Origin of the sequence: Grimontia kaedaensis (assembly GCF_023746615.1) — a bacterium.
GTDB classification, from domain to species: Bacteria; Pseudomonadota; Gammaproteobacteria; order Enterobacterales; family Vibrionaceae; genus Enterovibrio; species Enterovibrio kaedaensis.
On sequence record NZ_CP082275.1, the window covers coordinates 1899839 to 2014158 of the forward strand.

General features: G+C 48.2%; 120 protein-coding genes and 4 pseudogenes (2 of these 124 running past the window's edge). 35 read left to right on the plus strand and 89 right to left on the minus strand.

The window, feature by feature from the left end; translation table 11 throughout:
- The 6 genes from rlmKL to pepN form a co-directional block, all read right to left on the minus strand.
- A protein-coding gene (rlmKL, locus tag K6Q96_RS08710; protein ID WP_251875032.1) for a bifunctional 23S rRNA (guanine(2069)-N(7))-methyltransferase RlmK/23S rRNA (guanine(2445)-N(2))-methyltransferase RlmL crosses the window boundary here: on the minus strand, positions 1-601 show its 5' end (the start). It extends 1532 nt beyond the left edge of the window; 601 of the gene's 2133 nt are visible here — the first part of the coding sequence; its start codon is at positions 599-601; its stop codon lies beyond the left edge, outside the window.
- 985 nt (positions 602-1586) lie between these two features.
- Positions 1587-2135: a cell division protein ZapC gene (locus K6Q96_RS08715; protein ID WP_251875034.1), complete on the minus strand. Its 549-nt coding sequence runs from the start codon at positions 2133-2135 to the stop codon at positions 1587-1589.
- A 140-nt stretch (positions 2136-2275) separates the two neighbouring features.
- Complete coding sequence (gene pyrD / locus K6Q96_RS08720) at positions 2276-3286, minus strand: quinone-dependent dihydroorotate dehydrogenase (RefSeq protein ID WP_251875036.1); 1011 nt, start codon at positions 3284-3286, stop codon at positions 2276-2278.
- A gap of 58 nt (positions 3287-3344) precedes the next feature.
- Positions 3345-8162 (minus strand): NAD-glutamate dehydrogenase, encoded by a 4818-nt coding sequence (locus tag K6Q96_RS08725; RefSeq protein ID WP_251875038.1) that lies wholly within the window; start codon positions 8160-8162, stop codon positions 3345-3347.
- Positions 8163-8317: 155 nt separating this feature from the next.
- A complete protein-coding gene (locus tag K6Q96_RS08730) occupies positions 8318-8545 on the minus strand; it encodes a DUF2835 domain-containing protein (RefSeq protein WP_251875040.1) in 228 nt (75 codons plus the stop codon).
- Positions 8546-8612: 67 nt separating this feature from the next.
- Positions 8613-11222, minus strand: coding sequence for an aminopeptidase N (gene pepN / locus K6Q96_RS08735; protein WP_251875042.1), 2610 nt, complete (start codon positions 11220-11222; stop codon positions 8613-8615).
- Positions 11223-11914: 692 nt separating this feature from the next.
- Between pepN and pncB the strand changes: the two genes are divergently transcribed.
- On the plus strand, positions 11915-13075 hold the full coding sequence (gene pncB, locus K6Q96_RS08740; RefSeq protein ID WP_251875044.1) for a nicotinate phosphoribosyltransferase: 1161 nt from the start codon (positions 11915-11917) through the stop codon (positions 13073-13075).
- A gap of 62 nt (positions 13076-13137) precedes the next feature.
- Here the strand turns inward: pncB and K6Q96_RS08745 are convergent, their stop codons facing one another.
- The 4 genes from K6Q96_RS08745 to K6Q96_RS08760 form a co-directional block, all read right to left on the minus strand.
- Positions 13138-13803, minus strand: coding sequence for a lipocalin family protein (locus tag K6Q96_RS08745; protein ID WP_251875046.1), 666 nt, complete (start codon positions 13801-13803; stop codon positions 13138-13140).
- Between the two features lie 253 nt (positions 13804-14056).
- On the minus strand, positions 14057-16060 hold the full coding sequence (gene prc / locus K6Q96_RS08750) for a carboxy terminal-processing peptidase (protein WP_251875048.1): 2004 nt from the start codon (positions 16058-16060) through the stop codon (positions 14057-14059).
- Between the two features lie 17 nt (positions 16061-16077).
- The gene (proQ, locus tag K6Q96_RS08755; protein ID WP_002539359.1) at positions 16078-16734 is read right to left on the minus strand and encodes an RNA chaperone ProQ; all 657 of its coding nucleotides are present in this window, start codon (positions 16732-16734) and stop codon (positions 16078-16080) included.
- Between the two features lie 115 nt (positions 16735-16849).
- Positions 16850-17308, minus strand: coding sequence for a GAF domain-containing protein (locus K6Q96_RS08760; RefSeq protein WP_251875050.1), 459 nt, complete (start codon positions 17306-17308; stop codon positions 16850-16852).
- A 330-nt stretch (positions 17309-17638) separates the two neighbouring features.
- On the opposite strand from K6Q96_RS08760, the gene K6Q96_RS08765 reads away from it, so the two are divergent.
- The 3 genes from K6Q96_RS08765 (at position 17639) to rsmF (ending at position 23029) form a co-directional block, all read left to right on the plus strand.
- Positions 17639-18853 carry a paraquat-inducible protein A gene (locus K6Q96_RS08765; RefSeq protein ID WP_251875051.1) on the plus strand — a complete coding sequence of 405 codons (1215 nt, stop codon included), beginning with the start codon at positions 17639-17641 and terminating at the stop codon, positions 18851-18853.
- Positions 18840-21464, plus strand: a complete 2625-nt coding sequence (locus K6Q96_RS08770; protein WP_251875052.1) for a PqiB family protein — start codon at positions 18840-18842, stop codon at positions 21462-21464. The genes K6Q96_RS08765 and K6Q96_RS08770 overlap by 14 nt, the downstream gene beginning before the upstream one ends.
- 134 nt (positions 21465-21598) lie before the next feature.
- Positions 21599-23029 carry a 16S rRNA (cytosine(1407)-C(5))-methyltransferase RsmF gene (gene rsmF / locus K6Q96_RS08775; protein ID WP_251875053.1) on the plus strand — a complete coding sequence of 477 codons (1431 nt, stop codon included), beginning with the start codon at positions 21599-21601 and terminating at the stop codon, positions 23027-23029.
- A 229-nt stretch (positions 23030-23258) separates the two neighbouring features.
- Here rsmF and K6Q96_RS08780 read toward each other — a convergent pair whose 3' ends face one another.
- Positions 23259-24095: a CvfB family protein gene (locus K6Q96_RS08780; RefSeq protein ID WP_251879620.1), complete on the minus strand. Its 837-nt coding sequence runs from the start codon at positions 24093-24095 to the stop codon at positions 23259-23261.
- A gap of 185 nt (positions 24096-24280) precedes the next feature.
- Positions 24281-25084, minus strand: a complete 804-nt coding sequence (locus tag K6Q96_RS08785) for a putative PEP-binding protein (protein WP_251875054.1) — start codon at positions 25082-25084, stop codon at positions 24281-24283.
- Positions 25085-25410: 326 nt separating this feature from the next.
- Here K6Q96_RS08785 and K6Q96_RS08790 point away from each other — a divergent pair, with 326 nt between their 5' ends.
- The 3 genes from K6Q96_RS08790 (at position 25411) to K6Q96_RS08800 (ending at position 27607) form a co-directional block, all read left to right on the plus strand.
- On the plus strand, positions 25411-26472 hold the full coding sequence (locus K6Q96_RS08790) for a 3-deoxy-7-phosphoheptulonate synthase (protein WP_251875055.1): 1062 nt from the start codon (positions 25411-25413) through the stop codon (positions 26470-26472).
- 50 nt (positions 26473-26522) lie between these two features.
- Positions 26523-27005: a YajQ family cyclic di-GMP-binding protein gene (locus tag K6Q96_RS08795; protein WP_062713744.1), complete on the plus strand. Its 483-nt coding sequence runs from the start codon at positions 26523-26525 to the stop codon at positions 27003-27005.
- A gap of 68 nt (positions 27006-27073) precedes the next feature.
- Positions 27074-27607, plus strand: a complete 534-nt coding sequence (locus K6Q96_RS08800; RefSeq protein WP_251875056.1) for a dihydrofolate reductase family protein — start codon at positions 27074-27076, stop codon at positions 27605-27607.
- A gap of 54 nt (positions 27608-27661) precedes the next feature.
- Here K6Q96_RS08800 and K6Q96_RS08805 read toward each other — a convergent pair whose 3' ends face one another.
- Positions 27662-30013 (minus strand): helicase-related protein, encoded by a 2352-nt coding sequence (locus K6Q96_RS08805; protein WP_251875057.1) that lies wholly within the window; start codon positions 30011-30013, stop codon positions 27662-27664.
- 217 nt (positions 30014-30230) lie between these two features.
- Between K6Q96_RS08805 and K6Q96_RS08810 the strand changes: the two genes are divergently transcribed.
- The 4 genes from K6Q96_RS08810 (at position 30231) to K6Q96_RS08825 (ending at position 35530) form a co-directional block, all read left to right on the plus strand.
- Positions 30231-31922: an NAD-dependent malic enzyme gene (locus K6Q96_RS08810; protein ID WP_251875058.1), complete on the plus strand. Its 1692-nt coding sequence runs from the start codon at positions 30231-30233 to the stop codon at positions 31920-31922.
- Between the two features lie 118 nt (positions 31923-32040).
- Positions 32041-32700: a SanA/YdcF family protein gene (locus K6Q96_RS08815; protein WP_251875060.1), complete on the plus strand. Its 660-nt coding sequence runs from the start codon at positions 32041-32043 to the stop codon at positions 32698-32700.
- A 225-nt stretch (positions 32701-32925) separates the two neighbouring features.
- Positions 32926-34296, plus strand: a complete 1371-nt coding sequence (locus tag K6Q96_RS08820; RefSeq protein WP_251875062.1) for an SLC13 family permease — start codon at positions 32926-32928, stop codon at positions 34294-34296.
- A gap of 151 nt (positions 34297-34447) precedes the next feature.
- The gene (locus K6Q96_RS08825; protein ID WP_251875064.1) at positions 34448-35530 is read left to right on the plus strand and encodes a ketoacyl-ACP synthase III; all 1083 of its coding nucleotides are present in this window, start codon (positions 34448-34450) and stop codon (positions 35528-35530) included.
- A 65-nt stretch (positions 35531-35595) separates the two neighbouring features.
- Here the strand turns inward: K6Q96_RS08825 and K6Q96_RS08830 are convergent, their stop codons facing one another.
- From K6Q96_RS08830 to K6Q96_RS08845, 4 genes are all read right to left on the minus strand, one after another.
- Positions 35596-36873 carry a GGDEF domain-containing protein gene (locus tag K6Q96_RS08830; protein ID WP_251875066.1) on the minus strand — a complete coding sequence of 426 codons (1278 nt, stop codon included), beginning with the start codon at positions 36871-36873 and terminating at the stop codon, positions 35596-35598.
- A 190-nt stretch (positions 36874-37063) separates the two neighbouring features.
- Positions 37064-37975 (minus strand): N-acetylglucosamine kinase, encoded by a 912-nt coding sequence (gene nagK / locus K6Q96_RS08835; protein WP_251875068.1) that lies wholly within the window; start codon positions 37973-37975, stop codon positions 37064-37066.
- A gap of 175 nt (positions 37976-38150) precedes the next feature.
- Positions 38151-38867: a tRNA-uridine aminocarboxypropyltransferase gene (locus K6Q96_RS08840; RefSeq protein WP_251875070.1), complete on the minus strand. Its 717-nt coding sequence runs from the start codon at positions 38865-38867 to the stop codon at positions 38151-38153.
- A gap of 106 nt (positions 38868-38973) precedes the next feature.
- A complete protein-coding gene (locus K6Q96_RS08845; protein ID WP_251875072.1) occupies positions 38974-39318 on the minus strand; it encodes a DUF3802 family protein in 345 nt (114 codons plus the stop codon).
- 324 nt (positions 39319-39642) lie between these two features.
- On the opposite strand from K6Q96_RS08845, the gene K6Q96_RS08850 reads away from it, so the two are divergent.
- The 3 genes from K6Q96_RS08850 (at position 39643) to K6Q96_RS08860 (ending at position 44209) form a co-directional block, all read left to right on the plus strand.
- On the plus strand, positions 39643-42903 hold the full coding sequence (locus tag K6Q96_RS08850; RefSeq protein ID WP_251875074.1) for an ATP-binding protein: 3261 nt from the start codon (positions 39643-39645) through the stop codon (positions 42901-42903).
- Positions 42904-42986: 83 nt separating this feature from the next.
- The gene (locus K6Q96_RS08855) at positions 42987-43676 is read left to right on the plus strand and encodes a DUF3334 family protein (RefSeq protein ID WP_251875076.1); all 690 of its coding nucleotides are present in this window, start codon (positions 42987-42989) and stop codon (positions 43674-43676) included.
- A gap of 68 nt (positions 43677-43744) precedes the next feature.
- On the plus strand, positions 43745-44209 hold the full coding sequence (locus K6Q96_RS08860; RefSeq protein ID WP_251875078.1) for a hypothetical protein: 465 nt from the start codon (positions 43745-43747) through the stop codon (positions 44207-44209).
- A gap of 47 nt (positions 44210-44256) precedes the next feature.
- Here K6Q96_RS08860 and K6Q96_RS08865 read toward each other — a convergent pair.
- The 3 genes and pseudogenes from K6Q96_RS08865 to K6Q96_RS08875 form a co-directional block, all read right to left on the minus strand.
- Positions 44257-44471, minus strand: a pseudogene (locus tag K6Q96_RS08865) (PTS fructose transporter subunit EIIBC); the annotation flags it as partial.
- A 43-nt stretch (positions 44472-44514) separates the two neighbouring features.
- Entirely contained in the window at positions 44515-45462 is a 948-nt protein-coding gene (gene pfkB / locus K6Q96_RS08870; protein ID WP_251875080.1) for a 1-phosphofructokinase, read from the minus strand.
- Between the two features lie 3 nt (positions 45463-45465).
- A pseudogene (locus tag K6Q96_RS08875) lies at positions 45466-45607 on the minus strand (HPr family phosphocarrier protein); the annotation flags it as partial.
- A gap of 34 nt (positions 45608-45641) precedes the next feature.
- Here K6Q96_RS08875 and K6Q96_RS08880 point away from each other — a divergent pair.
- Positions 45642-45889, plus strand: a pseudogene (locus K6Q96_RS08880) (catabolite repressor/activator); the annotation flags it as partial.
- 273 nt (positions 45890-46162) lie between these two features.
- On the opposite strand, the gene K6Q96_RS08885 reads toward K6Q96_RS08880, so the two are convergent.
- The 26 genes from K6Q96_RS08885 to K6Q96_RS09005 form a co-directional block, all read right to left on the minus strand.
- On the minus strand, positions 46163-47095 hold the full coding sequence (locus K6Q96_RS08885; protein ID WP_251875082.1) for a phage late control D family protein: 933 nt from the start codon (positions 47093-47095) through the stop codon (positions 46163-46165).
- 68 nt (positions 47096-47163) lie between these two features.
- Positions 47164-47367: a tail protein X gene (locus tag K6Q96_RS08890; protein ID WP_251875084.1), complete on the minus strand. Its 204-nt coding sequence runs from the start codon at positions 47365-47367 to the stop codon at positions 47164-47166.
- Positions 47364-47804 carry a phage tail protein gene (locus K6Q96_RS08895; protein WP_353621763.1) on the minus strand — a complete coding sequence of 147 codons (441 nt, stop codon included), beginning with the start codon at positions 47802-47804 and terminating at the stop codon, positions 47364-47366. The genes K6Q96_RS08890 and K6Q96_RS08895 overlap by 4 nt, the downstream gene beginning before the upstream one ends.
- Positions 47801-49750, minus strand: coding sequence for a tape measure protein (locus K6Q96_RS08900; protein WP_251875088.1), 1950 nt, complete (start codon positions 49748-49750; stop codon positions 47801-47803). The genes K6Q96_RS08895 and K6Q96_RS08900 overlap by 4 nt, the downstream gene beginning before the upstream one ends.
- Positions 49743-49865, minus strand: a complete 123-nt coding sequence (locus tag K6Q96_RS24925; protein ID WP_353621764.1) for a GpE family phage tail protein — start codon at positions 49863-49865, stop codon at positions 49743-49745. The genes K6Q96_RS08900 and K6Q96_RS24925 overlap by 8 nt, the downstream gene beginning before the upstream one ends.
- On the minus strand, positions 49859-50131 hold the full coding sequence (locus K6Q96_RS08905; protein ID WP_251875090.1) for a phage tail assembly protein: 273 nt from the start codon (positions 50129-50131) through the stop codon (positions 49859-49861). Before K6Q96_RS08905 ends, K6Q96_RS24925 begins: the two co-directional genes overlap by 7 nt.
- Positions 50132-50134: 3 nt before the next feature.
- Positions 50135-50641, minus strand: coding sequence for a phage major tail tube protein (locus tag K6Q96_RS08910; protein WP_251875092.1), 507 nt, complete (start codon positions 50639-50641; stop codon positions 50135-50137).
- A complete protein-coding gene (locus K6Q96_RS08915; protein ID WP_251875095.1) occupies positions 50641-51801 on the minus strand; it encodes a phage tail sheath subtilisin-like domain-containing protein in 1161 nt (386 codons plus the stop codon). The genes K6Q96_RS08910 and K6Q96_RS08915 overlap by 1 nt, the downstream gene beginning before the upstream one ends.
- Positions 51802-51877: 76 nt before the next feature.
- Positions 51878-52696, minus strand: a complete 819-nt coding sequence (locus tag K6Q96_RS08920; RefSeq protein WP_251875097.1) for a hypothetical protein — start codon at positions 52694-52696, stop codon at positions 51878-51880.
- A gap of 41 nt (positions 52697-52737) precedes the next feature.
- A complete protein-coding gene (locus K6Q96_RS08925) occupies positions 52738-53562 on the minus strand; it encodes a hypothetical protein (RefSeq protein ID WP_251875099.1) in 825 nt (274 codons plus the stop codon).
- A gap of 22 nt (positions 53563-53584) precedes the next feature.
- Complete coding sequence (locus tag K6Q96_RS08930) at positions 53585-53977, minus strand: hypothetical protein (protein ID WP_251875101.1); 393 nt, start codon at positions 53975-53977, stop codon at positions 53585-53587.
- 2 nt (positions 53978-53979) lie between these two features.
- Positions 53980-54468 carry a hypothetical protein gene (locus tag K6Q96_RS08935; protein WP_251875103.1) on the minus strand — a complete coding sequence of 163 codons (489 nt, stop codon included), beginning with the start codon at positions 54466-54468 and terminating at the stop codon, positions 53980-53982.
- Positions 54465-55031 (minus strand): hypothetical protein, encoded by a 567-nt coding sequence (locus K6Q96_RS08940; RefSeq protein WP_251875105.1) that lies wholly within the window; start codon positions 55029-55031, stop codon positions 54465-54467. The genes K6Q96_RS08935 and K6Q96_RS08940 overlap by 4 nt, the downstream gene beginning before the upstream one ends.
- 9 nt (positions 55032-55040) lie before the next feature.
- Positions 55041-55544, minus strand: coding sequence for a phage tail-collar fiber domain-containing protein (locus K6Q96_RS08945; RefSeq protein ID WP_251875107.1), 504 nt, complete (start codon positions 55542-55544; stop codon positions 55041-55043).
- 11 nt (positions 55545-55555) lie between these two features.
- Positions 55556-56230: a phage tail protein I gene (locus K6Q96_RS08950; RefSeq protein ID WP_251875109.1), complete on the minus strand. Its 675-nt coding sequence runs from the start codon at positions 56228-56230 to the stop codon at positions 55556-55558.
- Entirely contained in the window at positions 56223-57107 is an 885-nt protein-coding gene (locus K6Q96_RS08955; RefSeq protein WP_251875111.1) for a baseplate assembly protein, read from the minus strand. The genes K6Q96_RS08950 and K6Q96_RS08955 overlap by 8 nt, the downstream gene beginning before the upstream one ends.
- Positions 57104-57439: a GPW/gp25 family protein gene (locus tag K6Q96_RS08960; protein WP_251875113.1), complete on the minus strand. Its 336-nt coding sequence runs from the start codon at positions 57437-57439 to the stop codon at positions 57104-57106. The genes K6Q96_RS08955 and K6Q96_RS08960 overlap by 4 nt, the downstream gene beginning before the upstream one ends.
- Positions 57436-58014 carry a phage baseplate assembly protein V gene (locus tag K6Q96_RS08965; protein WP_251875116.1) on the minus strand — a complete coding sequence of 193 codons (579 nt, stop codon included), beginning with the start codon at positions 58012-58014 and terminating at the stop codon, positions 57436-57438. Before K6Q96_RS08965 ends, K6Q96_RS08960 begins: the two co-directional genes overlap by 4 nt.
- Positions 58011-58544 carry a phage protein Gp37 gene (locus K6Q96_RS08970; RefSeq protein WP_251875118.1) on the minus strand — a complete coding sequence of 178 codons (534 nt, stop codon included), beginning with the start codon at positions 58542-58544 and terminating at the stop codon, positions 58011-58013. Before K6Q96_RS08970 ends, K6Q96_RS08965 begins: the two co-directional genes overlap by 4 nt.
- Positions 58541-58987, minus strand: a complete 447-nt coding sequence (locus K6Q96_RS08975) for a phage virion morphogenesis protein (RefSeq protein ID WP_251875119.1) — start codon at positions 58985-58987, stop codon at positions 58541-58543. Before K6Q96_RS08975 ends, K6Q96_RS08970 begins: the two co-directional genes overlap by 4 nt.
- Positions 58987-59418 (minus strand): gp436 family protein, encoded by a 432-nt coding sequence (locus K6Q96_RS08980; protein WP_251875120.1) that lies wholly within the window; start codon positions 59416-59418, stop codon positions 58987-58989. The genes K6Q96_RS08975 and K6Q96_RS08980 overlap by 1 nt, the downstream gene beginning before the upstream one ends.
- The gene (locus K6Q96_RS08985; protein WP_251875121.1) at positions 59418-59759 is read right to left on the minus strand and encodes an HI1506-related protein; all 342 of its coding nucleotides are present in this window, start codon (positions 59757-59759) and stop codon (positions 59418-59420) included. The genes K6Q96_RS08980 and K6Q96_RS08985 overlap by 1 nt, the downstream gene beginning before the upstream one ends.
- Before the next feature lie 54 nt (positions 59760-59813).
- Positions 59814-60734, minus strand: a complete 921-nt coding sequence (locus tag K6Q96_RS08990) for a Mu-like prophage major head subunit gpT family protein (RefSeq protein WP_251875122.1) — start codon at positions 60732-60734, stop codon at positions 59814-59816.
- Complete coding sequence (locus K6Q96_RS08995) at positions 60734-61723, minus strand: phage protease (RefSeq protein ID WP_251875123.1); 990 nt, start codon at positions 61721-61723, stop codon at positions 60734-60736. Before K6Q96_RS08995 ends, K6Q96_RS08990 begins: the two co-directional genes overlap by 1 nt.
- 64 nt (positions 61724-61787) lie before the next feature.
- Complete coding sequence (locus K6Q96_RS09000; protein WP_251875124.1) at positions 61788-62393, minus strand: hypothetical protein; 606 nt, start codon at positions 62391-62393, stop codon at positions 61788-61790.
- Positions 62394-63187: 794 nt separating this feature from the next.
- A complete protein-coding gene (locus K6Q96_RS09005) occupies positions 63188-63808 on the minus strand; it encodes a winged helix-turn-helix domain-containing protein (protein ID WP_251875125.1) in 621 nt (206 codons plus the stop codon).
- Between the two features lie 1200 nt (positions 63809-65008).
- On the opposite strand from K6Q96_RS09005, the gene K6Q96_RS09010 reads away from it, so the two are divergent.
- Positions 65009-65350 carry a hypothetical protein gene (locus tag K6Q96_RS09010; RefSeq protein ID WP_251875126.1) on the plus strand — a complete coding sequence of 114 codons (342 nt, stop codon included), beginning with the start codon at positions 65009-65011 and terminating at the stop codon, positions 65348-65350.
- A 24-nt stretch (positions 65351-65374) separates the two neighbouring features.
- Here K6Q96_RS09010 and K6Q96_RS09015 read toward each other — a convergent pair whose 3' ends face one another.
- Positions 65375-65707, minus strand: coding sequence for an Arc family DNA-binding protein (locus tag K6Q96_RS09015; RefSeq protein ID WP_251875127.1), 333 nt, complete (start codon positions 65705-65707; stop codon positions 65375-65377).
- 100 nt (positions 65708-65807) lie between these two features.
- Between K6Q96_RS09015 and K6Q96_RS09020 the strand changes: the two genes are divergently transcribed.
- The 3 genes from K6Q96_RS09020 (at position 65808) to K6Q96_RS09030 (ending at position 66972) form a co-directional block, all read left to right on the plus strand.
- A complete protein-coding gene (locus K6Q96_RS09020; RefSeq protein WP_251875128.1) occupies positions 65808-65966 on the plus strand; it encodes a hypothetical protein in 159 nt (52 codons plus the stop codon).
- Positions 65967-66037: 71 nt separating this feature from the next.
- Positions 66038-66247, plus strand: coding sequence for a hypothetical protein (locus tag K6Q96_RS09025; RefSeq protein ID WP_251875129.1), 210 nt, complete (start codon positions 66038-66040; stop codon positions 66245-66247).
- Positions 66244-66972: a phage antirepressor KilAC domain-containing protein gene (locus tag K6Q96_RS09030; RefSeq protein WP_251875130.1), complete on the plus strand. Its 729-nt coding sequence runs from the start codon at positions 66244-66246 to the stop codon at positions 66970-66972. The genes K6Q96_RS09025 and K6Q96_RS09030 overlap by 4 nt, the downstream gene beginning before the upstream one ends.
- A 129-nt stretch (positions 66973-67101) precedes the next feature.
- Here K6Q96_RS09030 and K6Q96_RS09035 read toward each other — a convergent pair whose 3' ends face one another.
- The 26 genes from K6Q96_RS09035 to K6Q96_RS09165 all read right to left on the minus strand — a co-directional run bounded on the left by K6Q96_RS09035 (position 67102) and on the right by K6Q96_RS09165 (position 84299).
- The gene (locus K6Q96_RS09035) at positions 67102-67557 is read right to left on the minus strand and encodes a hypothetical protein (RefSeq protein ID WP_251875131.1); all 456 of its coding nucleotides are present in this window, start codon (positions 67555-67557) and stop codon (positions 67102-67104) included.
- An 86-nt stretch (positions 67558-67643) separates the two neighbouring features.
- Positions 67644-68063, minus strand: coding sequence for a hypothetical protein (locus K6Q96_RS09040; RefSeq protein ID WP_251875132.1), 420 nt, complete (start codon positions 68061-68063; stop codon positions 67644-67646).
- A 169-nt stretch (positions 68064-68232) separates the two neighbouring features.
- On the minus strand, positions 68233-68865 hold the full coding sequence (locus K6Q96_RS09045; RefSeq protein WP_251875133.1) for a DUF4760 domain-containing protein: 633 nt from the start codon (positions 68863-68865) through the stop codon (positions 68233-68235).
- Positions 68866-69182: 317 nt separating this feature from the next.
- Complete coding sequence (locus K6Q96_RS09050) at positions 69183-69455, minus strand: hypothetical protein (protein WP_251875134.1); 273 nt, start codon at positions 69453-69455, stop codon at positions 69183-69185.
- Positions 69456-69792: 337 nt separating this feature from the next.
- Positions 69793-70008 (minus strand): hypothetical protein, encoded by a 216-nt coding sequence (locus tag K6Q96_RS09060; RefSeq protein ID WP_251875135.1) that lies wholly within the window; start codon positions 70006-70008, stop codon positions 69793-69795.
- Positions 70009-70632, minus strand: a complete 624-nt coding sequence (locus tag K6Q96_RS09065; protein ID WP_251875136.1) for a mobilome CxxCx(11)CxxC protein — start codon at positions 70630-70632, stop codon at positions 70009-70011. It lies immediately after the preceding gene.
- Positions 70633-71203: 571 nt separating this feature from the next.
- Positions 71204-71599: a hypothetical protein gene (locus K6Q96_RS09070; protein ID WP_251875137.1), complete on the minus strand. Its 396-nt coding sequence runs from the start codon at positions 71597-71599 to the stop codon at positions 71204-71206.
- A 776-nt stretch (positions 71600-72375) separates the two neighbouring features.
- On the minus strand, positions 72376-72756 hold the full coding sequence (locus K6Q96_RS09075; RefSeq protein WP_102316183.1) for a hypothetical protein: 381 nt from the start codon (positions 72754-72756) through the stop codon (positions 72376-72378).
- 87 nt (positions 72757-72843) lie between these two features.
- Positions 72844-73134, minus strand: a complete 291-nt coding sequence (locus K6Q96_RS09080) for a DUF3144 domain-containing protein (protein ID WP_251875138.1) — start codon at positions 73132-73134, stop codon at positions 72844-72846.
- Positions 73135-73276: 142 nt separating this feature from the next.
- The gene (locus K6Q96_RS09085) at positions 73277-73567 is read right to left on the minus strand and encodes a hypothetical protein (RefSeq protein WP_251875139.1); all 291 of its coding nucleotides are present in this window, start codon (positions 73565-73567) and stop codon (positions 73277-73279) included.
- A gap of 94 nt (positions 73568-73661) precedes the next feature.
- On the minus strand, positions 73662-74177 hold the full coding sequence (locus K6Q96_RS09090) for a hypothetical protein (RefSeq protein WP_251875140.1): 516 nt from the start codon (positions 74175-74177) through the stop codon (positions 73662-73664).
- Between the two features lie 363 nt (positions 74178-74540).
- The gene (locus K6Q96_RS09095; RefSeq protein WP_251875141.1) at positions 74541-74759 is read right to left on the minus strand and encodes a hypothetical protein; all 219 of its coding nucleotides are present in this window, start codon (positions 74757-74759) and stop codon (positions 74541-74543) included.
- Entirely contained in the window at positions 74752-76266 is a 1515-nt protein-coding gene (locus K6Q96_RS09100; protein ID WP_251875142.1) for a phage head morphogenesis protein, read from the minus strand. The genes K6Q96_RS09095 and K6Q96_RS09100 overlap by 8 nt, the downstream gene beginning before the upstream one ends.
- Positions 76263-77780, minus strand: coding sequence for a DUF935 domain-containing protein (locus K6Q96_RS09105; protein ID WP_251875143.1), 1518 nt, complete (start codon positions 77778-77780; stop codon positions 76263-76265). Before K6Q96_RS09105 ends, K6Q96_RS09100 begins: the two co-directional genes overlap by 4 nt.
- Positions 77774-79288 carry a phage terminase large subunit gene (gene terL, locus K6Q96_RS09110; protein ID WP_251875144.1) on the minus strand — a complete coding sequence of 505 codons (1515 nt, stop codon included), beginning with the start codon at positions 79286-79288 and terminating at the stop codon, positions 77774-77776. Before terL ends, K6Q96_RS09105 begins: the two co-directional genes overlap by 7 nt.
- Positions 79285-79806 carry a hypothetical protein gene (locus K6Q96_RS09115; RefSeq protein WP_251875145.1) on the minus strand — a complete coding sequence of 174 codons (522 nt, stop codon included), beginning with the start codon at positions 79804-79806 and terminating at the stop codon, positions 79285-79287. Before K6Q96_RS09115 ends, terL begins: the two co-directional genes overlap by 4 nt.
- Complete coding sequence (locus K6Q96_RS09120; protein ID WP_251875146.1) at positions 79793-79981, minus strand: phage holin; 189 nt, start codon at positions 79979-79981, stop codon at positions 79793-79795. Before K6Q96_RS09120 ends, K6Q96_RS09115 begins: the two co-directional genes overlap by 14 nt.
- Positions 79981-80391: a 3TM-type holin gene (locus K6Q96_RS09125; RefSeq protein ID WP_251875147.1), complete on the minus strand. Its 411-nt coding sequence runs from the start codon at positions 80389-80391 to the stop codon at positions 79981-79983. The genes K6Q96_RS09120 and K6Q96_RS09125 overlap by 1 nt, the downstream gene beginning before the upstream one ends.
- Positions 80391-80786, minus strand: coding sequence for a M15 family metallopeptidase (locus K6Q96_RS09130; RefSeq protein WP_251875148.1), 396 nt, complete (start codon positions 80784-80786; stop codon positions 80391-80393). The genes K6Q96_RS09125 and K6Q96_RS09130 overlap by 1 nt, the downstream gene beginning before the upstream one ends.
- A gap of 89 nt (positions 80787-80875) precedes the next feature.
- Complete coding sequence (locus K6Q96_RS09135) at positions 80876-81283, minus strand: hypothetical protein (RefSeq protein WP_251875149.1); 408 nt, start codon at positions 81281-81283, stop codon at positions 80876-80878.
- Between the two features lie 82 nt (positions 81284-81365).
- Positions 81366-81704, minus strand: a complete 339-nt coding sequence (locus K6Q96_RS09140) for a Mor transcription activator family protein (protein WP_251875150.1) — start codon at positions 81702-81704, stop codon at positions 81366-81368.
- A 29-nt stretch (positions 81705-81733) separates the two neighbouring features.
- Positions 81734-82084: a putative endonuclease domain-containing protein gene (locus K6Q96_RS09145; RefSeq protein WP_251875151.1), complete on the minus strand. Its 351-nt coding sequence runs from the start codon at positions 82082-82084 to the stop codon at positions 81734-81736.
- Positions 82071-82763, minus strand: coding sequence for a replication protein P (locus tag K6Q96_RS09150; protein ID WP_251875152.1), 693 nt, complete (start codon positions 82761-82763; stop codon positions 82071-82073). The genes K6Q96_RS09145 and K6Q96_RS09150 overlap by 14 nt, the downstream gene beginning before the upstream one ends.
- 10 nt (positions 82764-82773) lie before the next feature.
- Positions 82774-83631 carry a replication protein gene (locus K6Q96_RS09155; RefSeq protein WP_251875153.1) on the minus strand — a complete coding sequence of 286 codons (858 nt, stop codon included), beginning with the start codon at positions 83629-83631 and terminating at the stop codon, positions 82774-82776.
- Positions 83624-84070 (minus strand): phage regulatory CII family protein, encoded by a 447-nt coding sequence (locus K6Q96_RS09160; RefSeq protein WP_251875154.1) that lies wholly within the window; start codon positions 84068-84070, stop codon positions 83624-83626. The genes K6Q96_RS09155 and K6Q96_RS09160 overlap by 8 nt, the downstream gene beginning before the upstream one ends.
- Positions 84071-84089: 19 nt before the next feature.
- Positions 84090-84299: a Cro/CI family transcriptional regulator gene (locus tag K6Q96_RS09165; protein ID WP_251875155.1), complete on the minus strand. Its 210-nt coding sequence runs from the start codon at positions 84297-84299 to the stop codon at positions 84090-84092.
- Positions 84300-84415: 116 nt separating this feature from the next.
- On the opposite strand from K6Q96_RS09165, the gene K6Q96_RS09170 reads away from it, so the two are divergent.
- The 7 genes from K6Q96_RS09170 (at position 84416) to K6Q96_RS09200 (ending at position 89414) form a co-directional block, all read left to right on the plus strand.
- Positions 84416-85111, plus strand: a complete 696-nt coding sequence (locus K6Q96_RS09170) for a S24 family peptidase (RefSeq protein ID WP_251875156.1) — start codon at positions 84416-84418, stop codon at positions 85109-85111.
- A gap of 161 nt (positions 85112-85272) precedes the next feature.
- Positions 85273-85635 carry a hypothetical protein gene (locus tag K6Q96_RS09175; RefSeq protein WP_251875157.1) on the plus strand — a complete coding sequence of 121 codons (363 nt, stop codon included), beginning with the start codon at positions 85273-85275 and terminating at the stop codon, positions 85633-85635.
- A complete protein-coding gene (locus tag K6Q96_RS09180; protein WP_251875158.1) occupies positions 85636-86700 on the plus strand; it encodes a YqaJ viral recombinase family nuclease in 1065 nt (354 codons plus the stop codon).
- A 10-nt stretch (positions 86701-86710) separates the two neighbouring features.
- Positions 86711-87622 carry a RecT family recombinase gene (locus K6Q96_RS24905; protein ID WP_289623559.1) on the plus strand — a complete coding sequence of 304 codons (912 nt, stop codon included), beginning with the start codon at positions 86711-86713 and terminating at the stop codon, positions 87620-87622.
- 1 nt (position 87623) lies between these two features.
- The gene (locus tag K6Q96_RS09190; protein ID WP_251875159.1) at positions 87624-88007 is read left to right on the plus strand and encodes a single-stranded DNA-binding protein; all 384 of its coding nucleotides are present in this window, start codon (positions 87624-87626) and stop codon (positions 88005-88007) included.
- Between the two features lie 26 nt (positions 88008-88033).
- Positions 88034-88270 (plus strand): excisionase, encoded by a 237-nt coding sequence (locus K6Q96_RS09195; protein ID WP_002542500.1) that lies wholly within the window; start codon positions 88034-88036, stop codon positions 88268-88270.
- On the plus strand, positions 88260-89414 hold the full coding sequence (locus K6Q96_RS09200; RefSeq protein ID WP_251875161.1) for a phage integrase Arm DNA-binding domain-containing protein: 1155 nt from the start codon (positions 88260-88262) through the stop codon (positions 89412-89414). The genes K6Q96_RS09195 and K6Q96_RS09200 overlap by 11 nt, the downstream gene beginning before the upstream one ends.
- Before the next feature lie 311 nt (positions 89415-89725).
- Here K6Q96_RS09200 and K6Q96_RS09205 read toward each other — a convergent pair whose 3' ends face one another.
- From K6Q96_RS09205 to K6Q96_RS09230, 6 genes are all read right to left on the minus strand, one after another.
- On the minus strand, positions 89726-89962 hold the full coding sequence (locus K6Q96_RS09205) for a putative periplasmic lipoprotein (protein ID WP_251875163.1): 237 nt from the start codon (positions 89960-89962) through the stop codon (positions 89726-89728).
- A gap of 12 nt (positions 89963-89974) precedes the next feature.
- Positions 89975-90298: a hypothetical protein gene (locus K6Q96_RS09210; RefSeq protein WP_251875165.1), complete on the minus strand. Its 324-nt coding sequence runs from the start codon at positions 90296-90298 to the stop codon at positions 89975-89977.
- A 75-nt stretch (positions 90299-90373) separates the two neighbouring features.
- Positions 90374-91243 carry an aldo/keto reductase gene (locus K6Q96_RS09215; protein WP_251875167.1) on the minus strand — a complete coding sequence of 290 codons (870 nt, stop codon included), beginning with the start codon at positions 91241-91243 and terminating at the stop codon, positions 90374-90376.
- Positions 91244-91425: 182 nt separating this feature from the next.
- Positions 91426-92541: a lipocalin-like domain-containing protein gene (locus tag K6Q96_RS09220; protein WP_251875169.1), complete on the minus strand. Its 1116-nt coding sequence runs from the start codon at positions 92539-92541 to the stop codon at positions 91426-91428.
- On the minus strand, positions 92541-95000 hold the full coding sequence (locus K6Q96_RS09225; RefSeq protein WP_251875171.1) for an ABC transporter permease: 2460 nt from the start codon (positions 94998-95000) through the stop codon (positions 92541-92543). Before K6Q96_RS09225 ends, K6Q96_RS09220 begins: the two co-directional genes overlap by 1 nt.
- Positions 94981-95652 (minus strand): ABC transporter ATP-binding protein, encoded by a 672-nt coding sequence (locus tag K6Q96_RS09230; protein WP_251875173.1) that lies wholly within the window; start codon positions 95650-95652, stop codon positions 94981-94983. The genes K6Q96_RS09225 and K6Q96_RS09230 overlap by 20 nt, the downstream gene beginning before the upstream one ends.
- Positions 95653-96108: 456 nt before the next feature.
- On the opposite strand from K6Q96_RS09230, the pseudogene K6Q96_RS09235 reads away from it, so the two are divergent.
- Positions 96109-96363 (plus strand): annotated as a pseudogene (locus K6Q96_RS09235) (DUF2867 domain-containing protein); the annotation flags it as partial.
- A gap of 9 nt (positions 96364-96372) precedes the next feature.
- On the opposite strand, the gene K6Q96_RS09240 reads toward K6Q96_RS09235, so the two are convergent.
- The 3 genes from K6Q96_RS09240 to rsuA form a co-directional block, all read right to left on the minus strand.
- Positions 96373-97026 (minus strand): DUF2913 family protein, encoded by a 654-nt coding sequence (locus tag K6Q96_RS09240; RefSeq protein WP_251875175.1) that lies wholly within the window; start codon positions 97024-97026, stop codon positions 96373-96375.
- Between the two features lie 4 nt (positions 97027-97030).
- A complete protein-coding gene (locus K6Q96_RS09245; protein ID WP_251875177.1) occupies positions 97031-98230 on the minus strand; it encodes a Bcr/CflA family multidrug efflux MFS transporter in 1200 nt (399 codons plus the stop codon).
- 255 nt (positions 98231-98485) lie between these two features.
- On the minus strand, positions 98486-99190 hold the full coding sequence (gene rsuA, locus K6Q96_RS09250; RefSeq protein ID WP_251875179.1) for a 16S rRNA pseudouridine(516) synthase RsuA: 705 nt from the start codon (positions 99188-99190) through the stop codon (positions 98486-98488).
- A 269-nt stretch (positions 99191-99459) separates the two neighbouring features.
- Between rsuA and K6Q96_RS09255 the strand changes: the two genes are divergently transcribed.
- From K6Q96_RS09255 to rplY, 3 genes are all read left to right on the plus strand, one after another.
- The gene (locus K6Q96_RS09255; protein ID WP_251875181.1) at positions 99460-99927 is read left to right on the plus strand and encodes a GNAT family N-acetyltransferase; all 468 of its coding nucleotides are present in this window, start codon (positions 99460-99462) and stop codon (positions 99925-99927) included.
- Positions 99928-99986: 59 nt separating this feature from the next.
- Positions 99987-101762, plus strand: a complete 1776-nt coding sequence (radD, locus tag K6Q96_RS09260) for a DNA repair helicase RadD (protein WP_251875183.1) — start codon at positions 99987-99989, stop codon at positions 101760-101762.
- A 202-nt stretch (positions 101763-101964) separates the two neighbouring features.
- Complete coding sequence (gene rplY, locus K6Q96_RS09265; RefSeq protein WP_251875185.1) at positions 101965-102243, plus strand: 50S ribosomal protein L25; 279 nt, start codon at positions 101965-101967, stop codon at positions 102241-102243.
- A 71-nt stretch (positions 102244-102314) separates the two neighbouring features.
- On the opposite strand, the gene K6Q96_RS09270 is transcribed toward rplY, so the two are convergent.
- A complete protein-coding gene (locus tag K6Q96_RS09270) occupies positions 102315-102581 on the minus strand; it encodes a DUF1289 domain-containing protein (protein WP_251875187.1) in 267 nt (88 codons plus the stop codon).
- A 663-nt stretch (positions 102582-103244) separates the two neighbouring features.
- Positions 103245-105602, minus strand: coding sequence for a DNA polymerase II (locus tag K6Q96_RS09275; RefSeq protein ID WP_251875189.1), 2358 nt, complete (start codon positions 105600-105602; stop codon positions 103245-103247).
- A gap of 52 nt (positions 105603-105654) precedes the next feature.
- Here K6Q96_RS09275 and K6Q96_RS09280 point away from each other — a divergent pair, with 52 nt between their 5' ends.
- Positions 105655-105873, plus strand: coding sequence for a response regulator transcription factor (locus K6Q96_RS09280; RefSeq protein ID WP_251875191.1), 219 nt, complete (start codon positions 105655-105657; stop codon positions 105871-105873).
- 404 nt (positions 105874-106277) lie between these two features.
- On the opposite strand, the gene K6Q96_RS09285 is transcribed toward K6Q96_RS09280, so the two are convergent.
- Positions 106278-107180, minus strand: coding sequence for a DMT family transporter (locus tag K6Q96_RS09285; protein WP_251875194.1), 903 nt, complete (start codon positions 107178-107180; stop codon positions 106278-106280).
- Positions 107181-107403: 223 nt separating this feature from the next.
- Here K6Q96_RS09285 and K6Q96_RS09290 point away from each other — a divergent pair, with 223 nt between their 5' ends.
- Together K6Q96_RS09290 and K6Q96_RS09295 are read left to right on the plus strand one after the other, a co-directional pair.
- Entirely contained in the window at positions 107404-108093 is a 690-nt protein-coding gene (locus K6Q96_RS09290) for a DUF2786 domain-containing protein (protein WP_251875196.1), read from the plus strand.
- Between the two features lie 297 nt (positions 108094-108390).
- Entirely contained in the window at positions 108391-109389 is a 999-nt protein-coding gene (locus K6Q96_RS09295) for an OmpA family protein (RefSeq protein ID WP_251875198.1), read from the plus strand.
- A 48-nt stretch (positions 109390-109437) separates the two neighbouring features.
- Here K6Q96_RS09295 and K6Q96_RS09300 read toward each other — a convergent pair whose 3' ends face one another.
- On the minus strand, positions 109438-110004 hold the full coding sequence (locus tag K6Q96_RS09300; protein WP_251875200.1) for a gamma-glutamylcyclotransferase family protein: 567 nt from the start codon (positions 110002-110004) through the stop codon (positions 109438-109440).
- A gap of 240 nt (positions 110005-110244) precedes the next feature.
- Here K6Q96_RS09300 and K6Q96_RS09305 point away from each other — a divergent pair, with 240 nt between their 5' ends.
- Positions 110245-111738: a carboxypeptidase M32 gene (locus K6Q96_RS09305; protein ID WP_251875202.1), complete on the plus strand. Its 1494-nt coding sequence runs from the start codon at positions 110245-110247 to the stop codon at positions 111736-111738.
- Between the two features lie 48 nt (positions 111739-111786).
- Here the strand turns inward: K6Q96_RS09305 and K6Q96_RS09310 are convergent, their stop codons facing one another.
- From K6Q96_RS09310 to K6Q96_RS09320, 3 genes are read right to left on the minus strand one after another with little or no spacing between them, the layout of a single operon-like run.
- Entirely contained in the window at positions 111787-111951 is a 165-nt protein-coding gene (locus K6Q96_RS09310; protein ID WP_083939975.1) for a DUF2256 domain-containing protein, read from the minus strand.
- Positions 111948-112199 (minus strand): TIGR03643 family protein, encoded by a 252-nt coding sequence (locus K6Q96_RS09315; RefSeq protein ID WP_251875204.1) that lies wholly within the window; start codon positions 112197-112199, stop codon positions 111948-111950. The genes K6Q96_RS09310 and K6Q96_RS09315 overlap by 4 nt, the downstream gene beginning before the upstream one ends.
- Before the next feature lie 40 nt (positions 112200-112239).
- Positions 112240-112416: a DUF6435 family protein gene (locus K6Q96_RS09320; protein WP_156168248.1), complete on the minus strand. Its 177-nt coding sequence runs from the start codon at positions 112414-112416 to the stop codon at positions 112240-112242.
- Positions 112417-112845: 429 nt separating this feature from the next.
- Here K6Q96_RS09320 and K6Q96_RS09325 point away from each other — a divergent pair, with 429 nt between their 5' ends.
- Positions 112846-114320 carry the 5' portion of a DCC1-like thiol-disulfide oxidoreductase family protein gene (locus K6Q96_RS09325; RefSeq protein WP_251875206.1) on the plus strand. 331 nt of this gene lie beyond the right edge of the window, so the window shows 1475 of its 1806 coding nt (coding positions 1-1475); its start codon is at positions 112846-112848; its stop codon lies off the right edge, out of view.

Below are 114320 nucleotides of genomic sequence, written 5' to 3' on the forward strand. Positions count from 1 at the left end.
CGGAACCACACATTGGATCCAGCAAAGGCTTATCAAACGTCCAACCGCTTTTCATAACCAATGCTGCAGCGTTGGTTTCACGGAGTGGTGCAGCACCAGATTCTGTGCGATAGCCGCGTTGGTGCAAGCCAGAGCCCACCATATCGATTCCCAGAAGGCCTTGCTCTTTAGAAAGGCGCATGTGAATGCGCAGATCTGGCTGCTCACGGTCGATGCTAGGACGATCCAAATCCGCTTTCACAAAACGGTCAACAATCGCATCTTTGACTTTCAAAGCGCCATATTGGCTATTTCGGATTTCTCGGTTTGTACCATTGAAATCAACTGCGATACGTTTTCTCTCGCTGAAATACTGCGGCCAGTTAATAGCCGAAGCACCCAGATACAGGTCCATGTCGTCACGTACAGCGAATTCACCCAGAACAAGAATGAAACGTGACGCCGTGCGGCTCCATAAACAGCACGTGTAAAGAGTTTTCTCATCCGCGCGGAATCGTACACCGGCACTCACAGCTTTCACGCTGCTGGCACCCAGCTTTTCGAGTTCTTCTGCTAACAGGTTTTCTAAACCGCGGGAGGTAATTGCTAAATATTGATTCATGGATATGGATTCTGAGGAATGTTGCGCGCGATTATAAACGAATTCAAACGTCAACGCTCTATCAAGGGTGATTTATCTCACTATTTTCCTTGATAACAAACTTCGCCGTTCAAGCACTCTGGCTCATCAAATCAACTCGGTTCGTACAGATTTCGATTTCTCCAAAGAATGCGATTGGTCAATTGCATGCATCTCCCGTACAGAGTCAATCAACCTCTATCGAATCACTTACCCACAATGAGAACTGCGTTTCCACATGGAAACATTGGCGCTCAGGCCAATCATTCCAACCTCCGAGCTCAAACAGTGCCAACTATTCCGCCACCTTTAGAAAAAGAAGTAAGCACACACTTATCCACAGGGACAATTAAATAAAGGACTATATTTATCGAAGCTTGGAACACTCTTTCCGGATAGGAAACTTAATACGGCTCAAATTCTGGTATATACCAGAGACCTTTTTTACTCAAAGCGCGACGCTAAAAAGAGGAAATAGCCTCTATATCGTTTATGAATTTGAACTAAATTTGACGCAATTGAGGGATAAACAAAGAGTAAAATGGCAGCAGATAGAATCTATTTATGTGATATTAATCACTATACATACTATCTACAAAGGCACTGTATCCTGACTTTGGGAGCACTTTTCTCATCTTCACTGTCAGAAAATTTAGCAATAACTTTGAGAATGACGAACGCCAGGGCCGGTATTTTAGATGGCAGGTCTGTGCGAGAAATGAGCTTTACCTCGTGACCTTTTCTATACCTAAATTGATACTCATCGTTAGATGATTAAGCGCTTGCACGTGAAAGGAGCTGCAATGGTTAGCCCTATCAAAAGACGTAAGAATAGGTACACAGAATGGACATGCTAAACCTCAGAGGCTCTGACAGCTCACGCTACAAGAGCGTAATACACAACCAGAACGAGAATAGAAATGTAGATGTGATAGGAAAGAAAATGGGGCTGATAGAAGCCGCTCTATCAGCCCACTAACGCATAATGACCACTGCTGTTATCGTATTGCTGTTGGTATGTCGATAACCGGTCATTCATTACTTTTATAGCTTCGCAAAACCGCATATTTTTAGTGTCGTTCAGCGTAAGCGGTGTTTCGCTGGCGTGCATGCACAAGGATGCGCAGCCAGCGTTTTCAATCACCAAGAAAGCTTCGCTGCCGTATTCGGTTTTCAGTTCAATGATGGAACCTAGTTCTGGAGAGAGGTCCCCTTCCTGAGCCTGAAAAAACCAGCTTTTAGGTAGAAGCGGCTTATGGAAGCGTTTTGCTGCCACTGCGTTCAAAATGAGTTCGGCCTTTCTAGGGCCAGTTATGGGTAGAACACTCACTGCATCAGAGTAAGCTTGAAAGAGTGATGCGTCGTCGACTGAAAATGGGGTATCAACAAACGCATCGGGGATGAGGTGCTTTCTTTCAATGGCAACACGGAAAACCATCTCATGACCCAAATCCAGCATCAGCGTTTGAGCTTCGGAATCGAAGTACCACTTCCAAGCGTTATTTGGCTTCAACATCGTTTTCGCTCCTGCGACAACTTGAGATTCGGTCCATGACCATCGAAATTAAAGATGCTTCGTGGAAGTGTAATCGGCAGGAGATAAAAAAAAAGGGGAAATAAATCCCCCTTCTCTTTCAAATTACTTAATTTTTCAGCTTAAATATTTCGAACTATATCTTTCACTAAACGCGGCCCGTGATAGATGAATCCAGAGTAAACCTGAACAAGTTCCGCACCTGCCATCATCTTCTCTTTTGCCGCCATCACAGAGTCAACACCACCAACACCGATGATTGGTAGCTTGCCATTCAGTTCCTGATGAAGACGACGAATCACTTCAGTACTCTTATTCTGAACAGGTCGGCCACTCAAACCACCCGCTTCGTGTGCATGAGGCATGCCTTCTACCAAAGAGCGGTCAAGTGTCGTATTAGTTGCAATCACACCATCGATACCATGACGAACTAAAGAGTCGGCGACCTGAACTAATTCTTCTTCACTCATATCCGGTGCAATCTTCAGCGCGAGAGGTACATACTTGCCCTTCTCTTCAGCCAGTTTGTTCTGACGCTCTTTCAGTGAAAAAAGCAGGTCATCCAACGCTTCACCGTATTGCAGCGAACGAAGTCCTGGCGTGTTTGGCGAAGAAATATTTACCGCAATGTACCCTGCATGGTCATAAACTTTGTCCATACAGATCAGATAATCGTCTTTACCATTTTCTAATGGTGTGTCTTTGTTCTTGCCAATGTTGATACCAATGATACCTTCGTAATTGGCCTTCTTAACATTCTCGACCAGAGCATCAACACCATGGTTGTTGAAACCCATACGATTAATAATGCCTTCAGCGGGAAGAACGCGGAACAAACGCGGCTTGTCGTTACCATCCTGTGGGCGCGGTGTTACCGTCCCTACCTCAACGAAGCCAAAACCCATCGCGCCAAATGCATCAATACACTCGCCGTTTTTATCTAGGCCGGCTGCTAAGCCAACTGGATTTTTGAAATGCAGTCCCATGACTTGAACAGGACGAGGAGGAAGATGCTGACGATAAAAGATATCGAGAGGAGTGCCGGTGAAACGTGATAAGTTCTTCATTGCCAGATCATGAGCATGTTCTGGATCCAACTGAAAAATTGCCGATCTGGCGAGGCGGTACATCATGTAACCTCCAAAAAAAAGCCCCGTATAAACGGGGCTGTATTATTAACGCTTTGTCGACTTAATTCAAATTTAAAAGCGTAAGTTCCCGCAATGCAACGGAGAATTTAGCAAATTCGTGGGCAGAGCCGACTTTAAACTCGGCAACTATGCTTTCCCAACGACCTAAACTCACGGCATGCTCTACCATCCACGCTTCTAAACCAAGCTCTGCGCTCTCGCCTTTCTTCATTCCTTCCAGAATATGCGCAGTCAACATGCGTTGTTGCCAATCCAGATCTTCTCGGAATGATGCGCGAGCCAGTGCCTGCCAGTGGTTTTCCACTGGTTGGTTTGTGATCTGCTTCAGGAACCAGTGCAGCGACAGCGTGTCACCCAATACAAAGTAAAGACGGGCAACCACGTCGAATGGTTTCTTCATCTGGTCCGAAACCTGAGCCAAATCCAAACCTGCGTACAGACTGGTTAAGCGGGCAACTTTATTCGAGATGTCTTTTGGCACACCCTGAATAATGTATTCTTCCGCTTGTTCTTCATGCTCTTTGATTTCCGCAGGAACCAGGTATTTCTCAAGGTTATCCGCCAGATTCTTAACCGCCGGTTTGTAGAACGCAACTTGTTCTTCAAGCCCCTTACCTTTCATTGGATTGCGCAAAATCCAACGCGTGGTGCGGCGCATCATTCGTCTGCAGCGATACATAACGGCATACTGAACCTGAGCTGGAAGCTTGTTATCCAGCGCGCGAACTTCTTCAAACGTCTGGCCAAAATCGAACACTTCACGGGCTATAGCGTAAGCCGCGGCAATGTCTCCGACGCTAGCGCCGGTTTCATCCTGCATGCGGGTCACGAAGTTAAAGCCCATGTCGTTCGACATTTGGTTTGCCAGGCTGGTTGCAATGATTTCGCCACGTAGAGGGTGCGTTTCCATTGCATCACGATAGTTACGCTGTAACTCTTGTGGGAAATAGGCTGGCAGGAGTTTACCGAAGTGAGGGTCCGCAGTGATTTGCTCAATCACCAATTGTTCTTTCAGGACCATCTTGCCATACGCCACAAGCACCGCAATTTCTGGACGTGTAAGACCGACACCGCGCAGTTGACGCTCGGCCAGTGTTTCATCGTCCGGCAAGTATTCCAGCGCACGATCGAGTTTGCCATCTTTTTCCAGGTAATGGATAAAGCGAATCTGCTCTTTGAGCAAGGAAGCCTGCTGATCAGACGTTACAGAGATAGATTCACTCTGGCAATAAGCATCATCGAGCACGATGTCAGACACTTCATCTTCCATACGCTCAAGTAGCTCATTGCGTTGCTTGTACGTCAGATCCCCTGCTGCCACCAGACCATTTAGCAAGATCTTTATGTTAACTTCATTGTCCGAACAGTCTACGCCACCGACGTTATCAATAAAGTCGGTATTAACCCGGCCGCCATTCATCGCGTATTCGATACGACCAAGTTGCGTCATACCCAGATTACCGCCCTCGCCGACAATGCGGGCACCCAACTCATTACCGTTAACACGCAATGCGTCGTTCGCGCGGTCACCAACATCAGTGTGCGTTTCAGATTCTGCTTTGGTGTACGTACCGATACCGCCGTTCCAGAACAGATCCACTTTCGTTTTCAGGATCTGTTTGATCAACTCGTTAGGCGTCATGGTTTGCTTACGTACACCCAGCATTTTCTGGATTTCAGGGGTAAGCTCGATCGATTTCGCCTTACGCGAGAACACACCGCCACCCTTCGATATCAACTTGGGATTGTAATCTTCCCAGCTCGAGCGAGGCAGCTTGAACAAGCGATCACGCTCTACCCAAGATTTCGCAGAATCCGGGTTAGGATCGATGAAGATATGGAGGTGGTTGAATGCAGAAAGCAGTCTGATGTGTTTAGACAGCAACATACCATTGCCGAACACGTCACCCGCCATGTCGCCCACTGCCACACAAGTGAAGTCTGTTTCCTGACAATCGATACCTATTTCGCGGAAGTGGCGTTTCACAGATTCCCAACCACCTTTCGCCGTGATACCCATGGCTTTGTGGTCGTAACCGTTTGAACCACCAGATGCAAACGCATCACCTAACCAGAAGTTATATTCTTCTGATACAGAGTTCGCGAGATCTGAAAAAGTCGCTGTACCTTTGTCCGCTGCAACAACTAAATACGGGTCATCTTCATCATGACGAACAACGTTTACTGGTGGTGTCAGCTCTCCTTCAATGATGTTGTCAGTAATATCAAGCAGACCACGGATAAACATGCGGTAGCAACGCTGACCTTCAGCGAAAATCTCATCTCGACCACTCAATGAGTGCTGCTTCTTACAGACAAAACCACCTTTGGCACCAACTGGCACGATAACCGTGTTCTTAACCTGCTGTGCTTTCACAAGGCCAAGTACTTCTGTACGAAAATCTTCTTGACGGTCGGACCAACGCAGACCACCACGTGCGACTTTACCACCACGAAGGTGAACACCTTCGATGTCGGGCGAGTACACAAAGATCTCGAAGAAAGGTACTGGCTTAGGAATTTCAGGAATGTTAGAGGGCTGAAGTTTCAGAGACAGGTAATCTTTACACTCACCTGTTTCTTTATCTTTCTGATAGAAGTTTGTACGCAGCGTCGCTAAGATCATTTCCATGTAGCGACGAATAATACGATCGTCATCCAGACTCTCAACCTGCTCGAGCTCTTCTTCGATCTTGCCGATGATTTGCTTCTGTTCTTTTTCGCTATTCTTGTTCGGATTGAATCGTTTACTGAACAGCTGAACCAACAATTGCGCCAAATCCGCATGGGAAGCCAGCGTTTCTTCGATGTATGACTGACTGAATGGGAACGCGACCTGACGCATGTAACGCGCATAAGAACGTAGGATCGTCACTTCACGACCACTCAAACCCGCATTTAGAACCAGACGGTTGAAACCATCATTCTCCAGTTTTCCATGCCAGATACCCGCGAACGCATCTTGGAAACGATCACGTGCTTCTGAAAGCACAAAGCCTTTATCAGCACTATGCAACATTGAAAAGTCGAGGATCCAGTAGACATCACCAGATGTGGTTTCTACTTTGTATGGCGCTTCACCAATAACACGAAGACCGAGGTTTTCGAGCATTGGCATCACATCAGACAAGTGAATCGCTTCATCTTTTTGGAACAGCTTCAGGCGGACTGAAGGGGAATCCTGTGGTTCTTCTTGAGGACGATAGAAAAGCATGTCGAGCTTTTTCTCTTCACTCAAGCTTTCAAGACGTTCAATATCCGCTACTGCCGAGCCCGGCAACATTGCCTCTTTGTAAGAACGAGGGAAAGCGCCCAGGTAGCGTTTCGCAACGGGCGTGCCGAGGTTTTCACCAAAGGTCGTAATCACTGCTTCTTGCAGTCGATCATCCCAAGTTGATGCTGCTTCAGTCAGGTTCTGCTCCAATTTCTTCACGTCAATGTCAAAGTTGTTGTTTTCTACACGGGCAATGTAATGGGTTCTCGCCAGCGGACTTTCGGAGAAGAAAGTATTGAATTCAACCTCCTGGTCGGAACCGAAGTAATTGCCAAGAATACGCTGTGTTGCGCGACGCAGCTCAGTGTTATAGCGTTCACGTGAAACGTAGACCATACACGAGAAGAAACGACCAAATGGATCACGACGCACGAAGATCCTGAGCATGTCACGGTCTTGGACCTGCACGATACCCATACCGATATCGAGCATTTCAGACTCGCTCGCCTGGAACAGTTCATCACGAGGAAAGTTCTCGATGATGTTTGCCAATGCTTTCCACGAGTGTGATCCCTCGTAGTAACCACTGATCTCGAGGATCCTTCTCACTTTGTTCTTCAGAACAGGGATATTGGTGGTTGACTGGTTGTATGCAGAAGAAGCATAGAGTCCATGGAAGCGATGTTCACCGATAACATTGCCCTTCTTATCGAAGCACTTGATACCAATGTAATCCATGTAAGCAGGACGGTGTACGCGCGATTTGCTACTAGCTTTGTTAATGACTAACAGGTCTTTACGCAGTGCAGTCGCGCGGGCAGACTCCGGCATTTCCGACAACTTCAGCCCCGGTCGTTTAGGATCCAGCTTTTTCGCCAGACCAAGGCCTTCCAGAGACGAAGCTTTTAGCTCATGGTCACCTTCAATGGCATTGAGTTCGTAATATTTATAAGCCATAAAAGTGAAGTTGTGAGTAGCGATCCACTGCAAAAAGTCTACCGCTTCTTGCTGAAGATCTTTGCTGACTGGCGGTTTGTCTTTCTTAAGTGAAGCAATGACCGATTTGATTTTTTCCTGCATTGGTTGCCAGTCATTAACAATCAATGCAACGTCTGTGAGGGTTTCCGTCAGTTCTTTTTCTAGTGCTGACATCTCCTTCTTAGAACGCATTCGGTCGATTTCAAAATGGAAGACTGTCTGCCTTACACCTTTTTCATCGCCGATTGTTTTGACACTGCCCTTCGTATCTTTCTCTACCGACAAAGGTCCGTTAAGCATTAAGTGCGACGCAATATCCAAACGGTTGAGTGTCATTCGGACTGAATCGACTAGAAACGGGGCATCTGGAGTGAGAATCTCTACAATAGTATGTGTGGACTGCCATCCATCGCCACTCAGTGTAGGGTTAAAGACTTTAACGAAGATTTTGTCTTGTTCGAAAGCGTTCAGATGATGCCACAGGCTGATAACAGCGCCGTAGAGGTCGGATTCATTCCGTTCCTGCAAATCATCATCTGAGATGGGACCCAAAATCCTTTTTGCCAAAGTTTCTACAAGCGGTTGTTGTGTCTTGTCCAGTTTTTCGCCAATAAGATGATAAACCTTCTCAAGTAACACCGGCACAATAGGGTCACGCGCGGTCATGGTTTACTCCATATATTTTTTATGTAATCGCTATGAGTATAGAGGTTAATTAGTCTTTGCGACTCATGGAGTAGTTTAAGGCGTCATTTATAATTTCGTTACATCAATTTTCGTTAATTAGATTCGAGTTTTTAGTTATGTGATTGCCGTACGGTTTAACCAATTTGTTCAAGCGACTTAAACCGATTATGTTCATCAACTGTTAAGCGAAATCGCCCTTTTACACCCAGTTGACTCAAATATGGACGGAGGCGTGATGCAGGTAGTTGCAGTGTTAAACCATTGTCGGTTCTGACAACTACGGTTGACGCAGCGCCGCTATAATGCTGCTGAAAAATGTGGTATGCGATGTCCACAGAAAATAAATAGACATTTGAGTTCATAAAAAAGCCGTCTCCTCTTAGACGGCTTTTAAATTACCTAATCGATATTAATTAGCAAGCGTACGGTTTAAGCTTCCAGTGCTTTATTGATTTTCTCATAAAGATCTTTCGCGAGATTATCCAAAGCAGCCAAACGCTCCAGTTGAGCACGCATTAATTCCTGACGCTCTTTATCAAAGCGTTTAAATTTCAGCAATGGATCTATTAAACGAGATGCTACTTGCGGATTAGATTCGTTCAATTTAAGCAATATTTCCGTCAAATACGCATATCCAGATCCATCTTTCGCATGGAAATGCACTGGGTTCGCATTACAGAAAGAGCCAACCAGCGAGCGCGTACGGTTCGGGTTCTTCAAGCTAAATGCTGGGTGACTCATTTGTGCCTTAAGATTTTCGAGTGCGTTCGCCGCAGGATTACAACCTTGCAGTACAAACCACTTGTCCATAACCAGGCCATCATGTTGCCACTTATCACTGAAAGACTGCATCAGGCTATCGCGGTTTGACAGTTCAGCATGGTTTGCTGCCGCCAATGCTGCCGCTGTGTCGGTCATGTTGTTAGATTCTTCATAATGCGCTGTCACTAAAGCTTCGCCTTGCTCATTAGAAGCAAGGTAGCTTAAACAAACATTTCGCAATGAACGCTTTCCAATGGCTGCGTGGTCGATAGTGTATGTGTCTTGTTTTAACGTTTGGTAAATCGCACTGAACTCATCAGCAAGATCTGCAGCGAGACGATGTTTGATTTCGCCACGCACTTTATTGATAGCATCAACGTCGACCACATCGAACCAACCGCCTATTTCATTTTCACTCGGCAGTGTAAGCACTTCTGCAACGAGCGCTACATCCAAGTCTTTGTTGAGCAGTACGCCACGGAATGCATCAATAACTTCATTTGGCAGTTCCACGCCTTCGCCCTGTTGGACACGTGCGACGTTGGCTTTGATATGTTTCGCCAACAACATTTGACCAGCGTCCCAACGCGCAAACTCATTACGAGCATGAACCATCAAGAAAGTCAGCTCATCATCAGAGTAGTTATAGTTGAGCTTCACTGGTGCAGAGAATTCGCGCAGCATGGAAACCACAGGGTTCTCAATGACGTTGTCAAACACGAAGGTTTGTTCTGCTTCAGTAACGTGCAGGACATGATGCACACTTTCACCGTTACGTTGTAACTCAATCACACTACCTTTTGCGTCATAGAGCTCAACATCAAATGGAATCAGCAATGGCTGCTTCTCTTTTTGATCTGCTGTTGGCGCAGTATGTTGCTTCACTGTCAGTGCAAAAGTCTGGTTTGCTTCGTTGTATTCGCTAGTCACATCCAATACCGGCGTACCAGATTGGCTGTACCACAAACGGAATTGGCCGAGGTCAATGCCGGATGCATCCTCCATGGCTTTCACGAAGTCTTCGCAAGTCGCTGCTGTTCCATCATGGCGTTCGAAGTAAAGCTTGATGCCCTTTTGGAATTTCGCTTCACCAAGCAATGTATGCATCATACGAATCACTTCGCTTCCCTTTTCGTAAACGGTCAGGGTATAGAAGTTATTCATTTCGATCACTTTGTCAGGACGGATCGGATGCGCCATTGGGCTACAATCTTCTGCAAACTGAGGGCCACGCATCACACGAACATTGCTGATTCGGTTTACCGCTCGTGAACCCAAGTCAGATGAAAATTCCTGATCTCGGAAAACAGTCAAGCCTTCTTTCAAGCTCAGCTGGAACCAGTCACGGCAAGTGACACGGTTACCTGTCCAGTTGTGGAAATACTCGTGACCAATAACCGCTTCAATACCTAGGTAGTCGGAGTCAGTTGCGGTATCAGAATTTGCCAGCACGTATTTAGAGTTAAAGACGTTAAGACCTTTGTTTTCCATCGCGCCCATATTGAAGAAATCAACTGCGACGATCATGTAGATATCAAGGTCGTATTCAAGGTCGAAACGATCTTCATCCCACTTCATGGAGTTTTTCAAAGAAGTCATCGCGTGGGTAGCACGGTCCAGATTACCTTTGTCGACAAAAATTTCCAGTGCCACATTACGACCGCTACGAGTCGTAAAGGTATCTTCCAGCAAATCGAAATCACCGCCGACCAAAGCAAACAGGTAACTTGGTTTCGCATATGGGTCTTCCCATTGCACCCAGTGGCGACCACCTTCTGCTTCGCCTGAGCCGACTTTGTTACCGTTGCTCAATAGGAACGGGAATGCTGATTTATCCGCCGTAATTTTGGTGGTGAATTTCGCAAGAACATCCGGACGATCCAGATAATAAGTAATACGGCGGAAGCCTTCTGCTTCACACTGTGTGCAGTAAGCACCGTCAGAAAGGTAAAGCCCTTCCAGTGATGTGTTTGCGGCGGGATCAATTTCAGTTTCGATCAGCAAATCAAATTCTGCCGGTAGATTGGAAAGCAATAATCCTTCTTTGCTTTCTTGGTATTGGCTCCAGGCTTCTCCGTTCACTTCAACACGCTTCAGCGACAGTCCTTCACCATCCAACATCATAGAATCTGAGCCAGCAACCTGCTGCACCACTTTGCTCTTCGCAATCACACGGGTAGAAGATTCGTGTAAGTCAAAATCCAGATCGATATGAGTGATCGTATAGTCAGGAGCTTTATAGTCTTTGCGATATTTGGCCTGAGGTTGTTGCGTCATGTCAGATTCCTTTTATTGCATAACGTAGACAGACGAGCCGTGTCGCCTGTTATAGAAATGGGACAATCGTCTAAGATACTCGCTTCATAACCGCTTTACCACATACTCACCGGTTAAAAACGAATCAAACTCGCTCTCATTTACTCAATTTATAGAAGGAGATCCTACTCTAAACAGCGAAGATATTGTTAGCGTTCGCTTTTAGCGCGGTAAAGCCTCAATCACAGTAAGGGCTTCCCGTTTGAATATATATACCCAAACAAGCGACGATTTCATGCACAATAATGGTCGAAGTTTCCTATTCAGGTTGACTAAATAGCTGCATTTGACGTTAAATTTCTTCCTTTGGACTCGATTTCCATCGACGCAAAATCTGAGGCCAGTAAACGTTCAGACAAAACCCGACCTAGGGTCTGTTGACCTTTGGTGGTTTAGTTTTGTTCTAGCCCTAAGCGTTTTAGGCGCGGCGAGGTGTGTGCCGCCTAGTCATTCTAAGCAAATACACCTCAACAAAGCATAAAACGATTAGGGCAGAATCCTTCGGGCAGCGTTTGTGACAACTTTCTCCTGCGTTATCGGCTTCTCATGTAGGCTAGCTACACATCGAAGCCTCTGCCTTGCAGAAAGCTCCCACAAACTGCTGCAACAATCATCACCAAAGGGCAACAGACCCTTGAGGTTATTTATCAGGCATGCTTACGCCAATCATTTCGTCATTACTAGACACGGATGCCTACAAACTGAATATGCAGCAAGCGATTTTCCATCACTACCCGGAGGTGGATGTTTCTGCTGAGTTTCATTGCCGAAGCAATGAAAGTCTTGCTTCGCTTAAAGAACGTTTAGAGTTTGAAATCCACGCTTTGGCAGATTTAAAATTTACCGAAGATGAAATTACATATCTCGCCAGCCTTGGACATTACCAAGCTGACTATCTTGATTTCCTTAGCTCGTTTTCATTAAAAGCCAACCAAGTCACCGTTACTATTTTAGACGACCAACTTGCGATTCGTATTGATGGTTCCTGGCTGGATATTATCTTATGGGAAGTACCTTTACTTGCGATTATTTGCGAGTTACGGTGTCACTTAAGGTATCCGAATTCAATACCCATTGATGCCGTTGAACTACTGAAGGAAAAACTTGGTGTTTTAGAAAAGATCAGTGACGATTTCCATTTTGTCGATTTCGGCACCCGTCGCCGTTTTTCAAAGGAAGTCCATCACGCTATTGTTCATCATCTCACCCTCCACAGCCCGCACTTCTCAGGAACTTCAAATCTGTTTCTGGCGAAAAAGTACGGTATGCCAGCGGTCGGTACTCAGGCACATGAGTGGTTTCAAGCACACCAACAGCTGACGGGTGATCTTGCAGGTTCCCAACAACTGGCACTAAATCGCTGGTTACAAGAGTATCCAGACCGCTTAGGTATTGCCCTAACAGATTGCATCAACATGGATGCGTTTTTAAATGACTTCAACCTTCACCTCAGCCAAAGGTTCGCAGGTTTGCGCCATGATAGTGGCGATCCTATTGAGTGGGGTGAAAAAGCCATTCGTCACTACGAAAGTTTTGATATCAACCCGATGGAAAAGACTCTGATTTTCTCTGACGGACTCACGTTGGAGAAAGCCTTGGCGATTCACGCCCACTTTACGGGTCGTATTAATACTTCTTTCGGTATTGGTACCCAACTAACCTGCCACTTACCGAATGTGGAAACGCTTAACATCGTCATCAAGCTTGTGACTTGTAATGGAAAGCCAGTGGCGAAGATTTCTGATGAACCCGGAAAATCTATCTGCCGGGACGACTCTTACCTGGATGCACTCAGAAAAGCATTCAACATCTAAACCGAACAACGAAAAAACAAAAGGGCGCAAAAAGCGCCCTTTTGTTTTTTCGTTTCTATCAGTCAGGGAGTTTGTTGGCGCTTGAGTACCGCTTCCATACCAAACTGATTGTCAGTTAAAGTCAGCGTATCAGCATCAAGTTCAAACTGAGAATCTTGTTGCCCACCACGGTAAATCAGTACCAGATGGTCATCCTCCAGAAAATATACGCCACGGTGTGTCACAGTTTGCCCTTCCGTCCCGGAAATTCTGACTGAAAACAAAAAATCCGGGCGAAGCATCAGTGCAAGTTCAGCTACCTCGTCATCCACATCATGTCCTTGAATCACATCGCTATACCAGGCGCCAGAAAGATTGTTTGGTAAAATTTTGGTAAATCTTGCGCCACGCAACATCAGTTGATTGTGATTCAATTTGTATTCATGGTGTTGGGCTTCGCCCTGATCGTCATTCAAAACTAAGGTCGATTCGTCGAGATCATAAAAACCGTTCGCCTCTTCGACAGTGCCGTCACGCTTCAGCAGTTTTACGTTAAACCGATAGTCTGAGTTGAACGAGATATTGATTGCTTTGTATTGGTTGTCGACACCTTCCGCTTCTTGCTGATCCGGGCTAAACCAATACCAATCACCGAGAAGCAATGGGAAATCGAATTGGGTCAAATCTGATGCCTTTGCAGGCATAGACAAGCAGAAGAACACGCTAAACAGGCATAACCACTTCTTCATAAGATTCCCCTTATTAGGATGGCTGTCTTAATAACTTTAGACGCATATCACTTTTTGAGTGGGGAAAATTAACGCAATACAGAACATAACTTATTGATATTTTCCGTATATACCTAGGCCTGTTGGTCTACATAGTCATCGCTACCGCCTTCTCCTCTGCCTATCACGCATTCATATGAATTTGCAACCCAGAGGCAAAAAAAGCGGGCATTAAATGCCCGCTTTCGTTTTTTGCGTTTGGATTTTCTCTTGGTTAGCTATTCAGCTTCTTCGCGAGATCGACTGTGATAGCTGCTGCCTCGTCGAGGTAGGCATCAGGTTCTTCATAATCATTTGGCACATCATCCAGCGTCTTGAACGGTTTCTCACCAAGCATCTTTTGGCGATCGTTCAATCGAACAAGACGTTTTTTGTCAGCTTCTTCCTGCTCGGCAATACGCGCCTTTTCATTCAGAGAGATAACGTTATTGTCTTTGTCCGCCTTGTACTCAGCAATATCGCTCATGATAAAACCGAACTCAGCATCTTGCTTAATACGCTGTTGATGAGCGTTGTCCAAAGCACCCACCATTCGACTAATGGTGTCAGTCGATTGGTATGCCGCTGGATTGATGCTGTCCCAAGGCAGAGCATTATCTTCCACACTCTCACCAGTCTCTGACGGATCAATGGCTGTTGGGAATGGAATGTCAGGCACTACGCCCAAGTGCTGGGTACTACCGCCATCAATACGATAGAACTTCTGAATCGTGTACTGCACATGACCCAGTGGCTTATCGAACAGATCGTAGATGTGATTCAATGAGCGGTGCTGTTGCACCGTACCTTTACCGAAAGATTGTTCGCCAAGTATCACTGCACGGCCGTAGTCTTGAAGCGCTGCCGCGAAAATTTCTGACGCTGACGCTGAGTATCGGTTGATCAGCACCGTTAACGGGCCATCGTAGTAGATGGTGTTATCACTGTCACTGTTCACTTTTACGCGACCATAGCTGTCACGCACCTGAACTACAGGGCCGTTTTCAATGAATAACCCCGTCAGTGCAGATGCCTCGCTCAGTGCACCACCGCCATTGTTACGAAGATCGATAACAAGGCCAGTAACCTTGTCAGCTTTTAATTTGGCAATTTCTTTCTTGGTATCTTCGGCCAGTCCAACATAGAAGCTAGGCACTGAAATCACGCCCACTTTCTTGTTGTCTTGCTCGATAACTTCAGACTTCACTGCACGGTCTTCGAGGCGGATTTTATCTCTCACCAAAGTGACGGTGTAACTCTTTGCATTGGTACTATCAGGCAGAATTTCCAGCAGAACTTTACTGCCTTTTGGACCTTTAATAAGTTGAACAACATCATCTAAGCGCCAGCCGATGACATCGATAACTTTCTCTTTATCCTGCCCTACACCGATAATGCGATCCCCTGGGGAAAGTTTTTTCGATTTGGACGCAGGACCGCCGGCAACAAGCGAGCGAATAACGGTGAAATCATCTTCCACCTGAAGCACTGCTCCGATCCCTTCGAGAGAAAGATTCATCTCAGACTGGAATTGTTCAGCATTACGCGGTGAAAGATAACTGGTATGAGGATCAACCTCACGCGCAAATGCATTCAGGTAAATCTGGAATACATCTTCGCTCTTGGTTTGAGTCAGTCGCTTAAGCGCGTTGTTGTATCGTTTCGACAGCGTTTCCTGAATTTCCGGCCAGGTTTTACCTGCCAGCTTCAGATTTAGCGCGTCGTTTTTCACTCGCTGACGCCAAAGCTCATTGAGCTCCGCTTCGTTTTTCGCCCATGGCTGCTCGCTGCGATCAATCACCATGTCTTCATCTACTTCAAAGGTAATTTCCTTATCAAGCAGTTCAAGAGCATATTGGTAACGGTTGTAGCGGCTGCGTAGCGAGGTATTAAAGATGTCATAAGCTGCTGATGTATCACCGGAGCGAAGCTGCTCGTCTAGTGTCAGTCGCCATTTTGACAGCGCATCAACTTCCTGCTGGGTCAGGAAAAGTCGGTTAAAATCGAGGGTTTCCAGATAACGGTCAAAGACGTTAGCAGAGAATTCGTCATCAAGCTGAAATTGCTTGTAGTGAGACTTTTCAAAGCGGCGAGTGATGCGTTTGCTAGCAGTTTCATGCTGAGGTTCAGATACCAAAGTAGGAAGGTCAGCAGCATCGTAATTAGCCTCTAGGGCTTGGGCGGATGCCGCCAGCAAGAAGCTGGCAGCAATCGCGGAAAAGCGGAATCGACAGATCATGCGTCGAGGGATCTCCTTTACGAACTGAGGTGCTCCGCTTTTACCAGCATGGTCAGGCCATTACTTAAACGAACGCGAACCTCGTCCTTGTTGAGTTCTACGATGGTGGCAGGCATGTTGCCATTGCCCATATTAACGTTGACGTCTTTACCTACGACAATGTCTTCAGCCTTGAGTTCGCGACGCGGTTCAACAGGCTTCTTATCTAGCTTAGTATTTTTTGACTTAGCTGGTCGAGGTTTTGATGGGTTAGCTGTTGATTTATTTGATTTTGGCGCTCTTTTCGCTTTTGCGTCAGATTTTTTATCGCCATTTTTTGCAGCTTGCTCTTTACGACGCTCAGCAGCACGCGCTTTGCTCTCTGCAAGTGCGGTCTGTGCGTGGTCGATGTGCTCTTGCTCAAGCTCGCCACAATCGTTGCCATCCAAGTCAACGCGAATAGCACCAGCCTTCACGCCGTATAGGTAACGCCAGGAAGAGGTATATTGACGCAGTGCGGCACGGAGTTGAGTCTTACTTACTTTCGGGTCATCAGCAAGACGCTCTGCCAAGTCTTGGAAAATGCCGATTTTCAGAGGACGAGCTTCACCTTCAAGAGTAAAGCATTGCGGGAAACGTTCAGCGATATAGGCAATGACTTGTTTGCTGTTGGCCAGTTTTTCAGTGTTTTCCATTTTTCTTCCTGTCTCTTTGCTCAAACAAAGGCAATAGAGAGTGTGTACGAGTTAACAAATTAAGTGCTGCGTATTATAGAGACCTGTGATTGAAAAACCACAGAGAAGCTTAAATTTAGAGGTGTTTTTGCAATTCATTGACCAATAAAGTGAGTCCGGTTTCATCCTCTTGATCAAATCTTGCTTTTTTTGGTGAATCTATGTCCAACACACCTATCAATTTGCTGCCTTGATAAAGAGGCAAAACAATCTCAGAGTTACTTGCAGCATCACAGGCAATGTGCCCTTCGAATTGATGAACATCTTCTACACGTTCAACAGCATCTTTAGAAAAAGCGCTTCCGCAGACACCACGACCAAACGGAATTCTCACGCATGCTGGTTTTCCCTGAAAGGGACCCAAGACTAACTCTTTACCATCATCAAGATAGAAGCCTAACCAATTAATGCTGTCCAATTCCTGAAACAACAGTGCGCTGATATTTGACAAATTGGCGATAAGATTGGGCTCGTCTTCTATTAGAGCGACAGCTTGGCGAGTTAGAAGCGCGTAGAAATTCGCTTTGTTTTCCATATGTAGACTACTTCCTTAAAGTCGGATGGCCTACGATATGTTGAAACTGTTAGCGATTCAATCGTGGCATTGTCATATGACTGTTTTATCACCAATTACGGGCATTGATTCAGATAGACGGGAATACCGTTTCCAGTATGAGTGTAATGAATTCCGGTTGTTTGGGTATAACAGATTGATTAAGATGCACATTGTATTCGGGATTCACTCAATTGCACATTATGCAGATGAGTAAAGTGACGCTAACCTGCAATAGTCAGTCATCACAGTTAGCTCCCAGGGATTGGGTATATCTAAACCAGTAATTCTATTGAAGGGGAAAGATACGCTATGCATGTACTGAGATGTGCGTCATGCGATCTGTTACTACATGAAATACCCGTTGCTCGAGGCTTTAGCGCTCGCTGCCCGCATTGTGGCACCAGAGTGATTAAGAACTCTTCGATAAGTTTATCCGGTGAGTTAGCTATCGCACTCGCAGCGTTAGTTCTATTTGTCCCTGCCCAGCTTTACCCTTTAGTGACCATTAATCTGTTTGGAGTTCCTTTTTCTACCACAGTGACAAGCGGTAGCATCATCCTATTGGATACCTTCCCTTTTGTTGGCAGTCTGGTCATCTTCTGCGTCGCTATCGCTCCTCTTTCCTTTTTACTCACATTACTTAGCTCAAACCTTGCGCTTTATATCCGTAATGCCAAAGCGCTCAACTACAGCACCAGAGTGCTTAAATACATTCGGCACTGGGTCATGGTTGATGTATTTCTCGTCAGCTTGGCAGTGGGTTGCTTTAAAGTACGTGATTTTGCGGAAGTCAGTGTTGACGCTGGACTTTTAAGCTTCGTCCTACTCCAGATCTTAACCGCTGTTTTGCTATCTCGTGTTTCACCTAAGCGGTACTGGGACGCCTTTGGGGAAACAGACGAAGAGCGTAAAGAATCGATTGAAATTTGTGGACAAGAAAGAGAACTCGCGTCTTGCAAACTTTGTGGATTAACTCAGCCAAGAAACCATGAGCACTGCACCCGCTGTGGCAGCAAGATGGAACACCGCGTCTATCAGAGCATCCAGAAAACTTGGGCGTCACTGCTCGCCGCAGTTGTGTTTATCTTCCCAGCCAACTTCTATCCGATTTCGATTCTGCTGACGAATGGCAAAAGGCTTGAGGACACGATTTTTTCGGGTGTCGCTTCTCTCATTAAGCAGGGAATGTACGGCATCGCCATTATTATCTTCACGGCCAGTATTGTTGTGCCTGTGGCAAAAATCATTTGTCTGGCTTACATCCTGCTATGTATTCACTTCAAAGTGGAATCTGGCAGGAAGCTTAGGATGAAGTTATACCGGTTTGTTAAATGGATTGGTAAGTGGTCAATGATGGATCTTTGCGTCATTGCCATCATGGTTTCCCTTATAGACCGCGGAAACCTTCTTGATTTCACACCAGGACCTGGTGCCATCGCCTTTGGGCTGGTTGTGGTACTCACTATGATTGCCGCGGAAAGTCTGGATTCTCGACTTATTTGGGACAAGTATGAGCAACGTTGAAGACTCACAAGTCAAAGACCCTGTCATTAGAAAAGATAAAAGCATCTCGCCGCTATGGATTTTCACTCTTTTGGCCTTTGTTTTGGCTGGCTGGTTACTTTACAAATCGGTTAATGAAGCCGGGGAGCGCATCGAAATTTACTTCACCGATGCTCAAGGAATTGAAGCCGGAAGAACAACGATCCGCTATCAAGGACTTGAAGTCGGTATTATTCGTAAAGTCACCCTTTCCGATGATTTGAAAAGTATTTCGGCACAAGCAGAAATCTACCCTGAAGCAAAGAAAATTTTGCGTCAGAATACGGTTTTCTGGGTAGTAAGGCCACGTGCATCGATTACAGGCATAAGTGGTTTAGACGCCTTGGTAACGGGCAATTACATCGCGGTCCAGCCAGGCACAGGGGATGAAAGAGCAACGTTTGTCGCTGCTGATGAGCCGCCAGTAAATGCCTTTGGCGACGATGGTCTGCACATTCAGCTACAAGCGCCTGATTTGGGCTCACTGAGTGTAGGCTCTGGTGTTTACTATAAAAAAATCCGTGTTGGAGAGGTTATCGACTATCGCTTAACGACCGACAAACAAGGAGTGACACTGTCACTTAACATCAAAGATGAATATGCTAAGTTGGTGACCAAAAACACCAAATTTTGGAACGTAAGCGGCGTAGAAGCTGATATCGGCATCAGTGGTGTTGAGGTGAGCATTGAGAATCTAGCTTCTGTCATTGCTGGCGGGATCGCTTTCGACTCCCCACAAGACAGCACGCCAGCAGACCCGCTGGAAATATTCAATCTATACAGCTCAATCAATGACACGGATCGTGGCATAGCGATTACGGTAGCTCTCCCTGATAACCATGGCATCACCAATCCAGAAGCCCCTATTCTTTTCCAAGGATTGGAAGTTGGTCGCCTGAGCGGTATTCAATTCAACAAAGACTTCAGTGGCACAGAAGCATCTGCCAATATCAATCCGTCAATGGCTTGGCTGTTAAAATCTGATAGCGAATTTATTGTCGAGAAACCGGAAATCAGCCTCGCTGGAGTTAAGCGACTTTCCAACCTTATAACAGGTAACACCCTCACTATTAAGCCAGGGCAAGGCAAAGATTCAGATGTATTTTCAGCCAAAACAGAAAGCGACTTGGTGGTTGAAGATCCACGCTCATTGATTGTAACCGTCAAATCTGAAACCAGTTGGGGCTTAAAAGAAGGCACCAAAGTTCTTTACCGTGGCGTTCAAGTGGGTTTTGTGAAAGGCACAGTGCTAAGTGATCGGGAGGTGAAGCTAGAGTTGGTGGTTTACCCGGATTACAAGCATCTGGTCAAGAGCGGCTCTAAATTCTTTATCCTTGGCGGTGCAACTGGGCAAATCAACTCTGAAGGCATTGAGTTCAGCGTCCCTACTGTTGCACAAATGGTGGAACCCGCCATTAGCTTCACAAGCGCTGGCGAAGCCAAGCCACGCGACGAATACACCTTGTTCAAGTCTGACATTCAAGCCCGCAATGCGCTGAATGCGAAAAAAGGCTTCCAAAGCTTCACACTGATCGCCTACAAACTGCCTTCTGTTTCCGAAGGCAGCCCGGTCATGTACAAAAACTTCACAGTGGGTAAGGTAAAAAGCTTTGAGCTCACCAAATCGCGTATTGAAGTTACTGTTCAGGTTGAAAACCGCTATCGCCACTTAGTGACAAACAACACTGTCTTCTGGAATCACTCTGGTGTTGATATTGAAGCTGGCTTGAGTGGCGTAAAAATTGATACAGGATCACTCAAATCAATTGTCTCTGGCGGCATCTCTTTTGGTGATATAACCGGTATCGAAAACCGCAGTGGCAACGACTGGAAGCTCTATGACAGCCTGACCGACGCTCAAAGCTATGGCTTGAAACTCACCTTCTCCGCTGATGATGCCAGTGGCCTGTCTAAGGGCAGTAAGATTAAGTTCCAAGGCGTTGATGTAGGTGAGGTAACCACACTTTCACCAGCTTTCCAAACTGAAGGGGTAACCATTAAAGCAATGGTATACCCAGAGTTTGCAGGACAGCTTGCACGCGCGACCAGCTACTTTTGGGTTGCTCAGCCATCATTGAGTCTCACGAAAACAGAGAACCTGGATTCCCTGTTCGGCTCCTACATTTCAGTGGTTCCAGGCAAAGGTGAAAAACGCGATAACTTCCAACTGCACAAATCTGCGGAATACTCAGGCGGCTTGTCTTTGATTCTGGAAAGCGAAAACCGCGGTTCCGTGGCCGTCGGCACCCCAATTCTTTTCCGTGACTTCGAAGTTGGGGCCGTGACCAACGTGCGTCTGGGCCGATTTGCAGATCGTGTTCTGATTGAAGTGAAAATCAGTGATGATTACAAACATCTGGTGCGCAACAATACCGTCTTCTGGAATCAATCAGGCGTCGATGTTTCAATCGGCATTACGGGTGCCAATATCCGCAGCGGTACGCTGGAAAGCATTCTCAAAGGAGGAATTGCTTTTGCGACGCCTCCTGGAGACAAACTGGCTAAGCCGGCGCGCTCTGACCAACACTACCTGTTGCACAAGACGCCAGAAGAAGAATGGACGTCATGGCGCACAGCAATTCCATACTTCTAATTACGGTCGGATAAAAGCAGGCGCGGGTATTAACCCGCGCTTTTTTATTTAACCAACCTCTGTTCTTACTGGTTTCTGGACTCTATTCCTTTTACACTTCGCAATTCAGTAAACGCCAGCAAGAGACCTTTCAGGTGCATCCAAACATCAAGATCCCAGAACCGTTCCTAAACCAGATTGAACAGATTCTGCCTTCCCACCTTTCAATGACCGATTTTGTTGAGGCGTGTAAACGCCCTCTTCGTAGAAGCCTTCGCGTGAATACGCTAAAAATCTCGGTGGAAGATTTTCTTGAACGTGCCAACGAAAAAGGCTGGAAGCTTTCTCCCGTACCTTGGTGCGATAACGGTTTTTGGCTGGATGACTACGACGAGGATACGGTTCCTCTAGGCAACACTGCTGAGCATATGGCTGGTTTGTTTTACATTCAGGAAGCCAGCTCAATGTTGCCCGTCACAGCGCTGCTAGAAAACGACATCGAGCTAAACCGAGTTTTGGATATGGCCGCAGCGCCGGGTTCCAAAACCACCCAAATTGCCGCCGTGCTCAACAACGAAGGCCTTTTGGTTGCCAACGAATACTCAGCAAGCCGAGTTAAGGTATTGCACGCTAACCTACTTCGTTGTGGCGTCGTAAATTCCGCCCTGACAAACTACGATGGCCGCGTATTTGGGGATTGGTTGCCAGAGACCTTTGATGCTATTTTGCTGGACGCTCCATGCTCCGGCGAAGGCACAATTCGCAAAGATGCAGACGCATTCAGTAACTGGAGTCTTGAATCTGTTCAGGACATATCGAATACACAGCGCGATTTAATTGTTAGTGCCTTCCATGCTTTGAAACCGGGTGGCACCATGGTTTATTCGACATGCACACTAAACCATGATGAAAACCAGCACATCTGCCATTTTATTAAAGACACCTTTGGTGAAGCTGTTGAATTCCAACCGCTCAATGAGCTTTTTGAAGGTGCCGATGCGGCTTGTACAGAGGAAGGCTTCCTGCATGTATTCCCGCAGATTTTTGACAGTGAAGGCTTCTTTGTCGCTCGACTGAAAAAAACAGAAAGCGTCGGATCTGAAATGGTGAAAAAACGCCCTCGTAAGTTCCCGTTCCAAAAAGCCAAACCCAAAGAGGCCGACGACGTCTTAAAATCACTGGATGAAACGCTGGGGCTTTCTATTCCTCATTCTTCCAATGTTTGGATACGTGATAAAGAAGTGTGGATTTTCCCAGAGCAGGTGGAAGGCATTCTTCCAGAAATCAAATTTGACCGCATTGGTTTAAAGCTCGCTGAATCGCACAAAAAGGGTTATCGCTGGCAACACGAAACCATCATGGCATTAGCGAAAGGCAATGAGCCGAAGTGTATTGAGCTTTCAGTAGAAGACGCTAAAGAATGGTATATGGGCCGGGATATTCGACCAGAAGGCCTTATCGGTTCAGGTGAAGTCATTGTCTGTTATCGCCGTCAACCCATTGGCATTGGTAAATGGGTTAGCAATCGAATCAAAAATGGCCTTCCAAGAGAGTTAGTTAGAGACGTCAATTTATTTATCCAGTAGACGATCCTTAAATTCTCAACCATGAAACGCCGAAAGAGCCTAGCGCCAACTAAATTTTGAAGTGTTACAAATCTCCATTTAAACCAGTTAGCGCAAGGCTCTTACGAGCCATTCCCCTAAGCCCGGAACAGGAATCGTTCCGGGCTCTTTTTTTCTGACACTCTTCACATAAGATCAGTCACAAAAAAGGCCGCTTACGCGACCTTTGTTTAAATGCTCTCGACCTATATTACTTGATCAGGTAGATACCATCTTTCTCGATGCGTATTCTGCGCTCTTTGTACAGCCCACCGATAGTTTTCTTGAAGGTAGCCTTACTGGTGCGGAATAGCTCAAAAATCTGATCCGGGCTGCTCTTGTCATTCACTGGCAGAAACCCACCTTTGCGGTCCAGCGTGCGAACAATCTTCTCTGAAAGATCATCCACTTTGCCTTTGCCCAGTTTTTGCAGTGACAAGTCAATCTTACCGTCTTCTCGAATCTGCTTGATATATGCCTTCAGATTTTTACCGATAAATAGCTTGCCAAATACTTCTGATTTAAACAGCAGACCCCAGTGAGCATCATTAACGGCGCACTTGTATCCCAGCTCAGTCTCTTCTGCCACGGTTACGTGTACCTGATCGCCCTTCTTGTAGCGTGCAGGGGTTTTGTCGAGAAACTTATTAAACTTAGTCGAACCAACGATACGCCCTGATGCGTTATCAACGTACAGGAAAACCAGGTAGTCTCTTCCTTCCTGCATTTTAATACGCTGCTCACTGAACGGAACCAAAAGGTCTTTGGGCAGACCCCAATTCAAAAATGCGCCAACACGTGTGGTGCTTACACATTGCAGCTTTGCAAATTGTCCAACCTGCGCCAATGGCTTCTCAGTTGTCGCAATCACATCGTCTTCAGAGTCAAAGTAGATGAACACTTCAATTTCATCGCCAATTTTAGTGCCTTTTGGCACATAGCGTTTTGGCAGGAGGATATTGCCGTACTCATGCCCACCGTCGACAAATACGCCGAACTCAACTTCTTTCACCACGGTAAGATGGTTCAACTGACCGATTTTAATCATTGATGCGTTGCTCATTGGTTTTCTAACTGATGCGCAGTATACGAGATTTACACCGTGATGGTTGAAGTAATTTGAGGACAAAAGCTTGATTGGTTCTTTATTGGGCGAGAACTACATCCAGTGGCAAAACGAAAAACGCCACGACAATGTGTGGCGTTCAAATTCATTAAGCGGAAGCTATCAAATTATTGATAAACCAGCTCTACGTTCGCACCTTCTGCCAGCTCGATGATCGCTTTATCTGATTCTTGAGCTAACACCTGCACAGGCTTATCGGCCAGTTGTGTTTTACGAATAGTGTCGCGAATCAAGCTCTTCACCGCTTCATTGTGCTTGTTGAAGGTGTAAGGCAAAGCCTCATCACCAAAGTCCACTGCCAAGGTAAATGCGGCGAGGTTATCAACATCAATAATGATACCGTCGAAATACGCCAACAAAGCTTCCGCGAGCACTGCATTCGCGGGTAATTGGCACGCCAGCATTACTTTCAGACCATTTGCTCCGCGACAAAGCCCCTGCTCTGCCAACAAATCAATCATGGTTGCAGCTTCGCTCGAAGTGCGTACAAACGGTACCACAATCTCAACGGGAAGCTGCTTTTCCTCAATTGCCTTTTTCAGCACTTCGCACTCAAACACGAAACCAGGTTTGCCTGCTTCACTTGCATAGCGCGAAACTCCACGCAAGCCCATGGCCGGATTTGCTTCTTCTGGCTCTGAATCAGCCCCTTTCATTTGTTTCAATGCGAGCGCACTTTGGTCATTTAACATCACACGAAACGGTCTTTCACTGTTCGACTTGTGTGCACCTTCCAATAACGACACCAATTTGTCCTTGATCGCATTACTGTCATCTAGTGCTGACGGGTGAGTTCCGATCGCGTTGATATACAATTCACCCAAAGAGACCAGTCCAAATGACGTGTCATTATCTTCCAATTGAGCGGGATTTTTTAAAACGTGAGAGTAGGTCAAATCCATTTGAGACATAGCGCACCAATACTGCCTTGTGAAACTTAAGTGCCTGTTGCGGCGAGAAAATGATGGCTAATCGACGCAGATTCTTTGCAAACGCCTGATTTTCATCCATCAGTGAGAAAACATACCACAGAGCCTTTTTGTTACAAGAGAAATCCGAAAGGAAATGTCGATTTTCACCTTCAGAATAAAACTTGGCTGTTTAAGAATCTTTCCGGTTAAAACAAAGGCGATGGAGAGAATAAATCGCTGAAAGATCACATCATGGCTTTTCTGACACCGATTTTTTGCTATCTTACAGCCTTCGCAACAACACCGACGTAAGGAAGGCAGAGTCCATGCCGATTAAAACTGACGAACTAAGAACGCAACCTGTTGACACTCTGCCAACCCCTGCAGAACTGGAAGCAGAATCTCCACTTACAGACAGTGTTGCCCAAGACATCGCAGATGCCCGCAAACAAACGGAAGATGTTCTCACTGGCCGCGACAACCGCTTACTTGTTGTAGTCGGCCCTTGCTCTATCCACGATCCGGAAGCTGGTCTCGAATACGCAAAGCGCCTGAAGGTACTTGCTGAGCAACACAAAGATACTTTGCATATTGTCATGCGCACTTACTTTGAAAAGCCACGTACTGTTGTGGGCTGGAAAGGTATGATCAATGATCCTGACCTCGATGGTAGCTGCAACCTGAGAAAAGGCCTATTCAAAGCCCGTAAATTCCTGCTGGATGTGAACAAGCTGGGTCTGCCTACTGCGACCGAGTTTCTCGACATGATCACCGGTCAATACATTGCAGATTTGGTCACCTGGGGGGCCATCGGCGCGCGCACAACCGAATCGCAAATTCACCGTGAAATGGCGTCTGCACTTTCGTGCCCTGTCGGCTTTAAAAATGGCACTGACGGCAACATCAAGATCGCCATTGATGCAATTCGATCCAGCCAGACTTCTCACCTGTTCTGTTCTCCTGACAAGAATGGTGTAATGACTATTTACCGCACTAGTGGTAACCCTTATGGTCACGTCATTTTGCGCGGCGGACACCAGCCAAACTACTACAAAGCTGATGTTGAAAGCGCAGCTGAAGATCTCTTAGCATTTAATCTGACACCTCGCTTGGTGGTTGATTTCAGTCACGCAAACTGTGAGAAACAACACCGTCGCCAATTGGACGTTGCCACAGATATTTGCAATCAATTGGTCGAAGGCGATACTTTCATCGCTGGCATCATGGCCGAGAGCTTCATTGAAGAAGGCAATCAGGCCGTAGATAAAGACAACATTTTTGGCCTCACTTATGGCCAATCTATCACTGACCCATGTTTGGGCTGGGACGACACCGCTAAGATGCTTCAGATGCTTTCTGATGCTGTTGCGAAACGTAACTCACGCTAAACAAGTCTCTGTGATAAGCTCGAACTTCAGTTAAATATCAGGAAATTACTATGCCTTCTTTTGATATCGTCTCAGAAATCGATACCGTAGAGCTGAAAAACGCCGTAGACAATGCGAAGCGTGAACTGTCTACCCGTTTTGACTTCCGCAACGTTGAAGCCAGCTTCGAACTCAATAAAGAAGTCGTGAAAGTTGCTGCTGAGTCAGATTTTCAGGTTAATCAGATGATGGACATCCTGCGCGGAAACCTCGCTAAACGTGGTGTTGATGCCCGAGCGATGGAACCAAAAGACATGGTTCACTCCGGTAAGACTTTCTTTAGTGATGTGCATTTTAAAAACGGCATCGAGGCCGATGTTGCCAAGAAAATCGTTAAACTGATCAAAGAAGCCAAAATCAAAGTTCAGGCTCAGATCCAAGGTGAAAAACTTCGTGTCACCGGTAAGAAGCGAGATGACCTTCAAGCCGCAATGCAAGTCGTGCGCGAAGCGGACTTGGGTCAACCTTTTCAGTTCGATAACTTCCGCGACTAATTACACCTAATGAACGAGAAAAGCCATTTGCCACCCGGTAAATGGCTTTTTGTTTCTTTGGAGACCCCATGTCAAATATCGTATATATCGCAACCAGTTTAGATGGTTACATTGCAGATAAAAATGGTGGTTTGGATTGGCTACACAGCATTCCAAACCCAGACCAGTCAGATTTCGGATGGGCCGAATTTATGTCTGGCATTGATGGGCTGGTGATGGGCAGAACTACCTTTGAAACAGTACTCGGATTTGACTGTGACTGGCCCTATGCCAAGCCAGTTTTCGTTCTCAGTAATACCATGAATCAAATCCCTGACTCCCACAAAGATAAAGCCTCTTTGATTTCAGGAGACCTGTCAGAGATCCTTAAAAATCTTAATGAGCAAGGATTCAAGAATCTCTATATCGATGGTGGTAAGACGGTACAGAGCTTCATGTCAGAGGATTTAATTGATGAGCTAATAATCACCCAAATTCCGGTATTGCTCGGCGGCGGCACCAAGCTGTTTGGCGATTTGGAACATCGCCAGCAATTTGAACTGGTAAAGAGTGAAGTGCTGATTAACGCCATGGTCAAATCTCATTTCAAACGTGTGAGATAAGCCTTAAAAAAGAGGCCTGTGTCAATTGCTGGCCTCTTTCTGAGGGTCAATATCTCATCTCACGTCAATCACGCGACTGGCTTTCTTGTACTGTACTTTCCACCCAGACCATGATGGTAACTCCCAACGCTTGGGGCCATCTTTTCTATTACCGCCAGCGTGGTGTATAACAACAGTGCGCTTCCCTTTTTGGTATTCCACATCCAGCTTTAACTCGGCCAGATTCAGCTCTAGCGGGTACTTTTCTGCAAAATCATCAAACTCCCAAGACGGAATACCATCAAAGACAAAGTCGTCGCCCTCGATCAACTCTAAATCGTCTATTGCTTCCACCCCCAAATCCTGCAGAGCTTGCTCAAGCCAGGCCAATACATCAACCTCGGTACTTTTCGCGGCATCTTCTAAAGACTGATAAAGATTCCAGTACTTTACTTCTCTCACAAGGCGCTCGCCGGTGCCTTTTAAAAGTTCGCCATTAATGATTTGTGTGGCCAACGCCCGAATAAGGCTTTCTCCTTCCGCCGCTTGTCTGTATTCACCAATGACCCTTCCTGCGTAGATTCGTTCAATAACATCGACCACTACGCCATCATGTTCACCAAATTCGGAAACGGACTCTTCTCCTAACCCAGCATCAACAAGCCAAGTAAAGGAAACAGGAGCCATACATGTGGCGTACGAGGTAGTTTGCTTCACACCTCGGCCTGCCAAGTGAAACTGGTCGAATACAATCGCCGCCTGAGGCTCTGCAGGAAAATCACTGTCGCGACTCAACGTGACTTCGTTAAAGCCATTGCCGAATGCTTGTTGCCGTTTTTCGCGTCGTACATATGCAAGTTCGGGAGCAACTGACAGGACGCTTTTCAAGAGTGCTTCGCGTGAAAATCGGCTGGCAACCTCCCAGTCGGGTAGCTCCAACGCTTCACGGATAGATGCTGACAATTTCCTCGCTTCTTCGAGGGCCAATTCGTCAACATCAATAATTTCGGTCGGTTGCTCACCACGAAGTACAGCAATTGATGTGACAACGTCACAGGAAAGAGCATTCCATCTTCGGTAATCGTCTAAAACAAGCTCTCCACCTTTTCGCTTCCACACTGTCATTGGTGTTTGAAGCACCGCTGCAAGATCTACCATGGCTTCGGTGTTTGATTTTGTATCCATTCTTGAAATCAAGTGAGCGAAAATACTATCAATCGGCAACGGATACAGGCGCTTGCCATGTTCAGTGACTGCGCCTTGTTCATCTAGAGCCCCCATTTCTGAGAGTCGCGCCTTCGCTGTGTTCAATGATTTCTCTGGAAGGTTTGATAGGAATGGCAGTTGTTCCAGAACATAACCACAACATGCCGCTGCTAACATTGTTTCTGTTAGATCTTCCCTTTCAAGTTCTGGTGGAGTGAAAGCTTCTAAAGGTGCATGTTCCCCGAAGAGCCGTTCACAATATCCCGCTGAAATTCGTCCTGCACGCCCAGCTCGCTGTTTAGCACTGGCTTTCGATATTGCGTGCAGTGCCAAAGCTGTACGACCGTTTCTTTGGTGGGTACGACGTTCCATGCCCGAATCGACAACGGTAACAATCCCTGGAATGGTGAGCGAGGTTTCAGCGACATTGGTCGCTAGTACCACACGCTGGTTATCAGATTGGTGTAAAGCGCGGTATCTATCAGAATCAGACACTGAAGCATGGAGAGGAATCACCTCCGCATCCAGCAATTTTAACATTGATAGACACTGGCTAATTTCTTTCTTCCCTGGCAGGAAGACCAACACATCACCACCTCGTGCCAATGCTTGTTCCACAACAGGCTTAACCCTATCTTCAATCGACCTACCTGAAGGCATATGCTGAGAATCTCTGGCATGATGAATAGTAGTGACACCGTAACTCTTGGCATTTGCTATGATCGATTTGGCATTGAAATAGGCTTCCAATCGCTGGTTATCCAACGTGGCTGAAGTGACGATCAAACGATGATGATCTTGCTTTACCAACAATGCGGCGAGTAAATCCGTCTCGGCCCGGCGTTCATGAAACTCGTCAATCATCACCACATCGAAGCCTTTCAGCTTGTCCTCGCTGAACCAGCGCAACACAACACCTGGTGTGGCAAACACCACCTCCGAATCGTCAGAAAAGCGGTAATCAAACTTTATGGCGTAGCCAACCCGCTCACCTACCTCGCTTTCGAGCGTTTCTGCAACAAACCCTGCCAAGGTTGTACAAGCAACACGTCTGGGTTCAATCACTAACACACGACCCGTCTTAGCCGCCCAAACTGGTAGCCGCGTCGATTTACCTGTTCCTGTATCGGCCTGAACAATTAAGTTGGATTCGAAGAGGATTTGTTCAACGTCTTGCTGAATGCTGTCGATAGGAAGCGTGAGTTTTTTTCCGTCGGTCATGACTTTTGATATGTATTTCTGGTTTGTTGAGAGTGTACCTTAGTGTTTGTGTGTATGTGTCGTTTTCCACCCCTTGTGCTCGCACCACCTCACCTTTTCCTGCTTATTAGCTCGTTTAAAACAAAATGCACTTGAATACCAAAGGTTAAGGACACTACACTTTCACGCCTTATACTTTAGTATTAATTACATTCTGAAAGAACAGAGTTGTCTCTCCATGCATAATCAAAAACGTCCTCTCTACATTCCTTACGCGGGACCAGCATTGCTCGAAACGCCCCTTCTGAACAAAGGAAGTGCATTTTCTGTCGAAGAACGCATGTTCTTTAACCTTGAAGGCCTTTTGCCGGAAGCCATTGAATCTATCGAAGAGCAGGCTGAACGTGCCTATAAGCAATATCTGCGTTTCGAAAACGATATGGACAAGCATATCTACCTGCGCAATATCCAGGACACTAACGAAACCCTATTCTACCGACTGGTAAACAATCACATCTCTGAGATGATGCCTATCATCTACACCCCTACGGTTGGTGCAGCATGTGAAAACTTCTCTGAAATTTATCGTCGCGGCCGTGGTTTGTTCATTTCATATCCAAACCGCTACCGCATTGATGACATGCTGAACAACGCATCGCGCCACAACGTGAAAGTTATTGTTGTGACAGACGGTGAACGAATTCTGGGTCTGGGTGACCAAGGTATCGGCGGTATGGGCATTCCAATCGGTAAGCTGGCGCTATATACCGCGTGTGGTGGTATCAGCCCGGCTTATACTCTGCCAATTGTGTTGGATGTCGGCACCAATAACCCTCAACGACTTTCTGACCCAATGTACATGGGTTGGCGTCATACCCGTGTGACCGGTCAGGATTACGACGACTTCATCGAAGAGTTTATCCAGGCTGTTCAACGCCGCTGGCCTGATGCGCTGATTCAATTTGAGGATTTCGCACAGAAAAACGCGATGCCAATTCTTGAGCGCTATAAAGACCGCGTATGTTGCTTCAATGATGACATTCAGGGCACTGCTGCTGTTACCGTTGGTTCGCTGATCGCCGCTTGTAAAGCTGCAGGCACTACCCTCGCAGAGCAGCGCATTACCTTCTTGGGTGCAGGTTCTGCAGGCTGTGGCATTGCGGAAGCCATCATCGCGCAAATGGTGTCAGAAGGTATTACCGACGAAGAGGCTCGCGAGCGTGTGTTCATGGTCGACCGTTGGGGCCTGTTGTTGGACTCCATGCCAAACCTGCTCGACTTCCAACAAAAACTGGTACAAAAGTCTTCGGCTATCAAAGATTGGGAACTGCAAGACCAAAACGTTTCACTTTTGGATGTTGTTCAAAATGCGAAACCAACCGTCCTTATTGGTGTATCCGGTGCACCGGGTCTGTTCAGTGAAGAGGTGATTAAGGCGATGCATGCCAATTGCGAGCGCCCAATTGTATTCCCACTGTCAAACCCAACAAGCCGCGTAGAAGCTACGCCGTTTGATATCCTGCGTTGGACTAACGGTGAAGCGCTTGTTGCGACTGGTAGCCCATTCGAACCCGTGGTGTTGGACGGCGGCAAGACCTTTACGATTGCGCAGTGCAATAATAGCTATATCTTCCCGGGCATTGGTTTGGGCGTCCTTGCTGTTGAAGCCAAGCGCGTCACTGATGAGATGTTGATGGAATCAAGCCGCGCGCTCGCAGAATGTTCGCCGTTGGCGAAGTTTGGTCGTGGTCCTCTGCTTCCAGCACTTGAAGAGATTCATTCAGTGTCACGTCATATCGCGCTGGCTGTTGCTAAGAAAGCAATTGAACAAGGTGTTGCACTCGAGTTGGCTGAGGATGCGTTGCAAGAACGTATTGACGCAATTTTCTGGCAACCTAAGTACCGTCAGTACAAACGTACATCGTTCTAATCGTCTTATCTGTGCCATTTGAAACAACCTCTGCTTTTGCGGAGGTTGTTTTTGTTATTTCCTTCAAATTGGTTTAACCTGCTGTTTCTTCCGCTGATATTTAATTCCCCTTACTGTGATGTCATTGCGTAAAGCGTCTTTTGTAATCATTACTGTTGTTGTCGCCTCACTTGTTGCCATTGCAGCAATGGATTTCTGGGTGACGTTCCAGGCAAAAGACCGCATATACAGAACGGTAGACAATACACCAAACCGACACATCGGTTTGGTACTGGGAACCAGCAAATACATTGGCAGAACACTCAACCCCTATTACACCTACCGAATCGAAGCTGCACAGCAACTGTATCTCAACGACAAGGTCGACGTGATGCTCCTCAGTGGTGACAACGCACATCGCTCATACAACGAGCCTTGGACAATGAAGCGCGACTTGCTGAAAGCAGGGATCCCTGACGATCGCATTTTCCTCGACTATGCTGGGTTTCGCACGCTGGACTCCATCATTCGTGCCAAGAAAGTATTTGATGCAGACGAATTCACATTAGTCACACAAGCATTCCACTGCGAGCGCGCTCTGTTCATCGCCGACTACTATGACATCGATGCAATCTGTCTGGCTGTTCCAAGTCCAGGTGGAACAGCGGGTATGAAAATCCGAGCTCGAGAAACACTCGCACGTGTTAAAGCGGTGTTGGATATTTATGTATTAAACGAACAACCTAAGTTCCTCGGGCCAAAAGAGAGCATTCCAACAGAAGCACTTTCTGACAAGTAGAAGCCCCGTAAAACCTCGGTAATACATGGATGGGTAGATTTCCACCCATTCTAAAATTATCACCTCCCACTTTTAAACATTCACGCAACATCATGTTAATTCCCCCCATCAATGTTCCAAAGCTTTCGGCAATAATGCTCGTCATGAGTCACCGACTCGTTTACTGATTTTTCTATAAAAACAAAAACAAGAAAATTGTCCTACTTACTTATAAAGGAAGCCCTAATGACAGCATTAACCCTTGCTTTTAAAGATTGGCTGTTCAATAGAAACAGCATGATTCTCCTTGCAGACATTGCACTCTTTTTCATTCTCATGAATGTCTTACCGTTTGAAGAAAACGTCGTTATCGGCTTATCCATGCTGGTATTTATTGCAGTGCTTTGGCTCACTGAGGCGCTGCATGTCAGCATCACCGCCTTACTTGTGCCTTTATTAGCAGTCGGGCTGGGCGTATTCAAAACGCCTGCCGCATTAGCAAACTTCGCCAATCCAATTATTTTCCTTTTCCTTGGCGGTTTTGCGCTGGCAGCAGCACTACATGTGCAGAAGCTTGACCAAGCCATTGCTGACAAAGTTCTTCTAATGGCAAAAGGCCGAATGAGTGTCGCGGTTATGATGCTGTTTGGCGTTACTGCTGGCCTTTCTATGTGGATTTCAAACACAGCAACAACAGCGATGATGCTGCCATTGGTATTGGGCGTTCTTAGCAAGGTCAACGCAAAGTCTGAACGCGGTACTTTTGTTTTCGTTCTTCTTGGGATTGCCTACTGCGCCAGTATTGGTGGTATCGCGACTATTGTCGGCAGCCCACCAAACGCCATTGCTGCCGCGGAAGTGAATCTGAACTTTGCAGACTGGATGAAGTTGGGTTTGCCAATCACCCTTACACTACTTCCACTGACTATTGCTGTACTGTATTTACTAACCAAGCCAAACTTGAATCACACATTTGACCTCAACCACAAGCCCATCGAATGGACAAACGGCCGACGCTTAACACTGGCTATCTTTGCTTTCACCGCTTTCTGCTGGATATTTAGCAAACCTATTAACCAAATGTTGGGCGGCCTGAGTAAGTTTGATTCACTCGTTGCACTGACCGCTATTGTTCTGTTGGGTGCAAGCCGTGTCGTGAAATGGAAGGATATAGAGAAGACTACAGACTGGGGCATCTTATTGCTGTTCGGTGGTGGTCTGACACTTAGTAACGTACTGAAAGCGACGGGGACGAGTGTATTTCTTGCCGAATCTCTGAGTGGCTTCCTTTCAAGTGCAGGCATTTTCTTCACACTGCTGACAGTAGTGGCCTTCGTTGTATTCCTGACAGAGTTCGCAAGTAATACCGCGAGTGCTGCCCTGCTGGTGCCTGTATTTGCAACCGTTGCAGAAGCACTTGGCGTATCTCCCGTCATTCTGTCTGCTCTTATTGCCGTCGCTGCGTCTTGCGCATTTATGCTGCCGGTCGCAACCCCTCCTAATGCCATTGTGTTTGGTTCGGGTCATATCAAACAGTCAGAAATGATGCGTGCAGGTAGTTACTTGAACGTCGTCGCTATCATTGTGCTGGCTCTGTTTGCTTGGATATTTTGGTAAAACCAAAGTCGGAATAACAAAATGCGGTACCTCCCTCTTTGTGGCCTTCGGGCCACTTTTTTGTTTCAAATCACTTCCCTGCTATACCCGTTTGTTTCAACCCCTTAACGGGAGTAAACTGCTTTCATTATTACGAGAAAAAGAGAAACTCATGCCATTTGCAGAAATTACTGGCTGGGGAAAATGTTTACCTCAGGCAGAACTTACTAACAACGACCTCAGCACCTTCATCGAAACCTCCGACGAATGGATTTCAAGCAGAACCGGCATCAGCGCTCGCAGAATCAGTCATGTTAATACATCAGACATGGCTGCTGTTGCTGGCAAAAATGCGCTGGCTGCTGCTGGCATTGAAGGCAAAGATCTCGACCTCATCATCGTTGCCACATGCTCTCCCGACACACTCATTCCAAACATTGCCTCTAAAGTACAGCTTGAATTAGGCTCTAAAAAAGCAGCGGCTTTTGATCTTAACGCTGCTTGTACTGGCTTTCTGTATTCATTGGAAACCGCAACCCGCATGATTCAGTCAGGCAATTATCAACATGCGTTGGTGATTGGTGCGGAGCGCCTAACCTGGTATCTAGACTGGAGCAAACGTGATACGGCTGTACTTTTCGGTGATGGCGCGGGTGCTGTTATTCTCAGCAAAACAGACAAAGAAGTTGGGCTCCTGGATGCTCAGCTTGGCTGTGACTCAGAAGGCCGTGATGTTCTGGCTATTCCGGAGTTTGGTACCGCGATGCCTCGTTTTGAGCAAGACAACGGTTATTTTGACTTTAACTTTGTCGGCCGCGAGATCTTCAAGCGTGCAGTAAAAGGTATGGGTTCAGCTGCAGGCACTGTACTTTCACGTTCCAGTATGACGCCTGAAGACATCAATGTAGTGATTCCGCACCAAGCGAATAAGCGCATCATTGAAGCCTTGTGTGATCACGCTAAGATCCCTCTTGAGAAAGCGTTTATCAACATTCACAAGTATGGCAACACCTCTGCAGCCACGATTCCAATCGCACTGTGTGAAGCAGTTGAAGAAGGTCGTGTGCAGCCAAATAACACGCTTCTGATGGCAGCATTCGGTGCAGGATTAACTTGGGGTGCAGGTGTGCTTAGATGGGGTGATCGTGTGACTCCACTTAGTCAGTCAGATGCTGCACTTCCAGAACCGGCAACCAATGCGTTGGGCCTGCTTGAAGAGGCTATTGCACTCTGTAAAGCTAACGCTGAAAAGTAAGTTTTTTATACCCAAACAAAGAAGCCGCTACACAGCGGCTTCTTTGTTTTTGTTAAGGCTTTAAATCACACGGTCGCTATGAACGACTCAGCAAAAACTTCGACTCGGTTACGGCCATTCTGTTTAGCCCTATAAAGTGCGTCATCAGCATCTGCTATCATCGCTGCAATACTGCCCTCTCGCATCGAAGAAACGCCAACACTACATGACAGTTCAGCATCATGAGGCCAGTCAGTAGTTTCGAAGGCCGCACGGATTTTTTCTGCCAAAAACGATGCTTGCGCCAGATTGCGGTTTGGACAGAAAATCACAAATTCTTCTCCCCCCCAACGAATAATGACATCGCTTGTGGACACGGATTCACGAAGAACTTCAGCGGTACAAATTAATAATCGATCACCCATATCGTGACCATAGGTGTCATTTATTTTTTTGAAGTGATCAATATCCAAACAAAGCGCAGTACAGTTTTTACCATCCGTCGATGCCAACGCCTTTTCTAGCTCAGGGTAAATATCCATACGATTACGAAGACCGGTCAGCGCATCTGTGGTCGCCATAATAGACAGCGTCTCGCTTTGCTGTTTTAACGCAGTATTGATGGCTTTCAATCTGTTTGCACGGCGCCTTTCCAAATCATAAACCCGACGGCTCTGCAAGTACTTCACGGCCAGTAAGACAGTTGCGGTCGCCAGCCAAATAAACGTTAGCGAACGGAACAAACCCGCCTCAGTGACCATCACTCCTTCAAATCTAATGTTTTTAATTGTCAATTCATGCTTCCCGACGGTAGGAGCACTGCCTGTGGCGATTTCTATGAGAGAAATATTGCTCATATCAGGCCCTGCATGCTCCAAAGGTATATCTAAATCGGAAATCCACCATGACAGTACCTGAAACGAATTGAGTGGAAGCACTATCTCAGACATTTCCTCCGTTGGATTGTATTCAATGCCATTAAACTTCATGGAGACCGGATCTTCGGTTATTGAATAAGCATCATTGAAGTTGCGCAGATAAACACGAAGACGTTGATCTGGCGCTGGCGCTTTGTATGCTGCTTCTATGATCATTGAGTGATAATTCGCCAAATCTATCCCGTGGGTAACACTTGGGCTTAAGCTAATTGCCACTTCACAGAACGGCCAACGGTAGGCTGATCCAAGCTCACACTCTAACGCCACACTGCCATCATCCTTGGTATACACACGTCCCTTGGTATTTCCTCCCATTGGCGTGTCATCGATGTAGCGGAATTGAAACTCTGTGGGCGAAATAACATAGCTCGATTGAGCGCCACCGATAAAAAACCAAACCACAGTGGCAACGGAAAAGAAGAGCAAAACGAATATTGCGACTAAGGCTCGCGAAAACTTATAACTTAACAATGGTCTATCTGACTCTTATGACTATTTGGTTTTAATCTGCCACCTTCTCATAATTTGATGGCATTTTTTAAACAAAAGACACCGCTTTTGCGGTGCCTTGATTTAACTCAAGATTACAAAGACTTAGAAAATGAGTCTATCGAACCTATCGTTGAATATTCAGGAATGCAGCACCTCGTACACCACCGGAATCACCGTGCTTCGCCTTTATAATTTTAGGCGCGTTTGCTATGGACAACAGGTATTTAGGCACGCGTTTCGGCATTTCTTCATAAATGTATTCAAAGTTAGACAAGCCGCCACCAAGGACAACCACATCTGGGTCAATACCAGTGAAAAGGCCAGCAAATACCATGGCAAGCATGTCCATGTACCTTTCAACAAACTCTGAAGCTTGTTCTTCGCCTTCTTTGAATGCATTGATGATATCAATGGCTTTCTTTTCTTCGCCATAGAAATGCGTGTACAGCATTTCAAAGCCGCGTCCAGACAGGTAGTTATCGATACAACCTTTCTTTTCACAACCGCAATCAAAAATCGGTGCGTTTTCGCCAAGGTGTAGCCAGGCGTCAATCGGCATACGCATATGGCCCAGCTCACCCGCAACGTTGTTTTTACCTGATACGACTTTACCGTCGACGATCAAACCACCACCAAAGCCAGTACCCAGAATCAGACCCAGAACGACTTTTTCACCCCGTAGTTCTTCATCCCATGCTTCGGACAGAGCAAAACAGTTCGCATCGTTGTTAAGCGCCACTTCACGACCAATTTTTGCTTCAAGATCCGCACGCAGCGTGCGCCCTTTAGCTGCCGGTACATTAACCGTCAGTACCGTGCCGTCTTCTGCTTTCTCAATACCAGGGATACCAATGCCTACTGTGCCTTCACCACCAAATTGTTGGTCGTACTTAACCACCAGCGCAGCGAGCGTCTCAATCAACTGCTCGTAATCATCGCCTGGTGTAGGAACACGTTCAGTTGCTTGGCGCTTCAAATCACTGTCAAACGCACCAAACTCTATCTTCGTGCCGCCTACGTCAAAGCCGTAATACATCCTTTACTCCATTGTTCCAATTTTCAATTCGCTGAATTGCCAAAATTATCCCTGTTTCAGAGCGGTATGAATGTGATTAAAAACAAAATACCTCCTCTGCAACCCAATGATCTCCGCTATTTCTGCGCATTTCATCGCAAATTTTGGCAAGGTCTTCAGTCTAGTTTCTCTCGGTTTATTTTTTTACCACTTCTCGGTATTTGTCCAATGCCCCTGGAATGGGCAGCTGGCGCTGCTTCTTACCGGTGAGATAGTGCTCTCGAAATACATCAAACCAAGCATCTAAGCTCTGACTGGCGATTGTATCTCCATTTAGTGCCAACACTTTTGCCGCGACTTCCGCTGTTGCCAATTGGCTTTCACCATTCGCTTCCCGAACACCATATCTTGAAAGCGCTTCCGCTTTAATGCTAAGCACGGGAAAGTTGTCCAGCCAGGGACTTTTTCTGAAAATCTTTTTCGCTTCCTGCCAAGTTCCGTCAATCAAGATAAATAGTGGACGTTTGCCCTCTTCAGTCAAAGGTTCTCGGGCCACTCTTTCTGGTTCTGCATACTGAGCAGGAAAGACTACAAATGGCTGCCATTTAGGATCGTTGACCAAATCTAACATTTCTTTACTGGGTTCTGTGCGAGACCAAATATACGCAAAAGTATCTTGAACAGTATCAGCGATCAAACGCCCAGTATTGCTTGGCTTCAGTACCTCATCGTCATACATGACCAATAAAAAGGCCGCATTGGTAACATGTGTGACCTTTTCTTCACAAATACATAGCCTTCTCACCACCATACAATATGTACAACGATCCACATTCGCTCCTCGCGCTTTGAAAGGACGGGTCGACTGGGCTAAGCGTTGTTGATATAGGTGATGTATAGCGTGAAGTTTCATTAAATGCGCCTTGCATTGTGACTAAAGCAGAAAAGACTAGGCGCATTGTAATTACGGTTTTGCGTGGTGCAACTGTTTGTGATAAGTGGCTTAGGACTCGTGACGTTTAAACGAATTCACAGACAGCAGCATCAAACAAATTTTTTACCAAACCAATATATTCTTCGAGAATATTTATTTGGGTATAAGTCGGCTTCTGGTGCCAGACCGAGCTGAGGATCTCTTCCAAATCTGCCACGATTTTGTCTGCTTCACGCATGATTTCAAAGCGAAGAGCCTGCGGCATCTCTTTATTCTGATCACAGATCGCCATGATTTGGCTGGCAACCAATTCATGAACAAGATCGTCGATGGTTTCGGAGCCGACTTTGTCACCCGGAGCAGAAAATTGCCCCAAGTTATCGACAAAGAACTCAATCAGCGCCGCATAGCCATCTGATTCAACGACCATTTTTTACCTCCAGTGAATGTCCTCTACCCGCAATTTTATTGCCCTTGGCACAAAATTGGTACCAATAATTACGTATCATGTCACTTTATTGAATCTTATGTCTCCATATTGCGATTTGGCCGTCTACATTATAAGTTTCCAAGAACATGATAGTCCGGTTTAACGAATGCAGGCGCTTTAAAACTTCCTGCCCAATAAGAACTTAAGCTGCTGATTTCATGGTTTATTGCATAAGTAGCAAAGCCTTCATTAATAAAAATACAAATGATTTCAGCCACAAAGCCTATTACTGGTCGTGCACGGATGTGAGTTAAAGGATTTAAGATGTCTGACGAACAGATTCAGCGCACCAACCAGTTCCCGTTTTCAAAAAGTATCGTTGGTAAAGTCGGTCTCATCATGGCGATGATGACACTCTGTGCGATGCTCCTTTCGGTTTCTACATATGTTATGCATGACAGTGCCAGCACAGATACCAACAATACCAGTCGACTGGAAATTCCAAGTGCCCTACTTTCGGTATCTATGCTTCGTTATGCTGGCGAAATGAACCGAAGCATGCTCAGCTATGCGCTGGGTGAAAGCGCCGCCTTAGAAAACTACTACCGCAACAAAAACCAGTTTGAAGTATCACTGAACGAGCTTAAAAAACTTCATGGTACAGAAACCAGCCACCTCAATAGTGTCGAATCAGTCTACGATAACTTTATCGATAAGATAGAAAACGATGTTATCGGGAAGTATGACCCGAAGAGAGAAGTCTGGGCGCTAAATGAAAAACGCATAATCTCCGCCACATTGACCCCTGAACTGTTCGAATCTATCAGTCTTCTAGACAGCAGCAAAGACACTTCTGATTTGCTGACAAAGCAAGATACACAGCACTATATCTGGCTTATCCGCGACGAAGTCGATGACATGACCTCGGCGCTGTTATTTTATTTAAACGGTGAAGAAAACCAGAAAGACCGCTTTGATGCTAACGAGGCTTTCTTCCGAAACCACATCAATTACCTTAGAAAGAGCTCAACTGACAGTACAATCATTGAGCAGCTTGATCTGATCAAACGTTTGGGGAAAGTACTTTCTAGTCGAATCAACCGTGTATTCGAACAATATGAACCTTCAAAAAAGCTGGATGCAATTTCATCATTGAAGGCCATCAATGTTAATGAATACAAAACACTGGAGACATCTTTAACTGAGTTTTCCAGGGAAACCAGCTTCAGTGCGGCTAACTCCATGGCAAACCTTCGGAACGTACTGAAAACAAACCAACTATCCTTTTTTGCCTTGTTTGCCATCATGACGGTTGTCAGTATCTTCGTAACCTATTACATCTACAAAAAAGTAACGCAGCCCATAGCCCGGCTGGCAGACACCATGCGAAATCTTGCTGACGGGAACACTGAAATTCCGATTTTGTATAAAGATCGTCCTGATGAGGTTGGTCAAATTTCCCATGCGTTAAGTTCATTCCGCGACCACATCATCTCGCGTAATCAGGCGCGAGAGCAGCTTCTGTATCAAAAAGAGTTGGCTGAGACCGCATCAAAAGCCAAAGCACAATTCCTTGCCTCGATGAGCCATGAAATCCGTACCCCTATGAATGGCGTAATCGGTATGATTGATATCCTTTTGCGCTCAAAACTCGACACGTCTCAAATGAGTGTCGCCAACACAGTTAGGGAATCAGCGCTCTCATTGCTGTCTATCATTAATGACATACTCGACTTTTCCCGCATAGAGGCTGGTAAAATGCGCATCGATAATGTCACTATTTCCCTCAGACATATCGCTGAACAGGTAATGGATAACCTAGCCACGGAAGCGGCAGAAAAAAATGTATCCCTCACCCTGTTTGTATCTCCGGAAGTACCCTCTTCCCTACTCGGCGACCCTACGCGCATCAAGCAAATTCTGTTCAATATCATTGGTAATGGAATAAAGTTCTCTGGCGGACAGCCTCATCGCGGTGAAGTGCAAGTCTGTATCAAAACGGAATCAACACTTGAAGGGGCCGCTAAAGTCTTTATCGAAATTCGTGATAATGGGATCGGCATTAGCAAAGACAAGCTGGAAGCCATTTTTCAGCCGTTCACACAGGCAGAGTACTCCACGACCCGTCGCTACGGTGGTTCTGGTCTTGGTCTCGCAATTAGCCGCAATATTGCTTCCCTGATGGGAGGCGCCATTTCAGCAACCAGTGAAGAGGGTATCGGCTCAACATTTATGGTGAGCTTCACACTGCCCTGTTCTCAGGAAACGACTGTGCCGGATGAATGCAATATTGAACTGTTGAGACAGTCTGCCGAATCACTCAATAATGTTATCTGCATTAACTCTCTCGAAAATGGCGCGCTGAAAGTCAGTATTGATAATTATCTGCATTCGATGGATATTGCTGTTCAGAGCATCACGATTGAAATGCTGCACTTACAGAAGTTCGAGCAAGAAGATGTTAAATACGTCGTACTATGCCGCGATTACCTCAAAACGAAGCAATTGATGCCAGCTTTTGTGCCCCCCAAGGTAGATATTCGCTATCTGGAGCTGGACATGAATATGCCAGTTCGCCGTTATGGCGGAGTCGATGTGTTTGCCATTTTTTCGTCCCCACTAAAACTTGCCAGTTTACTGAGCGGCTTGCGAATCTGTGTAGGTCTCGAAAGCCCCGATTACCCTGTTATCGACACGCGCGGCAAAGAAGCCTTTATCGAGCGCGCGGAGGAAATGCAGGGAACCATTCTGGTCGCTGAAGACAACGTGACAAACCAAACGGTTATCGAAAAACAGCTTACCTACCTTGGCTATCACGTGGTGATGACAGCAGATGGCCAAGAAGCACTTAGGGCATACAGAAACCAGGCCTTCACTTTGGTGCTAACCGATTGCCATATGCCTAACATGGATGGCTATGAGCTAACAAAAGCGATTCGTGAGCTCCAAAAAGAGCGCGCTGAATTTGTACCTATTGTTGCACTTACGGCCAATGCGTTAGTAGGAGAAGCAGAGCGCTGTATTGAAACCGGTATGAATGACTTTATCGCCAAGCCTGTGGAAATCGATGTTATTCAAAAGGTACTCTCAAAATGGTGTGCACAAAGCAAGCCTTTCGAAGAACCTAAAGAAGAACCACTAACGGCTGTAAACAGTGCGTCCAGTGCTGAAACATCAACAAAGCTTGAGGTGCCCGCGTCCCTTCCTGGCACAATAATCGAATTGGACCCAGAGGTACTGAAAAAGCTTTTCTGGGGCGACACGGAGACCTATGTGGAAGTGCTTGGGGAATTCATCAAACACTGCGAGCCAGAGTTGAACACCTTGGCAGACTTTCAGGCGCCCTATGATTTCACTGAAATAAAGATGCTCTCACATAAGCTGAAAACCTCTTCCCGAAGCATAGGGGCGATTGAGCTTTCAGACCTTTGCATGCAAATAGAAAAATCAGCAGAGACTGAAAATCAAGATACGGTTGGATTGATAGACGACCTCAGACCAGTTTTGAATGCCACCCTGGTCGCTGTGCATAGTAAGCATGCTGATTTATTACAATCACTTGGAGAGCGCGCGGCAGAAAATTAATACCGAGAGAGATTTCAGCAGAATGCGGGATTTAGTGCCACACTTGTAAAGATTCAATCAACATCAGAACGAGTGAGCCAGTCATGAGAAAAACAAAAATCATTACTACTGAAGACATTCTGCTAAAACTTTGTCAGTCAGTTACCGCGGTACTTTCCAAAGCCACAGACTCCCAAGTCCATCATTCCGCGATGGTTCAGAAAATCACCAAAACCAGTTTAAAACCCGATTTTGGGTGTTTTGTCCTTTTCGACGGTGGGTTTTCAGGCTTGGTAGTCATTAACTTTGAGGCCAAAGCAGCGCTCGAAGTCTATCAAAAGTACATGTCCCACATGGGCATCCCGAAAGAAGAGCTGGCTACCCTTCACACGTCAGACGAAGTTGCAGATGTACTCGGCGAGTTAATGAACCAGATTGTTGGTGACTTCACTGGCAAAGTGAAACGCTCGCTACAGACCAATATCACGCAAAATCAGCCTAAAATGATGGCAATCAACAAGAACATTAATGTGACAGTGGACAGCAACATTGACCGTCCTCAAGCGCGTCGCGTCAGCTTTAGCACTGAAGGCAACAATATTTTCTATCTTGAGCTTTCTATGGAACGCACGGAGTTCATCCAATTGGAAGAGTTTGAAGAAGGTGATGAAATCAATCCCGATGAGATTCTGGAAGAAGAGGTATCCAAGAGCTTAGAAAGCAAAGATAAGAAAAAAGGCCGCTCCAAGAAAGCCGCAGAAGCAGACTCTTTAATGGATGACCTTGGCATCTAATCCACTTCCTAAATCCCAATGGCGGCACACTGCCGCCATGAAAACAATTATTAGCCAGAGAGAATACTGTGGACGTCGTCGACTCGTGGATGAAGAAAATTCAAAATTGGTACGAAGACACTGAACACCGAAACGTTGAATCACTCGCTACCATCGTCTCGCAAACCCCCGCTATGATATTCGACTCACCGATTGACCTGAAACGCAGTGACGCGATTGCTTATTTCGTTGATGGCTGCACTAAACTGCAGCGGCACTATCAGTTTGAGGGAAAAGCAGAGGAAGCATTTAGCTATTTGCAGTTTTGCTACGCAAAACTTCAGGCTTTGGCTTCGCGGTCTGACATGGACCCCGATATTAAGCGTTGGAGTCTTAAGAAGCTTGATATGTTGATTGTGTCCATGATGGAGTTCTGCCAACAACAGAAAGACGCAGCGTGGCAGAGGGAGAGCGAACAATTAGTCGAACTTCATGTGACCTTTATGATGGGTCAGAACGACCTGAATTTACGCGTACTTTCTGGCCCCTACTAAACGTCAAAAGCCGCCCCTAGGTCGGCTTTGTCTTGCAAAGACTTCGTCTATGCTTGCTTAGCAATAGCTTGCTTTTCCTCGCTTTGCTTCAATGCTGCATACATAGACCCTGTCGCCAAGGTACCTGCCGCAATTGCGCACCAATAAACATAGACAATGCACAAATCAATGAACCATACACCATACTTCCGGGAACGACACACATGGGGTCACGAGCTGCGAAAGGAATCGCCCCCTCAGAGATTAAACACAGTCCAAGTACAATTGGGCAAGATGACTGGTTTCATCTTTTTACACCTATCTGTTTAGTCATTTTTAATCAGCTTCACGGTAACTTGGCGTTGAAACGCCTCTACTTGCGTAATGTCTTCAACACCAACATTGACTTGTGTAACCGCCAATGCAGACAGCGCGGTAGCAAAACTCAGAGAGGTTTCACGATCCCACTGGTTCAATTGTGCCCAGCACATCCCAGCCACCAGCGTGTCGCCAGCACCAACTGTGCTGACTACTTTGATTTTTGGCGGCTTACTGGCAAACCAAACGCCATCTTTCAGCCACAGCACACCTTCTGAGCCACGGGAAATCACTACATTATTGATACCTGTCTGACCCAGAGTGTTACCCGTTTCAAGAAGTTCAGATTCCTTGGAAAGATGTCTACCCGCCCAATGCGAGAGCTCTTCATCGTTCGGCTTAACCAGCCAAGGAGAGGCTTTCAAACCAGCAGCCAGTGCGGCGTTGCTGCTGTCGAAAAATACTTTTTTGCCTTGCTCCCGAAGCACGGTAATCCAAGAAGTGAGTTTTTCCGTTGAAATACCTGAAGGTAAGCTTCCGGCAATCACGAATACGTCGTGAGTCTCTGCCAATGTGTGAAGTACTCTTTCAAGCTTTTGAACAGCATCTTCAGATACTGCGATACCGGGGAAATTTAGATCAGTGACGCGACCTGGCTCTTCCACCAGTTTGACGTTTGTGCGTGAGGCACCTGCTACACGAATGAAGGCGTCATGAATATTTTTTTGTTCGAAAAGGTGCTTGAAAGGCACCTGATTTTCATCACCCAAAAAGCCGGTTACTGTCACTTCTGCACCCAATTCAGCGAGCACCTTTGCAACGTTAATCCCCTTGCCGCCCGGATTAAGGTTCGAAGACTGAATAAGGTTGACGGCACCTGCTTTGAGCTCTGCTATGCCGCCCGTCATATCCAGCGCAGGATTGAGCGTAACAGTTACTACACGAAAGTTGGTCATGGTTTACCCCTCCTCCTGATCGGCTTCAATGGCTTGACCGATAGCATCAAATGGCGACTTGGGCATCAGCACCGTCAGCGGTAAATTCCAGTTCATGGCCTTGCTTGACACCCAAAGAAATCATCTTCATTAGGCTCTTGGCATGACGACCGCTTGCATATTCTGGCGTCATGACCAAAGCCATACTTACAACATCATGCGCGTTGTTTGAAGGTGTCCTCGATACCATTCTGGAAGAACCAGAGATTAGCGAGCAAGAGAAGTCTGCCACGTTTTGTGACAATCGCATGCTGGACATCATTCCAATGAAAGTACAGTCGCTGCAACAGCAGAATTGATCAGTGAGCATTCACTGGACCTCACTCTAAATGCCATTGCAGGAAGGTATCAAACTGGTGTTGAGGTGGTACCGAAAAAGCCTAAGTAGCCGGTTTGAAGTATTAAAAAGAGGAGCATCAGCTCCTCTTTTGCTATTCGTATATCGCTGATCACTTCGCGATATTGAAGAACGCTCCATCTTTACAAGTAAAGGTGTAGTATAGAACGGAGAATCAGATATTTCTCCAAATTATCATATCGTTAACATCAAAAAAGCGGCCTTTTTGGCGATAACCTATACAAAATAAATAGTACATCCAAACAGACACTTAAAAAGAGTTTTGGAGGGACTTTTCAAAGAAAAAAGGGGATTTCGCTCCTATTATTCTCCGTTTTCATCCTGTTTTTGCACCAAACTCAATTCCGTCACGAACCCGTCACCTGACAGGCGATGCATCACCTTTTCCGCCACCCATTCCCCATTGAGGCCCTCTCGAAACCCCATCAGGTTGATCCCCTGCTCGGCCGCAAGCGTTGGCATCCCGGGTAAGGTTAACGCAACCTGGCGTTCCCCACGTTGAAACGCGGCCAGTTGTGACTGGGCAGCTGCTTTGGCTTCTTCTTCATTGGGGAAAAGCGTGCGGATAGCATACGAGGGCTTCCCATCCCCTGCCTTTACCCGTTTGTCTTTTGCCTCCGCCTTCACCGAATAACGTGCAGAGACACTCTGGTATCGCTCCCGCTCTGTCATCCGATACTGCCAGGTCATAACGTCACGCTTGGACAACGTGGTGCTGGGTAGCACTAACCCGCTTGCAGCTTTCACCTGCCCGCGCTTGACGAGGACCAGATGCCCGTTCACCGGTTTGGTAACCGCATCAAGTTTACGGCTGAGACGGGTCAGCAGCTGCAAGTCACTCTCATTGCTCTGGTGAATAACGTCATAGCCGACTGCGTCATAGTCCTGACCCAGAACCGGGGTGAGCCCATGTTCGCCGGCAATCGTTTCAAGAAGGGATTTCAGGAGGTACTTCGGAGAAGGGTTACCCTGCTGTTGCCAGGTGCGCGTCTTGGGCGCCTTCAGTTCCTGGTTCATGTCGGCAGCTTTGCCCTGCACCACCATCACACTGGGTGGCCCCTGACACTCGACTTCATCAATCACGAAACGCCCAAGCGGGATGAGCCCCGTTTCCTGATACCCCAGAGATACCGATAACGTGCCTCCTATCGGCGGCAGCGCGAGGTTCTCACCCCGATCATCGAGCGTCACCGTCACACTGTCAGAGGCGATACCGGCTTGGTCTTGGACGGACATACTCAGAAGCCTCCCCTCCAACCTGGGGGTAATATCCCTGCCGTTCAGGCTAAGCCGATATGTTGGCGTCAATCCCACAGGGACACCGTCCTCGGGCGAACGGGCTCAGGCGGCGCGGGGAGTACCAACACCTTGCCGGCGGGAAGAACAGGCCCCATGTCGGCGAGTCCCGGATTGGCCTCAAGGACACGTTCGACCGCACCTGGTTGATGCCCATAATGACGCCACACGAGCTCATCCAAGACATCGCCCTGGGAGGTCACGATATTCATACCACTCCCCTTGCCTGTGGCAGGTGGGTCATGACCAGATCATTCACTCCCTGCTCACGCGCCGCTTCTTCCTTGCGAAGGCTCAGGACAAAACGGATCTTGCTGGCGGTACCGTCACGGGCAAAGGTGCGCTGCGTTTCGCTGATACGTTCAATGACCCACCGGCCCAGCACGTAACCCGAACCCTCTACCAACATCAAAGGCTCGCCTTTGTCGGCTTCCCTTCGCATCGCCGTTAACTGGCCGAGACCGCCGCGGTAGTGCGGGTACAAGACCCCTTCCAAGGTCAGCGTGTCATCGCCGGGTCCCACAAACTGCAGCGAGGGCAACACGCCCAGACGTTCATGCTTTTTCCACCGGTACCCAGTGTCTCTCGATGCCATCTCATACGCAGCCGTGTCCACACTGAAGCGATAGCGGCCCAACATCATCATCATGGCAAGGCATTCTCCTGATAATCAAACAAGGCGCCCCGTTGCTGGGCTTTCTCCCTTGCCGCATTCATCCGCATTTCTTCCTGCACAATACGTCGGGCCAACGCTTCTCCGTCTTCGCCGGGTTGCTGGACCACCGTGATGGTGCTGTTGTGCTGAATGGTGCCGGCCTGCGCCTTGGCCATGGCGGGCGATGAACCCGGGTTATCCTCTCCAAACGCCCAATCCCACGCAGAAGACAGGCTATCTTTGGCACCATCCCAAGCGCCACCTATCCCTTGTCCCACACTGGCCGCGGCATCGGTCACCGCGCTCATGTGCTGCGTGACCCAGCCAATGCCTTCGATGAGCAATGACAGTGGCGAGAGCGCGAGCTCCAGCCCCGAAGCCAGCCATTCCCCAAACTGTTTGCCTGCGGTGGCCGCTTTACCCAGCTCGGCCGCCGTGGCCGTCGTAGGACTGAATAATCCGCTGAGCTTTTGTGCTGTCCAATCCAACAGTTCACCCAGTCCCGAGAACAGCGGCAGCAAGGGCGCAAACATTTCCCGAAGCGGCGCAGAAGCAGCGCGAAACCCTTCCATTACCCCCAGACCAAACGCCTTGATACTATCCCAAAACCGGACAACCAACCCAACGGCTACCGTGAGCGCAGTGATAAGCAGGCCAATGGGTGTGACGGCAAACGCCAGACGCAGCACCGAGCCCGCGCGGGCCAGTGCCCCCAGTTTTGACGTCAGCATCAGCACCCCGTTTTTCGCCGCGCCCAAAGCCTGAAAGCCAAAGGCACCCAAAGCCTTTGCCGACAGCAAGACAGACAACACAAACTTACCCGCCATGAGCGTGGCCAGCCCAATCAAGAGCGGTTGCCAACCGCCCATTGCGCTAACCACACCATGTATCTTTTGCACCAGTTCGACCAGAGTTTCACCAAACGCCCACAGGCCTTTCATCGCCGCGATCAAACCTTCTGCCACACGGTGGGCATAGGCTTGTAACTGGCCATTGTCAGCGAGGGTATTAATGCTGGTGAGGATGCCGGAGAGTTTCTCTTTCATGAAATCAAACACCCCCGCTTCCATCACCATGTTGGCGAAACGGGTCCATTGGTCAGCGATGTTTGAGAGCATTCCTGACCAGGTACGGGAAAGCCGCTCCATGGCACCGGAGTATTTCTGATCAAAGATTTCAGAGAGCGTTTCTTCAATCGCCTTGCGGTCATTTTTGTTCACCGCCACAGACCGTTGCGACCCAGTGCGGTCCATAAAGGCATAAGTGACAGTGTCACCCTTGGTACGCGCTTTGATACCAAATTCTTTCAGGCGTTCGTTCTCGCCGGTCACGGCATCCGCAATCGCTTCCACCGCCTGTATCAGGTCTTTGCCCATCGCAGAGGAGGTATTACCAAGGGTCTGTAACAGACCATTAGTCGGATCCATGCCATACGCCCGAAGCTTCACAAAAGCCTCGTTCACTTCTGCCAGTTCATAGGGTGTTTTGGTCGCGAAATTGCTGACCCAATCCATCGCCTGCTTGGCTTTTTCGCTGCTGCCTTCGGTGGTTTCCAGAATGGTCTGGAACTTTTCAAACTGGGCGGCGGTATCCACAAACTGCGTTTTGAAGCCCCATGCGCCAAGGCCGGCCACCACCCCCAGTTTCAGTCCCAGTGAGCCGGCTTCCTGTGTCGTGCGTTGTAATTGGTTAGTGAGGCCGCCGAGGTCTCCACGCAAGCGGGAGAAAGACTGGATAGCCAGCTGCTGTCGCGCCATGACGCGGTTAGACGCAGCCAGTTTTTGACGAAGGGTGACCTGTCGGTCTGCAAAGGCTTTTGCGGCGCCACCTGCCCCACGGTATTCTTCAGACAGACGTGCCGTGGTGCGTTGGATACGGCGCACCGGCGCGGTCATTTTGTCCACCGCCTTCAGCACCACGGAGACAGCTAAATCAGCCATGCGATCCCCCTGTTCTCAATTTGGCTTCCTGGTGCCAGCGGCGGATATCGGAAAGGTCGAGCGCCCAAAGCTCACTGGGCGGCCAGTGAAAGACCGCCGCTAGATCGGCTAACACGCCATAGAGGTGTCCGTCGAGCCGGGCGTCGTTAAAAAACCGGCCACCACATCACTCACGGTCTGGAAATCACTGGCATCCAAATCATCGATGGCCGACGGTGGCAGTTCTGCCAGATTGGCAATCAGGCCTATGGATTTTGCAATCTCGCCGCCCTTGGCCGTTTCCATGTGTTTCAAATCGCGTGCTTTCGGACGGCGTAAAGTGATAACGTCGATGCGCTCACCTTCGACGTCAATCGGGTAATCGAGCGTGATGGTTTCCATGGGTTACAGTCCTATGTGTTTGCGCGTGTCTGCCAGTTGGTCCACACCATCAATCTTGCGCACCATGTTGGCGACATCAATTTCGTGTACTTCTGCCCCGTTCAGCGTGAGCTTGTAATAGCGCAGCGACATCGCCACTTTTACCGGCGTGTTCTCACCACTCTTCCAGGTACCAAAATCCACTTCCGTCAGGATGCCGCGAAGCGTCACGACCAACGGGATTTCGGTGCCGTCTTCTTCCGACAACACGGCGCCCCGCACGGTGAGCGGAACACTGCTGCCCGCTTTGAGCCCAAAGCTTGTCAGTACGTCTTTGTCGAACTTGGACAGGGTGAAGTCTGTTTCAAGTTTCTCCATGCCCATGTCGACATCGATCGGGAGGTTCATCCCGCCGCCCCGGTATTCTTCGGTTTTCAGTTTCAGCTTGGGCAGGTTGAGTTCATCAATGACGCCGGCATAGCCTTTGCCATTGACGTACAGGTTCATTTCCCTGAGCGTGTCTTTGAACATCAGACGATCTCCTCAAGGTAGTCATTGACCAGGCTTGAGCGGAAGGTCACGTGCTCAGCCGGAAACGGGGGCGTGAAATCAAAGTCGAAGAAGACTTTGCCCTGGGAAATATTGGACGGGGTATTGAGCGCCGGATCAGCCCAGCATTCCCCGCCAATGATAGCGCCGATGGCTTTGAGGTCGCGAAGGTAGGCATTCACCCCTTCGGTGACATCTTCGAGATAGGTTTTGGTGATGTTACGGTCGACGGCCCAAAGGTGGGCCCGCAACAGGCTTTCATTGATCATGTCTGCCGTTCGCCGGACAGACAGGAACGCCCATTTGGGGTCACTTGAGCAGGTACGGTTACCCCACAGGCGAAAACCGGTTTTCTGGATCACGGTCGCCACCTCGTTTTCATTGAGGTAGTTGGCCCGGGCATTGGTATCACCTAGGGTAAAATCCACCGCCCGCTCGGTACCAATGATGCCGTAGATTTCCAGGTTCGACGGTGACCACCAAAAACCCCGGTCATTGTCAGAACGTGAAATCAGCCCTGCGACGCGCGGACTCATGGGCTCCACCTTTTCACTGGCTGTGGCCACATCAAACACCCGGGCTTTGGGATCCACAATGTAAACACGGGCGCTGCCGAAGTTTTGCCGGTAAGCAATCGCCGCCGCATCATTGGTACTCGGCCCATCGGCGATGATGACCGCACGCAAGCGCTCAGCAATACCCATTAACTCAGAGACCACCGCTTGCTGCTCACTGAATCCGGGCACAATCAGGATCCTTGGGGCAACACCTAACAGGGACTCGGCCGCGAGCAAGGCTTGCAGTCCTTCATAGTCACCGGTATCGGTGTTCACCCCGCCGAGGACATGGGCGAGTTGCTGGTTAGGATCGTCGTCCGTCTCCACTCGGATAACAACGACCATCGCGCCTGCCTGATCAAAAATGCCATCAATGGCGGAAGGGATAGAACCTGATGTGCCAAGCGGCGCTGCTTCAGAGCGGCGGCCTGCAATCAGGACCGGAGTATTTAAGGGAAAAAGCGTGGCGTCAGCATCCGGGGCGGTGCCCACTAAACCGATGACTGAGCTTTTGACGGTGCGGATAGGACGGGGTCCCCCATCCAGCTCGACCACTTCGACCCCGTGCAGAAACTGTCCGGGCATACGATATCCTCATAGGGCAAGAAATGCCCCGAGGATGCCGTGGGTATTGAGAGAGATTCAGGTGAAAAGGTGCAGGTTAGGTGCACCCTTTAAAGTTAAAACTGGCAGTGCCTATAACCTTTTCATCATGGCTGATCAGTGTGAATTCCATTTTCACATATTCTTTAAAGGTGCCGTTGTTGTTTTGACACATCATTGTATGAACTTGGGTAATACTCTCCTTAGGGAAGTGACTAGTAGCATGGTTCTCATTTGATTTAGCCATGATCTCCATGGTGAGCGGCTTGACCACCATTTCCATTGAAGCCACGCTCTCGTCATCTATCGTAAGCATTTTGTTAAAGTTTTCGACCACCGCATAGATGTTCTTTTGTTGTCCTATTCGCTCATACAACTCGCTTTTGTATTGCACTGCTACCTCATTAAAGTACCTGCGATGCAATGCTTTTACGTCATCAATCTTTGGCAAAATGTCTTTTGCCTCAGCCATTCTTTTGGTACAACCGACCAGTAGTTTTTTGACTTCGGAGGGTATGGGCTTTTTGCCTTCGTACACCATTTCATTAATTTCAGCAGTGTAAGTCGGAACACACTCTTTCGATAAAATCGCTGACCAATACGTTTGCATTTCTTCTTCTGTGAGGCGTTTTCTGAAGCTATCTGCGTACTTTTCTCTGAATGCGTCGGTGTAAACAAAGTCAGTGATCCAATCCTCAATGACAGAATTGTATTTGCGCTCTTCTCGAAGGCTTCTTCGGATGTCCTCCGCGATAAGGTCAATGTTGACCAATAAGCTTTGGTCGATAAATTGCCTGTATACATCTTGTTGTTTTGCCATGGTTGCAAATGACAACAATGTCATCCCAAAAGCACACAATCCAGTTTTCATTTTCATCTGCACATCCTTGCGCATGGGTTTCTAAACATGTTCGAATACTACGGGCATTCACTAAGAGAGACTGTGCTCTCTCCTACTCGTCTGTAATGCAAGTCAAACGCGATGTGTCGCACGGATATATAATCTTTAAAGGCCTCTTGAAATTGTTCACATACAACCTGCCTTAGACTTTCAGTATCGAGCTCGTAGACTTCACCGTCATCGAAAATATCATTAACTAAATAGCGATATTCTAATACCTGATACATGCCAATAATATCGACCCAATCGAAGCCTTCCTCTAGCGTTCTGGGTAGCGTTTTGTTTAACTTTTCCGCCGTATCGAAGATCAGTTTTTGCTGTTTTAGTCTTTCAACAAACTCTGGTAACGCCTTTTTTGTTGAAGTTCTGAACAACTCATTACTTTCTTTTGACCATTTAGTGCGTTTATCAAAGATATGATGGTACTTTTTGATTTTCTCAAGACACGCTTCAGTGGGCTCAAAGTCATTACTAATGAAAGGCTTTTTCTCAGAGAGCTTGCTCATTATCTCAGCCGTAAAAAGTGAGCTACAGTCTTTAGATAGGACGACGCTAGCAAGATATGTAACTTCTTTTTTCGTTAAATATTTCCGATAAATATCAGCTGAGACTTTCTTAAAATCTTCTGTGAAAAGAAGGTTTTTGACGAAGTGATCCACCACGGGCCAATATTTTTTTTGGTGCGGCTTCAGAGTCTTTTCAACATAGAAGTCAACAATTATTGGAGTGAACCTTGCAACAGTGTCATCCACATATTCGCGATACACATCCTTCTCTGCTGCAACTGCCACCAAAGACAGACACGCCAGCGTCATCGCACCTAACCAAGCTGTTATTTTCATCTGCACATCCTTGCGCGTAAGGTTATTGGGGAAAGTCTTGTGGGCCTAGGTTATCGACCGCCCAGACATAAAGGCCGGTGAGCGGCCATTTTGCCTCAACGAGTTGATCGCGAAAGACCTGCGTCACCTCTTTTTGGGTAAACGGTAGCGCCGCGCGGAACTGACAAAGGATGTCATGCACCAGACTCGCTTCCCACGTCCAGGGCTTACTGAACCTCAGCGTGCCGTCTGGCGTGCCTATCGTGCCCAACCCAAAGAGGTGCCATTTGGGGGAGCAGCCGTCCCAGGCATAACCGGTTTTGACTGTGATTTGACCGTGTTCAATTTTGGCCCACTCATTGTCAAACACGACACCATCAAAAATCGCGTGTTGGTAATAGAAAGGTGCTGAGAGGCGAAAACGCCAGACATGCATGGTCAACGTTCCTTTTCAAGCTCTTGAGCCACTACCGTAGCACGGGATTCGATGTCTTCGATGACGTTATCAATACCCTTTGTGAGAAAAGGCAACAAAACGTGGCCCTGCTCGACTTTGCCCAGAAAGCGCTCGGCCATTGCGAAGAACGGCGCGGCGGCGTTGTTGACCTCTTGAAGGTCTTTGGCCGTGTGCAGATTGATAACCAGTTGAGAGAAGCCATACAGCAGGAGTTGAACCCCATCTGCGGTGGTACCGAGCAGTGATTCCGCATCGCCGGCACGCGAGGCAATGGCCTCCCTTAACCGATGTACCTGGGCACGCGCCACCTCCTCTGCCGTGAGTCTTTTAACCTCTGCTTCAACCTCGCCTATGCCCGGAACAGGACCGTCGATAGAAAGGTTTCCCGGGTAGTGCTCAATCTTGTCATCATCAAGGATGAACGGACGTCCTTCAACCAGATTTGAAACTGCCAGTGATAATTGACTCATAACTCTGCTCCTTGCTCTTCTGGTAGGTTACCCACTTTTATCGCCAACAAGGACGAAGAACCATTGATATCCCCTATGTAGAGGGAAGCCGGCGCAACATTTTGCCAATACACATCCACAGCAATGACGTCACCCGCCTTAGCTGGTGTGACAAAAGTGGCACCAACAGTAAGATCTATGTTGGAATTCAGGTTATTTTTGTTAAAACCAAACACAACTCGGCGCTGCTCATCGGCCACCTTAACGCGGTACTTGTTCCATTGGTAACCGGTATTGACAGATGACCACTGGCGTATTGATGTAAAGATGGCATAGAGACCATCCTGGTTGACGGTCACTTTGATCGGAATAGGGATCCATAAATTGGCGGGTTTAGCTCCGAGATTAATGTTTTTTGAACCGGTATCGTACTGTTCAAAATAGAGCCCACCGCCTTCCTGAATGATGGTACCGGCCTTAAACGCGGCGACTTCTGCGTCAATCTCATCGACTTTGTTATCAACCACCTCCGTCAAACGGTCTGCAGCGGTCACAAGTCGGGCAATGTCTTCTTCGAGGGCCATAGTTACTCCTTAAGCTAAACGGTGAACAAGGTAGCGGCGCATGGTATTGATGGATGCCGTGGCTAGCCGAGCGAGCTCAGGGGCAAAAAGGATGTTCAGGTCTGCGCCTGTATCGACCACAGTGATGGAATCCGCCGGCGTACCGTTCAGTGACAGGTCAAAAGCCAGCAACAAATCAATCGTGGGCGATTTATACGCCAAAGCGCCTTCAGAGGCGGAATACACCGCGAGCAAGGAGCCGTCCTCCAGATAAAACCCCACTTCGCGCACCCAAAAGGCATGGTCCGTGTCATCAATCACATTGAGGTGCAGCTGATGAGTTCCTGCGCGCTTTCCACTGGCAATCGGGAGCCGGTGGACTTCGCTTTCAAGAGCTGTGCGGGTTTGGTCAGGCGCGTAAGCCCCCTCTCCCAATCCTACCTGGGTGATTTTGGCATCAAGCCCATCTTGCGTGGCATTAAACAAGGCTTGTAAGCCTGTTTCCGTCAGTGTCGGCACCAGTACGGTACTCATGGCATTCTTCTCTAGCGGGAAAGTAGACGGTATCGTGCGACGGCGAAGCGGCGGCGGTTCAGGTGCATTGCTGCACTTACCCCCAATGACACCGGACGCCATCCCACCGGCTGACAATCGCCCCGTTGTTTCGTGATCATCCGTTGAGACGGTATCACCAAGCCTATCCCCAGCGTCGCATCCAATCTGGCACCCACCAGAAAGTCAAAGTGGGCACGGACCGGTTTCACGCTCTCTACGGCCCGCCTGACCGACGCATATAGCGTCGGGTTCAGAAACACGGCATCACTGGTGTAGGGATTGGCGTTGGCCCAGGCAATAAACACAAACGTGTGGGGGGTTGATGATTGGATTCTGGCGAGCGCCACATCATCGGTATCTTGAAACCACTCCAGAAAGTCCACCGTGATGCCCAGTGCTGCGAGAGCCCGCCTGACCGCGCCCACGGTCCCCTTGTGACGGTGGATAGTGGCGGCCTGCTTGATGGTCTCGCGTTGAAGGGCTTCCGGCCACTGTGCATCCCAGTCTTCCACCGACAAGGACCAGGCGAGCCAGGGCAATAAATCTTTCGGGCAGGTATCAGGGTGCCAAAGCTGTCCGTTCGGTACCGGAATATCTCTGCAGAGACTTTGCTCGAGGGCCCGCTCTTCCCCTGAGGCATTGGGCGGTAGCAGCGATTTATTCATCGGTGACCTCCAGACTCAGCGTCTCGCACCAGGCCGCCTGATGACGGGCCACGACCAGATCGTCGGCCGGTGACAGTAACTGCACATTTTTGACGCCAGGCTGATGCAATGCGGCAAACAAGCCCGAGCGATTGATGTGGCGCCCAAGACGGTGTTCACGCGTGATGTATTCCCTCACGGCCTGCTCTGCCGCAGCCATGACAACCTGCAGGTCAGGCCCCTCGAAAAACGTCAGGCGGGCATGGACGGTATAAGTCACCACCTCAGCCCCCTGCACCGTGACCTTGTCAGTCAGCGGCCTCACGTCTTCATCATTCAGCGCGTCCGAGACGGTACCCAACAGCGCCAGCGAGGCCTCGCCCTGCCCTTCCTGTGACAGCACGGTCACCAACACCTCGCCCGGTGACGGGCTTTGCACATCGACGTCTTTCACCTGTCCCGAGGCCGACAGGGCGTGGTATTGGTAGGCACCGACAGGACCGGCGGTACTGAGTCCTTCCAGTGAGAGCGGAATGCGCACCCGGTAGATCTCGTCATCCTCATTGATGTCAGGAACCGGCGGGGACGCCTCCGGGTCGCCTTGCTGTATCACCCGGCGGGGCACATTGAACAAGGCGCCAAGGTGTTCGAGGTCGTTGTCTTTCGCATACGCCACCATCACGGCGCGCGCGGCATCGTTCACCCGCTGGCGAAGCAGCATTTCCCGATAGGCAGCGACTTCAAGAATTTTGTAGGCCGGGTCGGATTCGACCGTGGCGGAAAATGCCGGGGCGCGGCGTTTCAAGTCGGCCAGCATGTCCGTCAGAATCGCCTCATAATCGAGCGCCTCCACCACATTGGGGGAAGGCAGTTCGGCAAGGTTGATCACACTGCTCACAATACCAATCCTCTTAACGTGACCGGCCGCCCTTGGGGCAGATATTCCCCCGCTAGATCCAGTGTGACATGACCGGCACGTATATCCGTCACGGCGACCTGCAACAGCTTAAAACGGGGCTCCCAGCGCTCTATCGCTTCGGCGGTCGCCACATAGATTTCAGCGATGGTGGCGTCATTGAGCGGCGCATCGATGAGCTCGAACAGGCGCGACCCATAGTCCCGGCGCATCACCCGGGTCCCTATTGGCGTGGTGAGAATGTCTGTCAGGCTTTGCCTGAGGTGCGCAATGCCGGTCAGCGCTTTGCCATCATGGCGGCTCATTCCCTTCATTGCTGGGCACCCGGCTCAGACGTGTTGGCCTGGGTTTCCGGTGACCGGTGTCGGTGGCCGTTGTATATCACGCGGTCCGCCTGCATTGAGCGGGTTTTGTCCGAGATATCGCCGGTGGCGGTGATGTTCCCTTTGACGGTGACGTCCCCTTCCACGGTGATGCCCCCTTTGGCAATCAAGGTGGTGGTGGCCCCCGGTGGCAGCAGGATTGACAGTGCATGTATGGCACGGTCGTAACTCATGTCTGCCCCGTCAGCAAACTGCACACGTCTGACGGTTTCGCGCTGATCAGTGTGGGGATAGAGATTTTGGTAGATAGCCGGCAGCACCACGCCCAGTTCAGGCTCGCCACAGGGACTGAGTACCACCACCTGCTCGCCCACTTCGGGCGCCCAGAAACTGACGTCCGGTCCTGCCCGCTGGGTGACCCATGGCAGCCAGGTCGTGGTAAGAAAACCGGTGCTGACTTTGACGTGTCCGGTGTTGTAATCCACGTCGACCACCTGCCCGGTCATCAGGAGATTCGATAAACGGCGTTCAAGTTCGGCCAGCCGTTGGAGTATCAGTTCCGTCATGGCGTCACCTTGTCATAGGCCCCGGCCTTGCCATCCTGTTCCCGGTCATCGTTCAGATAGACTTCTGAGGGGAGCACGCCCCCTTGCCAGATGTCCTCTCCGATACGCAGGGTCTGGGACCAGGTCACCGCCCACAAGGCGACACCCTGTTTGTCTACCGAGCCGGAAAAGAGGTTCTCGGCGCTCACTTTCTCTGCACCGGTTAAGGCGGTCATGCCCCAGCGCTGGGTCGGAACCATGTCCAGTAAGGCTTCCACAATCGCGAGTGCCGCTTCGTCTTTGGGAAGTCGCCGTTTGTCGCCGGTCATCACGAACGCGGCCAGCCGGACGGTGATGTCCCGCTCCCCGGTCTGGACCTCGCCCGTATCCGGTACCGCCATCAGCGCGACGCGCACCGCAGGCAGACGCGTCACGATGCGTCGCAACTCGTCGAGGTTGAAGCGACCGGGGTGGCTATCGACCGCGGCAAGTGCCGGCAGCTTTGCCCTGATGGTGGTGATGATGGCCTGACGCAAGGCTGTCAGCCTCATGCGGCGTCCTCCAAGATGGCATCCGCCCAGGCATTGAGCGCCGCTTCGAGGGCAAAGAGGTCATCGTCATTGACCCCGAGAAAGGCCCGTTGGGGAATGCCGCGACGGCTGTCCCCGTATTGGTGGGTCGAGGCGTACACGAGATTACTCCCCACTTCTGCCCCGTCGTCCCTCACCACAGACACCAGAGAATCAATCAGGTGACCTTCGTTCTCGAGCAAGCGGTGATTGCCGTGACGGGTGGCGGCATAGCTGTCTGACCATGCCGGCCAGAGGTTCCCGTCAGGGCTACGTTTGTCGTCTTCCAGGCGTGACCGCGTCTGGCTTTCGACCAGATTCGCCAGGGCGCCCATGGCTTCTTGGGTGTCCACCTTGGTCAGGCGCAATAACACCCGGTTTAAGCGCTCAATGCCGCGCAGCTCCACCGCTGCGCCCACGGCCATCAGTAACGCTCCAAGCCGGCGCGGGAAAAAAGACGCTCGGCAGACGTGAACACCATGCCATCATCATTGGGGCTGCCGGGTTCGTCGTCCGTAGGGGCATCCAGACCGAGCTCCACCCGGCCTTTGGCAATGTTCTCGAGCCACTGGATAGCATCCTCGAAGCGCTGGCGTTTCTCCTCAGTCGCGCCGCCTGCATCGTCGGCGAGCCAGTACAGGGCAATGTCGACACACAAGCGGGTCAGCAGGTCCGGTACCTCCAGCAACGGCAATGAGTAGCGCGTCCCGAGGTAGGAATTCATCAGGCCCGTCGCATCATTCAGGCTGCGCTCGGCCACTTCCTCATCGAGGGTATCGTCTTCATCTTTGTCGGCCAGCGGGTACACGACGTCTTCGCCGTATCGCGCCAGCATGTCATCCACGGTTGCGTACATCACGCCTCCTTCAGCCGGTCTTGGTACCGGCGCCATGCGGTATCGCGCTGCGCCGCACTGATGTCTTTTTCCAACACGGCTTCAATGGCCTTCACTGAGGGCTTTTTGCTGTCGTCCAGCATGCCGATGACTTCAACGATGTCATCGATGAGTGGGTCCGGTGTCGCCGGCGTCTCGGGGAGCGGTTCGCCCACCACCAGACGCGGTTCATGGGCAATGGCCTCACGCTCTGCGTCCGTGAGCTCAGAGAGCGTGAGGGTTTTGCCCTCGTAGGGAAAGTAATGGCCGGCGCGGCGAAACCCCGGCGGCTGTTTGGCACGGACAAACCACGTGATGGGCATGACGGGCCTCCTTAGAAAAAAGCCCCCTTTCGGGGGCAAGGGTGCGGCTAGCGGTTAGAGAAAATCCGGAATGACCACCTTGAACTTGCCCCGGAGTTCATTCGAGACGGTGTTGCCGTCATCGGCAAAGAGTTCACGGGTCAGCAGCTGCGTGGCCTGCTTCTCCATCGAAACAGGGATAACCAGCATGTTCGGTTTGATGCCAAGCGGCCTTCCACCGTCGGCTTTGAAAGCGCGCATGGTGCTGTAGGCCTGCCAGAGCGTGTCGACGTTGAGCTCTGCTTTCACGCCATAGGCCATCTGCCAGAACCCAAAGCCCACGTTACAGCGAAGGTCGACACCGTAGCGGTAGAGTTTGCGCATGAAGACGTCTTCATCGTCTTCTTTGGTCATGGCCACGAACTTAGGTTTCTTGCGTTCCTGAAAGATGATGGGCTTGATGGCGCGGGTCGTGTCGAGCAGGTACCAGGCATCGCCGGCATAGTTTTCATCAACCAGCACGTTCGACACACTGATGTCGGTCCCCTGCCCGTCATGTTGGTCGTTCACCGGGTGGTCGGCATCAAAGAAGTTCTGGCCGTCATAGCAGGCGGTGGTGAAGCCGTCTTTTAGCATCGGGAAGACCAGCTCATCCGGAAAGGCAGATGTCGCACGTCCCATCTCCTGCATCATGGGGCTGTAGATACCGAGGTTGTCATCTTCGATGTCGGTGCGTTTGACGCCGACAGTCGATTCAAAGTCCTTGTTAAAAATCTGGTAGCCGTGTGCTTCCATGTCCTTGATGACCCTGTCACCTACCCACTCGCGAAACCCCGGCCATTGCCCGAGCCAGCCATAGGTGTTCGAGGCGGTGGTCGACTTGATGATGGTGGCGACTTCCTTGTATTGCGGGGTCGCCATCCCCAAACCGCCCTGATAGGACGACTTGAAGCCGGTGAACAGGCTTTTAATGAGTTGCGGGGTAATGATGGCCATTAATCAGTCTCCTTCGCGGCGGTATAGGCGTCTTCTTCAATGCCGAGCAGGCGACAGGCCACGCGGTCTTCTTCGGTCAGGGATGTCTGGTTGCGGGCCCTGTCATCCAGGCCGCTGTCATCGCCGATGGTGGGCGCGGTTTCGGCGTACTTTTCAAAACGCGCCAGCCCGCCCTCTTCCTTGCAACAGGCGCGGTGATAATCGACGGTCGCCGGCGTGATGACCCCGGCCTTGAGCGCCTTGTCCAGCGTCTCTTCAATCTGTTGGTTGAGCGCTTTTTCGCGCACCGCCTTCAATGCCGATTCGGCGTCCTGCGCGCGGTTTAACGCGGCATCGTGGTCAGCACGTGGCACGAACTTGTCTATCGATGGGTTCTGCGCCTGATTGAGCGCGGTGGCTTTGTCATCTTTGAGCTGGTTGATGGCCGACACGGCCTGCGCATCGGTCGCCTCAGGCGGCAACGCCAACGCGGTACAAATCGCCAGGGGTAATGGCATGGTGTCCTCTCTGTCGGTGGTCGTGCGCCGGTTGAGCGCGGTCAGGTGTAGGTTCGGCTGGTTGGTCAGCCCTGCCGAGTAAAGCTGGAGAATGCGTTTGGAATTGATGTCGAACGTGAAGACCGGAGACAGGTAGCGGTAGGCCTTCTGGTTCACAAGGTCACGCCCCGTGTCATTCCATTCGACCTGCCCCCAAATCGCTCCACCTTCACGCGCCTGAAGCGCCTTTATCCACCCCACCGCAGGCGCCGGCTCGCCGGCTTTGCCTTTGATTTCGGTGGCGTGTTCGATGTCGATGGGCAGGTCTGCGCCATTGGATGCAAAAGCCGCGACGATGGCGTCAGGGTCATCATTGACCCAGCTGCGCCCATCACGGCCGGTAATGGCAGTGCCCGCTGGGATAAACTCGGCCCACACAGACGCCCCACTCGCCGCGCTGTTGGCAGCAAGCGAAGAAAGTTCCGTGGTGAGAATCAGGGTTTCAGTTTTCATGCCCGCACGGTAGCGCGGGCAGTTTGAAGGGGATTAGGTGAAAAGGTTCAGTGGTGAAATCCAGTTAGAGAAGCGCAAAGTTAAAACGATGACTTTTCTGATTTTCTACCAGACGACCAGCTATCAACGTTTTCACACTGTAACGCATAGATAGAAATGCCGCTGGCCCTAAAATTGGCCCAAGTACCAAAAAGGCTGACCAACGAACATCTTCACTGCCAAACCAAAACTCCGGAAACAGTAAAGGTGAAACAAGCGAGATCGCAGAGAGTAAGTAAGCAATAAAACCGCCCCCAATCAGGATCGATCTGACTCTCGTATTTCTATAAAGCCACTTCAACTTTAGCGATGGGTTATCCGCGTTAAACGACTCAAAGTGGTTTCGAGATTCAATGTATTGATTCAGCTTACTCACAGGGTCTTTTAAGCTTAGAATATATTTTATCTCACTTAATTGCATTGCCGCCGAGCCAGCAATAGCTTGATACCCTTTCTCTTCAGCGAAGGGATGAATATTCCCCTCCTCACAATCTGATAGAAATTGTTTAGCAAAGCGATATTCCTCGCGAAGGTTGGATTTTTTTGATGTCGTAAATTGATAGTACTTCCAGCCAACACCAATCATTGCTGCGCCAACCCCCAGCAGCTTTAAGATTGTTTCAAATTCCATATTTTTACCTGTTTTAATTATTGAATACTTTGAAGAAACAGGGCTACTTCAAGCAGCCCTTTAGCTTATCAGCCCGCTGAACGGACTAGAAAACACCAAGTGTCATAGCCATAGTCTCGTGCATCCAAAAGCTTCGTGGAGTTTTTAACTCTGCGGTATCGGCAGAAAACCCATTTAAAGCCTTTTGGAGCTGCTTTTCTGTTACTCATAGTTTTACCTATCAACAATTTGGCAACTCAGTTGTTGGCAAACCCTTTGACTATCGCTATACTCAATTCGCCAAAACAAAGTATCGCTTGGGGTTTGTGGCTCGGTTGACGAGTTGCTTCACCAAAGCCAAAAATGTCCTCATTCCTCAGAATGGGGATTTTTTATCTCCGTAATACCGCTTCCAGGCGATGAGCGCCAATGAGCACATACGTATTCCAGTTTCCCTTTGCGCTTTCTTACATACGCGCATACTGGGACATCTTTTTCTTTACAGTTCATTTTTAAATCTCCTGATTTAGTGATGTAGTTGTTTAAAATTTCTGTAACTTTTTACGTTCTGTTGTTTTCAGCACCCCCTCGTTCATGTTTTTTTGTGAATGGCCCACTAAGAAAAATGCTCCTTAGAGCCAACCCTCGTTCATAATTTATTGTGAACATCTTTCTATTATAATGACCCTTAAGGGCCGATTCCGCTTCACGAAAAAATGTGAACACTAGGTTTTATTTTAGGGCTTTTCTCAAGCCCTAATTAAATCATAGCATTACAAGATATCTGCGTCAAGATTTTTTGTGAACGAGATTATCTATTTCTTTATCGGAAAATAGTAGTACTCAACACCACCAGACTCTGCAATACCTTCTTTACGCATCAGCAAACCAGAAGTGACCAACTCTTTTAGTTTGTTGCTTGCATTATTGATTTTAAGGTCCAGGGCTTCGGCGACATCAGACGCTGCAACCCACCCTTTATTCATCACATATTCATACAAAGCCTGCTGTGTACGCTTAGGCTCGGGCCCCAGTAAATGCCATGAGCCATTACACTCAGCATGTATAGGGAAAGGCAGCTTGTCCGCTCCAGCCCGGATATTGTCCAACAAGACTTCATTTGCAACATTAGTTACATAAAAACCTTTTTTACCAATCAAATCTTGTGCTTGTCTAAGAAAAGCTTCTCTAGGGAAAGATGCATCAATGCGCCTAACGCCTTCAAGGGAGATTTCGAAGATATCTACTTCTGTTTTACCAGAAATATATTTGGCGATTCCTTCAGCTACAAACTCACCATCCTCTACACCCCATCCGTCAACAGTTCCGTTGTCGTTAGGTTCGAAGTCCATGAAGTCTGCAAGTTTAAGACGAGAAATAATCTGTTTCATAGATTTTATTGAAGCAGATTCATCGTCATTTTGCAATACTGACATCACAATTCTGGCACTGAAAAGGTGAAAGAAATATGTGTTCCGGACATCTTTACGCACTCTCGAAACTCAGCACTGGCAAACTGGTTGTTTGTTGGCTTAAGATCCACCTCACACGATTCCAACCTAAGATGCAGCTTCCCCCTATAGGCAATCGCCATTTGAGCCATTCTGTGTAGTCCTGACCCTCTAACATCGCAGACACTGCTCAGGCCTCGGTTAAACACCTCAAGCAATAAGACATCATCTGAAGCGTGACTCATTGGATGATTTCGTCTGCTAAGGCCTTCTCTCAAACTGCGAAGCAATCCGATTCCGAAGTCAGCAATCACAATACAAATGGTTTGCGTTTTTGGGTAGTATTGCATGTAAACAAAGCCGTTTGATGTTGATTGGCTGTGCTGCCTGACGTTATCACAAAACTCACAAATAACTGTATTAATCCAAGTTGGAAAATCACTGTCAGCATTCAGACCAAGTTTCGTGCACATCACATTTGTTAACTGACTCGGGATAGGACGATTCTTTGCGCGATCATTTGGATCGACAGGCCTTATTTCTAGTAAGTTTTGGGAGTTACCTTTGTATATCAGTGAAGTGTCTTCTTGAGAGGTAGGCCGATTCGGAAATACAAGCATGTTTGGAGGTAATTGAGTCAAAAAACCGCATCTATTCATAAATGTAAAACAATTACATTTACCACCCAAGAACTGGAGAGTTAGCCGAACATCTTGCTTTACGAGACTGTGACATAGACAGAGCAACTTCACTAGCGCACTAGCCATAAAACTACAATTTGGCTCTATCTTGATAACAACATTTCTGTCCTCCCAAGGGCCAAAGTCACAAATTTTGGAGTTTCTAATCGCGTTTTCAAACTCATTCGAATCATAGAATCGATACAGGTTTCGAAAGTAAATTAACTGTGGCAATACTAAAGCCTATAATTTCATACAACAATGGAGGCATGATATTACTTTTCTGGGCCCCGACTCAATAGTGACTCGATCGACTTTATTGGGTTGTCCCAAACAGGTTTGCAACGCCCATAAATTTCCCCATCCAATCAACTTTTTCATCAAAAGCTCGTAAAGAGTATATCTAGAGCGCACTCTATCAATGTAGTGATTTTAATGCACCTAACAGCGAACCGATCAATCTATCTTTCCATTTCCGGATATCCTAATCACGAGTGAAATCACTATGAACAAAAAAACTGCCCTACTTCCAATCGTCTATATTGCTTGCCTTTTCTCTTTGCAGATTCATGCAAAGTCTTACAGCGAAGAGCACCAAAAGGTGCAGACACTGTTTCAGAGCGATGAAGAGAAAACGGCAAAGGATGCGGTGTGGACTGCCCCGGACATTTTCAAAGTTGGAGGCATTGATGATGGCTCACGCCGGGAGGGTTATGCGGAATACGTTTGTCTGACCCTTTACGATTACGGCTTCAAAGGTAAAAACGTTTGGGTGCAAATTATTGATTTCGATAGGCTTATCAAAGGAAATGATTGGGTAAAACTGGGCGAAAAGACTTGCCAGTGATGACATTAAGAAGAGCTCAAAACATCAGCTCTTCTTCTCAACTAGTGCAGCGATCTTCTCTAGCAGATTAGATTCCATTTGCTCTAGTTTGCTATCTAACGTTTCCTCTGTTCGAGCCAAAGCATCTGCAGTGCTTTTCAACGCTTCCTCTAGTCGGGAGTGCATTTCAATAACCGTATCATATCGATATGGCTCACCCTTTCTCTCAAGAAATTCATCAATCTTGATGGTGGCACCGAGCCTTTCAAGTATTTCTGTATTTAGGCTGTTATGTGCCTGTTCTGCTGAAGTTTTAACCTTCTTGTGCAGCTCCTCACCAATGCGAATTTTGAATTGCATGGTCTTTTCTTCAGTCATAAAACAATAAAACTCCATTGACAATGGAACCATGGCGGTTCTATTTTTACTAATGGAACCTATATGGTTCTACTTAGAACTTAGCAAAAAGGAACTGGTTATGACAGAAGATTACGTTCAAACCAAAATCCGTCTCGGCACTTCAAACCATAGTTGGCTGAAGGCAAGAGCAGCTAAAAATCGACGCTCAATTACTTCAGAAGTAAACGTTTTGATAGAGAAAATGCGGAAAGAGAAAAACAGCAATCATCAAATTTAGGTAGGTGAGCCCCAAGAGCGGCAACTCTTGAGGCCCTATGTCAACACCCTAGTACTAGTAGGAGAATCGACATGTCGACTCTAACAAACAACCACTTGGAAATCCAAAACGATATCAACCGTATGTTGGCACAGGCCAACGCCCTCATTGATACGCTCTGTGTCGATGACCAATACCGCACCATCGATACCGCCACCTTATCCAATGCCCTTTGGCTGTTAAGCGATCGCATCACTGACATCGATCATGCTTGCCAACAGCTGTTCAAGGAGGCCGCATGAACATCATCCCTTTCCAATTCCAGCAAGCCAATATTCGGGTGATTGAGCAGAATGGCGAGCCCTGGTTTATCGCAAAGGATGTGGCTGAACTTTTGGGGTATTCGAATACTTCAAAAGCCGTAAGTACCCATTGTAAATCAACAAATACCTGCCCTACCGAAATGGGAGGTCAGGTCCGTCATGTCCAGATCATCCCCGAACGCGATGTCTATCGCCTCATCATGCGCTCCAAACTACCCGAAGCTGAGAAGTTCGAAGACTGGGTGGTATCGGATGTTCTGCCCTCGATTCGAAAGACCGGCAGTTACAGCATCGCTGACCTCTCCCGCATGGATATCCTCAAGCTCGCCATACAGGCCGAGGAAGAGAAACTGAAGCTGCAAGCCCAAGTGGCAGAAGACCGCCCCAAGGTTGAGGCCTATCACCTCATCGCGGATAGCCAGGGTTCGCTCTGTATCACCGATGCCGCCAAGAACCTGCAGCTGCAGCCTAAAGCCCTCTTCGCTTGGCTGGCGGCGAATCGCTGGATATACAAACGCCCTGACGGGAAAAGCTGGATTGGCTATCAAGACAAGCTGCAACGGGGATTACTGGAGCATAAGGTGACAACGGTGAATCAGCGCACCGTTGAGCAAGTGCGTGTGACATCTAAGGGGTTGGTGGTGTTGGCTGAAAGGTTGGCGCCGGGGAGTTTAAGGATGATTGGAGATTCAGGGGCTCACTGATGTGAGCCCTTTGGGGGACAGGTTTTGGTAGAGAACTTCTAGATTTGGACAAACATGAGTTTTATCGCACTATCTATAAAGTATGAGTCGGGCCCCTATTGAGTGAATTTTTGTCAAGTAACTTACAATTTATCGAACTCTATATATCATAAAGTTTTTTTCATTAAGCTCTGTTTTTCTAACAAGTTTGCGGGATAAGAGATCTTGGCGTATAGCAGTAACAAAAACTCCAACAGCCTCATCTAACAACTCATAGTGAATATCTCTTTCTGACTCATTATTAAAAGAGCTCTTTTTTGATAGTTCTAAAAATTGATATGCTTTCTCAATTACGTCATCAGGACAGTAGAGCCAACATTTGTTAACTTCAGATAGAAACTGCGCTCTCAATTTACGAGCTTCAACCGGTTCAAAATTCTGCTGAAATCCCTCCAAACATTTCAGCAACTCCTTATAAGATTCTTCTTTACGGTTATATTGCTCCCAAACTCGCTTTCGCCATTCATTTACAAACCAAGCAATAATGGCCCCAAATAATGGAGCCGCAAACTTCCAAAACTCTATTGACAACACAATATTTCTCATAGAAAACTTCATTTAAAATTGGATGTAATTATTGAAATTTTTATATAAACTATACTTTATAGACTTCACACCTTAAAATTATAAGACTAGGTAAAATGGACAAATCCAAAAACTTCAAGTAAACGGACAAAACTCCACATCCAGGGCGTCCAATAAATCACTGCGAATAAACCATCAACTGCGATACCAGTGATAAGAAGGCCCAAAATAGTACGCCATGTCACAGCAAGTACTTTCTCTGAGTCGCTATTATTTGGATTTTTATATGCTGCTTTAGCCCAATAATAAGTGCACAACATCAATCCAGTAATAGCAATTATAGAGATAAAGAAGAATATTATCCTCCATCCCATAAGGGCAGGTTCAATCGAATCGTCGCCCAAAGAGTCAAGGAATACCATTGCTAATGCTACTATACTCGAAATACTACCAAATGCCGATAGAGTAGAAAGCTTATTACTTTTTACTTCGTCCCAAAAATTACCACTCACTTTTATATTTACCATTTAATATTTACATTTATAATTTTCGTTTGATTCTATCAAAAAATTAATTTACACTCAAATAGCATGCGGATTTATATTATGTTTAAGTATACTATCTAAACTATGAAAATCAACTCATGGTGAACAAACACGCTTCAATATTCACTATTAACTTTCCTATAAAATTCACTTATTTTAATGTAGGAACAGTGTGAGTAGATAAAGATTCAAGTTCTCTTTCTCGGTACTTATGCTCTGCTAACAACTTTTGTTTTTTCACTTTTGCATTCCACAAATTATAAAGATCTATAGTATCCCTAAATACTTCTGAGTTATCTGAATTTCTAATAGCTAGTATCATTGGCTTTGCCTCATTTACAACTTCAACGAAGTAACTACCTTGGCATTTAAAAGCAAATTCTTCATCAGCTAGACCTGACAAAACTACCTGCGCTATATGGTCGACTTCACATAAATAGTCGATAGATGCATTATAAGCTTCAATACTATCTTGAAATTTTTTCGTCCACGGCTCGTTCTGTATACTTTCATATAAAAACTCTTTCACTTCTATATTCGGTATTTCTATCTCTTCTAATTCAAATGCATCATCCATTTTACGTGAAAGCTCTGATAGTCTCAGAGATTTCGGATGAAACATCTCTAGCGTAAGTTGCATTGACTCACGCCTATATTTGGTATTTAAATCTCTTTTAAACAAATAAAGCTGAATTAACGCAATAGCAACACCAATTAAAGTTAATGGCCCTGATATGAAGTATAATATTTCTAAGTATTGCCTATTTTCTATGAGATATTCCAAAACTCAAGTATCCTTACTAACATAAAAAATGACATGGGATTACCCTCATGAGGATTAATAACCCAAAGCTACCGCCCTTCGCTTCTCGGCACGCAACACGCCATCACTGTCTAAAACTTTTGGCTGGAATGTACCACAAAGTGCATAAAATCAGATTTGATTTTGATCGCATGGGAGTTTGATTGGGGAGATTTTGTTCAAAAAAATTAGGTAGTTGAAGGTTGAGAGGGTTGAGAGGGTTGAGAGGGTTGAGCATACGCAACGCATAGTAAAAACTTCATGCGTTGCAAATCACTCTTAAACAGTTTGTTATAAGCCTAGTTCCGATAAAGTGTTACTATGTTTTGCTCTAGAAAACTAACAACATCACCTCGTGTTAAACCATTGGCTTCAACGCGCGGATCGGGACCAATTTCAGTAATTTCACCTTGCAACTCCCCTCCATCTACTTCGGTAATTTTTACTTTCACCTCTAGCTCTAGTTCATCTGCTCGAAGTTTAGCATACTCACCAACTTCAATAACACGATCCGTATTGACCGGAACTACACCAAAATATGTCATTGGACCATTTACATCATCCCACTGCATTTTTATTTCCTTATCGTTTGGGTAACTGTAATCGATATTTAAAATTCCATACCTGAAACCAAATATTTAACGTTAACCTGAGTGATTATCTCAACTTCTGGCAATACTTCTGGTGCAATGATTTGAACATCATCTTCAGAACATTTATGTTGTTTCGTAATTATTTTTTAGCACTTAATTTCCATCTAGCTTGATAATTTCCTTTGACTTAGAACTCCTTGTTAAGGTGTGAGGCACGCAATACGATGCTCCCGCATACCACCTTAAACACAAAGCACAACGCATAGAAAAATTCCAAGCGTTGCGGAATTATTCTTAAACAGATTATTATGAAGTTTTATAGTGGACGCCCACAGCCACCACAAACTTGGTGGCCACTAGAGCCAGAAGGCCCGGTAAAAAGACCTTTCTCTAAAGTATTACCAGATGGACCCGAAAAGAAGCCCTCATTCGTAACATCAAGCTTAGTAGACAAAATATGGCTCAATATTTCATCTTTCTCGGATTCTGAAAGATTCTTAAACCAATTGTCAAACGTTGTTTTATTAGACATTTATGTCTCCTTATCTACTGGTGTGTTACCACACAATTGGCAACTGCCTTTGGAAAAAATATATGGTGACGCGGAGCACACTGAACATACAACATTGCTATCACTAGGTTGAAGTTTCTTTAGCGTATATCGGTACGCTTCCTGCGTTACTGAGTCAGAGATATTAGAAATATTTTCTTGATCTCTTGCGTCTTGCTCCGCAACAAATTTATAGAACCATGTAACATCTAATCCACTGTTAGATATTAGTTCTTGAGCCTCATTCCCAATGGAAATGTTTGTACGTCTACCGATTAAGTATGCTTCTTTTCGTTGCTCAAATTTGAATATTAAGCTGCAGATAGAAAGGCATAGCAACACACCAGATGATATGTAAGATATACCATTCATTAATTGCTCATAATCTGTATCTTTAGCCCAAACCAAGGCAAGAGTTATTACAACGGGCACTAGAATGGTAAGCGCCGTAATAGCGGTGGTAACAAAAGATATTTTATTCAACTCTTGTCTATAAATATATTCCGCAGAAAGAGCATCAGTCCGAATTTGCAATAGTTTACTTTTTCTAGCATAGCCTTCAGCCAACTCATTGTCTTTCTTATTTTTTTTATCTTTCTTCGCCAAGGATCACTCCTTTATCAAAAATTGCATAACAGCTTATTAGCGGACAACCTGCCCATTCAGCCCAAAGCTACCGCCCTTCGCTTCTCGGCACGCAACACGCCATCACTGTCTAAAACTTTTGGCTGGAATGTACCACAAAGTGCATAAAACCAGATTTGATTTTGATCGCATGGAGGACCGATTGCTTATTGAGTGCGCAATCAATAAGCAGTTGTATTTATTGGGTAAATAAAACAGGAGTTAGCTATTTGCTGTTGTTATCTTTGCGGTGTAGGGGTTGGCTGCGCGGGGCAGCCGGAGAGACTTGAGAGCCCAAACACCAGAGCGTTGGCAGGAGAAAGGCGTGAGGGGCTCTCGCTGACGATTAGAGCGGATTTGGCGGGTGAAGGCCAACCAAGGCGCCCGCTTTACGTGTGATGCGTGGACACGATGTAAATGAGCGCTTTGTTATTCGGGAAGTTTGGGGGAGAGCTAACAGCCGAGCCGGCTTTTCATTGCATGGGGCATGGGCGAACGTGCGTTTATAAGTGTTGCCGCCGTAGTCGATTGTTATAAGAAGCTTAGATGCTTACTACTCTCTGACTTTACTGACAAACACTGAACCATCCATGAGTACGGCGACAGCAAAGTATTTTGAGCCACGGACATTAACCTTGTAGAACCAACGATCTCTATATTCACGGCTAGGGATATTATCCAGCGTGATCGAATCGATGCCCCAAGCCTCCTCACCAAAGTAATCACTATAGACTTCTATTGACCATTGAGCAGCCTGTGAAATTGATACAGGAGGAGAATCTTTGAAGATATCAAAAACTGGTGACTGACTTACGATAGTTGCTGGTGCTTCGAGGATATAAGTACGAGTTGTTCCATTTTCAGTTACTGAAGATTCTAGGAGAGGAACTGTTTTGCAAAGAGCACTGAGCGGAATCATAGCAAAGAGAAAAATGAACACTTTAGCCAAAACCTAACTCCTTATAACGCCGCAATAACGGGCGTTTACCAAGCTGCCCAAAACTGCTTTAATCCCTTGTATTCACGACACTTTGAAAGGCTGCCGCAGTGACAAAGCGTCCACGTTTATCGCCTTGTTATCTTAAAATTTCTTATACCGAGCAACAAATCTGTTACTCGCTTTACTTTTTTTCAGATAGAGAAAAGTAAAGAATAAGTACATGACCAAAGGGAATACGACATAGTTTTCTAGAGCTGAGCCTTGCAGCGAGAGCCTAATAGTAATAAGGAGGGATAAACAAGCTGAGTTTATAAGTATGACTTTCCTGGCCCATAAATCCCTCCATACGAATGACAAAAACTCCGCTTCTGAAATTGCAGCGACTACTAGTGAAACCAGCCATAAACCGAAGTATATCGCTTGCCCGTTGTAAAAGAATAAGATAATAAAGCTGGGCGCAATAAGAAAGAAGACTGCTTTCGATTCGATATATTTTTTTCGTTCTTTAAATCTAAATTCTTCGGGGTGTTTTCTAGCTAGAATTTCATCTGGGTTCGCATATGCCGAGCAGCCGCATTTTACACAAGAATCAGTGCCAGACCTGTTAACGTGTTGGCATTGGTTACAAACCCAATTGTATTTGATCACCATATTCACCTATGCGATAAGAAATAACGTCGCAATAACGGGCGCTTATCAAACCGCCCAAAACCGCTTTAATCCATTGTATTCACAACACTTTGAAAAGCTGCCGCAGTGACAAAGCGTCCCGTTGATTGCCTTTGTTATACATTTTTCAGCAGATCAACCAATCTGGTTACTTGTACTTCACCTAATCGCCTGCTTCCCGACATAAAATACCCTTTTGTCCCTACCTGCAATTTTTGTATATGAACCTTTTCACGCATTTCAGGAACAAGTACCCACATGGAAGCAAGCCCTCTTGAAGGTATTGGCACGCCTTCTGGAATAGGCATTCCGTTTTGATCCAAGAACTCGGGATGAATCATGTAAATACCAGACTTCTCGACATTGTCCTCAGCATAAGCGAAGTCACAGCGCATATGTTGGGAAGGTGATTGCAAGCCGCCTTCACTTGGAGGATACAAACGATAGGAGACTTCGAAGTCTTGTTTGTGGCCGCGGATTTCTTCGTAACTCTTCATAGTGTATAACGTTGCCATAAACGGCGAGCGCGTTTTTTGCGAGTCCAGCCCCCGAAGGGGGGCGATGTTTAATGGCCTTGTTATGCGTTACTCGCTAGGCCTCATGTAAGACTCGAAGTTTTCGATGTAATCATCTAGATTTTCTTCGAGCATTTTCCGGTACTCAGTGACAAAGTAGTCCAGAGTTTCCTGTTTGGATGCAGCCATTTCCTCGCCATTATCCCAACCGCACGCACTAATCCATGCATTGAAGCGAGCCGTAGCATACATATTTGATGCACTCACTTTACCAAAAGTGGCCGTTTCACTTATCTGATCATTGGACAAATGAATATGCGCATCAGCACGCTCATAAAATTCGTCATCTATTTCTTGCACGGAATCTCCTTTGATGCATAACGTCAGCATAACGTCGCAATAATGGGCGCTTATCAAACCGCCCAAAACTGCTTTAATCCTTTGTATTCACTACACTTTGAAAAACTGCCGCAGTGACAAAGCGTCCACGTTTATTGCCTTGTTATAGCCTCGCAGCCTCCCAAGCATCTAATGAATAGTCCATCAAAAATGGAAGGCCGACAAACAGAATAAAAAGTGCATTGTGCTTTAACATTTTTCTCCTGTACAAATCCCCTTTGTCATTATGTTGGCCTTTGAAAAATATCAGGAACGGTACAATGAGAAGAAATGGAATGTGTTTTTTATTAAGCTCATGGAGCATTTTGTTGTAGTAATTCCAACCTTTGAAGAAATGAATAACCGCAGTCAGGACACACGCCAGAAAGACGATAGGTTTCAATAATTCAAGCAAAGGAATCTCCTTACTTTTTCAAAGCTATAACGTAGTGCTCTGGGGCATACCGAAGCGCAGCGTTGGTTTGTCCCTAGCAGCACCTTGTTATGCCTTAGTATCCCTCGAACCACGGCACCGCCATTACTGGGGCTACCTGTTCTTTTACAGGCTCAAGTGAAACTAGATAGTGAGGTGTTTTTTGATTAAATACCTCATCTGATTCAGCTTGATCAGTGTGAAACAGCTGAGTCACAGTAACCTTATAGCTTCCCGGCTGCACCTCTATAACCTTTTCTATTTCATGCGCTTCGGGGAGCGTAACATCTTCAAATTGGGCGGCCATCGTTAAGCTTTCGTACGTTGTTAGAAGTATTTTACTATTGGTTTTAAAGCCAGATACAAATGAGCGATACCCAGCATCCTTCGATGGACCAATAGTCAATTTTATAATCCAATTTCCGTAGCTACAGCCCCATGAAATTAGAGATCCATTCTTGTTTTGATTGATGAAGTGTTTCTTTAAACCTTCAATCGCCCAATCTTCAGTTACGAAACCAACATATTTTTCAGGATCGAGTATTGCCAAACAGCCATAATCTGCTGGAACTATAAATACGTACTCAGTCATCGATTCCTCATGAGGCATAACAGTGTATTCAACCCCAAAATGGGGCGATTAAACACCCCACTTTGTCCAATAACAACAGTACGCCTAAATATGAATTTTTGTAACGTACTAATTTAAAACCACTTTATCCGACCTTTAAAATCGGCATTTGGAGAAACACCCCAAAACGGCTTGCTACGGTATTATGAGACATCTTTGATTAAACTGTTTGTATTAACAGTGAAAATTCTACTCAGATGACAGAAGCGGTTGCCTATCTGCACCGTTTTCCTTTGGTGGGTTTGTTGAGAGAGCAAATCTGAAAGGTGTAGGAAGGTTTGGAGAAAGCGGGGGTGACTTCCCCCAATGGCACAAACATCGGTGTTAACGGCGAATCGGCACGACATTGTCACTGCCGCCGCCCAACTCCATCATCACTTCTATGGGTGCTGACGCTGATAGTGACTCCCACATCATGCCGGCTTGTCGGTCACTTAAATATGGTGTGAGCTCTAACAACAATTTACCAAAAGCCAGATAGTCAATCTGTTCACCTTTACGCTTTTCCTTGTCTAACAAATCAAGAGCTTCAATCTCAGTCATGGCGTTTCCTCTCTCGACCCTCAATGGCCTTTTCAATCAGTGCATCAAAATATATTGCGGCATCTGGGTCAAACTCCGCAAACGCTTCACGGTTAAATAGCCAAGCGCAGAAATGCTCTGCGTGATACTCGTAATATTCGCGGTATTCAATATTGTGCCGTCCGTACTTAGATAAGAACCGCTTCGCCAAATGCTCTGCACGCTCACCACCCGCCCAATAGTGAACCTGATGGCCAAGTTCATGTACCCAAGTAGCCACCAATTCAGCCTCGGGCGATGCGCCATCAGCAATGCTCCATAAGCTGGGAGCATCATTGGCACCTCTGCGCTGAGCGGCTGTTGCAACCGCATCTTTAAGCTCTTGTGCCACCTCTGGGGCTTTGGCCTTTGAAAAACGTACCTTGCTGTTTCCCTTCACTACCACATGGTTAAACGACGCCGATGTAAATCCCCCCACTCGGGCAGGATTGCGGATAGTGTAATTATACCGCCCATAGCGCTCCTGTTCGTCATCCAGGTACCCGATGACGCGGTCACGGATAAGGCTGGCGCCCCGGTTTCGTTCCCCCATCTCCGCTTGTTTGATGATAAGGGTTTTCATGCCTTTGGTGTGGGTGAAGGTCCGCAATTTGTCTATCCGTTCAGTGGCACCCGGGATGGCCTCCAAAATCCGGTTAATGTCTTCGCCGTCGATGTTTTTGAGGGTCGACAGGGCACTCGGGACCACTTGCCGGGGTAAAGGCGCCGGTTTATCCGCGGTACCGACGGTCTGTTCAAAGGCCTTGTCTTTCTCCTTATCCCTGCGCTGGCGTTCACTCGCCCTCGCCTTACCCGGGTTATGGTCCCAACCCGGATCTACCCCTTCCGGCACCTCCATCACTTCCCCGGTGCGTTTGTGGGTCCAGGTGGTATGGCGAAGCTCAGGGGAGTCAGAGATACCGCGCTTTTTGGCTTCATCAGCCGTCAGCTGCCGCACGCGACACCGGCAGCCAAACCCATTGGGCGGCATGTGCGTGTCCCAGAACGGGTCATCCACCGGCAAAACCAACCCTTCCCATTGCACGTGGTCCTCACGGTGTTCTTTAGACGGGCCCAACCCATAACGCAGGTAAGGCAGCACGGCTTTGTGGCTGTCAATACGGGCCCATTGTCCGGCCGCGCGCGAGGTTCGAAGGTTGGTGTCGTAGATGAGTTTGAGACGGCGTGGCGTGCCGAGCTCCGCCACAGCGCCATCCGGCATGCGCGCCCTGCCCAGCCAGCCGCGTTTGGCCAGCTTCGGCTCAAGCTCTGCCTTAAAACGTTCAAGGGTTTTTCCCTGGGCCAGCGCGACCGTGACCGCTTCGTGGATATCCATCAGCAGGTCCTGTGTCATGGCTTTCGCGGCGGTGAACGCGCGGGCATGCTCCTCTTTCCACACCTCATCCCAATGCCAGGCAACCGCATACCCTTTACTACTCAGATACGCCAGGGCTTCTTCAGGGACTGGTGGTGTGGCTGGGACAATCATTCGTCCCCTTCCCGGCCCTCCCCAAAGGCCATGAGGCCTGCGTTGGCAAGGCTATGGGTCAGTAAGGTCGGGTCGGCGTTTGACAGCAGTTGGGGCAGCAGCGCCAGCACCTCTTCATAGCTGTTGGCACTTTTCACCGCCTCAAGGATGGGGTCCGTAATGCGCTGCGCGCCCTCCCAGTCATCCAGCATCACTTGGGCTATCTGGTCGATGTCATCCGGCGTAGCACGGTTCAAGGCTTTGCGGTGGTTCTCTGCCTGCTCCGTTTCGTCAGGTTTCGTTGGCTCAGGCTCAGGGGCGGCAGGCACACCCAACAAATCGGCATCACTGGCAGGCTCGGACAGGCCCAACTTGGCACGTACTTCCTGCGCCGAGACTTTGAGCCCCAGCGGCACCAGCTTTTCGAGGTTGGTGGCCAGCGCGTCAATGTCTTCCTTTTCAGGGATGGCGATGACGACCTTGGGGTACACCTTCTGGGGACCAAAGTTGAGGTCAATGAACGGCCGGATAAGGTCACGGTTCAGGGTATTCGACAGCTGACGCGCATCCGCTTCAATGAGGTCTTGCCTTACCGCATCCTGCGCATCCTCGTTCCCCAGCTTGCCGGGGGTGCCTTCGGTGGTGGCGGTCTGTCCGAGCACCGCCTTGGAGACCTGCCGGTCTATCCATTCCACCAAACGGGCAAACACGTCAGACGCCCCGGAGGCCTGCGCAATTTGCTCAAACTCAATCACCATTGAATCAGGCAAGATGGCTGCCGCGTCGGATCCAATGTTGGCCACGGCCGATTTGAGTACCGCTTTGTCCTCCTCGTTTGCCCCGGGCCCGTATTTCCCGAGGCGAAGCGGAATGCCATAGATTTCCAGAAAACCCAGCCAGTCTTTAAGTCCATACATCTTGCAGACATAGGAAAACGCCACCAGACGGGCCAACCCGCCGCGCAGCAGCAGGCCTGATTTCATCCGCGGTTTGTGAATGACAAACTTGTACGGCGGCAGCACGATGCCATCCACCGGGTCCCGTTCATCCTGCAGGCGCAGTTCATCAGGGCGTTTTTGGTTGAACTGGAAGTAACGCGGGTCACGCCACAGGTAAGCACTGGGTGTCCATTGCCGCCCGCTGCGGTCCCACATGATTTCATTGACGCTGAAGCCTTTGCCCAGCGCATCGAGTGCATTGTCGACCAACTCCCCGAACTGGGGCGCCTCGGTCATCGCCCTCACGGCATCCGCGAGTTTTTCCGCGTGGCTGTCCTCGCCGCCGGCCTCGATGTTGACCGGCAACCCCGCGACAGCAAGCTTTCGGGTCCGCATCACGCTCGAGTAATGCGGATCGCGCTCCTCCATCTCTTCGGCAAGCGTTAAATAGGCCTCCAAATCCCCTTCCGATGCCGCCTGTAAAATCGCTGCCAGACGGCTGGGTGTCAGGCCACTGGCTGCGGAGCCACTGCCCCAAGGGTTTCGGATGGCCGTTGGGCCGGCAATCTCCCGGGTCAATGTCTGGGTCTTCACCATACGCCCTCCCGCTTAAAGCTGTTGCCACCGCCGCTCACGCGCTGGTAGTCGTAGTGCTCCACACTGTTCCCCGCCCAGCGAAGAAACTGGCTGGTGCTGTCCACCTGGTCAAAGGTGTCACTCAACGGGCAGCTGAACAGCTCCCGCTCATAGTCAGGCAGCCACTCAGCCTCCTCGGGAAAGAACACGGTACCGGCCTCAAACTTGGGGGATTCTGAGGAGAGGCGGATGATTTTGTCGTTTTCAGGCTCGATCGGGATCACCGGCAAACGCGTCTCTGCACGCAAGTCCTGGATCAATTGCTGCCCACTGGCCTTGTCCTCAATCAGTACCGCATGGGGCGGGTATTTGCGGGCAATGCTTTTCGCCATCGACCGCAACGCCGGGTACTCCACCCGGTCCCGCCACACGTACAGCAGGTAAAACGCCAGTTTGGTCTCCGCCCAGACGGTACAGACCGACGGGTCATTGATTTCCTTGGCCTTGTTGGCCGTGTCCCAACTGTGCACGATACGGATGGGATGCGCCGGCGGTACCCGGTAGCGTTTCACCCAGGCACGTTTGATGATGCCGCCTTCCGACGGGGCAGGACGCTGCTGGTATAAAGCTTCCCAGTTACGGGTCCCCTGTGAGCGTTTTTCCTGACGCCAGAACGTGGGGGAAAACCAGTCGGTCCAGAGAAACTCGCCGCGGTCACGCCCCAGCGGGTCATCGTCGCGCTCACACTCTGCCTGCAGGGAAATGACATACCACTGCTCGCCATCCTGCGCTTCAATCCATTCGGATTGGCCGCTGTAGTTTTTGGGCAGAATACGGCCCACAGGGTCATCTTCGTGCCAGCGGGTCAATATCCAGATGATGAAACCGTTGGGCTTGAGACGGGTACGCAAATCGGATTTGTAGGCTTCCCAGGTCTTGTCCCTGATGACCTCACTGTCGGCCTGCTCCCGCCCTTTGATGGGGTCATCGTTAATCAGGCCATCGGCGCGGTTACCCGTGATGCCCGACAACACCCCGCCGGCCATGTAACCGGCTTGGTTGGTGAGTGACCAGGCTTCTACGGCCTTGTTGTCCGGGGTCAGGGCACTGCCAAAGATCTGTTCGTACTCGGGGCTTTTGCAGATTTGGCGGCACTTTCGGGAGAACTTCCACGCCAGATTGGAGGCGTAGGAGGTTGAGATGATTTGCTTGCCCGGGTTCTTGCCCATGTACCAGGTGGGAAATACCACGCTGCCGTAGGTGGACTTGGCAGAGCCCGGGGGCATAAAAACCATCAGGCGCTTGATGTCCCCCGCTTCCACCCTCTCAAGCGCCTCGTTGATTAACTGGTGGTGACGGGCCGGGACCACGGTGTCCGGGTAGAACTCGTCACAGTCGTCCTCGTCATTGAGCGGGGCCCCGGGAATGATGATGCTGCGGCAATAGGCATCGAGGGAATAACGTGCCCTCAATGCCCGCTTTTTCTCCAACAGGGAAAGCAGTTCCCGCTTGTTGGCCGCGCCACTCATAGCTTCTTGCTGAGCTCCGCAATCCGGGCATCCAGTTCGGTTTCCGTCATGTCATCGTCTTTGCGGTTCGGGTCATCGAGCCCACGGATACGGCGGATGATGTCGATGTTGGTGCGGTTGGTGTCGGTCAGCAACTTGAGGTTTTTGGCATCCAGCATCAGCATGCGGATGGAGCGCTCGTCCATTTTGATGGTGCGCAGGGTTTTGTTGACCAGCTGCAGCGCAAGACGGGCGTTCTGTAGCCCCATGTCCATGTCACGGATGTCTTCGTCAGCCGCTTCCATGATGGCTTCCGCCACCGCTTTGGGTTGACCGACAATGTCCGGCTCTGCCTTCCCGGCAAAGTGCGCTTTGACCCGTTCACGCTTGATGGTGGCGCCATCACGCACCCAGCCATATTTCTTGGCCCGGCGGCGGATAGACGCTTCAGAGACACCGAACCGGTCACCGATTTTGCGGTTCGATTCGATGCCTTTGCGAAATTCGGTTTCAATGGAGAGCCAATCAATCGGTGTCATCGTGGCGCTCCCGTTTCTGCAGTTTGAGGGCCTCGCGCTTGTACCAGAGGTTGGTGGCAAGCGTTGCCAAACCAATCAGCAACCCGCCCAATGCCACCCACTCATTGATGGTGAGCCCGGCAATCACGGTGACCGCTGAGGCGCCATAGTTGATGCCCACATTGAGCTTTTCCATCACGCTCGCTCTCCGGGTAACAGGTTTTTGACCGACGGCATGACCTTTTCCACGCTGCGGCCAACGACATAACCGCCCAAGCCTATCTGCAGGAGCGTCCACGCCTGTGGGGCCAGCCGGAACGCCAATACCCCGAAGCTGTCAGCAATGACCAGCCCCAGAAAAGACAACATGGTGATAGGCCGCCAGGAGCGCTGCAGCCAGCTTTCCCCTTGCGCTTCCGCGGTGATGACCTGCGTTTTGGCCTCCATCAAGCGGGCTTCATAGTCCATCACCTGGGTCGCGAGGGTCATCTGCATCTCAAACATCTTGGCTTTGATGGCCAGACGCTCTTCATCACTGGTGTGAAGCTCATCAATGAGGTTGGTCACCGGCGCAACGAGCCCGGACAAAAGGTTCCACACAGACATCAGTGCACCTCCAGCGGATAGGCGTGCCAGGGCAGTTGGAAATGCGGGCCATCGGGGAAGCGGACCCAATCGCCGCCCCACTCCAGTGGGATGCCCAGCTCATTGGCGGCGGTTTTCATGGCGTCAGCGATACGGTGATAGAGCGGCCAGTCCCAGCGGAGCTCATCCCCCACCCATGCCCCCAAATCCACGGCATGACCCGTGAGGTGACGGCTTCGCAGGGTCTGTGAGGCCCCTTGCTGGACCAATTGACGTTGACGGCGGGTTGAGCGCAGCCCTTCCAGCACGGTGAAATCGATATCACTGAGGGTTATCGCGTGTTTGACTATCTGAACAAGATGAGGGTGCAGCCCTTCGAGGCGGTGACGTGAGCGGCTGCCCAACCGAAAGCTCATGATTATTAGGCCCTATTCATTGAACTATAGGGCCTAGATTGGGCGGTTTACTGATTTGTGTTCAGGTGAAATGCTACAGTTTTTGAGCGCTATTTAGCGGTTAATTGCGGGGACATGTGATAATCGTAAACACACCTTGCTGCCAAGAAGTAAATCGCGAGGAACGTCAATCCAAAACTGCCAGCTGTCCCCGTTGAATAGTACGAATAACCCATGTCAATGGCATGAAGAAAGAACAGTGCCGCGGCAGCCCAAAGCCTTTTTTTGATGAGGAAGACCCCCAATACAACCTTCACTAGGTTGACCGCATGAATGATGATGTCAATGCCCTGTAAACCTTGCGGTGCCTCAAGCCTGTCCACGGCCGCCGGAAACAGAAAAAGCATGCCTGAAGCAAAAACCGAGCTGACAATACAAAGCCAACCCACAATCGTTGGGACTTTGTTCCAGAAAGAATTTGGTTTTTCGGCTGATGGGATATTTGGTGGCATATTCACAGGCTTACTCCTTGAAGCATTAATCATCATAGTAATACCCTATCTCCTAAAGACTAATCTGCCAAACACCCTGTAAAGAAAATTAGCCCCTCACAATATTCATCACATGCCGCCGGGATATCCCGTACTCCCTCGCGAGGATATCGGCCCGGTTCCCCTCCCCCGGTGGCATGCTGTGGTAGGCATCGCGGATAAGCGCATCCCGGACATGGCGGTAAAGCACCTTGCTCGGCACATCAAACGTGTCCCCGCCGTAGTAATAACTGAGCTTTTCCGCCGTCTCCCGCCCCAGTATCAGCACCAGAGGATGGTCGGGTTTCAGCATCTGGGGCACGTACACCCTCGCCCCGCCCATGGCCTGCCCCAGTCTTACCGCAGCGGCGGCCCCAATCACTTCCGCAATTTCATGTAACACACTCATGGAACGATCCTTTTTGTTACGTTATTCGGTCACTTAACGCGACTTAACGACGGTGCTCGCGTATCGGATAATCGCTTATAAATCTGCAAGATAGCGTCGATAGCCTCACCAGATTGGATCAACCGACGATCACATCGGTATACCGTCCAACCCCGTTTCATCGCCTCGGAATATTTGGTCATGTCCTGCTCAAAGCCCTTGCCGCGGGTATGCCTTCCCCCCGTCCATCCCCCGCCTTCGACTTCCACCGCCAACCCCAAGGCAGGCCAGGCGAAATCAAACCGCCAGCGACGGGTCGGGTGAAAGCGGTATTCACGCTCTGGCTCTGGCAGCCCAAGGGCAGTCAGTTGGAAAGCCAGCTCAGCTTCAAGGGCGCTCATGGTCATCCTCTTTTTTCGGCAGCCCCAGTTTTTTGCGAAGCTCAGCCACAGCAGACACTCCGGCTTCTGTGCCCATCGGTTTGCTCACCGAGGCCGGCGGCAAAGCCTTGGGGAGCTCGAATGACAAGTCCTCTCCCCTGAGCACACGCTGATAGACCTTCATGTAGGTCGATTGAAACTTGGGGTACATCTCAGCTTCAGGTTTTGAGCGAAGATCAAATACGCCTGTGTCCCGGGTGGCGACAAAAATCGCAGGGTGCGTCCACTTTGCTTCGCTGATGGAGTGAGCCTTTCTGCACGCTTCGAGATAGGCATCCCTCACGGACGGCAACCCCAAATCTTCAAGTGTTGGCTGACACCATTGAATGAACATTCCAACACTTGGAAAGTACGCATGGTTTTGGCACCGCGCGACTTTGAGTCCATATCGAATCTGGTCTTCCCGATAAAGTTCATTTTCGATAAATGCCTTTGACCAGGTTTTCTTGGCCAGCTGTTCGTCCATGTCTGTCGGTAGCGCTGAACGCCAAGCAGGAAAAATGCTTTTCAGTTCGGCAAACAGGTAATTCACTATCCTCGCTGCCAGCGCATCTAACTCGGCATTGGAAGGGCCTTTTTGAGTCCCGTGTGGAGGCTCGTTGCCAATGGCATTCTTGAGCAGTTGCTGTGTCGATTTCATCACTCACCTCCTACCAGCCGAGGTTTTGCGCCCAGCTGATATCGTCGTCGTAAAGCAATCCATCGGTGGTTTTGGTGTTTCGGGGTAACGGCGTGAGCCAATGCCGCTGCCGAATGAACTTGGTGATACCTGGAATGTATTTCCCGTAGCCATCAGTTCGCCAGTCCTTGTCTGATGCTGACGCTTCGGTGAGCCACGCCAAGGCTTTCTGGGCATCAAGCTCCGTGAGGTTTTCTGATTTCCAAGCTTTCCACGCATAGGTGTCGGTGCCTCCCTTTCGGTGGGCAGGATACTTATCGAAGAAACTTCGAAAGGCGGGAGGTTTTTGTGTCACGCGCGCAGGCGCGTTTTTACTGTCTTTTGTAATAGTGTTTTTTGTAATAGTGTCTTGTCTATTGTGGGAGTCAAAACTGACTTTTTCAGGAGTCAGAACTGACTTTTTTGAGAGTCGGTTTTGACTTTTTGACGAGTCAGAACTGACTCTTTTCAAAGGAGTCAGTTTTGACTCTTTTACGAGTCGATTCTGACTTTTTTCCTTTTCAGACTGTCCGACCCAATCCCATTCATCCGTATCTGGATTGATGCCAATTTTACGGCCCTTGGTAATCAAGATTTTTCGCCTAACCAGCTCCATTTTTACTTTGCTGATGTTGGTAATATCTATGCCTGTCAGCTCAGCCAGTTGGTCACGACAAATCCAGTCCATGGCTTTATTGAACCCATAGGTTTTCATCATGACGGCATGGACCAGCCGGCTTTCGCGGTTGGACAAATGCACGCGGCACAATGCCAACCCCAATTGATTCGCCACCCGGTAAAACCCGTCATCCGGGCTGGCAGTGCGGTGAAAAGCGACGACCTCAGCCATGGGACACTCTCCTCAGTGGCTCCACCACAATCGCTTTGCGCAAGGTTTCCAAGGCTTTGATGGCCTCATCCACTTCCTGCTGGCACTTCTCGCGCTCACGCAGGGAAAACACCCCGTCTTCCAGCGCATCCTGGATCACTTTCACAACATCACCGTGCTCGGCCGTGGCTTTCAGGACAGACTCCAACAAGGAACCGGTGCGTTGGTCTTCGGCTTTGTGCAGATCGAGCTCCGTGGTCATCGCTTCAAGGATGCGGTAGTTACCGGTGATGAGCTGGACAGCCAGGGCTTCTCGTAATGACAGCTTGTGGGAGTCGGATTGTGGATTGGCTTTGTTGATAAGGACCTGATGAGACATACCCAGTTGCTGGGCGATGTGTCTGGCAGGGATGGGCGAATCGTGGACCGTGCTATAAACGGCCGTATCGAGATGGTCCATAGGTTTATCCCTTCTTCGGTTAAACGTTCACAGCGGGCTCAGGGTGCAGTACCTTTTTGTAGAGCGTGGGGTCATAGACGAGCGCGCCTTGGGTGAGGTATTCGAGTCGCAGGGCTTGTTTTTCGGGAATGATATCGCCCCAACGGGAGACGGCCGCCTGGCTGATCCTGAGTGTGTCTGCAATCAGGCGCTGACGACCGAAGTGGTTGATGACATCTTGCTTGAGCATAACCGCCTCCAGTTATGGATTAACGAGGATTTGGTTATTAAATTTAACCACGATAAACGGTATGTCAACCCGAATAAAGGTTGAATTAACTTAACTTTGGTTATAAGTTTAACCATATGAGTACGTTAGCGAACAAAATTAAAGAAAGAATGCATGCCTTGGACATCAACCAACGGGAGTTGTCCGAGCGGATAGGTATTTCCCAGGTAGCCGTGCACAAACTGGTGAGCGGGAAAACCAAGCAGACATCAAAGATCAACGAACTGGCCACTGCGCTGGAGTGTGACCCTGCCTGGCTTGGCAACAATGACGACGTCGGGGACATGGGAGAGGCACAATGGCGGGGTGTCGAAACCTGGGACAGCCACACGCCATTGTCAGACGAAGAGATCGAACTGCCCTTCTATACCAGTATCGAGCTCAGTGCAGGCAGCGGCAGCTTTACGGATACAGAGAACACAGGCCCCAAGCTGCGCTTTTCAAAGGCCACGTTGAGAAGGCTTGGGATAGAAAAAGCGAACGCGGTGTGTGTCAATGTATCCGGTAACAGCATGGAGCCTGTGCTGCCGGATAAAGCCACTGTCGGGATTGATACCGGCGACAAGACCCGCATTGTGGATGGCGCTATCTATGCCATCAACCATGGCGGATTGCTGCGCGTGAAAGTCCTGCAAAACCTGCCGGGGGGCGGTATTCGCCTGAAGAGCTATAACAGTGACGACTACCCAGCCGAAGACTACAGCGCGGCGGAAAAACAGGACATTGAGATCATTGGCCGTGTTTTCTGGTACTCGGTATTGCTGCCACGGTAACGCCCTGTCTCAAAGTTAAGTATTTTAACCATAAGCCCCGGAAAAATAACCGGGGCTTTTTTTCGCCTTACTCTTCCTTAGTTATTTCTCATAACCAATACAGTTATATTTGATAACTGCAGTTAATCTTGTTGTGTGACCACGCAGAACAGGACAACACCATGACTATCTCAACCTGCATTCTCCAACAGGACATCAACCGTTATCTCGCGGTTCAGACCCATCTGGACGCGCGCAGAGACGCCCTTGACGACACGGTCGAAGAGATTACTGACACCTTACTGCAGCAGCAAACCTACCGCTGTGGAAACCAGACCTTTGATTTTGATGACGTCATGGCCAAGGCCATTGAACAAGACGCTTTCGTGACCGTCTGTACGCTCGCCCTGACCTGTCATCCCTCTGCGGCTGAACAGCTCTCCACCCTACTCAGAGATGCCGCCTACGCCATCGCCGAAGAGATTGCCGAAACCGCATTGGCTGCACGCATTGACGCCCATCAAGATGCCATGGAGGTATTTTAAATGAACACGTTAGCTATCCGCCGAAACAGCCAGCACCGCGAATACGTCGCCAATGTGCTGGCTGATACTGACCTCAGCACTATCAGTGAAGAAGCGCGCTTTCACCTTGAACGCCGTCTGGGTATTGGTGGCAGTGATGTCGCCGCCATCCTCGGCCTGAACCCCTACCGCAGCGCCTTTGATGTGTGGCAGGAGAAAACCGGACGCAAAGCGCCGGACGACCTCTCGGATAACCAGCGCGTTCACTTCGGCATTGAACTGGAAGACGTGGTGGCCAAAGAGTACGCCCACCGCACCGGCCAGAAAGTCCAGAAGCGTCGCCATCCTTTCGTGCACAAGTCGATGCCCTGGTTACGCGCCAACATTGACCGCTACATCGTAGGGGCCGACAAAGGCCTTGAATGCAAGACCGCCGACAAATGGACGGCCCGGGACCAGTGGGGCAAAGGCAATGTCTACCAAACGGCCAACGGCAGCGTCTCGCTGTTTCAGGCCGATGATGACGTCCCGGAGCCTTACATGCTGCAGGAGCTTCACTACATGATCGTGCTTGATAAGCGCGAGTGGGATTTAGCGGTGCTCATTGGCGGCAATGATTTCCGTATCTACACCATGACCTGGAACCAGCAGCTGGCGGACGTCGTGGTAAACCGCCTGACGGACTTCTGGTTCAACCATGTCATTGCTGACGAACCACCGCAAGCACAGACTGTGCAGGATTTGGAAGCCCTCTATGGCAAGGACAACGGCAGCAAAATCACCGCCACTCCGGAAATCGTGGATGTCTTCCGCCAGTTTAAAACCCTCAAGGAGCAAATCAGTGCGCTGGAGACCGAAGCCTATGGTCCCTTGGTCGGCGGCAAACGCATTGGCGGGCTCGACATGCAGATCAAAGCCTTTATGGGTGAGCACGCGGAAGTGCTGCTCGATGACAACGGCAAGAAGCTGTGCAGCTGGAAAAGCCAGAGTGCGCAGCGCGTAGATACTACGGCACTCAAAAAAGCCAATCCTGCCTTGATCGCCCAATTCACCAACACCACCGAAAGCCGCGTCTTCCGCGCGTAAGGAGCCCACGATGACAACCACAGAACTGGCTACCCAGGACAAGCAAGCTTTGGCCATCGTTGATATGGACATGCCCCACTACGACGTCGCGACCATGATGTTTAACCCTGACATCATGGGACGCCTTGAACGCTTTGCTGAGCTCATGGCGCAGGGGAAAACCACGGTCCCTGCCCACCTTAGGGGCAGCGTCGGTGATTGCTTGGCGGTGACCCTTCAGGCCATGCAATGGCGCATGAACCCCCATGCCGTGGCACAGAAAACCCACCTGGTGAATGGGACCCTCGGATACGAAGCCCAACTGGTCAATGCGGTCATCAATACCATGGCGCCGACCAAAGACCGGTTACATTACCAATGGTTTGGCGACTGGGATAAGTACATCCATGCCGGGCTCCAGAAGAAAGATGAAGACGGACTGGGCGTGCGCGTCTGGGCCACATTGAAAGGGGAAACCGAGCCCCGTCAGCTGGAAATTCTGCTCAAGCCTATCACGGTAAGAAACTCCCCGAACTGGAAGTCCGACCCACGTCAGCAAATTGCCTATCTGGCGGTCAAGCGCTGGTCACGTCTGTATTGCCCGGATGTCATTCTCGGCGTGTACACCCCTGATGAACTCGACATGCCAACCGAAAAAGCCATCAACGCGGTACCGCAAAATCAGAGTAAAACCGCGTCACTGCTGTCCAAACTGGCCCCGGCTCCCGAGGCCGATGCAGCAACAGAGACGCTGGACAGGGTGTTGGAAACAATCCAGGCCGCGCAAACCGAAACAGAGCTGGCGGACGTGGAAAACACCGCCAAGACACTCCCGCCAGCCGCACTAAAGACCGCCCGCAGCGCCTACAAAGACAAATTGGCCAGCTTGCGCGCAGCCGATGAACAGCCAGAGCACGTCGTTGATGCCGAGCAGGAGGAATAAGATGCTGACCGTATTATGTCGATTAGGGGCGGACGCGGTGCTAAGGACCACGCCCAACGGCCACAACGTGGCCAGTCTCTCCCTTGCCTATTCCATTGGCTATGGCGCGAACAAGGAAACCCAATGGCTCAATGGCCAACTTTGGGGTGATCGAGCGGTGAAACTGGCCCCCCACCTCACCAAGGGCAAGCAGCTGCTCATCCATGCCGAGGACGTGGCCGTCGAGACGTACCAAAAAGGCGATGGCACCACCACCGCGTCGCTGAAGGCGAAAATCATGAACGTGGAATTCACCGACAGCGCCAAGACCGAGGCGTCCCCGGCGCAAGCCCACCCCGCGGCGCCGATTGAGACTGACTGGCGTGATATCACGCCCCCTTTCTAATGGATTGAACGTCTTCGGAGGTTCGAATGAGCAATTATCACTTTATCCGGCTGTCTGATTGGGCAGCCGCCGTATTCCCTGGTGAACATTACTCCGCAGCGACCATGTCACGCTGGGCCAAAACACGCCAAATTGATCCGCCTCCGCTAAAAGTGGGCGGTCGATGGATGGTCAGGCAGGACGCGCGGTTTATTGGGCTTGGCGAGGTGGCCAGCCATTCGTCAGACCCATTGGTTGAAAGGATTTTGCACCATGGCCGCTAGACCCCGCTCTCATAACCTCACCATCCAGAACCTGTATGAAAAGCTCGATAAGCGATCCGGCAAAGTCTATTACCAGTACCGGGATGCCAGAACGGGCCGTTTTCATGGGCTGGGCACCGATAGAAAACGAGCCATTGCAGCTGCTAAAGAGCTTAACGAGCGGATCGCCGTCCAAATGCTGGAGCACTACCAAAACATCCTCGAACAGAACACCGCCAAGGTGACCCGTCACGGTATCCGCACCGCCACCTGGTGCAAAAGGTACATGACACTTCAGCGCGAACGGCGAAAAAGCGGCGAGCTGACGGAGAATACTGTCAAGCAACGGGGCTATTGCATCAAGGTGCTCGAGACCCGGCTTGGACAGGTGGGACTGAAAGACATTGATACCAAATCACTGGCCAAAATCCTCGATGAATACCGAGCCAAAAAGAAAACGCACATGGCGGCGCGGCTGCGCTCAACCTGGATAGATTGCTTTAAAGAAGCACTTCACGCCGGGGAGATTGAAGGCGGGATCAATCCGGCGGTGGCGACACGTGCGCCAAGGCTCAAGGTGGCAAGAAACCGCCTCACAAGGGACGAATGGCCACTATTGGTCGAGACGGCCAAGAAACAGTCTTTCCCCTATATGTTGCACTCACTTTATCTGGCCCTCACGACAGGATTACGGCGGCAGGACCTGTGCGATTTGAGGTTTTCGGACGTCAAACACGGCCATCTGTTGGTGAGTATCAACAAATCACGGGGCAAGACAAAACTCGCGTTTCCATTGACGCTGACTAACCCATTGGTTGGCCTGTCCTTAGGGGAGATCATTGAACTTTGCCGCGCTACGGGCGTGCTCAGTCACTACCTGCTCCACCTCACCACCAAACATGCCCCCACGCGCAAGGGCTCGAAGGTCAGTGCAATGTCTCTCAGCAAATCGTTTCTCAAAATCCGCGACGAGAGCGGTTTGACATGGAAAGATGGCACGGCGCCGAGTTTTCATGAGCTGCGCTCGCTGGCTGAACGAACCTACGCCGACCTAGGCTATGACACTCAGGTGTTACTGGGACATAAAAGCCGGAAAATGACAGACAAGTACCATGATGAACGTGGAAGTGAATATGTCTATGTCAAAGCGCCTTCAAAACTGTGACGTTGTCACTCAAAACCCGTTTCTAGGGATGAAGGGACAATGCCACCGGATCATCGCTGTCGTTTTGGAGGGATAGTTTTGGAGGGATTTTGGAGGGAACTTTTTATTACTCCCCACCAAAAAAATGAAGGAAATAGAGATAAGAAGGCATTTACCCGTTTTAAAAACCCCAAAAACCCCCGTTAAACAGTCAAAAACAAAAGCACTAATCGCTTGTTACTGATGTAATAAATGGGAATCTTTATCAAATTAAATCAAAAAGCGCCGGGTCTCCCCAGCGCCTCACATAACCTTACCCAAATTTAGCGTTTTTACTTCGCAATATTGAAGAAAGCTCCATCTTTACAGGTGAAGGTGTAGTACTTCTCACGCTCCATGTACTTCTCGAAACCTTTACCTTCACAGTAGGTCGCGTTCAAATCAGAAGAAATGTTGAGACGGCTATCGACTACGCGTTGGTCTGGGTTTGGCATTGACTCCGCCGTTTCAATGGAAGAGCAACCTACCATGAGTGCGGCTGCGGTAAGAGAAATCAGTAATTTTTTCATTGTTATTTGCCTTTATAAAACGTAGTTGGAGCCATCATTGCAAGCGAGCTTAATTTCGCCGCTCTTACTTGAGACGAAGTCGCGAATACCCATGCTAGAGCAATATACCCTGTCCATCTCGACTATTTGTTCCAAAGAAATGTCACCACGGATAATGTAGGAGCTACCGCTATCACACATCACACGCAGTCCATCAACCGTATGTGAATAGGCTTTGGCACTGTCGCTTTGACAAAGCTTGATAGACGCATCGATACGTTCATCCATAGGATCCGGTGCAGACGAACAGGCTGCGAGCAGGAAAACGCCAGAAGCCACAAGTAACTTTCTCATCATCTGTTTTAATCCCAAAACTTAACACTTCCAACACATTAGCACAGACTGGGTGGTGAAAACATATTGCGATTTGGTTCAAATCAAAAGTTTGAGGTTATCTTTGAGGCGTTCGATGGAAGATGCGGCTGTCACCGGTGTGACGCCATAATCTGAAATGGTTTTTAACACTAACGCTGAGGTTGTCGTTTCGTTCTCTTCTGCCTGCATTTGTAGCTCTTCAACCATGATTGCGTTAAGCAAGTTATCGTATTCATCGGGCAGTTCGTCGGGAGAAACCTCATAGCAGCCGTCAAGTAAAGGGCTGTATCCAATGATTTCGGGTTTACATTCGAGGTGCTTCAACTCTCCAAACAAGTGTTCATTCATCACTACCTGCGGGCCAAAATTGGCGTCGATATTCGGAGAAAGTAAGGTATAGCGATACTGAGCACATTGAAAAGGCTCCAAGCCATTATCATTAATCACGTCGACCAGCTCTAATACTCTAGGTTCGTTAAAATTTGAGATACCCAGAGACTTCACCGTGCCTTGTTCCACCAGAGATGACAGAGTTCGCCATGTATCCAGCAGAGGTGTCGATGGATCATCAACATGCGCATAGAGTACATCAATGAAATCCGTTTGAAGGCGAGATAAGCAATCATCGATTGACTGCATAATATTATTTGGAGAAAGCCCATCTAACTTGTCATAAGTGAAGCCGTCTACCGACTGGGCGCCGATTTTTGTCATGATTTCAACATCGTTACGGTTTTTGGATTTTAGCCACTCTCCGATCACCGTTTCACTTTCACCACCTTTTCCATCAGGGTGCCAGACAGCGTAATTATTTGCGGTGTCCAGACGCCTTCCCCCCATTTCCAGATAACCATCAAGAACCGAAAAGCTCTCTTCGCGGCTGGTGTATGTGCCAAACTTGGCCGTACCCAAAATGATGGGGAACATATGCGCTCGCCTCACGTTCGCTAACCTATCGAGCAAGCTCAAAAGGTTGCAATTATTTTAATAGTCATATTAACCATAGACTTTGAGGGGAAAGAGGACAATACGCGGGAGATCAAATCACTATGATGATTCAGAACTTGAACAACATCGTGATGAATAGTGAAGTATACATCCGCTAGGAACTAATAACCGGTTGCTTCCATAAATCCTAAGCCGTTAGCAGAACCATTAATCAAAATTGGTCCTTCCCAATACGGAAAAGTAAACGGTAACCAATTCTGCTCATGAACAGGTTCAGTGGTCAGCAGAATATCATGCGAAGGAACCTTGACCTGCCATTTGACAGGCAAATGACGCCCTGTAGGCATTTTGGCAAATGCAATGGGTGTTAAGTCGATGTCACTGTTGTGAAGCGTTGTAGAAAGCCCTGTTGCGCTGGTGATTGAACCGAAACGATAAGGCGCTTGCTCTCCTCTCACCTGGACCACCATTAATGACCGCCCGTCATCAAGTTGGATAGAAAACCAATCCCAGCCCATTTGGTCTTCGCTCAGTGCCTGAGTGCTCCATTCGCGGTCAACCCAGCCTTTTCCGGAAACCTTAACCGATTTACCGCCTAGTTCGAGTACTCCTTCCATCGTGACTGCAGGAACGCTGAAATAGTAAGAAGCGACATCTTTTTCTGCATGTTTTTGGCTGTATCCTTTGTCTCCTTGAAGGATCTCCGACTTGGTCTTTGACATTGCCAAATTGAACGAGAAATCTTTGTCCGCGGCTTGGAGTTTTGCAGGAAATGGGCTGTCGCCTTTGCCAAGCCATTGCCAGTTATCAAGCCATACATTGAAAGGCTTATCAGCAACACCCGCTTGTCCAATACCACCTCGTGAAAAGCGTTCAGCAGAATAAACACCTTCTTTGCTGGTTAGGACAGCATGTGCCATGAATATCTGATTGTTTTCCCAGCCTTCGCCCATTTCTGGAGAAAGCGCTGAACGAAACAGTGTCCACTGTATGCCATATTGGTTTCCGTCTTCATCCTGAAGATTACCGGTGACATACCACCACTCCTGACGAAAATCGTCATGTGACCCATAATCTATTGGAAACTGAATATCTCTTCCGGGAAAGACTTTCGCGAACTGATCGGCATTGCCTGCGACTAAAGCAGCAACTGCGCTTTTATCCGGCGGATCGTCTTTTAACAGCACAGAACCAAACAGCGCCAAAAGACAAAGCAGAACGGCGAAGCTCCAGCCAATGACTGTCAGCATAAAGGTTTTTGGTTTCATCTCGCGCATTACTGAGCTTCCCGCAAGGATAGGATTGCTGAGCGTTTAATCAAACGCCACACGGGCCAACACCCAGCCAACAGCAACGTGAGCAAAGAGCCACCCAAGGTGATGAGATAACTGGTCGGGAAATAGGACACCGACATCGTCCAGCCAAACGAATATTTCAGCACAATATTGATCAAGACTTCGGCGATGATAAGACCAAGTGGCAAAGCAAAGAGCGCAGAGAATAATCCAATCAGCATCAACTGACCGCCACCTAAGAAAGCCAACTCTCTGCCAGATATACCCATATAGCGCAGCAATGCATATTGACGCTGACGAGATAACTCCGTTGCCAGTGTCGAGAAAAACAGCCCGCAAATCGCAATGATCAAAGTCAGGGTGCAAAGCGTGTCTGTGACGAGGAATGTGCGATCAAAGATACGCATTGCTGTTGCTAGAATATCTCTTTGATTGCTGACCTGCGTCTCCTGCAAGTTGAACTGCTTTCGCATTTCATCAACCAAAATACTTTCATCCGCACCGTCATTAAAGAGCGCTGCCACGCCAACCCGCCCTGAGTCTTGAATCCAAGGAATCAAAGACGAGCGATTAGAAATGATGACCTGACTGTAGGGGTTGCCGTAGTCGAAGTATATGCCAGCCACTTTCCAGCCATCTCCGAAAGGTGCTGGCAGTGAAATACTGTCTCCAGGCTGCGCGTCAAATTTAAGCGCAAGAGACTCGCTCAGCATCATGGATTTACCCTGGTGAAGAAGGTTCCAATAGTCCGGTGCGGCCACTTTAATCGCCAAAGCTTCGCGCTCTTCAGCGCTGGTACCAATACTGTGGACTTCAACAATACCTTGAGCGGTGTCTATTTCATGTCGCCATTGGACCAGACTGCGTTTCACCTCGTCCTGACCTTCTAGCCAATCTGAAAGCTGTTGGGCAACTTCTTTTTCCGGCTTCACATAGATGTCTGCGGCAAGTCGTTGTTGCAACCAACTTTCCGTTGTGGTCCTGAAGCTGCCTACCATGGTTTCCATACCAATGTTGGTAGCGATAGCCATCATAAAAGCCATGGCCGCTATGCCACGATAGCTTAGGCTCGCAGATGCATCAGATAGGAACCAACGAAGGCGTGCAATTTTGATTTTTTCGGAGAGTAGCAGGAAGCATTTCCACATCATGAATGGTAACAATAAACCACCGCTGATAAGGATAAGCGCAATAAGTGTAAAACCTTGAGTCTGGCTCTGGGGCGCACTGTACACCAAAAGTGCGATAACAATTAAGATTGACGCAACGATGGCCTGCCAGCTGAATTCTCGTCCAGAGAAGCTAACCAGAGACATACGTTTTGACAAGCGCGCAGGTGGCGTAGTCAGTAATCGATATAACGGCCATCCCGATGCCAAAGCAAAACCGCAAACGCCCAACAGGAAGCTGTAGAAACCCCACTCCCACTGCCAATGCAAAGTAAGATCGACGTTGGCGCCATAGAGATCACTCAGTGTTGTTGCTACGGTCGGCATGAGTTTTTGCGCCAGTACTAGCCCCGCAATGTTACCGCCAATCAAACCCATAAAGAGCCAAATCAGCATTTCCAAGCTAACAACCCAAGCCAACGATTTCCGTCCAACGCCTAATTCCCGCATCAAGCCGACTAGGGGTTGGCGTTGCGCCATTGAAAGGGAAATTGCTTGATAAAAGATAAAGAGACCCACAACGAAAGCCAGCAAACCCATGGCGAAAAGGTTTAGGTGGAAAGCGCGGGTTAAAGGACCCAGCTGTGCTGTTTCGGTTCGGGATAGTGTAATGGTTGATGGAAGAACGTCACGCAACGCGTCTCTCTCAGCTTTGTCCATCGCGCCACAATAGATCAGTTTGAAACCGTCATGATCTGACAAACCACGAATTACCGACATGTCGCCGAAAATACGCGTACCGGAGCCAATCTGACCGCCCTCTACCAGCTTGATTGGGCCAATTTCTTGGCCATCTTGAAGGCGGATTTTTTGTCCATCAACCCACCCAAGGTGGCTCGCAAGTTCAGTGCTGACCCACTGGGTAGAAAATCCATCTCGTAAAGGCTGTTCTGCCGCGGCTGAATCAGGGTTAGCAACGTTAAAGGCGAACATCGCTACAGTGTCAACACCCATCAGTTGAATGTCGTGTCCATCCTGTGTCGACGTTCGGTAAATATCTACCGGCACGCACTGATTAAACCCTGCACGCCGCATAGAGATATAGAGAGGTTCATCAATACGTTTACCGCGCTCGCGATGATGCAGAACATAAGGAAACGGGTTGGTAAATAAGCTAGCGCCTTTTTGATAGCTGTCCTGCGCGTGTTGATTGATCGACATAACGCCGACCAACAAAGCCACACCCAGTGTTAATCCCAGCCAGACAAGAAGAACCTGAAAAGGATGTCGGCGGTAGTGTCCGAATAGCGCTTTAGCTACGGGTACGTACATTAAGAACGCCCCCTTGCAGCATGACACGATGACCGAGGTAGTCCGCCACTTTTTCACTGTGCGTGACAACGAGCAAAGTGCAATCGAGCGAATTGGTCAGTGTCGTCAGAAGACGCATTACTGCATCAGCATTGCGTTCATCCAAGCTGCCTGTAGGTTCGTCGGCTAGCAAGATCTTTGGTTCCATATAAAGAGAACGGGCAATTGCCGCGCGCTGTTGCTGACCACCTGACACTTCCTCTGGATACCTGCCCAGCAATGGCATCAGATCAAGTGCGGAGAGGATTTGTCGCCACAAGCCATCATCATCATGAAGCCCTTTCAGTTGGCGGCAAAAACGGATGTTGTCTGCAATAGTGAGCGTGGGGAGAAGGTTGAATTGCTGGAAGACCATGCCGATGTTGTGGCGGCGAAAACGCGTTCGATCACGCTCTTTCAAGTCATGGATGGGAGTGCCAGCAACAATTATCTCGCCCGAATCAGGATTATCCAGACCACCGATAAGGTTGAGCAGAGTACTTTTGCCTGAGCCACTCTCCCCCATTAACGCTACTTGGTCATGCTTAGCCAAGGATAGCTCTGCGCCTTGCAAAACTGGATGGAATTCCCCTCCATCAAGATAGCCTTTGCAAAGTCCAACCAGCTCTAGCATTTTTTCCCCTTGGTTTTTCCAACGAGCGTCAAAAAAGGTCGCGCGATTTTGTGATATGTGAAGCAATTTACCGCAATCTTCTGCGTCAAGAAAGGTGTTTGAATCCACAGCACATTTTGACAATTAATCACAATCGCCTATTTAACCATCAATTATTGCAATCAATATCCAGCTTTAAAGGCACAGTAAATCACATTTTTTTCCGTTTTTTTCAGATAGCCTTGATTCCTCGACACTGTGCTGACAACGGACAATCACGCTTTTGCTTTCTAAATTATCTTATTTCTCAATAAGCTTAATGCGATAAAGATCAGCGACAATGACAAAGAATACGAGCAATTCTCTCGCAGAGATCGCTCAATAGGAATGAAGTAGTTTGCGATGAGATTCAAAGTATGACGCCCAGTAAAAAGATTCTAGTGATCGGTGCTAAGGGCTATATGGGCAGTCATTTAGTGCCACCCACCGCAACATTTACCACTGCTGTTTGGCATGAAAGCTCCGGGGCTAGGTCACCTGGAATTTACGGTTAGAGATTTGGCGGAAACACGCTTGTTAGATATCCGCGCTTTGTGGCATCCAGCGGGTTTCGGCAGACTGCTGTATTGGTTTGCGATGATGCCCGCCCACCTTTTCATCTTCAAAGGCATGGCGTTCGCATTGGCCAAAAGAAGTGGTGCAGAGGAAACTGTTCCTTCGCACCACACTTAATCCAATAGATTAAGGCTTTAAGCTGTCCGGCAACACAAGTAGCCGGTCAGCCTGGTTCTTTGGCCAAATCTGGTATTCACCATGGTATTTCACGATGGATTTGTAGTCAGTTACTTTGGTCATCAGCATGCCGTGCTCGCGGACAGTTTCAATAAACCAAGGTTCTGGACCGCGAACAAAAAGGCTCATTGGTTTTATCAGCTCCCCGGCTTCATTGAAGCTTTTGTCCAAAGCAAGACTGCAGACCGCAAAGGAATGCTGACCGTCTGAAATCACACGCACCTTACGGTTGATCTCGTATTCGGTGTGAATCATCCAATCCGCACGTTCGAGCGTGGCTACCAATGCATCAAACTGGCTTTTAGTAATCGCACTGTGCTCATCACCTTGCGGGAAGTGGTGATGATAAACGCTCGCGATATGTTGCATTTGCCCTTTAATATTGGCGTGTTTGCCCATACTACGACCCTGCTGCACCCAGGTCGCCATCTCTTTAGAAACAGAGTTTCCAAAGCGCTGTTTTTTCACTGCCTGTGCAACCCAGCGGCAAAGGAAAGACTCTTCACTGACTGGGTTGCTTTGTAATTTACCGTTGGCCTTTGCTTCTTCAAGTTCAGCAAGGGCGGAATCCACGACGGATTTAATGTCTTCGATGTAGCTCATTTTCTTATTTTTTCGCTAAGCCCCAGTAAAACAGGGCGGATAAAAACGCACACGCCGCCATAGCCCCGGTCATCGGCCAGGCTGAATTCACGTGAATCACCGCAACTGTACCACCAACTATGGTGCCCGTACCAAATCTCAATGTTCCCGCCAGCGAAGACGCAGTCCCCGCAAGCTCGGGATACGCACTCAATACACACGCCATGGAATTGCTGCCAACAATAGAGATGGTGCCAACAAAGAACATAACGGGAATCACTGTTCCCCATAAGCCCCATTCAAAAGCTTGTCCCGCAATCAGAGCGACACCAGACAGAAGTTGAATCGTTAGGCCGATTTGTAACATTTTCTCACTGCCGATTTTGCGCACAAACTTGCCGTTAAAAGAGGTCATTACAATCAGACAGACGACGTTCAAGCCGAACAGATAACCAAAGTTCTGGGTACTTACGCCATAGTAGTCGATGTACACGAATGCACCGGCAGTCAGGAATGAGAACATGCCCGCGAAAGAAAAACCGGATGCAAAGATATAGCCGACAGACTTTCTTGAACGCAGGATCTTCAGATAATTGCGCAGCGTTGAGCCAAGACGAAGTGGCGGCCTTCCCTTCGCGGGTAAGGTTTCTGGAATCAGTGATAACACCAAAACAATAACCAACGCGGCAAAGCCCGCTAATACCCAGAAAATCGAACGCCAGCCAAACCAAACCGCCAGATAACCACCAATCATCGGCGCTGCAAGCGGTGCCACCGTCATCACCAGGGTGATAAACGACATAGTGCGCGCAAATTCTTCGCGGTCAAACATGTCCCGTACCAATGCCGCGATAACAACCGCTGCTGCAGCACCAAAGAAACCCTGGGCAGCTCGAACATAGGTTAAGGTTTCAATATCTGCCGCCAATGCACTGACAACCCCACCAACCAAGAAAAATGCGACACCGCCAATCAGGACAGGGCGTCGGCCATAACTGTCGGAAATAGGGCCATGAATCAACTGACCAACTGCAAAGCCTGCTGTATATGCCGCCAATGTCTGCTGAACTTGCCCTGGGGTGACGGACAAGTCACGGGCAATTTCGGGCATTGCCGGCAGGTACATATCAATAGCTAAAGGCGTGAGCGCGGCAATGGCACCGAGCACAAGGATCAAGAGAAAAGTCAGCTGTTGCTGCTGTTGGTTTACTGCATTCGTCGTCATGTATGCCTTGGTAAAAGAGGAGGTAGAGAAAAAGTTGCTTACCCTGACGGATTCAGAGATTCGCTTACACCCAGCCATCACAGAGTGAATGGGTATAGATCACATATTAACATCAAGATTCATTCCAGTGAGGAAATGATGCCTTTCTATCTGGATGCAGTCGATTCAACCTTAATCTACTGAATTAGCAATTTATTATTCAGATCAAAAAGCGCTGCAAAGTTGTCTTTGCAGCGCTTTATTTGAATAAGACTATTACTGCTTAGGTAAGAACAAGGCGATCTCTTCTTCGGTCAGCTCACGGTACTCACCTGGCTCAAGCTCTTCATCCAGAATAAGTTCACCGATGGATTCACGATGAAGACCAACCACCTTATTACCTACCGCCGCAAACATGCGTTTTACCTGATGGTACTTGCCTTCGTGAATGGTCAAAAGCACTTCTTTATCGTCAACCTGCTCCATCTGAGCTGGCAAGGTTTCTGCCTTTTCACCGCGGAGTTTAATGCCTTCTAAAAAGGTTTCAGCAATACCCTTCTCGACTGCATCATCCAGCCATACACGATAGGTTTTATGACATTTATGTTTTGGAGACGTCACGCGGTGCGACCATTGGCCGTCATCGGTCAGCAGCAAAAGACCGGTGGTATCACAATCCAAGCGACCAGCAATGTGCAGCTTCTCAGCGCCAATTTCATCCAGCAGGACAAAAACCGTTGGATTGTAAGGATCGTCGTGAGAACAGACATAGCCTTCAGGTTTGTTCATCATGTAATAACGAGGTCCTGACAGGCTCAGCGATATACCATCAAATTCTACATCTGCATCTTCAGCAATTTTGACGGCACCGTTTTTAATCACTTCACTGTCAACCGTGACACGTTCTTCTTTGAGGACTTTCGCTGCTTGTTTGCGCGTTACGCCTACCGTCTCACACAGGAATTTATCTAGCCTTATCATCGCTTCTCACCACAGATTTCTTAGGGCGCGGATTATATACTTAAACTTTCTTGATAGGCAGCGTTTAAAGCGGTGCTCCAAGTGTTTTATCAGTAAGAGACATAACCCAATATCTGGTCCCATTACTAATTGTTGAAATTGCACTCTCGGATTCAATGTCTATAACTAAGAGATGCCGAACTTAACAAAAACGCCACAGTCTAAACTCGTAACTTCCAAAATATGATTATAATCTCGCATCGACTAACTTATTGATCAGGGAAGCATTTATGAAAATTACGCTGCAGTCGCCTTCCGTAGAGTCAATGCCACGTCTACTTGAACTTTCAAAGTTTATGCACGACCACGAAGCACTGACTTTTGATGTCGAACATGTGACTTCCGCATTCAGTTTCCTCATCGGACACCCCAACCATGGTGACGTTTTTCTTATCAGCGCTGATCAGGAAAACGAACAGGAAGTGATCGGATTTGTCGTTCTCTGTTACAGCTTCAGCATCGAGCTGGGCGGACAGATAGCAGTTATCGATCAAATATTCCTCCAACAGGATTGGCGTCGTCAGGGCGTTGGCTCTCACGTACTGCCAAAAATTGAAGCACACGCAGAAGAGAAAGACTGCAGGGCAGTTATTCTCGAAGTGAATATCGGCAACAGCGGTGCCCGAGAGTTTTACGAGCAGTTTGACTACATAGCCCGCCGCCAGCACTGCATTATGTCCAAGCGCTTATCGCGCTAGCCTTTACATTGTGTGGCAGATACACTGGGCAGCCTTGAATTGGCTGCCTTTTAGATTCCATGTATACCCTTCGCCCCTATCAGTCTGACGCTGTTAAAGCAGTCGTCCACTATTTTCGAAACAACACCACCCCAGCCGTTGCGGTGCTGCCTACTGGTGCAGGAAAAAGTCTGGTTATCGCAGAACTGGCGAAGTTGGCACGTGGTCGTGTTTTGGTACTTGCCCATGTAAAGGAGCTTGTTGAGCAAAACCACGAAAAGTATGAAGGGTATGGACTGAAAGGTGGGATTTTCTCTGCGGGTCTCGGCAGAAAAGAAAGTGGCGATAAAGTCGTGTTTGCTTCTGTGCAATCCGTGGTGCGAAATCTCGATGCTTTCAAAGACCAGTTTTCTTTATTGGTTATTGATGAATGCCACCGCGTACCAGATAACGAAGACAGCAGTTATCGCAAAGTTATTTCTCACCTTCAAACCGTTAACCCTGGCATCAAGGTATTAGGGCTGACAGCCACCCCCTATCGACTCGGTATGGGTTGGATTTATCAGTATCACACCGCTGGCCGGGTTCGCAGCGAAAAACCCAGATTCTTCCGTGATTGTATCTTCGAGCTTCCTATCCGATTCTTGTTGGATGAAGGCTTTTTAACGGAAGCAAAGATACTCGATGCACCTGTCTTGAGCTACGATTTTTCATCACTCAAAGCGTCACCAACCGGATTCTATAAAGAAGCGGATTTGGACCGCGTGATAGAAAACGCACCAAGGGCAACGCCCCAAATCATTAACCAAGTCCTCGATTATGCCAAAGAGCGACATGGTGTGATGCTCTTTGCCGCCACAGTAAAACACGCTCAAGAAATTCTCACCCTACTGCCTGAGAACGAATCGGCACTTGTCATCGGTGATACGGCGCAAGATGAACGTGACAACATAATTCAGCGCTTCAAAAAGCGGGAAATTAAGTATCTGGTCAACGTTTCAGTGCTAACAACCGGCTTTGATGCGCCACATGTCGATCTCATCGCCATCTTGCGTCCGACAGAATCCGTCAGCCTGTATCAGCAAATTGCAGGACGTGGATTACGGCTCTCTCCCGGTAAGACCGACTGTTTGATTCTGGATTATGCAGGCAATGTCTACGACCTATACCAACCTGAAATTGGTGATCCCAAGCCGGATAGCGACAGCGAAATCGTGACTGTTCCCTGCCCGGCCTGTGGCTTTAACAACAATTTCTGGGGCAAGTTGGATAACAACGGTTTTCTGATTGAACACTATGGTCGTCGTTGTCAGGGCTTTTTCGAAGACGATGAGGGCGAAAGGGAAATCTGTGGTTACCGTTTCCGTGCCAAGTTCTGCAGCGAATGTGGCGCAGACAATGACATTGCAGCGAGACGCTGTCATCAGTGTGATCACGCATTGGTCGATCCTGACAAAAAGCTGAGAGATGCCTTAAAGCTCAAAGATGCCATGATCATGGCCTGCGCTGACATGCGATTAACGGCAGGTAAAAACAAATTCGACAAACCACATTTAAAAGTCACTTATGTCGGGCAGGATGGCGCGGAAATTCATGAAATCTGGCCCCTTTCGACCAAACGCCAAAAGGATGAATTTCTCGCTAAATTTATCAATCCACATTTGGTTGACCGACACAGGCCTTTTACAGACACAGCGCCTTCTAAAGTCGCGCGTGCAGAACACAGGCTGAGGTTTCCTGACTTTATTGTGGCAAGAAAGAACGGGCGGTTTTGGGCAATTAGGGATAAAATCTTCGACCTGAATCAGTTTGCCTCGCAGCAAGAAGTCAGGACCATGTTCAAAAGCGTAGCGTGAGTGGGAAATTCACCCAACCCACCTCGAACTTGGTGATAAAGAATACAATGCGTGTAGTTATCAAGCTAACAGGCATTAAATCACTGGTAACGCTTGTTATTACCCAGTCTCAATGTTAGTATCCGCGCTCGATTTACTTGGTACTTAGTTTGGTCGCAAATCTAGGTACTTATTTCCAACTCTCTATTTAAGAGTATTTATTATGAAATTCGAAGCAGTAGTACGTACTGAGCAGGGTAAAGGTGCGAGCCGCCGCCTGCGTCACGCTGATCAATTCCCAGCAGTAGTTTACGGTGGCGAAGCAGCTCCTGTATCAATCGCTCTGGACCACAAAAAAGTGATCACTCAAATGGACAAGCCTGAGTTCTACGAAGCGATTACTCTGGTTATCGACGGTACTGAAGTTAACGTTAAGCCTCAGGACATCCAACGTCACCCATTCAAGCCAAAAGTTATGCACATGGATTTCATCCGCGTTTAATTGCTTTGAGCTTGAATTGAAAAAGCGCCTTTCGGGGCGCTTTTTTGTGTCTGGAATTTGTGATCGGCGAATTAGTCGTCTTCCTCACCAAACAAAGACTGTTGTGGACTGGTTTCTTCTATCTGCCCTTCTGTGTCCTTCGCCAACTTAGCCCGCATCACGCGCACGTAACGCTGCTTACAAAGTCGAATAACATTGCGTCTTTGCTCACCGGTAAAGTCATTCCAGTGAAAGCGCTCTTCCCTGCTACGAAAGCAACCTTTGCAGTAGCCTTTGTTATTCACCTGACACACACCAATGCAAGGGCTGGGCACGGTAAAGAAATCGAGTTGTTCCATACACCCTCCGATGTCGTTTGTGTCTGTGTTTTCATTCAAGCGAGTTTTCAGTCGAAAAGCAAATTTCCTTCTGTAACACGTTGATATTAACTTTAAGTCCAATTATTTCCGCTTAGGTGATTTCTACTAGTGAAATATAACTCCATTACGTTTAGTGGTCTAACTTTGTCAATCTGACCACATAAACTTTTGGGTTATCGCTTTTTTGCAGTACAGAGCTCCAACCATGAAAGCATATACCCAAACAGCCTGAAGATACTCACATTCAGAGGTCATCAATGCGTTCAATTCGAGGCAAATTTCGCGAGGAATAGTCATTCTATTTCCGTGGAATTTAACGAAGAAGTGGGCGCATTGAGGCCCTCCCTTCGGGCGAGTTGACTGACGTGGGAACATGAAGGTCAGGAAGTAATGGCTAAAGTTGGCGATAATCTACCAGCCTGCTTTGGCACCGATAATGAAAGTTTTTCTCGCGATTTTTGATTGTGGTGATGTCTATAAAGTGTGTACGCCAAACCGAGGCGCTGTCTGCTTTGACCCGGTTCTTGACTCTCGCACTTAAGTTTCAAGCGTCTATTTCTTCTAGTTCGAAGCATTTTGAAGACAAAGAGCCGGGCAATAAATGCCCGGCTCTTTGTTTTTCTTCAACGAATAAAGCCGAATTTAGAACAACCCTAACTGCGGCATCGCCAAATCATCAAAGTTCTTCCCAATAAAAGGCAATATACCGTCGGCAATAGGCTTCAGTTGTTTATCGACATAATGTTGATAGTCATACGGACTATCCAATGCTTCTAATGGCTCAGCGCCGTTAACGGTAATCACATACTCAATCCAACCGCCGTGCTGATACTGAAGATTACGCCCTAGCTTCTTGTTCACTTCATCGGCTTTACGTGCCGCTTTCACATGCGGTGGCACATTCTTCTCATAATCAGAAAGCTTACGGCGTAGTCGTTTACGATAGATAAGTTGCAAATCATTGTTACCGCGTAACGTATCTTCAACCGTATTACGCACGTATTCTTCCACCTCTTCTCCGTCAAAAACCTTCTGATACAAGGTTTGTTGGAATTCTTGCGCCAATGGAGTCCAGTCCGTCCGAACCGTTTCCAACCCTTTATAAACAATACTTCGCTCGCCATCTTTATTGACCAAACCCGCATAGCGCTTTTTGCTGCCGGTATCCTGTCCGCGAATCGTGGGCATCAGGAATTTTTGGTAGTGCGTTTCGTATTCAATCTCAAGCGCGGAGGTAATTTCATAGTTTTCGGTTAAGTGGTTAACCCACCACGCGTTGATATGTTCCACCAGCGCTTGACCTACCTCATCCGCTTCTTCGTTTGAATAGAGCCTTCCTAGCGAAACAAAGGTTGAGTCAGTATCGCCATAGATGACTTCATACCCTTTTGCTTCAATCAGCTCACGGGTGGTCTTCATAATTTCATGACCACGCATGGTGATTGACGAGGCCAATCGATGATCAAAGAAGCGGCAGCCCGATGAACCCAACACACCGTAAAAGGAGTTCATGATGATCTTAATCGCCTGCGAGAACGCCTTTTCGCCTTTCAGCTTGGCTTCGTCACGGGCTTTCCAAAGGTTTTCGATCAATGACGGCAGGAAATGTTTTTCGCGGTGAAAAACACCACCGCGGAAACCTGGCACACTGGTTTCCTCGGCTTGAAGCCCTTCAATCAAACCCAGTGGGTCAATGAGGAAGGTACGGATTATCGAGGGATACAGGGATTTAAAATCCAATACCAGCACCGAGTCATACAAGCCAGGCTTACTGTCCATCACATAACCGCCGGGGCTGGCAATCCAGTTTTCGCTAGCCAGCGTTGGCGCGATATAGCCAGCACGATGCAACCTTGGCATATAAAGATTAGTGAAAGCCGCCACTGAACCACCAATACGGTCCAGTTCAATCCCCGTTAAACGACTGCGCTGGATAAGAAATTCCAGTAAGTGGGTTTGTTCAAAAATGCGGTTAACCAGCACACAGTCCTGCAGGTTGTATTTGGCAAGAGCAGGTTTGTCGTCACGGAACATCCGGTTGATGGAGTCCATACGATCATAGGGATTATCAATCGCTTTACCTTCGCCGAACATTTCACGGGATACCGATTCAAGCGACCATGAACGAAAGCTGTATGTCGCCGTTTTCAGCGCATCAATCCCATCAATCACCACGCGCCCCGGCAAGGTGATAAACCCTTGTCGGCTGTTTGAAGAGTCGCGCCAATGTGCTTTTTCGCCACCGCGCCCTAATCGCAAATCCAGCTTGTGGAATGCAGCGCGTTTGACCAGAAGTCTGAAGTCAAAATCAATCACACTCCATCCCACGACCACATCAGGATCAAACGTTATGAACCAATCATTGAGCGCTTTCAGTAAGTCATATTCTGATGCTACCCATTGAATCCAAGGGTACTCATCAGCATTGGCTGGCTTATCGCCAATCATGATGACGCGGCTGTCACGTTCGCTATCTAGGCCTATGGAGTAAAGGACGCCCTTTTCTGAGCATTCGATATCGAGAGACACGCGGGAAAGTGAAGTGGAATAGTCGGACGATTTCGCTTTGGCTTCACGATATTCCGTAAAGCCTCTGCGTTGGGTCGCCTTACCAGCGAAGGTTAATCCACCACAGATAAACCTTTCCATCAGATAGCGGTCAGGCAAACGAACATCAGATTCGAGGGTATCAATTTCTTCCATCTGAAGAAGACGGCTTGCACGATTGGCAGCGTTGATCGTATTGAAGTAAAAACCAGATACCGTCTGCAGAGTAAAATCTCTCAGAGGCAGTTCTCGGCAAGTGAAGGCGATACCTGCGGTATTGAGTATTGTCTGAGCCTGATTCACATGAACAGACGCCACAAAAAACACTGGCTTTTCGCCCGTGACAATCAATTTCGCGGGTCCATTGTCAGTCTGAGCCCAGAATGTCAGCTCAGTCTGTTCGCCGATATCACGACTGTGCCGACTGATTAAAAAACCGTCTTGATACTGCAAGTTAGCCTCAGAAATAACAATCTCACGTGCAGTATACCCCAGCTTGTTGTGTATGTTTGATTTTATCTGTATGTACGAACAGTACTATAGCCATGAGTACATGATGAAGCCCTTCAACCTGCGAGAGTTCATCGCCCGGGTGAATGCGCTGCCTCAGGCTAACTCCAAAGAAGTGATTATCTCTGTGGATGGTAGTCCAGATGCAAAAACCGCTTTTCTTCAGCACCGACCAACTGGATTGGTTCTTCAATTCAATCACCGGAAACCATGAGTCGTGAGGCCTTTCGTATAGCTGAAAAGTGGATCAAAAAAGGAAAAATCTAAGAAGTAAAAGTGCTTATTCCCACTCGATTGATGACGTCGGAAAATACATCCACTTTCAAGGAGTGGTAACCAAGGTCCGTTAACCCTAGGGGCTGTTGACCTTTGGTGATGATTTTTGCAGCAGTTTGTGGGGATTTTATGCAAGGCAGAGGCTTCGATGTGTAGCTAGCCTACATGAGAAGCCGATAACGCTGCAGAAATTTCCCACAAACGCTGCCCGAAGGGTTCTGCTCTAAGCGTTTTATGCTTTGTTGAGGTGTATTTGCTTAGAATCACTAGGCGGTACACACCTCGCCGCGCCTAAAACGCTTATAGCCAGAACAAAATTTAACCACCAAAGGTCAACAGCCCCTAGTCCCTTGCCAATGACGATTGCTTATTCTCTTTGCCCAAAAAGGTCACGGTTATACCGAACAGAATGACCGCTGCAGAGATGACCATTCTCAATGTCAGCGTTTCATCCAGTAACATATAGCCAGCAAGCGCTGCAATGATTGGCACAGATAACTGCATCACCCCAGCTTGAGTCGCTTTAAATTGTTGGACGACGCCATACCAAATCGCATAACCAATCGCTGACGCCCCTGCACCAGATAAGACCGCCAGCCAAATACCCTCCGAAGACACAGTGTTCATTGGGATGTTGAGCAAGAAGAATGGCACGACGAAGAAAATGCTCAAACGGAAGTTAATACAGTTAGCTGGAAGCTGCGGCACTTTCATTTCCTTCCCAAGTACACTGTAAATGCCCCACGCTACGCCAGAAATCGCCATCAAGCCCGCGCCCCAAGCATCAGGCGCATTCATTCCCGGAGAGACCATGTAACCAAGGCCCGCAACAGCGATTAATGCCCCAATATACTCCAATCCACTCGCTCCACCTTCTTTGTGGTGGCTATATGCGAACATGGTTAGCTGAACGAAAGCGAACAGGATAAGCGCACCAATACCGGTTTCCAGATACATGTAAGCAAAGGAGAAAGTCGCCGCATAGAGAAACAACATGGCAGCTGCGAGCCAGTGTTCCATCGGTTGCTGAACCAAAGCACATTTTGGTGAATCACTGTCTTTAGCGTGAAAAATATATGAGAGGATATAGAGCACTAGCGCACCTGATACCAATCGAATCGACGTAAAAGACGCCGGATCTATATCGCTTTCTGCTAAAGCCATTCGGCACAATACCGAATTGGCGGCAAAGAAGGTCATCGCGACCAAAGCCATCGTCAGGTTTTTCAGCGTTAACTTTGTCATGTGAACCATCTTCACCGTCCTTATTTCATCACTTGCTAAATCTGACCGCCTTAGCCTGCTTCCACTTTCACAACTTTGAGAAAAACCGGATATTTAGGTAAATGCCCCTGAACTTTTTCAAATTACCTTAACTGATTGATATTTACTCAAGCATACGGCGAAGTTTGGTAAAACGCTCTGAAAGCGGTAAAATACCGCTCCTGTTTTTTCAGTGGTGAAGTGAATGTCTGAAGCGAAACGCAAAGCCCTCAAGAAAATTGCTAAGTGTCTGGAACTGAGCAATTCCTCCAACATCAATGAAGCAGCGCAAGCCATCAAAATGGCGCAGCGCTTGATGAAGAAATATGGGCTTGATCAAGACGACATCGACTTTATCAGTATGGGAAAAACCACGTCAGAAACCTTGCTGCCAACTTCCATCAGTGACGCGATCCTAAAAATTATCCGTGGCATCAATACGCGCTTTGGCGTGGAATGCGTGCTGACCAATTACAAAGGTTTAAAGAAAGCTGAGTTCATCGGAGATGCAGATCGTGCCATTTTTGCTGCTTTTGCATTCGATATCGTTTACCGAGAAATGAATGAGCACATTGGTCAGTTCAGAAACAGCTTCCAGGGTTCAGGCACGTCACAGGTTGAGCTTAACCGTCGTGTTCAATCTTTCACCATGGGGTGGCTTGAAGGTGCACTCGCAAAACTGCCCAATATTGCTCCTGACGATGATGCTGACAAAAAAATCAAAGACTATATCGATAAGCAGTTTGAAAACATCGATAGGGAAACTTTTAAGCAGCAGCTAAAAGAAGCGATGAAAAACATCACTGACGATTACGAGAAAGGCATGCGGAAAGGGAAACAGGTTTCCGTCAGTCGACCAGTTTCTGGAGCACAAGAAGTTAAGCGCCTAAGTTAGGCGCTTTTTTACAATTGAGACTCGACCCAAATAGAGTAATTGATAATATTGTAACTTACTGACTTCACAAAGACTCACCGAAAAATCACCTCTTTTTGAACACTGTTGTATTAAAAAAGCCTGAATTTGGCGTGTCGCTATTGTGTTGCAGAGTGTCAAGCCCTAGCCTAGCTTATTAAATCATCACGCAGTTGGTGGTTGAAAAGATTTGCAAAAGCAAACTCAAGGATGGTGACTCAGAGAGAGATACCATAGTCTACCTTCCAAACCCTCTCTAGAAGGAATGGAGAAAGCAAAATGAAAAAAGCAGTGACAAGCCTTGGACTCATTGTGGCCTTAAGTCCAGTGGCAAGTGTATTCGCCCAAGATGATTCTAATTTCTACCTTGGTGGTCGTTTCGGTGTTTCTACACTGACAGATGCTTGTGAAGCAGGCGATTGTGGTGGTAACGATGATGTTGCGGGCGGTCTGATTCTCGGTTATGACTTCGGAAATAACTTTTCAATTGAATCAACTTATGACTATTTGGGTCGCTTCGATACCGCATTCACTGGCGTAAACGCTGGCGCCGGTGATCTGACAGCATTGACTCTGGCTCCAAAGTTTAATGTTGGTGTAACTGATCTGACTGACATCTACGGTAAGCTTGGTCTTGCATGGTGGGACTGGAACAGCAATGTCGGCACTGGTGACGTTGATGATTACACAATCTTGGCAGCACTGGGTGTTGACCACCGTGCAAACGATCTGATTAACGTCCGCCTGGAATACCAATACCTTCCAGATATGGACAAAGATTACTTCGATGCAGACAACCACCTGATCACCGCAGGTGTTACATTCCACTTCGGCCGTCACTCTGAGCCAGAGCCGGTAGTTGTAGAAGAAGTGGTTGTGGTTGAAGAAGTAGTTGTGGTTGAAGAAGCCAAAAAGTATGTCTTCTCTGAAGCAGACGAAGTTGAACTATTTGCATTTGGTAAATCTTCACTTTCAGATGGCGCGGCGCAACACCTGGAACCAATGCTGAAACGCCTGCAAGACTTTGAAGAGTCGACTGCAATTATCATTGGTCACACCGACAGCGTCGGTTCTGAAGCATTCAACCAAAAACTGTCTGAAGAGCGTGCACAAACAGTGGCAAACTACTTCATCGACAATGGTATCGCTGCTGAACGTTTGTCAGTAACGGGGGAAGGTGAACTTAACCCTATCGCGTCTAACGATACTGAAGACGGCCGCGCGAAAAACCGTCGCGTTGAAATCGAATCTCCTGAGTTCGTTTACGAAGAGATGTAAATCCACTCTTCAAAGACTATAAAGCCACGCACTTGCGTGGCTTTCTCCTTACTTCTCGATGTAATTTGGAAAATCCGCCAGCATCAAATCGATCTTGCTCCTGTCCTCATCAGCGACACCAGCCACACGCTGGTAGACTGGCGAATGTCGATCGTCAATTCGCGGAAAATTCCAGCCATGTGTTGAACTAATAAAGCTCTCCGCAAAATCAGCCGAGTATCGTAAGCATCCAGCGAGCACAGTGTCGACATAACTTTGAGCTATCGGATGATTGCTGCATGGTGCGATCACATCATGAGTGACATATACAAATACAGGTCCATCAAAAACAAAGTCTTTTTCCAACACCTGAATTCGCTGAGAATCCAGAGGAACGCGCTGATAGCCAGCTTCCCGGATATCAAACACCTCCAGTGCATCATCATCTATTCTGACCAATACACCGTTACATTGTCCTTCGCCTTCCTTAACAACCAAATGAGACATTACCGGTGACCCCGTATGCCCCCAATGTCTCTGCAGACCACTCACAACCGCAGGAACGGCGATGCCCGTCTCTCCAGTGAGTTGACGAGAAGCTGCATTGATTAAACTTCCATATCCGAATATATACATAACTTTGTTAACAATTCTCCTAACGCGTTAATTAGATTAACCCAAACAACACGTGCTACTGTCAACGATGTAAACTGAGAATCAGTTGTTGTTCAGAAGAACCAACGTTCTCTGCATAGCACCTCTCAATCTTTCCTAAAATTCTTTACGCTCAGAGTACTTTTAAGACACTATTCTGCTCGACCGCAGTGCGAAGGATTTACCTGCTGTGCCTCCAAAGATACGATATGGATAAAAATAATGACCGCCTATAAAAGCTTAGAAAAGCAATTCAAGAAACTCTCCAATTACGAACACCTCGCCGCAATCTGTGGTTGGGACCAGGCTGCCATGATGCCTGATGGTGGCAATGATGCCCGCGCGCATGCGATGAGCGAACTCGCCGTGCTTTGCCATGAAACCCTTACAGCGCCTGAAATGGGTCAGTGGATAACAGAAGCAGAAGCCAACATCGCGTCCCTTTCAGCAGAAAAGCAAATCAGCTTGAAAGAGATGAAGCGCGTGTGGCAAAACGCCACTGTGCTGCCATCAGTTTTAGTGGAAGCGAAATCTATCGCAGGCTCAAAATGCGAACATGAATGGCGCACCCAACGTAAAGAAAATGATTGGGATAACTTTGCCGTCAATCTCAAAGAAGTGGTCAAACTGGCGCGTGCAGAAGCAGCGATTCGCGCAGAACAAACTGGCCTCAGTAGATACAATGCTATGCTTGATCTTTATGAACCAGGTATGACAACAGAGAAGCTGGACGTTATCTTTGGCGATCTCAAGTCCTGGTTACCAGAACTCACTCAGCAAATCATTGAGAAGCAGCCGACAGTCGCTGTTGAAGATCCCGCTGGACCTTTCCCTACTGAGCAGCAAGCAGAACTTGGCAAAAAGCTGATGGGGATTCTGGGTTTTGATTTCAACCACGGTCGATTAGATGTCTCTATGCACCCATTTTGCGGTGGCGTGCCGCAAGATGTCCGTATCACTACTCGATACAATGAAGACGACTTTACCCAAGCCATCATGGGTGTCGTTCATGAAACCGGCCACGCGCGTTACGAGCAAGGTTTGCCACCTTCATTACATGGTTTCCCGGCAGGTGAAGCACGCTCAATGGGCATCCACGAGAGCCAAAGTCTGTTCTTCGAAATGCAGCTAGCACGAAGCCCAGAGTTTGTTCAGCACATTGCCAACTTCGCAAAAGATACATTCGGCCGTGAGTCTGATAAAGCTTTTGAGATTGCCAATATCAACGCTCTATATAAACGTGTTCAACCGGGCTACATTAGGGTTGATGCAGATGAAGTCACCTACCCTGCGCACGTTATTCTTCGATACGAAATCGAACGCGATCTGATTGAAGGTGCTATTGAGGTTGATGACATTCCTGGCATCTGGAATCAAAAGATGCAGGAATATCTTGGTATCTCTACCGAAGGTAATTTCACCGATGGCTGTATGCAAGATATCCACTGGACAGACGGCTCATTTGGCTACTTCCCAAGCTACACGCTGGGTGCGATGTATGCAGCGCAGTTTATGGCAGCAATGCGCAAGACAGTTGATGTCGACACCTGCCTGAAACAGCTGGAGATCGCACCGATTAGCGAGTGGCTGAAAGAGAACGTTTGGTCGAAGGGATCAACGCTTTCAACAGATGAGTTAGTGACTCAAGCGACTGGTGAACCACTCAATGCTGAGCACTTTAAGCAGCATCTGATGGCACGTTACCTGGACAACTAGCATTAGCTTAATCGCAATGCGCACTCACCGTTTAGTTCAAAGGCAGGATCACCCTGCCTTTTTCTTTTCTCTTCTACACCTTTCTGAGCAATATCTGACCTCGTCCCAACAAGTAGTCCATTTTTTCCTCCAGGAGAATGGCCTTTCACAAACAACGCAGATTTTGGTTGGCAGGTGTGCTTTGTTACCCCGGTAACGCTTTGTCGCTTTCATCGCTGTTTGTATTGTGTTGGGCAATAGCCACGACTCACTTGGACAGGACGCAACTTTTGATGCTTGGTTTTTCTTGCAGACACGCGTTTACGCCAGCTTTTGAAACTGCCCGGCTTTAGTGAACGACGCATCAAGCCAATGAGTTGAGGTTCTCCCAAACCAAACTGATGATCGATAGCCTCAAATGGCGTTCGATCCTCCCACGCCATTTCAATGATTCTAGAAAGGTCTTCGTCGCTAAAGTCCATCAAATTTAGCTCCCACAATACAAAATTCGCGCTTTGAGCATCATGATTGCTGCTCACTTGCCTGTTTGAACTCGTTGAACACATCCTCTGCTTCAGCGGTCAGTTTTGAATACATTCTGATGTCACCCCTTCTCTGGGCTTGCATCGCTTGTTCCAGCAGCATCGAGTGTTTCTTCTTAAGTTTCTTTGCAGTTCTGTCTTTGAAAAATGAAAACACGGCTCACTCCTTTAGATGTGGACTCTACAGTACGGAAGCATAGAAAAAATGGATTAACACTCTTTTTTAGGTGGTGATTGATGAATATAAAATGGTTTAAAAAAATACCAAAAATCGAACTTCATCGTTTTTAAAAAAGCTATATCCCTCCACTAGAGACTATGCATTTCTCACCGTTATTTTATTTAACACAACCTTTAAACTTTAATGGCATTTCATACGTTAAAATTAGCTAGACAGCGCTGCCCAATATAACCTCACCAGTATTACAAATTAGAAAAACAATAACAAAATACATTTTTCAACCCATTGCACCCACAAATAGAAAAAAGATCCGATACTATTTACATAAACGTTACTAACAAGAAAAACTGGGGAGGTCTCCCTGGCATAAGTAGGGCAAGGAGGATAAAAAAATTGTGGCGAACAATGACATCATTTAAAACAATATTCGGCATAGATTTGAGGTCGCTGGCGCTATTCCGTATCGCTCTAGCAATATTAATTATGGTGGACCTCATCAGCAGGGCGCGCGATATTGAAGCCTTTTACACAGACGAAGGCGTTTTAACCCGCTCCGCGTCAATGGGATATGCTTCAGATTTTCGCTGGTCCATTTATTGGGCAAGTGGTAGTGAGTGGTTCGTCGTTTTGCTATTTATAGTCGCCTTTTTGGTGGCGTTTCTGTTACTCATTGGCTTTAGATCTCGGTTGATGGCTTTCATCAGCTGGATATTTTTGCTTTCCATTATGAATCGGAATGCTGTCCTAGGAGCGGGGGGCGACTCCCTACTTACCGTAATGTGTTTTTGGGCCATTTTACTGCCAATAGGAGCCAGATTCTCTATCGATTCAGCCCTAAATCGACGATATCAAACTGAACCGAACGCAGAACCCACAAGCCATAATTACTTCTCGATAGTGTCAGTAGGTGCATTACTGCAGGTCATGTACCTTTATTTCTTCACTGCGATTTTGAAAACGGGTGATGAATGGCGTGTGAGTATGGATGCAGCTTACTATGCTGTTCATCTCGATCAGATGGCAACTGTCTTCGGTGTTTGGATGAGAGATTTTCCAGCGCTACTGACACTTGGTACTTACTTCGTATGGTACTTAGAAATTGTGGCCCTATTCCTAGTATTCTCGCCGATTTTCCATGTTCCCCTTCGTCTTTTCACTTTGGCGTTACTGGTCGCAATGCACACGACTTTCTTTCTCGCACTACATATCGTACTGTTCCCTTTTATCGACTTCATGTCGCTCAGCTTATTGATTCCTGGGGTATGCTGGTCTTGGGTCGCGAGAATTAATGATCGCGCTAAACGGAGAGACGTAACCATCTTCTATGATGAGGACTGCGGTTTTTGCAAAAAAACATGTCTGATCCTGAGAAGTTTCTTACTGCCAGAGAGCGTCAAAATACTGCCGGCCCAGAAAAATCCAGACATTTATCCGATTATGGAACGTGAAAACAGCTGGGTGTTGCGTGACCATAAAGGCGGCCTGCATACCCATTGGAATGCCGTACAATACCTCTTTCGGATCTCTATACTTTTCCGTCCAATCGGAACTGTCATGGGTTTGAAGCCCGTCCTTAAAGCGGGCAACAGACTCTATGGCTGGATAGCAAACAACCGGGCGACAATGGGTCAAATAACGGAACGCTTCCTTCCATACAGAGAGGTCAAAGAGCAGGCTAACTGGGTTGAAAATGGCCTTGGCCTGGGTACGCTTTATATCGTCACCTATTACAATATCGCAGGCATCCATCAATGGAATATCAAGTACCCTAAGCATGTTTCAGCCATTGCTGAAACACTCCGCCTTGATCAACGCTGGGATATGTTTGCTCCCTACCCTTTTAAGTTTTCACAGATGCCAGTCATTGAAGGAAAAACGCG

Excerpts from the sequence above, each read along its gene's own strand:
- K6Q96_RS08715 (WP_251875034.1), bottom strand. The coding sequence starts at position 2,135 with ATGTTGAAGCCAAATAACGCTTGGAAGTGGTACTTCGATTCCGAAGCT.
- pyrD (WP_251875036.1), bottom strand. The coding sequence starts at position 3,286 with ATGATGTACCGCCTCGCCAGATCGGCAATTTTTCAGTTGGATCCAGAA.
- K6Q96_RS08725 (WP_251875038.1), bottom strand. The coding sequence starts at position 8,162 with ATGACCGCGCGTGACCCTATTGTGCCGGTGTTACTTGAGAAGGTTTAT.
- K6Q96_RS08730 (WP_251875040.1), bottom strand. The coding sequence starts at position 8,545 with ATGAACTCAAATGTCTATTTATTTTCTGTGGACATCGCATACCACATT.
- pepN (WP_251875042.1), bottom strand. The coding sequence starts at position 11,222 with ATGACGCAACAACCTCAGGCCAAATATCGCAAAGACTATAAAGCTCCT.
- pncB (WP_251875044.1), top strand. The coding sequence starts at position 11,915 with ATGCTTACGCCAATCATTTCGTCATTACTAGACACGGATGCCTACAAA.
- K6Q96_RS08745 (WP_251875046.1), bottom strand. The coding sequence starts at position 13,803 with ATGAAGAAGTGGTTATGCCTGTTTAGCGTGTTCTTCTGCTTGTCTATG.
- prc (WP_251875048.1), bottom strand. The coding sequence starts at position 16,060 with ATGATCTGTCGATTCCGCTTTTCCGCGATTGCTGCCAGCTTCTTGCTG.
- proQ (WP_002539359.1), bottom strand. The coding sequence starts at position 16,734 with ATGGAAAACACTGAAAAACTGGCCAACAGCAAACAAGTCATTGCCTAT.
- K6Q96_RS08760 (WP_251875050.1), bottom strand. The coding sequence starts at position 17,308 with ATGGAAAACAAAGCGAATTTCTACGCGCTTCTAACTCGCCAAGCTGTC.
- K6Q96_RS08765 (WP_251875051.1), top strand. The coding sequence starts at position 17,639 with ATGCATGTACTGAGATGTGCGTCATGCGATCTGTTACTACATGAAATA.
- K6Q96_RS08770 (WP_251875052.1), top strand. The coding sequence starts at position 18,840 with ATGAGCAACGTTGAAGACTCACAAGTCAAAGACCCTGTCATTAGAAAA.
- K6Q96_RS08780 (WP_251879620.1), bottom strand. The coding sequence starts at position 24,095 with ATGATTAAAATCGGTCAGTTGAACCATCTTACCGTGGTGAAAGAAGTT.
- K6Q96_RS08785 (WP_251875054.1), bottom strand. The coding sequence starts at position 25,084 with ATGTCTCAAATGGATTTGACCTACTCTCACGTTTTAAAAAATCCCGCT.
- K6Q96_RS08790 (WP_251875055.1), top strand. The coding sequence starts at position 25,411 with ATGCCGATTAAAACTGACGAACTAAGAACGCAACCTGTTGACACTCTG.
- K6Q96_RS08795 (WP_062713744.1), top strand. The coding sequence starts at position 26,523 with ATGCCTTCTTTTGATATCGTCTCAGAAATCGATACCGTAGAGCTGAAA.
- K6Q96_RS08800 (WP_251875056.1), top strand. The coding sequence starts at position 27,074 with ATGTCAAATATCGTATATATCGCAACCAGTTTAGATGGTTACATTGCA.
- K6Q96_RS08805 (WP_251875057.1), bottom strand. The coding sequence starts at position 30,013 with ATGACCGACGGAAAAAAACTCACGCTTCCTATCGACAGCATTCAGCAA.
- K6Q96_RS08810 (WP_251875058.1), top strand. The coding sequence starts at position 30,231 with ATGCATAATCAAAAACGTCCTCTCTACATTCCTTACGCGGGACCAGCA.
- K6Q96_RS08815 (WP_251875060.1), top strand. The coding sequence starts at position 32,041 with ATGTCATTGCGTAAAGCGTCTTTTGTAATCATTACTGTTGTTGTCGCC.
- K6Q96_RS08820 (WP_251875062.1), top strand. The coding sequence starts at position 32,926 with ATGACAGCATTAACCCTTGCTTTTAAAGATTGGCTGTTCAATAGAAAC.
- K6Q96_RS08825 (WP_251875064.1), top strand. The coding sequence starts at position 34,448 with ATGCCATTTGCAGAAATTACTGGCTGGGGAAAATGTTTACCTCAGGCA.
- nagK (WP_251875068.1), bottom strand. The coding sequence starts at position 37,975 with ATGTATTACGGCTTTGACGTAGGCGGCACGAAGATAGAGTTTGGTGCG.
- K6Q96_RS08840 (WP_251875070.1), bottom strand. The coding sequence starts at position 38,867 with ATGAAACTTCACGCTATACATCACCTATATCAACAACGCTTAGCCCAG.
- K6Q96_RS08845 (WP_251875072.1), bottom strand. The coding sequence starts at position 39,318 with ATGGTCGTTGAATCAGATGGCTATGCGGCGCTGATTGAGTTCTTTGTC.
- K6Q96_RS08850 (WP_251875074.1), top strand. The coding sequence starts at position 39,643 with ATGTCTGACGAACAGATTCAGCGCACCAACCAGTTCCCGTTTTCAAAA.
- K6Q96_RS08855 (WP_251875076.1), top strand. The coding sequence starts at position 42,987 with ATGAGAAAAACAAAAATCATTACTACTGAAGACATTCTGCTAAAACTT.
- pfkB (WP_251875080.1), bottom strand. The coding sequence starts at position 45,462 with ATGACCAACTTTCGTGTAGTAACTGTTACGCTCAATCCTGCGCTGGAT.
- K6Q96_RS08885 (WP_251875082.1), bottom strand. The coding sequence starts at position 47,095 with ATGTCCGTCCAAGACCAAGCCGGTATCGCCTCTGACAGTGTGACGGTG.
- K6Q96_RS08890 (WP_251875084.1), bottom strand. The coding sequence starts at position 47,367 with ATGAATATCGTGACCTCCCAGGGCGATGTCTTGGATGAGCTCGTGTGG.
- K6Q96_RS08895 (WP_353621763.1), bottom strand. The coding sequence starts at position 47,804 with ATGATGATGATGTTGGGCCGCTATCGCTTCAGTGTGGACACGGCTGCG.
- K6Q96_RS08900 (WP_251875088.1), bottom strand. The coding sequence starts at position 49,750 with ATGGCTGATTTAGCTGTCTCCGTGGTGCTGAAGGCGGTGGACAAAATG.
- K6Q96_RS08905 (WP_251875090.1), bottom strand. The coding sequence starts at position 50,131 with ATGGAAACCATCACGCTCGATTACCCGATTGACGTCGAAGGTGAGCGC.
- K6Q96_RS08910 (WP_251875092.1), bottom strand. The coding sequence starts at position 50,641 with ATGTTCAAAGACACGCTCAGGGAAATGAACCTGTACGTCAATGGCAAA.
- K6Q96_RS08915 (WP_251875095.1), bottom strand. The coding sequence starts at position 51,801 with ATGCCCGGACAGTTTCTGCACGGGGTCGAAGTGGTCGAGCTGGATGGG.
- K6Q96_RS08920 (WP_251875097.1), bottom strand. The coding sequence starts at position 52,696 with ATGAAAATGAAAACTGGATTGTGTGCTTTTGGGATGACATTGTTGTCA.
- K6Q96_RS08925 (WP_251875099.1), bottom strand. The coding sequence starts at position 53,562 with ATGAAAATAACAGCTTGGTTAGGTGCGATGACGCTGGCGTGTCTGTCT.
- K6Q96_RS08930 (WP_251875101.1), bottom strand. The coding sequence starts at position 53,977 with ATGCATGTCTGGCGTTTTCGCCTCTCAGCACCTTTCTATTACCAACAC.
- K6Q96_RS08935 (WP_251875103.1), bottom strand. The coding sequence starts at position 54,468 with ATGAGTCAATTATCACTGGCAGTTTCAAATCTGGTTGAAGGACGTCCG.
- K6Q96_RS08940 (WP_251875105.1), bottom strand. The coding sequence starts at position 55,031 with ATGGCCCTCGAAGAAGACATTGCCCGACTTGTGACCGCTGCAGACCGT.
- K6Q96_RS08945 (WP_251875107.1), bottom strand. The coding sequence starts at position 55,544 with ATGAGTACCGTACTGGTGCCGACACTGACGGAAACAGGCTTACAAGCC.
- K6Q96_RS08950 (WP_251875109.1), bottom strand. The coding sequence starts at position 56,230 with ATGAATAAATCGCTGCTACCGCCCAATGCCTCAGGGGAAGAGCGGGCC.
- K6Q96_RS08960 (WP_251875113.1), bottom strand. The coding sequence starts at position 57,439 with ATGAAGGGAATGAGCCGCCATGATGGCAAAGCGCTGACCGGCATTGCG.
- K6Q96_RS08965 (WP_251875116.1), bottom strand. The coding sequence starts at position 58,014 with ATGACGGAACTGATACTCCAACGGCTGGCCGAACTTGAACGCCGTTTA.
- K6Q96_RS08970 (WP_251875118.1), bottom strand. The coding sequence starts at position 58,544 with ATGAGGCTGACAGCCTTGCGTCAGGCCATCATCACCACCATCAGGGCA.
- K6Q96_RS08975 (WP_251875119.1), bottom strand. The coding sequence starts at position 58,987 with ATGGCCGTGGGCGCAGCGGTGGAGCTGCGCGGCATTGAGCGCTTAAAC.
- K6Q96_RS08980 (WP_251875120.1), bottom strand. The coding sequence starts at position 59,418 with ATGTACGCAACCGTGGATGACATGCTGGCGCGATACGGCGAAGACGTC.
- K6Q96_RS08985 (WP_251875121.1), bottom strand. The coding sequence starts at position 59,759 with ATGCCCATCACGTGGTTTGTCCGTGCCAAACAGCCGCCGGGGTTTCGC.
- K6Q96_RS08990 (WP_251875122.1), bottom strand. The coding sequence starts at position 60,734 with ATGGCCATCATTACCCCGCAACTCATTAAAAGCCTGTTCACCGGCTTC.
- K6Q96_RS08995 (WP_251875123.1), bottom strand. The coding sequence starts at position 61,723 with ATGAAAACTGAAACCCTGATTCTCACCACGGAACTTTCTTCGCTTGCT.
- K6Q96_RS09000 (WP_251875124.1), bottom strand. The coding sequence starts at position 62,393 with ATGGAATTTGAAACAATCTTAAAGCTGCTGGGGGTTGGCGCAGCAATG.
- K6Q96_RS09005 (WP_251875125.1), bottom strand. The coding sequence starts at position 63,808 with ATGTCAGTATTGCAAAATGACGATGAATCTGCTTCAATAAAATCTATG.
- K6Q96_RS09010 (WP_251875126.1), top strand. The coding sequence starts at position 65,009 with ATGAACAAAAAAACTGCCCTACTTCCAATCGTCTATATTGCTTGCCTT.
- K6Q96_RS09015 (WP_251875127.1), bottom strand. The coding sequence starts at position 65,707 with ATGACTGAAGAAAAGACCATGCAATTCAAAATTCGCATTGGTGAGGAG.
- K6Q96_RS09020 (WP_251875128.1), top strand. The coding sequence starts at position 65,808 with ATGACAGAAGATTACGTTCAAACCAAAATCCGTCTCGGCACTTCAAAC.
- K6Q96_RS09025 (WP_251875129.1), top strand. The coding sequence starts at position 66,038 with ATGTCGACTCTAACAAACAACCACTTGGAAATCCAAAACGATATCAAC.
- K6Q96_RS09030 (WP_251875130.1), top strand. The coding sequence starts at position 66,244 with ATGAACATCATCCCTTTCCAATTCCAGCAAGCCAATATTCGGGTGATT.
- K6Q96_RS09035 (WP_251875131.1), bottom strand. The coding sequence starts at position 67,557 with ATGAGAAATATTGTGTTGTCAATAGAGTTTTGGAAGTTTGCGGCTCCA.
- K6Q96_RS09040 (WP_251875132.1), bottom strand. The coding sequence starts at position 68,063 with ATGGTAAATATAAAAGTGAGTGGTAATTTTTGGGACGAAGTAAAAAGT.
- K6Q96_RS09050 (WP_251875134.1), bottom strand. The coding sequence starts at position 69,455 with ATGCAGTGGGATGATGTAAATGGTCCAATGACATATTTTGGTGTAGTT.
- K6Q96_RS09060 (WP_251875135.1), bottom strand. The coding sequence starts at position 70,008 with ATGTCTAATAAAACAACGTTTGACAATTGGTTTAAGAATCTTTCAGAA.
- K6Q96_RS09075 (WP_102316183.1), bottom strand. The coding sequence starts at position 72,756 with ATGAAGAGTTACGAAGAAATCCGCGGCCACAAACAAGACTTCGAAGTC.
- K6Q96_RS09090 (WP_251875140.1), bottom strand. The coding sequence starts at position 74,177 with ATGACTGAGTACGTATTTATAGTTCCAGCAGATTATGGCTGTTTGGCA.
- K6Q96_RS09095 (WP_251875141.1), bottom strand. The coding sequence starts at position 74,759 with ATGACTGAGATTGAAGCTCTTGATTTGTTAGACAAGGAAAAGCGTAAA.
- K6Q96_RS09100 (WP_251875142.1), bottom strand. The coding sequence starts at position 76,266 with ATGATTGTCCCAGCCACACCACCAGTCCCTGAAGAAGCCCTGGCGTAT.
- K6Q96_RS09105 (WP_251875143.1), bottom strand. The coding sequence starts at position 77,780 with ATGGTGAAGACCCAGACATTGACCCGGGAGATTGCCGGCCCAACGGCC.
- terL (WP_251875144.1), bottom strand. The coding sequence starts at position 79,288 with ATGAGTGGCGCGGCCAACAAGCGGGAACTGCTTTCCCTGTTGGAGAAA.
- K6Q96_RS09115 (WP_251875145.1), bottom strand. The coding sequence starts at position 79,806 with ATGACACCGATTGATTGGCTCTCCATTGAAACCGAATTTCGCAAAGGC.
- K6Q96_RS09120 (WP_251875146.1), bottom strand. The coding sequence starts at position 79,981 with ATGGAAAAGCTCAATGTGGGCATCAACTATGGCGCCTCAGCGGTCACC.
- K6Q96_RS09125 (WP_251875147.1), bottom strand. The coding sequence starts at position 80,391 with ATGTCTGTGTGGAACCTTTTGTCCGGGCTCGTTGCGCCGGTGACCAAC.
- K6Q96_RS09130 (WP_251875148.1), bottom strand. The coding sequence starts at position 80,786 with ATGAGCTTTCGGTTGGGCAGCCGCTCACGTCACCGCCTCGAAGGGCTG.
- K6Q96_RS09140 (WP_251875150.1), bottom strand. The coding sequence starts at position 81,704 with ATGAGTGTGTTACATGAAATTGCGGAAGTGATTGGGGCCGCCGCTGCG.
- K6Q96_RS09145 (WP_251875151.1), bottom strand. The coding sequence starts at position 82,084 with ATGAGCGCCCTTGAAGCTGAGCTGGCTTTCCAACTGACTGCCCTTGGG.
- K6Q96_RS09150 (WP_251875152.1), bottom strand. The coding sequence starts at position 82,763 with ATGAAATCGACACAGCAACTGCTCAAGAATGCCATTGGCAACGAGCCT.
- K6Q96_RS09155 (WP_251875153.1), bottom strand. The coding sequence starts at position 83,631 with ATGGCTGAGGTCGTCGCTTTTCACCGCACTGCCAGCCCGGATGACGGG.
- K6Q96_RS09160 (WP_251875154.1), bottom strand. The coding sequence starts at position 84,070 with ATGGACCATCTCGATACGGCCGTTTATAGCACGGTCCACGATTCGCCC.
- K6Q96_RS09165 (WP_251875155.1), bottom strand. The coding sequence starts at position 84,299 with ATGCTCAAGCAAGATGTCATCAACCACTTCGGTCGTCAGCGCCTGATT.
- K6Q96_RS09170 (WP_251875156.1), top strand. The coding sequence starts at position 84,416 with ATGAGTACGTTAGCGAACAAAATTAAAGAAAGAATGCATGCCTTGGAC.
- K6Q96_RS09175 (WP_251875157.1), top strand. The coding sequence starts at position 85,273 with ATGACTATCTCAACCTGCATTCTCCAACAGGACATCAACCGTTATCTC.
- K6Q96_RS09180 (WP_251875158.1), top strand. The coding sequence starts at position 85,636 with ATGAACACGTTAGCTATCCGCCGAAACAGCCAGCACCGCGAATACGTC.
- K6Q96_RS24905 (WP_289623559.1), top strand. The coding sequence starts at position 86,711 with ATGACAACCACAGAACTGGCTACCCAGGACAAGCAAGCTTTGGCCATC.
- K6Q96_RS09190 (WP_251875159.1), top strand. The coding sequence starts at position 87,624 with ATGCTGACCGTATTATGTCGATTAGGGGCGGACGCGGTGCTAAGGACC.
- K6Q96_RS09195 (WP_002542500.1), top strand. The coding sequence starts at position 88,034 with ATGAGCAATTATCACTTTATCCGGCTGTCTGATTGGGCAGCCGCCGTA.
- K6Q96_RS09200 (WP_251875161.1), top strand. The coding sequence starts at position 88,260 with ATGGCCGCTAGACCCCGCTCTCATAACCTCACCATCCAGAACCTGTAT.
- K6Q96_RS09205 (WP_251875163.1), bottom strand. The coding sequence starts at position 89,962 with ATGAAAAAATTACTGATTTCTCTTACCGCAGCCGCACTCATGGTAGGT.
- K6Q96_RS09210 (WP_251875165.1), bottom strand. The coding sequence starts at position 90,298 with ATGATGAGAAAGTTACTTGTGGCTTCTGGCGTTTTCCTGCTCGCAGCC.
- K6Q96_RS09215 (WP_251875167.1), bottom strand. The coding sequence starts at position 91,243 with ATGTTCCCCATCATTTTGGGTACGGCCAAGTTTGGCACATACACCAGC.
- K6Q96_RS09220 (WP_251875169.1), bottom strand. The coding sequence starts at position 92,541 with ATGCGCGAGATGAAACCAAAAACCTTTATGCTGACAGTCATTGGCTGG.
- K6Q96_RS09225 (WP_251875171.1), bottom strand. The coding sequence starts at position 95,000 with ATGTACGTACCCGTAGCTAAAGCGCTATTCGGACACTACCGCCGACAT.
- K6Q96_RS09230 (WP_251875173.1), bottom strand. The coding sequence starts at position 95,652 with ATGCTAGAGCTGGTTGGACTTTGCAAAGGCTATCTTGATGGAGGGGAA.
- K6Q96_RS09240 (WP_251875175.1), bottom strand. The coding sequence starts at position 97,026 with ATGAGCTACATCGAAGACATTAAATCCGTCGTGGATTCCGCCCTTGCT.
- K6Q96_RS09245 (WP_251875177.1), bottom strand. The coding sequence starts at position 98,230 with ATGACGACGAATGCAGTAAACCAACAGCAGCAACAGCTGACTTTTCTC.
- rsuA (WP_251875179.1), bottom strand. The coding sequence starts at position 99,190 with ATGATAAGGCTAGATAAATTCCTGTGTGAGACGGTAGGCGTAACGCGC.
- K6Q96_RS09255 (WP_251875181.1), top strand. The coding sequence starts at position 99,460 with ATGAAAATTACGCTGCAGTCGCCTTCCGTAGAGTCAATGCCACGTCTA.
- radD (WP_251875183.1), top strand. The coding sequence starts at position 99,987 with ATGTATACCCTTCGCCCCTATCAGTCTGACGCTGTTAAAGCAGTCGTC.
- rplY (WP_251875185.1), top strand. The coding sequence starts at position 101,965 with ATGAAATTCGAAGCAGTAGTACGTACTGAGCAGGGTAAAGGTGCGAGC.
- K6Q96_RS09270 (WP_251875187.1), bottom strand. The coding sequence starts at position 102,581 with ATGGAACAACTCGATTTCTTTACCGTGCCCAGCCCTTGCATTGGTGTG.
- K6Q96_RS09280 (WP_251875191.1), top strand. The coding sequence starts at position 105,655 with ATGTTTGATTTTATCTGTATGTACGAACAGTACTATAGCCATGAGTAC.
- K6Q96_RS09285 (WP_251875194.1), bottom strand. The coding sequence starts at position 107,180 with ATGACAAAGTTAACGCTGAAAAACCTGACGATGGCTTTGGTCGCGATG.
- K6Q96_RS09290 (WP_251875196.1), top strand. The coding sequence starts at position 107,404 with ATGTCTGAAGCGAAACGCAAAGCCCTCAAGAAAATTGCTAAGTGTCTG.
- K6Q96_RS09295 (WP_251875198.1), top strand. The coding sequence starts at position 108,391 with ATGAAAAAAGCAGTGACAAGCCTTGGACTCATTGTGGCCTTAAGTCCA.
- K6Q96_RS09300 (WP_251875200.1), bottom strand. The coding sequence starts at position 110,004 with ATGTATATATTCGGATATGGAAGTTTAATCAATGCAGCTTCTCGTCAA.
- K6Q96_RS09305 (WP_251875202.1), top strand. The coding sequence starts at position 110,245 with ATGACCGCCTATAAAAGCTTAGAAAAGCAATTCAAGAAACTCTCCAAT.
- K6Q96_RS09310 (WP_083939975.1), bottom strand. The coding sequence starts at position 111,951 with ATGAAAGCGACAAAGCGTTACCGGGGTAACAAAGCACACCTGCCAACC.
- K6Q96_RS09315 (WP_251875204.1), bottom strand. The coding sequence starts at position 112,199 with ATGGACTTTAGCGACGAAGACCTTTCTAGAATCATTGAAATGGCGTGG.